The following is a 115,343-nucleotide window of genomic DNA, read 5'->3' on the forward strand; positions in this document are numbered from 1 at the left end:
GATCTGTGTTTGCGTTATGGCGCGGTGACCTTGGGGATGGAGCTGAAGGTCTGGCGTGACCACGAGGCCGATCCGCTGGTCGAGGGTCTGGTGCAACTGGACGGCTATCTGGCCGGTCTGGGGCTCGACACCGGGTGGCTGGTGATCTTCGATCGCCGTTCCGATCAACCACCGATCGCCGAGCGGACCGCCTGTCAGACCGCGACCAGTCCGCAGGACCGAGCAATCGCCGTGATCCGGGCCTAAGATCCGAGGGTCAGTGCCGCGTGTCTGTACACTGCGGAGATCCTCGTCGTTAAAATGGGGTGAAACGAGATGCCGATGACGCCGACTGTCCAACGCATCGTCCTCATCACGGACTTCGGCCCCGGGCTCTATGTGGGGCAGCTTCAGGCTTGGCTCACCGCCTGGCTGCCTCAGGTTCCGATCCTGGATCTGATCCATGATCTCACACCCTTTCGCCCCGATCTTGCTGGTTACCTGCTGCCGGCGATGGTGCGTGACATGCCGAGCGGAACTCTGTATGTCTGCGTCGTCGACCCAGGGGTCGGGGGGGCGCGCGCGGGTCTCTTGATCGAGACGCCAGGGGCGTGGTTCATCGGTCCCGACAATGGTCTGTTCGCGCCATTGGTCCGCGCCACTCCAGCGGCCCGTCCGCACCGGATCGGTTGGCAGCCCGAGCAGATGTCAGCGAGCTTTCATGCGCGTGACTGGTTCGTCCCGGCGGCGCATCGCTGGGTGCGAGGTCAGTCGCTGGATCTGTCGCGCTTGGAGCCGGCCGCCATGGTTGGGGGGGACTGGCCGAGCGAGCAGGCCGCGATCCTCTATCGCGATCACTTTGGCAATCTGATGACCGGTTTGCGTGCGCAGGGGCGGTCGCATTCCGGGTTGCTGCACGTGGGTGATCGTTTGTTGCGGCATGCTCGGACCTTTTGCGAGGCGCCATCCGGGATGCCATTTTGGTACGAGAACTCACTGGGTCTCATCGAGATCGCCGTGAATCAGGGGAGCGCGCAGCGACGACTTGGATTGGTTCCAGGCGATCCGGTTGGGCCCTTTTGCAACCCGGATGGGACGCGCATCGAAATCGGATGAGAGGCTGATCTGGCCAATCCATTGGGCAAGGGCGCGCGATTCGATGCCAAGGATGCTCAGGTCGTCATCTCGCACGCCCGATCTACTCCAGAATAGGCCCTGAGCGGAATGACCATCCTGGCGCCCCGCCGTCATTCCTCGTGATCACGCCGCTCGCTGGTCACGGGATCAGTGTCTGCAGGCCCGCGTTTGCGCAGCGGCGCATGTCCTGACTCGACGCCGCGCGCACCGCTGGGTTGGCGGCGCTTTCCAATGTTCTTCCGGTCACGGTGGCGATCCTTCTGTCGCGCTGCGTTCGCGGCGCTCGCCAAGGCGGCCGCGCTGGTCTCCTTGGTCTTCTTTTTGGACCGCGTCCCGGATCTGCGCGCCTTGAAGCGTGCCTTCAAACCCTCGATGTGGCGTCGCTCGAACGAGAGGTCGAGATAGCGTTCAATGCTCTGAAAATGATTCCACTCCGTTGGGATCACCAGCGAGATCGCTACGCCCGCTGCCCCGGCCCGGCCCGTACGGCCCGTACGATGCAAATAATCATCACCGCAGCGCGGGACATCCAGATTGATCACGCATTGCACGCCCGGGATATCCAGGCCGCGCGCGGCGACATCGGTCGCGATCAAGGTGTTGACCCGGCCGCTCTGAAGCAAGGCAATCACGCGGTTGCGTTCGCGCTGATCGAGTTCGCCATGGAGCACGGCCACCCGCAGTCCGGCCGCGATCAGTTGCTCGCCGAGTGCACTCGCCGCGATCCGTGTATTGGTGAAGACCAGCGTCTTTTCGCAGGAGTCGTGTCGCAACAGCCAGGTCAGTTGTTCTCGCTTGTGCGTCGGGTCATCGCTCAACACCAGTTGGTGGAGAATCTGGGGGGGGTGGGAACGGACCGGGTCGATCGTCAGCACCAGCGGATCCTTCATCAGGCGTTCGGTGATCTGACGCAAGCCGCGTTGGTGGAGGGTTGCTGAAAAGAGCATCGATTGGCGATCCGGGTTGGTGTGCCCGATGATCGCGAGGACGTCTTGCCCGAAGCCGAGATCGAGCATGCGATCGGCCTCGTCGAGGACGAGGACATCGAGATCCTTCAACTCGGCCTCACCCAGTTCGAGAAACTCCAGCAGTCGTCCTGGAGTCGCAACGAGGATATCCGGATTCTTGCGCAACCGCGCGACCTGAACCGCTTTCGACTCTCCGCCAATGATCACCTCCAGCGTGAGTCGGGTATAGCTGGCGAGGCGCATGAAATGGTCCTGGATCTGACGCGCGAGTTCACGGGTCGGAACGAGTATCAGGGCACGCAATCCATCGCGCGGGCGTTGCTCTTGGAGGATCCGTTCGATCATCGGCAGCAGGAAGGCGGCGGTCTTGCCGGTGCCGGTGGCGGCTGAAACCATGAGATCCCGGCCAGCTAAGGCAGCGGGGATCACCTGCTCCTGAACCGCCGTGGGGGTCTGAAAGCCCGCTTTCGCAACGCCCCTTAGGAGCGCTTGAGGGAGCACGAAATCATCAAAATTTGTCATCATAATAGCGACGATACACCGACTTGACGGACTTGAGTAAATGTCGTTCAAGAGATTGGATTCGCTGACCCTGGTGATCAGGTATCCTGTCTGGCCAGATGCGCTCATCCGTGTTGGAGATTCGACATGGCGAAGACCGATCATGCCCACCTGCGTGTGTCCGTCTCGGCGGCACAGGCCTACGAAGCGCACGCAGCCGATTTGGCGAGCCGCGTCTCCCGGTTGCTGCTCGATCATCCGGTTCTGAAGGATTTTTGTGCCACGCAGCATTACCGTCTCATCGAATCGAACCACCGCAACCATGCCTCCTTCATGGCGGAGATTCTCCGGACGGACAATTTTGACCTCCTGATCGAGACGTTGCCCTGGGTCTATTTTACTTATCATAACCAAGGCGTTCCCTTTGCGTACTTCGAGGCAGAATTCGCTGCCTGGATCAGCGTCCTCGAGGAGCGGTTAACCCCCGCCGAAGCAGCGCCACTGACCTGCGTCTACCGTTGGATGCAGCAGCGACATCCGAAAACCGTACAGGCGGCACAGACCTATCAGGTGTCCTCTCAGGTGGCATCATGCACGACGCCCCATGCGACAGCGGTGTCCGAGATCATCGAACAGCTCTTGGCCGGTGAGCATGGTGTTGTCCTCGGGCGGTGCGAGAATTTGTTACGCCAGGGCATGGTCTTTCCACAGTTGCTACAAACGATCTTTTATCCCGCCATGATCGAGGTCGGCCGGCGCTGGGAACAGGGCCGGGTCTCGGTGGCGATGGAGCACCAAGCCACCGCCATGACCTACCGAATCCTCTCCTCACTCTACTCCGCACAGCCTTACCCGACGACCCTGCGCGGCAAGGCGATCGTGGCGGCCGTGGCCAATGAATTTCATGAGCTCGGGGCTTGGATGGTCACCACCTGCCTTGAACTCGATGGCTGGGAGGTGACCTTGTTAGGGCCGGACACCTCTACCGAGATGCTGGTGCGGACGGTCTTGGAAGAGCAGCCAGCATTTATCGGTTTGTCGGTCTGTCTACCGAGCCACGTCCAGGCCGCGCGTGACACCGTGCAGGCACTGCGGGGCGCGCTTGGTCCAGCAACCGACACCAAGATTCTCGTCGGTGGCCGCGCCTTCCTCACCGCCCCAGCCTTGATCGATTCGGTGGGTGGAGATCTCTTCCTGAGTGACTGCGAAGCCGCCGTGCGCTGGGCTCGTACCCTGCGGGTGGCCGCATGATTGATCTCTCGGAGCGGCCTGATCTCAGTGCGGATCTCATCTGGGCCTTGCAAAGTTACGTCTTTGATTCCGGGCGACTGCTGGTCGTCGCGGTGGGTCGTGACGGCCTGATTGATGAAGCGAATCTGCTGTTTCGTTCGCGTTTCGCGGGCTTCGGGTCGGTACGGGGCGAGCCTTTGGTGAATTTTTTAACCATGGGCGAGGGTACGGATTGGTTGCCCGAGCCGGGCCTCAAGCAGCGCCGTCCGACCGCCCAGGTCTTCAAGGCACCGGTCGGCGGGGACATCTATCTCTTCCATGTCTATCCACTCGGTGATGGTGTGCTCCTGATTGGCGAACTCGTGGACGTTGCCGAGAGCGACGTGGTCGAGCGGATGGGGAATCTTGCGATGGAGATGTCCCGTCTGGTACGGGACCTGCGCAAGACCAACCGTGACCTGGCGCATGCGAATGAGACCAACCAGCTGCTTGCCCGGATGGACCCCTTGACTGGATTGGCCAATCGGCGCTTCTTCATGCAACGACTCCTGAGCAGCCTCAAGGATGCACTCACCAATCAGGCGACACTGTCGGTGCTGATGGTCGATCTCGATCATTTCAAGACAGTCAATGATCGTTATGGCCATGCCGGCGGTGACGCGGTGCTGGTGATGGTTTCGCAACTGATGAAGGAGTTGGTGCGTGAAGTCGACCTTCCAGGACGGCTCGGCGGGGAGGAGTTTGCCCTGCTCATATGGAATACCGATTGCCGTGTTGCCACGGACGTCGCCGAGCGGTTGTTGTCGCGTTTGCGGTCGTTGCGCCCATTCGATGATGCGTATCGCGTCACCGCCAGCATTGGCGTCGCGCAGGCGCAACCAGGTGAGGATGCCGATGCGCTCCTGATCCGGGCCGACGCCATGCTCTATGAGGCAAAGACCCATGGTCGTAACCAGGTTCGTACCGACCCTCTACAACCTTCAGTTTGACGCCATGGCGTGCCCGCAGTGACTCACTCCGATCCAGGTTGTCGCGCCGCTAACGCAAACGAACCAGGTGCGCCCGCATTGCGGGACGAGACAGGCCCTCGCCGTGTTGGGATCAGCATTCCAAATCAGCGCAAGGCTCTCCCGCGGTGGTTGTTGCCGTGAAGAGGTAGGGCCAATGTGGGGGGCGTGGTAAACTCTCGGGGTTGCGGTCCACCTTCGTCGCCCCGCTGCGGCACGTCTCAACGTCGGTTCACGAGCCCATGCCAGATTTCGCAAGAGAAGTCCTCCCGATCAACCTCGAGGACGAGATGCGCCAGTCCTACCTGGACTACGCCATGAGCGTCATCGTGGGACGCGCCCTGCCCGATGTCCGTGACGGACTCAAGCCGGTCCATCGGCGTGTCTTGTTTTCGATGAGCGAGCAGGGCAACGTCTGGAACCGAGGCTATCGCAAGTCCGCAAGGGTCGTCGGTGATGTCATGGGTAAGTACCATCCCCATGGCGATTCGGCGATCTACGAGACCATGGTTCGCATGGCGCAGCCTTTTTCGATGCGCTACCTGTTGGTCGACGGCCAGGGCAATTTTGGCTCGGTCGATGGCGATCCGCCGGCTGCCATGCGCTACACCGAGGTGCGCATGATGCGCATCGCCGATTCTCTCCTTGATGATCTCGACAAGGAAACCGTCGATTTCATTCCAAACTACGACAACACCGAGCACGAACCGGTCGTCATGCCGGCGCGCTTTCCGAATCTCCTCGTCAATGGCTCCTCCGGCATCGCGGTCGGCATGGCGACCAATATCCCGCCGCATAATCTCTGCGAGATCATCGATGCCTGTCTGGCCCTGATGGATGATCCGCTGATCACGATCGAGGCTCTGATGGATCATGTCCCGGGGCCGGACTTTCCGACCGCGGGGCTCATCAATGGCGTGCGTGGAATCCGCGAGGCTTACCGTACCGGTCGGGGTCGCGTCGTGATGCGTGCCCGGACCCTCGTCGAGGTGCAAAAACGCAGCGGTCGTGAGGCGATCGTCGTCACCGAACTGCCCTACCAGGTCAATAAGGCACGCCTCCTCGAGCGGATCGCGGACTTGGTGAAGGACAAAAAAATCGATGGAATCGCCCAAGACGGGCTGCGTGACGAGTCCGACAAGGATGGCCTGCGGATTGTGATCGAACTCAAGCGTGATGCCTATGCCGAGGTGTTGCTGGCCAATCTGTACCAGCATACTCAGATGCAACAGGTCTTTGGCATTAATATGGTTGCCCTGGTCGATGGGCAACCACGGACCCTCAACCTCAAGCAAATCATCGAGTATTTCATTCGTCACCGACGCGATGTCGTGACGCGACGCACCCTCTTCAATCTCCGCAAGGCGCGTGATCGCGCGCATGTCTTGGAGGGGTACGCCATTGCCTTGGCGAATATCGATGCGGTGATCGCACTGATCAAGTCCGCGGCGAGCCCGGTCGAGGCGCGTGAGCGCATGATGGAGCGACTGTGGGAACCGGGCTCGGTGCTGGCGATGCTCGAGCGGGCTGGGGCGTCACAGACACGCCCGGAGGAACTCGAATCCAAATTTGGCTTGAGCGAGAGCGGTTACCGCTTGAGTGAACGACAGGCGAAAGCCATCCTCGATCTGCAACTGCAGCGTCTCACGGGGTTGGAGCAAGGCAAGATCCTCGAGGAATTCCAAACGATCCTCGAGAAGATCGCCGAGTTGCTTCTGATCCTCTCGGATGCCGATCGCTTGATGGACGTGATTCGTGAGGAGCTCAGCGCGGTGCGAGAGCAGTTCGGCGATGCGCGTCGCACCGAGATCCAGATCGATCACACGGATCTGACGCTCGAGGATCTGATCGCACCGGAAGAGGTGGTGGTCACCATGTCGCATCAAGGCTACGTCAAGGCGCAGCCGATCAGTGACTATCAAGCACAGCGACGCGGTGGAAAAGGCAAGAGCGCGACCTCGTTCAAGGAAGAAGACTTCATCGATCGGATCTTCGTGGCCAATTCGCGCGATACGGTCCTGTGCTTTTCGAGTCGCGGCCGCGTCTATTGGCTCAAGGTCTACGAATTGCCGCAGGCGGGCCGCGGCGCCCGGGGTCGGCCGATGGTCAATCTCCTGCCCTTGGAGCCGAATGAGCGCATCAATGCCGTGCTCCCCGTCCACGCTTATGAAGACGGCTATTATGTGTTCATGGCCACCAGCGCGGGGACGGTGAAAAAGACACCGCTCGCGGAGTTCTCTCGCCCCCTCTCCCGGGGGATCATCGCGATCGACTTGCGCGAGGATGAATACCTCATCGGTGTGACGATCACGGATGGCAAACAAGACCTTATGCTCTTCACCTCCGCGGGGAAGGCCGTTCGCTTCAGCGAGACGGCGGTTCGCGCCATGGGGAGAACCGCTCACGGTGTGCGCGGCGTGCAACTCGAACCCGGCCAGCGCGTCATCTCGTTACTCGTCGCCGAGCCTGGTAGTGTGCTCAGTGTGACCGAGAACGGATACGGTAAGCGCACCCGAGTCGAGGATTTTCCGACCAAGGGCCGTGGCATCAAGGGTGTGATCGGCATCAGCACATCCACGCGCAATGGCCCGCAGGTCGGGGCTGTGTTGGTACGCCCAGGGGATGAGATCATGTTGATCACCGGTGGGGGGACCTTAATCCGCACCAGTGTTGATGAGATTCCCATCGTCGGGCGCACGGCCAAAGGTGTGAAATTGATCAATCTGGGCGAAGGCGAGCGGCTGTGCTATCTCGAACGCATCGTCGCACTCGACAGCGATAAGGATGGGAATGAAGAGGTCGGGCTCGATCAGCCCCCCCAAGCCCCAACCCCCTCGCCGGCGGATGCCGATGGGGGGGCTCCGCCGCCGGATGAGCCAGCGCCCTGAGGCGCACGGCGGTGGTGGCCTCCACACCCGCCCGCGGCTGAGAGGAGCACAGCGCATGGAGCCGGGGGATCGCTCGCGCCTGAAGGGTGGCGGGTCCGCGTTCCTTGGTCCAATCGCATGACATGAACACACCTGCTAACGGAGAACGACGAATGGCTCGGGTTTACAATTTCAGTGCCGGTCCCGCAATGCTGCCGGAGCCGGTTTTGCGTCGGGCACGCGACGAGATGCTCGAGTGGCACGCGAGTGGCATGTGCGTGGCGGAGATGAGTCATCGCGGTCAGGATTTCATGTCGATTGCCGCCCAGGCGGAGGCTGATCTGCGTGAACTTCTGGGGATCCCGAGCAACTATCAGGTTCTGTTCTTACAGGGCGGGGCTTCGACCCAGTTCACGGCCGTGCCGATGAATCTGTTGCGCGGGGCCGCTAGCGCGGATTATTTGAACACCGGTTCCTGGTCGAAGAAGGCGATCGCCGAGGCGCGCCGTTATGCCGAGGTGAGGGTCGCCGCCACGACCGAGACGGAACGCTTCACGCGTGCCCCCGCGCAAACGGAACTCTCATTGGACCCGGCAGCCGCCTACGTGCATTACACCCCCAATGAGACAATCGAAGGCGTGGAATTTTCCTATGTGCCGGAGACGGGTGATCGGCCATTGGTTGCGGATATGTCCTCGACCATCTTGTCACGCCCGATCGAGGTCTCGCGCTTTGGACTTATCTATGCCGGTGCGCAGAAAAATATTGGCCCAGCCGGATTGACGATTATCATCGTCCGTGAGGATTTGCTGGGCGATGCCATGGCCGTGACTCCGACCATGCTCGACTACCAGGTTCAGGCCAAGAATGATTCCATGTATAACACGCCGCCGACTTATGCCTGGTATCTGGCCGGCCTGGTATTCGAGTGGCTGAAGGGACTTGGGGGGCTGGCCGGCATGGCCGAGATCAATGCGCGCAAGGCGCAACGTCTTTATCATGCCATTGATCGGTCCAGTTTCTACCACAATCCTGTTGCGCTCGACTCGCGTTCCTGGATGAATGTGCCCTTCACCCTCGCCGATGCGGCGCTCGACGAGACCTTCCTGAAGGAGGCGAAGGCCGCACGGCTCACCACGCTCAAAGGCCATCGCTCGGTTGGTGGGATGCGTGCCAGTCTCTACAATGCCATGCCCGAGGAAGGCGTCGAGGCGTTGGTCGACTTCATGAGCGAGTTCGAGCGCCGGTACGGCTGATCGACGTCGCGCATGGCGGATGTCACCGGGGGCCCGCGGCGCTGAGATCGCGAGCGACGGTCGAAATCTCCGATCGCCGAGGCCGTGATCAAGGCCGCCGTCCGGGACGCACCGTGACACACTGGCCGAGGGCTGGACCCCCGCTGCCCGGGCCCGACCCCGTCATGCCCGCTGTGCGCTCAACGTGGCCGCTCACATCGCTTCTCAACCAGGGCTGTCTTCATCCATGATGTTTAAGATCCAAACGCTCAATCATATTGCGGTCGCAGGACTCGATCGCTTGCCCCGTGATCGCTATGAGGTGGCCTCTGAAATCACCCATCCGGATGCGATATTAGTGCGCTCGGCGGCGATGCAAGCGGCTGAGATTCCGTCCACGGTCCAGGCCATCGGTCGTGCCGGTGCGGGAACCAACAATGTGCCGGTCGCGGCCATGACCGCGCGTGGCATTGCGGTGTTCAATGCGCCCGGCGCCAATGCCAATGCCGTCAAGGAATTGGTGATCGCAGGGATGTTGATCGCGGCGCGAAACATCGGGCAGGCCTGGCAATTCGCCCGTCAGCTCACGGGCGATGATGCGGAGATCCATCGCGCCGTCGAGGCCGGGAAGAAGCAGTTTGTCGGTTTCGAACTGCCGGGGCGCACCCTCGGCGTCATTGGTCTCGGGGCGATCGGGGTGAAGGTCGCTAATGCCGCTCGTTCGCTTGGGATGCAGGTCGTTGGTTATGATCCAACGATCACGGTCCAGCGAGCCTGGCAACTCGAGAGTGGTGTGCAGCCAGCGCTGAGCATCGACGATCTTCTCTCGCGCTCGGACTTTGTGACCTTCCACGTCCCCCTCACCGATGAGACCCGCGGCATGATCAATGCCGATCGACTGCGGATCCTGCGCAAGGGTGCTGTGCTGTTGAACTTCTCGCGCGACGGGATCCTCGATGACGACGCGGTGGTCACCGCGCTCGACCAAGGTCACGTCTATGCGTACTGTTGCGATTTTCCGAGTAATCTCCTGAAAGATCACCCCCGTGTGATCGCCTTACCCCATCTTGGTGCTTCGACCCGGGAGGCCGAGGAGAACTGTGCCATCATGGTTGCCGAGCAGGTTCGTGATTATCTGGAACACGGCAATGTGACGAACTCGGTGAATTTTCCGGAGATCCAGGTGCCGCGCAATGGCGGATATCGCATGGCAATCGTCAATAGCAATGTCCCGAACATGGTTGGTCAGATCTCAACCGACCTCGCGACGGCCGGACTCAATATCCTGGATATGGCCAATCGCTCGCGCGGTGACGTCGCGGTGACCCTCATCGATATCGACCGACGCTGCCCCGAGGAGACAGTGCAAGAGCTGCGCTCGATCGCGGGCGTCCTCTCGGTGCGGTGTCTCGGCACCAGGGAACGGGGCGACTGATGGAGCAGGCGGGCACCCAGGGCGATGGCCTGAAAGATGTGCGAGATCGCATCGACGCGATCGATCTGGAACTCCTCAGCCTCATCAGCGAGCGTGCCCGCTGCGCCCAACAAGTGGCACAGATCAAGACCGCGGCGGATGGGCAGCGGGTTCAGTTCTACCGTCCCGAGCGTGAAGTCGCCGTCCTGCGGCGGATCAAGGCCGCCAACGCCGGGCCGCTGGACGGCGAGGAAGTCGCGCGCCTCTTCCGCGAGATCATGTCAGCCTGCTTGGCGCTTGAGCGTCCGCTCAACGTGGCCTATCTCGGTCCGGCCGGGACCTTCACGCAGGCCGCGGCGATCAAACATTTCGGGCACTCGGTGCAGACCTTCGCCTTGGCGACGATCAGTGAGATCTTTCGCGAGGTCGAGGCGGGTTCCTGCGACTTCGGTGTGGTGCCGGTCGAGAACTCGACCGAGGGCGTGGTGAGCCATACCCTGGACACCTTCATGACATCCCCGCTGCGGATCACGGGTGAGGTCAGCCTGCGCATCCACCATCATCTGTTGAGCGTCGTCGATCAACTGTGCATGATCCGAACCGTCTATTCGCATCAGCAATCACTGGCGCAATGCCGCGGCTGGCTCGACCGTCACCTGCCGAACGCCGAGCGGGTAGCGATGGGCAGCAACGCCGAGGCGGCGCGCACGGCGGCGACCGAAGAGGATGCCGCAGCCGTCGCGGGTTGGCAGGCCGCCGAGATCTACGGACTCAAGGTCCTGGCGGAGCGCATCGAGGATGAGCCGGGCAATACCACGCGTTTTCTCGTCATCGGTCCGCAGGATGCGCCACCGAGCGGCGAGGACAAGACCAGTCTGCTGCTGTCCTGTCGCAATCAGGCTGGCGGACTCCATGCCCTGCTGACCCCCTTGGCGGCGCACGGGATTAGCATGACCCGCATCGAGTCACGACCCTCGCGCCGCGGAATCTGGGACTATGTCTTCTTCATCGACATCATGGGACACCGCGATGACCCCAAAGTGGCGCTCGCCTTGGAGAGCCTGAAACAGTCTTCTCTCCTGTTCAAGGTGCTCGGCTCCTATCCGGTCGCGGTGCTGTGATGCGGGGTGACGTGCTCGCGCTGCGCGCTTGCGAGCCTCATCCAGAGGCCGGGGTACCATTGTGGTGCCGGCGTCCACCCGGCTTGAGATCCTGCTGATCTGTCGCGTCGTCTCCGCCGTGAGCGCTGCAGACGACTCTCCACCAATCCTTCAACATGTGAAGCCCTGACATGATGGTCCAAGACAATCCGTTTCTCGCGCTCACGGCCCCCGGGATCGCGGGTCTGACACCCTATGTACCGGGCAAGCCGGTTTCGGAACTCGAGCGCGAGTTCGGTATCAGTGACTCAGTCAAACTGGCATCGAACGAAAATCCCTTGGGACCTGGGCCTAGGGCGCGGGCGGCGATCGCGGCGCAATTGGACGAACTTGGCCGTTATCCGGATGGCGGGGGCTTCGAACTGCGGCGGGTCCTGGCTGAGTTTCATGGCGTTACGCAAAGTGCCGTGACGCTCGGGAACGGCTCGAACGATGTCCTCGATCTGGTTGCCCGGACGTTTTTACAGCCCGGGACCGAGTCGGTGTTCTCCCAGTATGCCTTCGCCGTCTACCCCATCGCGACGCAGGCGGTTGGGGCCACGGCACGGATCGCCGAGGCGCGCGACTTTGGCCATGACTTGGAGGCCATGGCGGCACTGGTCACCGACCGGACCCGCGTGGTCTGGATCGCGAATCCGAACAATCCAACCGGCACCTGGCTTGCTGCCGCTCCCTTGCGTTCCTTCATCAGTTCGTTGCCGAGCACCTGCATGGTGGTGGTTGACGAGGCCTACACCGAATACGTCAGCGAACCGGATTTCCCCGATGCGACGCATTGGCTCGAGAGTTTTCCGAATTTGATCGTGACCCGGACCTTTGCCAAAGCGCATGGGCTCGCCTCGCTCCGGGTCGGCTATGGTCTCAGTGATCCGCGGGTCGCCGAGCTCCTCAATCGGGTGCGACAGCCCTTTAATGTGAACACCTTCGCGCAAGCGGCCGCGGCGGCGGCGATCCTCGATCGCGAACATGTGCGTGCCTCGGTCGAACTGAATCGGGCGGGCATGCGCCAGTACACCGAGGCCTTCGAGCGCCTCGGTCTCGACTACATTCCCTCGGTCGGTAATTTCATTACGGTAGACGTTGGGCGTCCCGCGGGGCCGGTGAATCAGGAATTGCTCCGGCGTGGCATCATCGTCCGCCCCGTTGGGAATTATGGACTCCCACACCATCTGCGGATCAGCATTGGTCTCGAGTCGGAGAATGCGCGTTGTCTCGCTGCGCTCGAGGAGCTGCTGGCACCATGATTCGGCGACTCGCCGTCATCGGCGTTGGGCTGATCGGTGGATCCCTAGCGCGGGCACTGCGCGCGGCTAACGCGGTCGAGGAGGTCATTGGATGTGGCCGCGCGCCGGCGAATCTCGCGCGTGCGCGCGAACTCGGGGTGATCGACCGATTCACTCAGGATCCGGCGGCGGCGGCGGCGGATGCGGATATGGTCTTCATCGCAGTGCCACTTGGGGCGATGCGTGACATCTTCGCCACAATCGCTCCACGGCTGGCACCCGAGGCGGTCGTGACCGACGGTGGCAGCGTCAAGGGGAGTGTGGTCGCGGATGCTGTCAGTGTTGTCGGGCGTGCACCGCCCTGGCTAGTGCCGGGCCATCCGATCGCCGGCACCGAGCATAGTGGTGTCGAGGCCTCCTTTGCCGAGCTCTATCGGGGCCGGCGCGTGATTCTGACCCCCCTCTCGGAAACAGACAACACGGCACTTGAACGCGTGACCCAGATGTGGGAGTGCTGTGGTGCCGAGGTCACGACCATGTCGGTCGCGCATCACGACGAGATCCTCGCTGCGACGAGCCATTTGCCGCACATGCTCGCCTTTGGGTTGGTGGATACCTTGTCGCGGATGCATGAGCACGAGGATATCTTCCGGTACGCCGCCGGGGGCTTTCGTGACTTTACCCGGATCGCCTCCAGTAATCCGGTCATGTGGCGGGACATCTGCTTGGCAAACCGCGAGGCCTTGAGCGCCATGCTGGCCCGTTTCAGTGTGGAGATGACGGATTTGGCGGAGAGCATCCGGCGCGCCGATGCCGAACGTCTCCTGAGCATCTTCGAGCGGGCGAAGCAGGCACGTGACCAGCAGGTGGAGCGGGCGCGCAGCGCCTGAGCGACCGCTCCTGCAACAGCGGGGGAGGCCGAAGGCACTGACGTCTGGCGGGCGCGGTGGTCAATGGTGTCGGTTGCGGGAGGCGGTCAGCCCATCCCGAGCCGGTTTTCCAGCGCCAGTTGCGCGACCCCGTAAGCCGCCTCAGTTTGGGTGGCCGCCGTGACCTCGGTGTCGAGGATCCGGGCGCGGATCCGTGTCCAGGTCGGATTCACCGCACCGCCACCGAGCGTCAGGATCCGGCGCGGCCTGGGTGCGCCAAGTTCGACGAGGCGACGATAGCCCTCGGCTTCGATGTTGGCGATGCCTTCGAGGAGGCCCTGGAGGAAGTCCGAAGGTTGCGTCGGGCGTGGCGTCAGCCGTGGTGCGAACTCGGGGTCAGGATGCGGAAAGCGCTCGCCGGGTGTCAACAGTGGGTAGTAGTCCAGGCCTGACGGACGATGCGGGTCGATCACTTGGCTCAAGGCCGCGATCTCCGCGTCACTGAAGAATGCGCGCAGCACGGCACTGCCACTGTTCGAGGCGCCGCCGACCAGCCAGGCGTCACCGTAGCGCTGGCTATAGACGCCAGACGCGCTGTCCCGGATCGGCTGTTCGCAGAGGATTTTGACCACCAGGGTTGAGCCCAGGCTAGTGACCGCATCACCAGGACGCCGTGCGCCGGCAGCGAGTACGGCAGCGGTGCTGTCGGTCGTGCCCGCATGGATCGCTGTGGATGTGGGCCAGCCGAGCGGGCTGGCGATCGCGGGTGCCAGGGTTCCCATGATGGTGCCGGGTGCCTGCACTGCGGGGAGCCGCACGCCGCTTGGCAGGATCTCCTGGAGCCAGTCTGGCCAGCCGAGCCGCTGCGCGTCATAGCCGAGCTTGAGTGCGTTGTTCCAGTCACTGAATCCTAGTCGGCCGCACAAGCGCCCTAGCAGCCAATCGGCTTGATGCAATGCGAGGACATCATGCGTGGGCTGTGCCTCGCGATAGAGCAAGAGCACCTTAGCCAAGCTTGAGGTCGCGCCCCGGGCCGCACTTTCGCTCGGCGCGACCCGTGCGACTTGGGCTGCCTCATCCACCGCGCTGCGATCATTGTACAAACGAGCCGATCCAAGCGGTGCGCCTTCTCGATCGGTTAGAAGCACTGTGGACGAGGTGGCGTCGAGACACAGTCCCACAGGCGCTCGGCCGCCGAGTGCCTGCTTGAGGTCGCCCAGCACCCCAAGGAGCGTGTCCCACCAGTGCTCCGGGTTCTGTGTGCAATGACCCGGGCTAGGCTGCGTTGGCGGATCCAAGGCTCGGCGCGCCTGGGCGCACACCCGCGCATCCTCATCGATGGCGATCGCGCGGCAGCCGGAGGTTCCCATATCAACGCCGATCCACACGCGATCCTTGTGCGCCCCGGCACGAGGTTCGGCGGCGTACCGGTCCGCCGCCAACGCATGGGCTCTCATCAGGGGAGCTGGACGGGTTGCGGCGCTTGCCAAGCGGGCGCGCGGTGCTCGGCCACCACGCTGGTGTAGAGGCCGCCGCGGACGTTGAAGACCGCGGTCAGGCGCATGAAGCGGGGCTGCGTCGCGGCGACGAGATCGTCTAGGATCTGATTGGTCACGGCTTCGTGAAACGCGCCTTCATCACGGAATGACCAGGTATAGAGCTTCAAGGATTTGAGTTCGACGCAGCGCTCCTCCGGGACATATTCGAGCGTCAACTCAGCGAAATCCGGTTGGCCCGTTTTGGGGCAGAGACAAGTGAATTCCGGGATCCGGATCCGGATGCAGTAATCCCGCTCGGGTTGCGGATTTGGGAAGGTCTCGAGCACGCGGCTCGGCTGGGTCGACATCAAGGCGTCTCCTGCGGAAAAAAAACTGTGCTGGGCGACCCGATCGCGCGATCCGGTCCACCGGACCTCAGGCGTGAGGGAGCCCGCGGTCGCGAGTGGGTGTGACGACCGCCATCGACCCACCCGTGGGCATCCAGGTTCCAGTGCCATCCGCTGCGGAAGCAGGCCGGAGCCTGCCGGGCGCTTCTGCGCGCCCGGCATGGCCCTCTCAGCAACCGGGCCGATAGCGCAGATCCAGAGTATAGGGATGCTCACCGGCCGGCTCGTGCGGTGGTGGATCGATCGGCGATGGGCTGTGCCCCATCACGCGGAAGCGTGCGATGCGGCGGCTTTCGGCCTCGTAGCTGTTGACCGGGAAGCTGCTCTCGCTGCGTCCGCCTGGATGGGCGACATAATAGGTGCAACCGCCGAGACTGGAACGGTTCCAGAGGTCGACGATCTCGAACAGGAGCGGGTTGTGCGAGGGAATCGTGGGGTGGAGACCCGAGGGTGGACTCCAAGCCTTGAAGCGAATCCCCGCAACGAACTCGGCTTTGCGCCCAGTGGGGTGCAATGGCACCCGCCGCCCATTGCAGGCGAGGACATGCCGGTCACCAACCATGCCGTTCAGCTTGACCTGCATGCGCTCGACCGAACTATCGACGAACCGCGCGGTTCCCTGCGCCGTGACTTCCTCCCCGAGCACGTGCCAGGGTTCGATGGCGGCGCGCAGTTCCATCTTGATCCCGTTCAGGGTGATGAGATCGCCATAATGGGGGAAGCGGAACTCGAAGAAGGGATCGAACCAGGCTGGGTCGAAGGGATAGCCCGCGCGTTGGAGATCACAGATGACATCCTCGAAGTCCTGTCTCACGAAATGTGGAAGCAGGAATCGATCGTGTAACTCGGTTCCCCAGCGCACCGGTTTGCGCCGGTAGGGTTCCTTCCAGAACCGTGCCACCAGGGTTCGCAGCAGCAGCATCTGTGCCAGACTCATGCGTTCGTGCGGTGGCATCTCGAAGGCCCGAAACTCCACAAGTCCCTGTCGCCCCGCTGCGCTGTCAGGCGAGTAGAGCTTGTCGATGCAGAACTCGGTGCGGTGGGTATTGCCCGTGACGTCGGTGAGCAGGTTGCGCAGTACGCGGTCGACCACCCAGGGTTGTGGGACCTCGCCCGGCGGCATCTGCTGAAAGGCGATATCCAACTCGTAGAGCCGATCGTCGCGTGCCTCGTCGACCCGTGGCGCCTGGCTGGTGGGACCGATGAAGGTCCCGGAGAAGAGATAGGACAGGCTTGGATGATGCTGCCAGTAGGTGATCAGGCTCTGGACCAGGTCCGGTTTGCGCAGCAGCGGGCTGTCGGCGGGGGTCGGTCCGCCGAGCGTGACATGATTGCCGCCACCGGTTCCTGTATGGCGGCCATCGAGCATGAACTTCTCGGTGCCCAGCCGTGCCAAGCGTGCCTCTTCGTAGAGGATATGGGTGTCCTGGACCATCTGATCCCAGCTCTCGGCGGGATGGATGTTGACCTCGATCACCCCGGGATCGGGCGTGACCGCGAGCTTCTGGAGTCGTTGATCGCGTGGCGGTTCGTACCCCTCGATGATGATCGGCATCCCGAGTTCGGCGGCCGTGTCCTCGATGCAGAGGACCAAATCCAACCAGTGTTCGAGATGCGTGAGTGGGGGCATGAAACAGTAGAGTCGCCCTTCGCGTGGCTCGATACAGAGTGCGGTGCGAATGAGGTCGGGGTGCAGGTCATCGCGCAGCGCAACCTGTTGGCGCAGCGACTGGTGGGCATCGTCGAACGGGGTGATGCGTCCGTATCGCGCCGCGAGGTCGATGGGGCGATCTCCCTGCTCCCGGATCCGTTGGGGCGCGCGCGCCGGCTCGAGGATCTGGCTGTAGCGACGCGCGACCTCGTCGAAGGGCGAGCGCAGGGGCGCGACCGGTTCGAAGGGGTTGCGTTCCGGCACCGGATCGAGTTCCCCGTCTGGAACGTAGGGCAGGGCATCGAGAGGAAGGCGAAAGCCCATCGCTGAGTCCCCGGGGATCAAGAACAGGGTGCCGTCGCGGAAGGTCCAGCGGCCACTCTTCCAGCCGCCTTGCGCACCGAATCCCCACCAGCGCAGCGGCAGGATATAGCCGGCAACCCGATTCAACCCCTGCTGGAACAAACGCGTGACACGCTGGCGCTCGTTCGGGTCCTTCAGTTTATTGTCGAGCGGGTTGACGTTGGCCGGCAGGCGGGCTTCCTTCCACAGATAGTAGAAGACATCCTCATAAGCCTCGGAGGCGAAACTCGGATCAACGCCAAGATGGCGAGCAAGGGTTCGGATAAAGCGCTCTGCCTCGGCCGGACCATGTCCATATTGTGTCTTCTCCAAGCCTAAGAGGCTGGGGTCGCGCCACACCGGCTGGCCATCCTTGCGCCAGAAACAGGTGAGCGCCCAGCGTGGGAGTTGCTCGCCGGGATACCACTTGCCTTGGCCGATGTGCAGCAAGCCTCCGGGGGCGAAACGCTGTTTCAGTCGGGTCAGCAGATCTTCGGCGAGGATCTTCTTCGTCGGTCCCAAGGCGGCGATATTCCACTCAGCGCCATCCATATCATCGATGGACACGAACGTGGGTTCTCCACCCATGGTCAGGCGCACATCATGCGCCTGGAGTTCGTGATCGACCTGGTGACCGAGCGCTTCGATTGCCGCCCATTGCTCCTCGGTATAGGGCTTGGTCACCCGCGGATCTTCATGGATCCGCGTGATGCGATTATGGAAATAGAGTTCAACCTCGCAGCGCTCGGTCGCTCCCGTGATGGGTGCGGCACTGCGCGGCGCCGGCGAGCAGGCGAGCGGAATGTGACCCTCGCCCGCGAAGAGGCCAGATGTGGGGTCCAGTCCGACCCAGCCCGCACCCGGCACGAAGACCTCGGCCCAAGCATGCAGGTCGGTGAAGTCACGTTCCGGTCCCGAGGGGCCATCGAGCGATTTCACATCCGCGGTTAATTGCACGAGGTATCCGGAGACGAAGCGCGCCGCCAAGCCAAGATGCCGCAGGATCTGCACTAAGAGCCAGCCGGTGTCGCGGCAGGAACCGAGGCGTCGGCTCAAGGTCTCCTCGCAGCTTTGGACACCGGCTTCCATGCGGATCACATAGCCGATGTCTTGCTGAAGTTGACGGTTGAGATCGACCAGGAAATAGACGGTTTCGCGTCTGCTTCGGTCCACCGAGGCGACCCATTCGCGCAGGAGGGGGCCATCTTCCGTGACTTCCAGGTAGGGCGTCAGTTCCTTGCGCAGATCCGGTTCGTATTGGAATGGGTAGTGATACGCTGAATCCTCAAGGAAAAAGTCGAAGGGGTTGATGGTGATCATCTCGGCGATCACATCGACTTCGACTGTCAGGGTGCGCGCCTTTTCGGGAAACACGAGCCGTGCGAGATAGTTACCAAAGGCATCCTGCTGCCAGTTGATGAAGTGTTCAGCCGGGTCGACTTTGAGCGAATAGGACCGGATGGGCGTGCGGCAGTGAGGCGCTGGGCGGAGGCGCACCACATGGGGGGCTAGGTTCACCGAACGGTCGAAACGGTATTCGGTCTTGTGGTTGATCTCGACGAGGATCGACATCGGGTTTGAATTCCTAAACTGAGTGAGATGGGATTGTGGTTGACCACCGAGCGGCAAGAGTTGACATGCGCGCGATCGCAGGATCGAGAACGGGATGCGTGCTGGTCCTGGTCAGACAACTCCAGAACATCTGGGATCGATAAAGGCAAAAATCATACCTTAGCAGACTCCCGGGTCCAGGTTCAGTGGCTAAGATCCCATAAAACCGGTTGCCTGTCTTGCCCGCGCAACAGGGAAGGCCTGCCGAGGTCATGGGTCGCGACGCTCTGACGTGGATCGGGTCGTGCGACGGCATCTTGAGGTGCGCCCCGCGGCAACCGTGAATCCCCGTCGGGCCAGGTTGCGCTGCGGTGATGGGGAGCACCGATCTCTCTTGGTGCATGCGTGCCCAGCGGCCTGAGTCTGTCCTCTGATGGGAGCATCGGGTTGGTGCATCGCGGCCTCGGGGGTGGTTCCACGCAGCACCTACCGGAGCGCTTGCGGCGGCTGAGCTCGTTTGGCACTGGTCAATCGCGCACCAGGTGCGCCTAATCCCCGGACCGCGATCGGCTGGTTCCACAGCGGTTTCGATCAGTGGAAGTGAGACCTCGTTCATTGTCCAGACCATCGGCATGGCCTAGTATTGATTCAGTAAGTGTGCAATGGCAGCGGTCTTGCGTCCAGCTTCGTGCAGCTCGATCCGTCAGATCAGCCGGGTGAGTGGCGTTGCCTTGCTTCAATCTGACGTTTGGGGTACGCCATGCGAAGGTGGTCGAAACAGGTGATCGGACAGCACATTGTCCTCATGCTTGCGCTCGTCATGATCGGTGGCGCGCATGCTGGCATGCCCGAAGCCGAAGGTGATCCGAGCGCGCGTGCGACGGATTGGGAATTTGCGATCGATCAGTTCACCTCCGCGGCGCGCCTTGGGCACCGGAATGCAGCTGCGGCGCAGCGTGCCTTACTCGCGCGCGCTTGGGCCGATGGCACCGTGCGGATCATCGTGCGCATGAAGGATTCTCAGATCAAGACCGGCTCCGTCGCCGCGGACGTGCGGGCGCAACGCGCAGCCAAGCGTCGCGAGCTGCTCGATGCGGTCGGCCTGCGGTTGAGTCGCGATCGCAGTGGCTTGCCAGTGAAGGCCTTCGAGCAGTTTGCAGGCTTTGCGATGTGGGCCGATGCATTCGATATCCTCGATCTGGCCGCGCACCCGGATGTGGCGGAGGTGATCGAAGACGTTCCTTATCCACCGGCTCTGCTCGAAAGCGTGCCTCTGATTGGTGCGCTCGCAGCCTCTTTCAGTGGTTACACGGGCCTGGGGCAAACCGTTGCCGTGCTCGATACGGGAGTCGACAAGCATCATCCACAGCTCGTTGGCAAGGTCGTCTCCGAGGCATGCTACTCAACCAATGGGAGTTTCTGGAGTGGTGTCGTTTCACTCTGTCCGAATCGCGTGACGGCTTCGACAGCCGTGGGCGCGGCCCAACCCTGCAATGTGGCCCAGTGGGGTTCGAGCTGCCATCACGGGACACACGTTGCCGGGATCGTCGCTGGACATCAGGATGGCTACAGCGGCGTGGCGAAGGATGCCAACATCATCGCGATTCAAGTGTTCAGCGCTTTTCCTAGCTCGCAGTGCGGTGGTTCGCCGTGCGTGATGGCCTATACCTCCGACATTATCAAAGGACTCGAACGCGTGCTCGCGCTGCATCAGAACTACCGGATCGCGGCAGCGAATCTGAGTCTTGGCGGCGGGCGTTACACCAGTCATTGTGATCAGGATCCGCACAAGGAGGTGATCGATGCACTCCGAGAGCGCGGGATCGCGACGATTGTCGCCAGCGGCAATGCGGGTTACGTCAACGCGTTGGGAGCGCCTGCTTGCGTTTCGACGGCCGTGAGCGTGGGCTCCACGTGCGATACTCAAACGACTCACTGTGCTGGGGTCGACGCCGTGGCGAGCTACTCCAACAGCGCGGCCTTCCTTGATTTGTTGGGACCCGGCAGCCTCATCACCTCGGCCGTGGCCGGGGGTGGCTATCAGAGCTGGCATGGCACCTCGATGGCGGCGCCGCACGTGGCGGGAGCATGGGCCGTCCTGAAAGAGGCCTATCCCACGGCAGGCGTTGATCAGATCCTGGCCGCTCTTCAAGAGACCGGTAAACCCGTGGCAGACCTCTCGACGGGCATCACGAAGCCACGGATTCGTCCCGATGCGGCCCTCGCCTGGCTGGAACGTGAGAGTGTTCCGGTATCGGAACCGGGACTACCAGAGCCGGAGCCGGTTGTCAGCATTCCCGTAATGCCACCCCAGGCACCAGTGGCGCACCCAGCCAGCAACGTGGCAGCGGATCGGTTTCGTGCGAATTGGGCTGACGTCTCGGAGGCTCTGGGCTATCGGTTGGACGTTGCAACTGACAGCGCCTTCCAAAGCGGCGTCCCAGGCTATCTTGACCTTGATATCAAGAATGGAACCAATCGTTCGGTTAGCGGGCTGACCGCCGGGACTTCCTATTTCTACCGGGTGCGCGCCTATAACGATGCCGGTGTGAGCGGGAACTCTAACGTGCAGACGCTCACGACACGCGATGCCGTGGCGGCGCCTGGGGCGCCCAGCCTACGGGCGCCGACGAATGTGACGTCGAACGGGTTCCGGCTCAGTTGGGAACCGGTGGAGGGTGCAAGTGGGTATCGACTCGACATCTCGACCTGGTCGACGTTCAGGACGCGGCTCGCCGGTTACAATGACCTGGATCTTGGGTCTCAAACCCAGCGCACGGTCACTGGCCTGCGACGCGCGACCACTTACTATGTTCGACTCAGGGCTTACAATGCCGCAGGCGTGAGCGCTCACTCACCTGTGATCTCTGTTCGGACCGCCTTTTGGTGAACGGGCGAGGCGCCTGGTCTGATCTGGAACGCGCCTTGGCGTCTTGTCCACCGAGCGTCCGGGCACTGAAACTGGTCCCATGCCTGGCCCCCCGCAGAACGCTTGTGGGCTCGCTGAACTTCTAGCATCAGGAGTCTGGTAGACCCTTCCCATTCAAAAGGGCAGGGTTGCCGCCGCCCCCTCGACCTGTGCATAGTTGGCTTTTCAAAATGTTGCCGGAAGAGGGGCCTGGTGCCACACACATTGTTTGGATCGCTTTTGAGCCGCCTGGCGGCAGCTCTGTTCGCGCCGCACTGGATCCCGGCAGCGTTCGGGAGCCTGCCCCAGGTCTCCATCATCACACGCTGGTTCTGGCCATTCGGCATGCTGGTGGCGCTCATCGGCGTGAGTGGTTGCGCGTCCATCCTCGAGGGTGGGTTCAATCGCGCCGAGCCCATGCGACCCGATCGATTCCTCTTGACCGGCTCAGAGACCGATGTCGTCGGGGCCGTACAGGTGGTGGTCGCCCGGCACGAAGATACCCTTGCTGATTTCGCGCGGCGATATGGTCTGGGATTCGATGAGATCCTGGCCGCGAATCCAGATGTCGATCCCTGGCTGCCCGGACGCGGGACGCGGGTGATTCTGCCGACCCAGTACGTGCTTCCGAATGCTCCGCGCGAGGGGATTGTGGTCAACCTTGCGGCATTACGCCTCTTCTATTTCCCAACGCCCGAGGACGGCATGCAGCCGGTCGTGATCACGCATCCGATCGGGATCGGCCGTGAGGGCAGGCGGACACCCGTGGGGCGGATGCGGATCATCGAGAAAACCGAACAGCCAACCTGGACGCCACCGATGTCGATTCGTCGTGACTATGCCAAACGCGGCGATCCCTTGCCTGGCGTGGTTCCTCCGGGACCAGACAACCCGCTCGGATCACATGCGCTGCGTCTGAGTCGCCCGAGCTATCTGCTCCACGGCACCAATAAGCCTTATGGCGTTGGGATGCGTGTGAGCAGTGGCTGCCTGCGCTTGTATCCAGAAGACATCGAGCGGCTGTATGAGCAGGTTCCGATCGGCACCCAGGTCAACATCGTCAATCAACCCTATCTCGCCGGCCAGCACGGGGGCACGGTCTTCCTGCAGGCCTATCCGCCGCTGTCCGAGGATGCCGCACGCTGGCAGGGGAGCCTCGAGCCGCTGCAGCGGGCGATTGTGCGGGCGATCGGGGATGGGGCGAGTGAGATCGATAGTGAGATCGATTGGGATCGGGCGCGGGATGTTGCTGAACAAGCGCGAGCCATCCCGGTCTCGATCTCGCCGCGGGGTCCGAGCCTTGAGCAGGTCATCGCCCGAGCCCGGCGCGTGCCTCCCGTCCCGCCCTGGTCCGTGGGTGAACGCGGCGAGCTGAATCCTGTCGTTGAAGCGGGCGCGGAGACAGGGCTGAATGAAGAGTCCAGTGTCACCCGGCGATGGGGTCCACCGGGTCGCCGCGCGGGGTCCTGAGCGAGCGAGTCGCCGCGAACCGCGCTCAAGTGGATCTGGCGGGTCATGTGGCGGCGATCGCGGTCGCATGAGTGGCGCCGCGGCAGTTCCCGGCGTGACGTTGGTCCGAGCAGCAGCCCGAAAGCCGCCGCTCGGTCCTGTCGTCCGCCCGCCGCGCTGCGGGGGTTAGTCCTCGGCGCGCTGATAGGCATCCGAGAGCTGCTTTTGGATCGCCCCTGGAACCGTATCGTAGTGGCTGAATTCGATGCTGTAGGTCCCTTCGCCTCCCGTTAGGGCCTTCAGGCGCGCATCATAGCCATTGAGCTCGGCAAGGGGCACCTCACCCTCAATAACAATGCGACCACGGCTTTTGCTATCACTGCCGTTGATTCGTCCACGTCGACTCGAGAGATCACCGGCAAGATCCCCCATTGCCGTGCCTTGCGCTGTGATGCGGATCTTGACGATCGGCTCCAAAATTGCGGGTCGGGCTTTCTCCACGGCATCGATGAATGCCTTGCGTCCAGCCGTCGCAAAGGCAATGTCCTTCGAGTCGACCGGGTGGAACTTCCCATCGTAGACCGTGACTCGAATGTCGTGCATCGGATAGCCGGCGACGGCACCTTCCTCAAGCACTTGACGGACGCCTTTTTCGATCGAGGGGATGAAGTTTCCGGGAATGACGCCGCCGACGACGGCATCGACGAATTCGAAACCCGCGCCGCGTTCAAGGGGTTCAATGCGCAGATAGACCTCGCCAAACTGACCGGCTCCTCCCGTCTGCTTCTTGTGCCGATGATGGCCCTCGGCGTTCGCGGTGATCGTCTCGCGATACGGAATGCTCGGGGGGTGGGTTTCGACCTCGACGTGATACTGCTCGGCTAGGCGACGCAGCAACACCCGGAGGTGCAACTCGCCGAGCCCCCGCATGACCGTCTCATTGGCTGAGGCATTGTGCTCAACGTGGAAACAGGGATCCTCGGCCTCCAGCTTGTGTAAAGCATCCGTGAGTTTTTGCTCGTCACCGCGCTTGGCGGTATGGATGGCCAGTCCAAACAGTGGCACCGGGCACTCGAGACTCGAGAGATGGAAGTGGTCTTCGTCATGGGAGTCGTGCAGGACCGCGTCGAAGTGAATGTCGTCGACGCGCGAGACCGCCAGGATATCGCCAGGTACGCCCGCGGGAACCTCAATCTGTTCGGAGCCATGCAACCGAAATAGATGGTTGACTTTGAATGGTTTGCGGGCATCGCCGATCAAGAGTTGGCTTTGCGGCGTGATCCGTCCTTGATGGACGCGGAAGATGCCGAGCTTGCCACGGAAGGGGTCGTTGATGATCTTGAAGACATGCGCGATGGCATGCAGACCAGGCTCCGGGCTCACGGTCACGGGGGTCATGTCCGCGCCCTCGCCTTTGAGGAAGGGGGGCGGGTTGCCTTCCGCGGGGTTAGGCATGAGCCGGGTGATGATCTCAATGAGTTCGGGGATGCCGGCTCCCGTGGCGGCCGAGACATAACAAATCGGGATCAGATGGGCCTCGCGCAACGCCTCCTCGAAGGGGTCATGCAACTGTTCAGGCTTGAGCTCTTGCCCCTGTTCGAGAAAGACCTCCATCAATTCTTCGTCGACTTCGACCACCTGATCGACGATCTGGCTGTGGGCCTCCGCAACCGAGGAAAAGTCGGTCGCCATGCCGCTGGGCTGGAAGAAGCAGTCCACGACCCGCGTTCCGCCCTCGGCCGGGAGATTGATCGGGAGACATTCCGGTCCGAAGGTCTCGCGGATCTGTTCGGTCAACTGGGCCAGATCGATCTCAGCCGCATCGATTTGGTTGACGATGATCATCCGGCAAAGGTTACGGTTGTCCGCCGCCTTCATCATCCTCAACGTCATGGGCTCAATGCCGGCTTGCGCATTGATGACAATGGCGGCCGTCTCGACAGCGGGCAGCACCGAGATGGAACGTCCGAGAAAGTCCGGGTAGCCAGGGGTGTCGATCAAGTTGACGTGTTTGTCCTGGGCATCGAAGCTGGTGATGGCTGAGTCGAGAGAATGCTGCAATTCCTTTTCCATGGGGTCGAAATCGCAGACGGTGTTTCCCTTCGTCACACTGCCGGGAGTCGGAATTACACCAGTCGCGGCGAGCAGCGCTTCAACCAGCGTGGTCTTACCGCAACCGGCATGACCGACCAGAGCAATATTACGGACATCCTCGGCGTTGTAATCAGACATCGGTGATCCTGTAGTGGCGAATGAATGACACGCGGGTCCTGGCAGGCCCCCGTTCGATCGAATCACGATGGATTATACCGTACCCCGAAGTCACACGTTGACCGCTCTGAATCAACGCCAGGTGCGATCCAGTGGGTTCTTGAGTGCCCCATCGCACCAGCAATTCCCTGCCCCGGGTCTATACTGAGCGCAGTGTGGAGATGCCGATGATGGTGGAGTGCATGCGCGCTTCGCCACCTGATGCAGCGGCCTCGGTGGCTGTTGATGCCTCGATACGCTGCAGGTCTTCGCGGCGGGTTGGAACATCGTGATCAGGGGAGTGATGGTGTAAGGATGGTGACCGCCTGTGACAGCGATCACCATCGTTGAGGACAGGGTGCGCGCGGTTCGCTGATCGGTGTCACGGAGGCCGTCGGCGTGTCCTCGCGGCGGCGTGAAATCACGGCGTAGAGTCGAATTCAGGAGCACGAGAAGATGGCAATGGTGTTGATGTCGCAAGCATTCGTGGACGGCGGAGCGATTCCGACTCGCTATACCTGCGAGGGCGAGGATTGCTCTCCACCACTGTCGTGGGCGGGGCTGCCAGAGGGAACCGCTAGCCTCGTCTTGATCATCGACGACCCCGATGCCCCAGACCCCGCGGCGCCGCGCATGGTGTGGAACCATTGGATCCTCTATAACCTCCCACCGACGGCGGACTTGGTGGCAGGGGCCGCGACGTCCGGACTCCCTCCGGGGGTTGGGGAAGGGATCAACAGTTGGGGCCGTATTGGCTATGGTGGTCCCTGTCCACCGATCGGGTGCCACCGCTACTTCCATTGCCTGTACGCACTCGACGTCATCCTTCCGAGTGAACTCGGTACGCCCACCCGTGACGAACTCCTCATCGCCATGGAAGACCATATCATCGGGCGCACCGAACTCGTCGGGACCTACGAGAAGGCGTCCATCTGAGTTTGGTGCGTGGAGGCCATCGGCAGACAGACGATGGCCACCCTGCCGCGATCAGGCCCCGAGGGATCAGGCCCCTAGGGACGAACGCGATCGATCGTGACCGCAACCTCTGAGCTGGTCATGTGCTCGATCGGCCCCGTCTCACCTTCGAGATCGCCCGGTTGTGGTGTCGCGAGCCCACTTTTGGAGATCCGCGCGCCGACGATCACTTGCGGAAAAGCCGAGAGGCTCATTTCCGGCATCATGGCCATGCTGTCATCGAGTCGGACCTGAATTGGTAGATCCTTCACTTTAACCCGTTGCACGGCGAGTGGCATCGGTGGACCGGACTGCGCCCTCGCAAAGACGAAGACGACGTCCTCTGGCATTACGGACTCGCGCAGCGCATCAGCAAGACGCACATCAGCGGTGATACTGCCCCCATCGCCAGCATCCATGACCGCGGCGCGCGTGTCCTCACGCTCCTCGGTGGTCTGATCGGAGGATGGAGACTCAGGCACGGCTGCCGCGGCGAGTGCCGCTTCCGCCGCGGAGTTGGGATCCGTCAAAGAGGATTGAACGGGTGTCACGTCGCGTGACTCAGGAGCGGGCGTCCCGGCTCGCGCCTGCGCCTCGCGGATCATGTCCTGAATGTCCGATGCCTCATCGGAGGCCGGGTCCATCACGGCAAGGACACGCTGCCAAGCGGTGGCGGCGGCGGTGTACTGACCCCGCTGATAGTACACCATGCCGCTGAGCCAACGAGCACTGATGTTGTCAGGTTCGCTGACGAGAACCTGCTCGATCAACTCAGCCGGTTGTCCTTCCAGGCTGTTGTTGCTGTTCGCGGCGATGGCTTCAGCATAGGCCAGTGCCACGTCGGACCGCTCCGGCGCGAGGGCATAGGCCCTGGCGATCGCATCGCGCGCCTGCTCGGGGCGTTGCATCGTGAAATACGTTCGCCCGATCATCAGCCAACCGTCGACGTTGCTCGGATCCTCGCGCAATCGTTCGGCGAGACGTTCGACCAGCACCTCGAGCGGCGGTAACTCTTGCCCGTCGACGTCGCGGAATACCTGTCTGCCCTGACCCTGGGCCATGTCCTCGACCTGCAGGATCACGTCGTGACGACCGACCTCCATGTAGATCAGCACGGCTGAGCTGGGGACCAGGACCGCCAGGATCAGCGCCATCCAGCGGCCCCCCGTCGTCAGAGGGCCGGTTTTGGCCGGCGCGCCCTCGCCGACGTCACTCAAGAGGTCACGCTCGAGGTCACGCTTGGCCGAGGCGTACTGATCGGGTTCGAGAATGCCGGATGCCAAGTCGGCATCCAACTCCTTCATACGCTGCTTGAAGACCTCGAAATTGAGCTCGTCCTGTTCGATCGAGTCTTCAGAGATCCGCCCCTGAAAAAAGGGCAGGGCAACAAACACCAGCGCCAGGGCGATGAGCCCGGCGCTCAGAATCCAAAAGATGATCATTTGTCTTGATTGTCTGTGGTGCCGCCAGCGGCGAGCAGTCGTTGGAGTCGAGCGCGTTCAGCTTCGGAGAGATCCTCCTCGGGCTGCTCTGTCTTGCGCCCCAGGGTGCGGAAGAGGATGTAACCAGCGAAGCCCAGGAAGATGAAGGGACCGAACCAGAGGATCAGGGTCGAGGCCTTCAATGGGGGCTCGTAAAGTACGAAATCGCCATAGCGATCGACCAGGAAGGTCACGATCTCGCGCTCGCTCATCCCCTCCTGTTTCATCCGATAGACCTCTTCGCGAAGGTCTTGCGCGACACCAGCCTGTGAGCTTGCGAGGGATTCATTTTGGCAGACCAGGCAGCGCAGTTTTTCGATCAGGCCACGGAAGGCGTGGAATTCCGCTTCGGTTTCGAATTGGAACTCCTCGAGTGTGAAGGCCACTGACGGACCAGATCCAATGACGCCGATCACAAGGAACAGGGCCAGGATGAGCGGATGCATGCGTTGCTTCATGATGCCTTCGGGGTATATTTCTCAACGATGGGGCGGATTTTGGTTTCCCAGACCGTCTGGTCGACGGGACCGATGTGTTTGTAGCGAATGATCCCCTCGCCATCGACGATGAAGGTTTCCGGAGCGCCGTAGACCCCCCAGTGTAGTCCGTAGCGATTGTCAGGGTCGTAGGCGCTGACGACATAGGGGTTGCCGTATTGCCGCAGCATCCGCAGCGCCTCGGGCCGGGTGTCCTTCCAGTTGAACCCGATGACCTGCAAGTCCGGGTGATCGCGGGCGATCACCATCAACTCACCATGCTCCTGGCGACAGGATGGGCACCAGGATGCCCAGATGTTCACCAGGGAGACCCGCCCAAACAGCATGTCACTGCTGACCAGGCGCCCGGGTTCCTCCAATGACTCCAACTCGAACATGGGTGCTGGCTTCCCGATGAGTGGCGATGGAACCTTACGCGGGTCCAACTGCAGTCCGTAGAAGAGCAGCGCGGCCATGCCGAGGAAGATGATCAAGGGGATCAACGCCCGCATGGCCGATTTGTTGGTGACCGAAACCGACTGCGTGTTCATGGGCGAGCCACCGCGACCCCCGCGGGCAGTTCAGCCGTGCGCCGGACCGTCCGATAACGGCGATCCGTCATCGCCAGGACGCCCCCAAGGCTCATGAAGATGGCACCCAGCCAGATCCAGCGCACGAAGGGTTTGTAGTAGACCCGTAGCGCCCAGTCTCCGTCGGTGCCGACCGGTTCCCCGAGGGAGACATAGACGTCACGCAGGAATCCGGCATTGATCGCAGCTTGTGTCATCGGCATGCCGCCCGAGTAGTAGGCTCGTTTCTCAGGGTACAACTCGGTGATCTTGCGCTCTCCCTTGTAGACGTGAAATTCTCCCTGTTGCGCAAGGTAATTCGGCCCCTGCACGGGTCTCACCCCATGAAAGTGGAAGTGGTAGCCCGAGTTCTCGTAGACATCACCGGGCGACATGCGCACATCGGTTTCTGAATCATGAATCGAAACCACGGTGACGCCGACCAGAAAGACCGCGGCACCAACGTGTGCGATCCACATCCCGTAATAGCTGCGGCTCTGAATGTTGAAGTCGTTCCCCAATGCACGCCATCCACCCTTGTTTTTCAACCGCTCGGCGAGATTCGTGAGGTGCGTGAAGAGTAACCAGGCACTCAGGGAGAGTCCCAATGCCATGTAGAAGCCGCCAGCGTCGAACATGGGTAGGAGGGTCACCACGAACACTGCGAGACTCAGGGCAAAGGCCACCCAGAGCAGGCGTAATAATCGTGCCGGCTCATCATGCTTCCAGCGCGTCGAGGGTCCGATCCCCATGGCCAACACCAGGAAGGGGGTAATCGCGATGAACATCTTGTTGAACCATGGGAAACCCACCGAAATCTTGCCCCAGCCCGCCGCCTCGTAAATCAAGGGGGCGAGGGTGCCGAACAACACCAGCACCGTCAGGGTGGTGAAGAGCAGATTGTTGATGAGTAAAAAGCTCTCGCGCGAGAGAAAGTCAAAGCGTCCGCCACTCGCGATGGTGGGTGCGCGCCAAGCGTACAGTGCCAGTGAGCCACCGATAGCGATGCAGAGGAAAAACAGGATGAAGGTTCCACGTTCGGGATCGGTCGCGAAGGCGTGGACCGAGGTGAGGACGCCGGAGCGCACCAGGAAGGTTCCGAGTAGCGACAGCGAAAAGGCTGAGATCGCGAGCAGCACGGTCCAGGTCTTGAAGGCGGCGCGTTTCTCGGTCACTGCCAGGGAGTGCATCAGGGCGGTGCCGACCAGCCACGGCATGAAGGATGCATTCTCCACGGGGTCCCAGAACCACCAACCCCCCCAACCCAATTCATAGTAGGCCCACCATGAACCGAGGGCGATGCCGAGGGTGAGGAAGACCCAGGCCGCGGTGGTCCAGGGACGCGACCAACGGGCCCACGCCGCGTCCAGTTTGCCTCCGATCAAGGCCGCGATGGCAAAGGCGAAGGCCACCGAAAAGCCGACATAGCCCATGTAGAGCAAGGGAGGATGCAACGCCAACCCGGGGTCTTGCAGCAAGGGATTGAGATCACGGCCTTCGAGCGGTGCTGGAAAGATGCGATCGAATGGGTTGGAGGTCAGGATCATGAACAGCAAGAAGCCGATTGCGATCATGGCCTGAACGGCGATCACGCGTGCGATCATCTGCGCGGGCAGGTTTTTGCTGAGCGCGGCCACCGCGGCACCCCACCCGGCAAGCATCAGGGCCCACAGCAGCAGTGATCCCTCATGGCCACCCCAAACAGCAGAAATTTTGTAGATCAACGGAAGTAGGGTGTTGGAGTGACCCTCGACATAGCGTACCGAGAAATCGCTGGTCAGAAAGGCGTGTAGCAGGGCAACGAAAGCAATGGCGACGAACGTGAGCTGGCCGTACGCGAGTGGCCTGGCCATGTCCATCCAGTTGCGGTTGCCGACGAAACTACCGACCAATGGAACCGATGCCTGTGCGATTGCGATCGCGAGGGCTAGGATGAGAGCGAAGTGACCGAGCTCTGGGATCATGGGTTCGATGCTCCACCGGTATTCGAGTGGCTCGCGCCCTCCAGGTTCGGTTCCGCTTGCGCCGTGTGCAGCGTACTGGCGACCTCTGGGGGCATGTATTCCTCATCGTGCTTGGCGAGCACCTCTTCGGCGACGAAGAGCCCGTCTGGGTCCAGTCGTCCGCGTGTGACCACCCCCTGCCCCTCGCTGAAGAGGTCGGGCAGGATGCCGGTGTAGGCGACCGTGACGACGCCGAGGTTGTCGGTGACGTCGAAGCGCACCGTCAGGCCGTCGCCGTCGTCGCGATTCACCGTTCCCGGCATCACGATGCCGCCGAGCCGGAACACATGATCCCGCGGGGCCTCGTCGGCGATCACCTGGGAGGGGCTGAAAAAGTAAGAGAGGTTGCTGTTGAGCGCGCTGATCGCCAGTGCCGAGGCGGCCCCGACGCCGGCGATGGCCAAGCCCACGAACACCAAGCGCTGTTGTCTTGCTTTCATTGCTTCACTCCAGAATGGCGCATTCGGATCAATCGACCTATACGAGCCAAAATGGTTCGTCGTTTGTAGCGCAAGAAGAGGATCTCGGCCACCAGCAGGATGAGGGTCATGCCGTAGGCTCCCCAGACGAAAAAGGCGTAGCCACCTTGAGATAGAAACGCGATCATGATGCTCCCTCCTTACCCAGGGTTGTTTCAACCCAGGATGCCCCGGCAGCGCTCTCGCGCTCGAGGATCAGACTGCGCAGGCGCATGAGCGTCGTCGCGAACGAATACATCCAGAACGCGAAGGTGATGGTCAACATCGAGAAGAGGATGTTGCCCTCCATGCGGGTCAGGTCAGAGCGCTGATGCAAGGCCGCGCACTGGTTGGGGTCTGGGCAGTTCACCGACCAGAAGATCACCGGAACCATGACCAAGCCGACGATCGCCAGCAGGGCCGCCGCGCGGTCGGCCCGGCGGGTGTCATCGATTGCTGAGTGCAGGGCGATGTATCCGATATAGAGGAAAAAGAGAATCAGTTCGGCCGTGAGCCGCGGATCCCAGTCCCAGTAGGTTCCCCAGCTCGGGCGCCCCCAGAAGGCGCCGGTCCAGAGCGCGAGAAAGGTGAACACGGCTCCAGTTGGGGCAATCGCATTGGCCATCATGAAGGACAGACGCGTTTTGAAGACCAGGCCGACCGCGGCCCAACCCGCCATGACCACGTACAGCCACATCGACATCCAGGCGGTTGGGACATGGATGAAAATGATGCGGTAGTACTCTTTCTGCGCATTGGTCCCACCGAGTTGATCCGGGGTCATGAAGAAGCCCCAGACGAGGCCGATCACCAGGGGGATGACGGTCAGCCACCAAAAGATCGGGATCGCACGACCAGCGAGCGGGTAAAAAGCCGAGGGTGCGGCAAATCGAAACCAGTTCAAAGCCATTGGTGCAGGATTCTGATTCGGTTTATTCGAGCGAAATCTTCAGTGCCGCCGATGATGCGAGCGGCGCGAAGGTCAGCGCAACGAGAAGGAACGACGCCAATAAGGCGAAGTAAGGCCCCGTTGCTGAAAAATCGATACGGCTGATCTCGACGGCTCCGGAACCATAGACCAGAACCGGGACGTAGAGTGGCAAAATCAGCAGGGATAAGAGGATCCCCCCACCGCGTACGCCCAACGTCAGGGCGGCTCCGATGGCGCCGATCAGACTCAAGACAGGCGTCCCCACGAGCAAGGCGCCCATCATGACGAGAATCGATTCACCCGTGAGATGGTACTGCATGCCGGCCAATGGAGCGATCAGCACCAAGGGGAGCCCGGTCAGCAACCAATGCGCGGTGATCTTCGCCAAGACCACCAGGGAGAGCGGTTGCGCCGCCAACAGCATCTGCTCCAGTGTGCCATCTTCGTAATCCGCCGCGAACAGACGCTCCAGTGCGAGCATCGAGGCCAGCAATGCGGCAACCCAGACAACACCCGGACCCAGCGTCTGCAAGGTCTCTTTCTCGGTACCGACGCCCAGTGGAAACAGGCTCACCACGATGATAAAGAAAAAGAGTGTCGTCAGGACATCGGTTCGGCGTCGCAGGGCGAGTGTGAGATCCCTATGCAGGATGCACCAGAACACGCGAAACATCGGCGATCAACTCCCGAGGTGGAGACTTGCGAGCCCGCCCGCCGTCAGTTCCACCTCTTGATGGGTGGTGAGAACGACGAGTCCATCCGCGGCAACATGTTCCGCGATCAAGGTCTGCAGGAGGTCGACCGCGCCGAGGTCGAGTGCGGTAAAGGGTTCATCCAGGATCCACAGTGGTGCCCGGCTCAACATGAGGCGCGCCAGAGCCACCCGTTTCTTTTGTCCCTGGGACAACATGCGCGTGGGCAGATCCTCGAAACCAGCCAAGCCGATGCGTGCGAGCGCGTCCCAGATCACCCCATCGTCGCCACGGTTGGCATCGAGCGTGGCGGCGATGCGCAGATTTTCGACGCCCGTCAGATCGCCTTTAATGCCATTGTGATGACCGAAATAGAGCAGGTCGCGCCGATACTCCTCGCCGAGTCGTCGGGCCGATTCGCCCTGCCAGCGAATCTCCCCCGAGTCGGGCGTAAACAACCCGCACAGCGAACGCAACAAGGTCGTCTTGCCACTGCCATTGGCGCCGCGAACATGCAATAGGTTTCCCGGGGCGACGGAAAAATCGAGCGCGGAAAAGAGCGTACGATCGCCACGACGACATTCGAGCTGCGACACTTCAAGCATGGATGACGATCGGTTCCTGGTTCTGCGCGAGCGCTGGCCGAGTCGGATCAAGCATTCTAGGATGATTGAGCCCGACGGGTCGCGAACACGACTGGAATGTGGGACGGTCACTCGGCAGGCAACCATAAACGCTGAGTCGCAATTCCACAACCGCCGGGAGTGCGGCGCTGTGCGGACGGGTCCCTCGTGGTGGCGTGACAGCCGGGGTTGATCTGGCGGTGATTCGGCGGCTCAACTTGACCGGATCCCGTGTGCCGCGGGTGCGAGGCGGATGCGCTCGACCAGCCCATGAATGGCGTCTGCCGCGTCTGGACCGGACGCTCGGTAGAGTGCTAGGAACTCCTCGGCAACCTGCATCCAATGCGCCCGTCCGTGCTCGGCGGCGGTGAGGAAGGATGTGGGTTCGCCCGTTGCGCGCCACTCTTCATAGGCGGTTTGCAGGGCGGGAAAGAGATGTTTGCGCATCCCCCCTAGATTCCCGATATAGAGATGCAAGGAGGCCTCGTGTCCTCCCTTAGCGAGCGCGGGTAGAGTGATGAAACAGTCGGCCAGATGATCGCGGACTGCCCGTGCGACGAGTTCGGCTGGGGTGGCAATGCAGGCCATGAGCAGTTCGTTCCACTCTTCCCCGAGACACTGTCCAGCCTCGGCCTCGCCCTGCTCATGCCACAGTAGGGTTGCCATCTCACGCTCGGTCATGGCATCGAGTGCCCGCTCGAGCGAACCATCGAAATCGTCGCATGCGAAGGCGCGGCCCAGCGCATTGTCCGGCCGGTTCCAGCGCCAGGTCTCGAGCTTCTCCCATAGAGTGCGCCGCAGGGACTCACGCCGCACCACGATGGTGTGTCCCCGGGTCATGGCCGCGGGGGCCGTGAGGTCGCGGGCCAATTCGCGCGCCACGACGAGGACGTGATGCGCATCCTGAGTCGTCTCCCGTTCGAGTGTGCCGAGCACGAAGTGCGGTTTGGCGCGGTTTCCAAGTCCGCCACCATAGACGAGGCCGTGGGGTGTGAGACGCCTATTGATGGCGTCGGCGTCAAAGGGGTCGAACCGTTCTCCTCCGATCTCGATGGGGCGCAGGGTCGCCGTCTCGAGCTCCTCCCACAGCTGTTCGCGACTCTGGAGCCATTCACCCACTGCGTCGCGCTCGAGGCAGCTCCCGTAGGGCAAGCCCTTCTCCCAGCGATAGTACTCTCGCATCCGCATCAGATAGACACAGAGCGAATCATCGGCACCATGGCGCGCATCCGAGACGTGACAGTTGAATTGGACCGTCGTCGTGAGTTCACTGACCACAGAGTTCGACATCGCAGCACCCTGTTAATCAAACGATAGAATCCCGAGTCTGGTGGTAGGATATCAGATTTCCAATCAGGCGCAGCCCTCCGGCGACCGGGTGCCGTCTGTTCGATCATGATCCCGGACAGCACCGCTGCGGTCACCTCGGGCTGTGCTGCTGATCCAGCCCCGCCCAGGAGTCGACCCAGGACTCGAATCGAGTCTGTGGTCTGGTTGAAAAGGGCTGTGAGCGGGCGAATCTTTCGTCCAAGGCGCGGTGCTCGGAGCGCCGTTGGGCAAACTCAATCGGTCAGGAGACGTGCGTGGCACTGCGGATTAAGAGTCATTGGTGGAATGACGAGCACGAGCGGTCCCTGCCGGAGATCGCCAGCGCACTCGCCTTCATCGCCTGGCGGATCGCCGTGGACAAAGCCATCAACCTCCACTGTGAACGTTTCGTCTACGATCATGACCGCCAGCGTCTCGATGTGATCGAGGAGTACCTCGTCTTCCTGATCCAGATCGCTGATCGACTGTCGCATGGCCTGTTTGATGATGAGCAGCGTCGCACCCTCATCACCGCGTTTGCCGGCAAGTTGTTCGAGCACGTCCAGGACAACGCGCAGGATCTGCTTGGTCCCGGAAGCTACGGTTCGCTCTTCATCGAACGGCTCAACGCCCGCTCGGGCGACTATTGCGGGTTTCAATTCACCGACGAGGGTCCGAGCTACGCCTTCCTGCGTCATCTCGGATTCGAGATTCAGCGCCTAATGGGAGCGAGCGAGCAGAACCGCTGGGTGATCGATCAGGTTATGGATAAGGACGGGTGGGACGCCTACAAACGGTTTGCCAAGGCCTTTCGCGACCTCTTCGACTGAGACGCTTGGTGGCGGCCTAGGGCGGCCGCGGTGCGACTCCAGGTCCGGGCGCCCTCAAACCGTCCCCCATGGCATCCGCTCCGCAACGTGCGACCACTCAAGAGGTCGTGCGATGTGTTGGACTCTTCAGCAGGGGTTCCGAGAGCCGATACAACCAAGCGAAACCAAGCGGCGGTTGATGGTCTCCGGGTGCTCCCGGCGACGCAGTGGTGGACGTCTGTTCGTGCCAGAGCGCGCGCAAGGACGTGCGCAGCATCCAGCGCGTCAGTCGCAGATTGAGGCGGCAGATCCAGGAGGGCTGATCAGGCGGGTTAATCCTCGGGCGTGGCGCAAGTCGCGCAACCCATGTCGAGAGGGTCTCGCTTACCCTGGCGCGGGGAGCGTGCCGCGAGCCAGGCGCGGGGGTGTGGAGGACGCCCGCGGTCGCTTGAGGCGCGCTGGCCAGATGGAGCGGTGGGACCGCGGCGGCTGCGCCATGCCATGGTCGGTCAGCAAGCAGCTCCCTGAGATGAATGATGATCGCATCAGGATCGGACGCTGCGGAGAACTCGACCACGAGGCTGCCACAAGCCGGATTGATGCGCGCGTGCTCGACCTCCGGGCATGCGCGCAGTGCCTGGAAGATCGCCTGGGAGGCGGTGGCATCGACGCACCGCAAATCGGGAATCATCAGGCGCAAGCGTCCGGGAATACGATGGCGGACCTCCAGCATCGGGCATCATCTCTCAGTCGAGTCTCACGAGATCATTACAATATTGAGATTGATTCTCTTTTGCAAGTCATGCCGAATTGTGTGTTGGCAGGGCCGTGTCTAAGGTGCCAAACACGCCGCGAGTGGCCCTGCGCTCATCTGGCGTCTGGCTCGCGCTGGGTCCGCTGCCGGGGTCCGTGCCGTCGCTCCAATTGCGTGACGAGGATGCCGCAGAGAATCAGACCCAGGGCGTAGAGATGATTGGCTTTAGGCTCCTCGCCGAGGAAGACCATGCCCACTGCGACCGCCCAAAGCGGAATCAGGTAGTTTAACTGCGAGACGAATGCGGGTCCGGCGGATTTCACCAGGTGGAAATACACAATGGTCGCCAGCGCCGTGGCAAAGACGCCGAGCGCCGCGACGGCTACCAGTGGAGCCGTCGCGGGTGGTGTCTCGAGTCGCAGATCACCGCTCCAGGCCAGGACGGGAACCATCATCAGGGAGGCCAGTGAGATGGTGGATGCGGCGCTGAAGAGTGCATCGCTTGCCGGTCGCAGCCGCGCGAGGATCGATGAAATGGCATAACAGATGGCTCCGGCGAGCACCGCCAGCATCGGCAAAAGTTGCCCGTCCTGGGCGGCCCAATCCGTGATCGCATCGGGCCCCATCAGCACCAGGATGCCCAGAAAGCCCAGGATGAAGCCACCGACTCGATACCGGGTGATGTGTTCGTCGGGCACCAGGAAATGCGCGAGTCCCAAGGTCGCCAAGGGCATGATGGCCATGAGGATCCCGGCTAATCCGCTGTCGATGAGGGTTTGTCCCCAAGTGATCAGTGAGAAGGGCAGCACATTGCCGAACACGGCGATCAGCAGGTAAAAGGTCCAGAGCCGCCCGCTCGCCGCCGGGCGCGTCGCGATGAGCCAGGCGGCAGGGATGAGCAGGAGCGCGGCGATCAGCAGTCGTCCAGCGACGACCAGATCGGGCGGGAGTCCGTTGACCGCGATCTTGGTCATCAGAAAGGAAGTACCCCACATGAGGGTGAGGGCAAGCAGCATCACCCAATCGCGCCAGGAATGGCGTTGTGACAGTCTCATCAATGATGTCCCTGATCCTGGTGTCCTGGTGTCGACCACCTAGTCGTGCGTCCTGGACGTGGTCCCGCGCTCGGTCGCATTCAGAGGCCCTGTTGTGGTTGGTCATCGATTGCACCGGAGGCATGCTGTTCTCACGCGGCGCCGGCGCTCTCGCCGCGGGAACCGGCTCGTCGCCTCAGGGCGCTCGGATCGGCTGGTTCTGATGCGGTGAAGCTGGACCGAATCCGCCCCGGGTTTGACCGCGGCCATCTCCGCTCGTGACAATGTTCACATCCCATCCCGCACAGGCCGAGAATCCATGAGCCAGGATGCCGCACGCACACTCCGTCCCTTGTCCACGATCCGCGAGGTGAAGGCCGGGAGCTTCATTTTCGAGCGACCACTGGCGTTGCCACCGGGCTTTTGTGAGGCGGTCATCGAGCGCTTCGAAGCACGGCCTGAGGATCAATACGCCGGTCGCATTGGTCAACTGCGCACCGAGGATCCGGGTGTGAAGCGCACGACCGACTTGGTGGTGAGCAACAAACCGGACTGGGCCGATGTCGATCAGATCTTCTTTGCGTCGCTCGCCGCGGCGATCAAGGAGTTTCGTGCGACCTATCCCTACTTCCAAGGGCCGTTCAAGGACGAAGGCTATCAGGTGCAGCGCTATCGCCCCGGTGAGTACTACCACTGGCACATCGACGGTGGGAGCCATGAACTCAGCCAACGACAGTTGGTCGTGCTCTGGTATCTCAACACGGTCCCTGGTCCCGGTGGGGAGACCGAGTTTCTCCATCAAGGGGTCTCTGTGCGACCCGAACAAGGAAAGCTGGTGCTCTTTCCGCCGTTTTGGACCCATGAACACCGGGCGGTGACGCTGCGTGCCGGGGTCAAGTACATCGCGACCACCTGGGTGGTCTTTGCCTGATGACCGAACCCGCGCCCACCCTCCTCGCGATCATCGAACTCGGCGGCTACCCGAACCTCACGGCGCTCTATCGCCGCCTCGGATTCGAGGTCACGGTCGTTGCCTCGCAGCGCAAGGCGCTGGCCGCGCTCAAGCGCCAGTTGCCGGACGTGATCGTCGCCGAATTCAATTTTCAGTCCGATTTTCGTGATCGCACCAGCAATCTCGAGACCTTGATGGCACGCTTGCAGCGCCATCCCGAGGTGAAGGTCATTTGCTTCTATCAGAGCGAATATCAGCACAAGTTCCAGGCGCTCACCGAGCGTTTCCCCGTCTTCGCGGCCATCCCCTTTCCGATTGATCCGGAACGGGTCGAGGCGGCACTGCGACGCGCTATCGCCTGAGCACGTTTCCTGTCAGCCCTCGCGCAGGAGTTCGGTACAGGCCGCGGGCATGGATGGTTGGGGGCGTGGTGCCGCGCCACCGCGTTTCGATGGGTTCAAGGCCTCCTCGCTGAACCACCAAGCGAGTTCCGCGCCGCATCCGGAGCCAGCCGGCAGCGGCTCCTGGGCGACGCAGTCCGGGCTGTCGGTCGGGCAATGCAAGCGGACATGGAAGTGGGCATCGTGTCCCCACCAGGGGCGGATTTTGCGCAGCCACGCGGCATCGTCAGCACCCTTGGTCTGACATAGAGCCTGCTTGATGGCCGCGTGCACAAAGATTCGATCGACATCCGGATGACGTGCCGCGCTCTCGATCAGCTCTCGCTGAGCAGGCCCCCATGCGGTGTTGACGGCTCGCCCGCCCGGTTGAACCATGCTGGGCGGGTCGGTGCGGTGATCCATGAGGCGGCGTGCCTCCTCTGGTGAGTCGACCAGGGTGAACCAGATGTCGACGTCCAGACCGTTTTGATGACTGCGATGCGACGAGGACATGAGTCCCCCGCGTGGTTGGGCCAGGTCACCAATCATGATCAGACGTTCGCCCTGCAGGCGCTGGATGCGTCCGAGTGCCGCGACGAACTCGATCAGGTCGGGGTGGCCATAATAGCGGTTGCGATAGCGGCGGATGCTGACATAGCCGGGTCCGGTTTCGGGGAGTTCCGCGGCACCACCGAGACAGCCGTTGGAGACGCCGCCGATCACCCGCGGGGCGCCCGAACTCGGCGTGGCGATGTTCCCCCAGGGGGTCGCCAGAACCGTTCCAGTCGGGATCAGGAGTGCGATCACGGCGAACAAGAGGCTGCGGTGGCGACTGCGGCAGTGGGATGGACTCATTTTTGGCATCGGGTTCCAACTCCTGACAGGCAAAACGGGAGACGCCCTCGGTACGCAACGCAACGGCCGCGCCCGACTCCCGCTATTCTCGCGATTCAGTGAGCCACCCTGCAAATCGATTGGCCGAAACAACCCGCGCTGCGCTCATGGGCGTGCCCTCTCGCGCAGGCGCCGCCGGGGACCTGGTTGGCGGACAGGCGAGAGGCCAGGATGTGCTCGTCAGGACTCGCCCATCTCCTGCAGGAGACGGCGTTTGACATCGCCGGGCGAGCCGGTGCGGCGCGCGAGGAGGTCGTAGGCTACCGGAACGACGAAGAGGGTGAAGAGGGTCGCGGCCAGTACCCCGGCGAGGATGACCGTGCCGATCACCACCCGGGTCTCGGCTCCGGCGCCGCTGGAGAGGATCAGCGGGAGTGATCCCGCGGCGGTCGTGATGCCGGTCATGACGATGGGGCGCAACCGCACGTCCGCCGCCTCGAGCAGGGCGTCGCGGAAGGCTTTGCCCTGATCACGGAGCTGATTGGCGAATTCGACGATCAGGATTCCGTTCTTCGCCGCAAGTCCGACCAGCATGATGAGGCCGATCTGGCTGTAGATGTTCAGTGTCTGTCCAGTGAGCCAAAGAGCCAGCAACGCGCCGGCCATGGCCAGCGGAACCGTGAGCATGATGACGAGGGGGTGCACCCAGCTTTCGAACTGGGCGGCGAGGACCAGAAAGACAACGACGAGCCCGAGCACGAAGACGAACAGGATGTCCTGACTGCTCGAACGGAAATCACGACTCTGTCCCTTATAATCGATTTGGGCCTGCTCCGGGAGATGCTCGGCGACCTTGGCCTCGAGGTAGCGCAATGCGTCACCGAGCGCGAGACCAGAGGCGAGGTTGGCCTCGATGGTGATGGCGCGCAAGCGGTTAAATCGATTAAGACTCTGTGAGTCGGCGGATTCCGTGACCGTCACCAGGTTGGAGAGTGGGATGAGCTGCCCACTGCGCTCGGAGCGAACATAGATATTCTCGAGACTGCCGGGTGTGCGTTGTTCGCTGCGCTCGCCCTCGAGGATGACGTCGTATTCCTCACCCATATCGAGATAGGTGGTGACCTTGCGCGAGCCGAGCATGGTTTCGAGCGTGCGCCCGATCTGGCCGACCGTGATGCCGAGGTCAGCCGCGCGGTCATAATCGATGTCGATCTTCAATTGCGGCTTGGTTTCCTTGTAGTCCCAGTCGATGCCGATGAGGCCGGGGTTGTCCTCTTCGATGGCGGCGAGCAGGGTGTCGCGCCATTGCGCGAGTTCCTCGTAGGTGCCACCGCCGATGACGAACTGGACGGGCTTTTGAATGCGCGCGCCAAACCCTTGGCGCATAACGGGGAAGGCGGTGACACCAGGCAGATCGGCGAGCTTGGCACGCACCTCGTCCATGATGACCCAGCCCGAGCGGCGCTGATCGAAGTCGTTGAGGACCATGACCACGATGCCGGTATTGAACAGTGCGGTGGTGGTGAAGGTCCGTGGCGCGCGCACTAGGAGGCGAATCGCCTCGCCGGACTCCGTGTAGGGCATGAGACGTTCTTCGATCTCGTCCATGTACTCGGTCATGTATTGATAAGACGCCCCCTCGGGGCCGTTCACGATGACGAAAAAGGCCCCCCGGTCCTCCTTCGGTGCGTATTCCTGAGGGATTTGCTGGAATAGCCAGAGTGCGGTTCCGAGGGTCGCGACGAAGGCCAGGATGACGATCCAGGGCTGGCGTAACAGCAGCCGCAGGAGCGTGCCATAGCCGCGCCGAATCCATTGAAAGGTCCAGTCGACGCCGTGGGTCAGCGAGGCACGGCGATGCGCCTGCGGGAGGATCTGTGACGCCAGCATCGGGGAGAGCGACAGGGCAACGAAGGAAGAAAAGGCCACCGCGGCAGCCATGGTCAGGGCGAACTCGGAGAAGAGTCGCCCGACGTCACCTTGCAGGAAGGCAATGGGGACGAACACGGAGATCAGCACAACGGTGGTGGCGACCACGGCGAAGCCGACCTGCCGGGTGCCGCGATAGGCCGCGACGAGACGCGATTCGCCGTACTCTTCCATGCGCCGATGGATGTTCTCAAGAACCACGATAGCGTCATCGACGACCAATCCAATGGCCAGGACGAGCGCCAGCAAGGTCAGGATATTAATGGAGAATCCCAGTGCCAGCAGCACCGAGAAGGTCGCAACCAGTGAGACCGGGACCGTAACCGCGGGCACCAGCATGGCGCGCACACTGCCGAGGAAGAGAAAAATGACGAGGATGACGAGGCTGATGGCGATGAACAGCGTCTTGTAGACTTCCTTGACCGCGTCCTTGATGAAGACCGACGAATCAAAGCTCTGCTTAATCTCCATGCCTTCGGGCAGCGTGGCGTTGATGCGTTCCGCCTCGGCCTTGGCGGCCTCGGCGACCGCGACGGTATTCGCGGTCGACTGCTTGACGACCCCGATGCCGACCATGGGTACGCCATTGCCACGGAAGAAGGTGCGGTTTTCCTCGGTGCCACGCTCGACCCGCGCGACATCGCCGAGGCGGACCAGATGACCGTCGCTGCCGCGCGCGAGCACCAGTCGCGCAAAGTCGTCGGCGTCGTTGAAGGTGCGATTGGTGCGCACGCTGAACTGCCGGTCGATCGACTCGATACTCCCAGCGGGTAATTCGAGATTTTCGGCTCGCAGGGCGGCCTCGACATCGGCAACGGTCAAGCCTCGGGCCGCCAATTCAGTGCGGTCGAGCCAGACCCGCATGGCATAGACCTGACTGCCGCCGACACGGATGCGCGCGACACCGTCGAGGACTGAGAAGCGATCGACGAGATAGCGGCGCGCGTAGTCGGTCAGCTCCGGGACGCTCATGGTGTCACTGACCAGATTCAACCACATGATGACGTCTTCGTTGCTGTCGACCTTCTGGATGTTGGGCGGATCGGTCTCCGGCGGGAGCTGATCGAGCACGGCGGACACTCGGTCACGGATGTCATTGGCCGCCCCATCAATGTCGCGATCGATGTTGAACTCGATGGTGATGGCGGAACGGCCGTCCTCGCTGATCGACTCGATGGTGCGAATGCCTTCGACGCCAGCGATCCGATCCTCGATGACCTGGGTGATACGGGTCTCCACGACATTGGCCGCCGCACCCGGGTAGACGGTCTCGATGGAGACCACGGGCGGGTCGATGTCCGGATATTCGCGCAGAGGCAACCGGTCGAAGGACACCAGTCCGAAGGCGACGAGCAGGAGCGAGAGGACGGCGGCGAGAATGGGGCGCGTGACGGAGACGTCAGAGAGGATCATTGCGCACGTCCCGAAGCGTCCGGGGCGGCTTCCGTGTGGGTGGCGATGCGCGGGTGATCGTGAACGGAGAGGATCTCGAGCGGCTGGCCGGATCGCACCTTGGTATTGCCGTGCACGACGACGCGATCACCTGCCGCCAATCCTTCCCGAACCTCAACGTAACCGGGTACGCGCGTGCCGATTTGGATCTGTCGGCGCTCGCTCGTGAGACCGTCCTCCTGCTCAACCACCAACTCCACGAAGTGTTGTTGGCCCTGGTGTAAGACGGAGGCCTCTGGGATCACCAGTCCATCGCGCGGATCGACGAGCAGTTCAACACGCATGAGTAGGCCCGGTTTGAGTAGGCGCTCTGGATTGGGAATCACGGCCCGGACCTGAATCGACCGCGTCACTGGGTCCACTCGACTGTCGATGCCGCGTACCACCCCGTCGAAGATCTGATCGCCATGGGCGCGGGAACGGCCCTCGATGCGCAGCCCTGGTGAGAGTTGACTCATAAAGACGCTTGGCACTGTGAAGTCGAGCTTCATGAAGCGGTCGTCGTCCAGTGTCGTGATGGTGTCTCCCGGTTCCACGAGTGCCCCTCGACTGACGTTGCGCAGACCCACGACACCATCGAAGGGGGCCCGGATGAGGCGGTCGGAGAGCCGCGACTCAATGGCCACGAGCACCGCGCGTGCCGTGTCCAGATCACGTCGACGTTCGTCGAGGAGCGACTCGGACGCCGCGCCCTGTCCGACGAGGGCCTTGACGCGTTGGTACTGACGTTCCGCCTCGTTGACCCGGACCTGTGCCTCATCGAGCTGTGCATGCTGCTCGACACTGGTCAGCTCCACCAGAATGTCGCCTTCACTCACGCGTTGTCCATCGTCGAAATGGATGACCGAGATGGTTTCGGTCACGTTCGATGTCACATTGACCGATTCATTGGCATTGAGCGTGCCGAGTGCCTCCACGCGCTCCGCTAGGGGTAGCGAGACGGCCTCGGCAACCGTGACGGCGACGGCGAACGCGGTGTTCGATACAAGGGAGAACGCGATGCACAGGATCGCGATCGTCAGTGGCAGCAAGGCGGTCGCGCGCGGGCAGGCCAATTGGGTCATACGCAGTCTCACGGAAAATGGCGGGAGCGAAGTCGACTGAATGCCGTATCAGGAATCTGAAAAGGGTCAGTTCTGGCAATTCGCGGGACCTAAAGTTCCTTCAGTGGCCCTTTCGGTCAAGGGTGGCGTTCGGATCACTGGGAATCACTTGGATGGGTGGGGTCATCAAGTGACGTCACCCGCTGCAGCGGGTCACATCGCCATCTCTGGCGGTGATGATTGAGGACGTCAACAGCGCCGTGTCGCTATAAGGGGCTTCAAGTTCCGAACCCGCTTCACAGTCAAGGAATCGGCTGGAGGCTTGATGGGTGACGCTGGGCGCGGGGGGCGGCACACCGACGGATTCAGTTGGATTCGATCCAGTCGGCTGCCGCTTGCATGGTTGTGGTCAGAGTCCGGTTTGCGCTTGCGATTTCATTTTGTTCACGATCGCATAGACGCCGACATGCCGATTTGGACTGAGATGTTCCTCGAGTCGCAATTCCTGAAAGAGACCCTCGACATCGAGCGCAGCGATCTCGGCAGGTGTCTTGTGACTGAACAATCCGACTAGCAGGGCAACCACGCCTTTGATGATGGCGGTGTCACAATCTCCGCTGAAGGTGACATGACCGGATCGTTCGGAGTCGGGATGAACCGCGGTATGGACGAGGCTCATACACTCGATCACGCGATTGGCGTCGGTCTTGTCGACCGCGGCCATCGGTGCGAGGTGCTCTCCGATCTCGACTAGGTATTGATAGCGCTGATCCCAATCGCCAAGCAATTCGAAGTTATCGAGAATTTCGGTCATTTCCGCCGTCAACATGGTGTCAGTGCGCCCCGCTAGACCTGAAAGGATTCCCCACAACCACAGGTGTCCTTGACCTTGGGGTTACGAAACTCAAAACCCTGATTCAAGAGACTCGTTCGAACGAAATCGATCTCCATTCCGTCGACCCGCTCGAGACTGGCCTCGTCAACCACGACCTTCACGCCGTGGCTTTCGAAGACTTGGTCGCTCGGTCCCAGTTGATCGGCATAATCGACATCGTAGGCGTAGCCGGTACAGCCGCTTTTACGTGTGCCGATCCGCAGGCCCAGCCCACTGCCTCGTTTCGCGAGCATCCCGGAAACATGTTGTGCCGCCGCTTCGGTCAATGTTACTGCCATGGGGTCTGTTACCTCGTCACGATCATCGATGCGGCCATGATCTCATGTCCGCGGGAAAGGGGCATCGTTCAGGTGGCGAATGAACGCAGTCGAGTCTGCCATCGGCTCCGTGCCGTGGCGACCTCCCCGCATCGGGGGTGGCCGCTCCGCTCGTTTGCGCAACCCAACAACTGGCCTCATTCTGATGGAACAATTAAGTATACGACCGCGTTTTTCAAGCAGACCGACGAACCCAACCGCCATGCGGCGGGTTAGTGACGATGCTCAGCGATATCCATGCTCGCCACCGCGGCCATCCCGAGCAACCCTTGCATCAAGGCAGCGCGGTCGCTCGTAGAGAGGGTCTCGATGAGCGCCTGCTTATCTTCGGGACTCAGGGGCAGATGAGCACAGAGGAGGTTGGTCAGATCCCGATCAGGCATCTGTTCCACGTCATTCCAAGGAACCTCAACGCCACGCAGGGTGCAGTAACCCTTGAGGGAACTCAAGAAGCCCTTGCGATCTTGGATCACGGAGTCCTGATCCTGATAATCGATCGCGAACCGCTCCCAGTCCGCGCGCACCCGCCGGTAGCCATTCTTTTCAGCGACTTCGCGACTGACCTGGAAGCGGCACACTCCAGTCAAGACCAAGACCACACGGCCATCAGTGGTTTCGCTGTAGGAGGTGATGCGACCAGCGCAGCCGATACGGTGCAGCTCCGGCGTGTCGTCCTCCATGGTCTCGCTCGTGGGCTGGATCATCCCGATCAGGTGATCAGCGGCCAAGGCGTCGAAAATCATGTTCAAGTAGCGGGGCTCGAAGATATTCAAGGGCAACTGCACGCCGGGCATGACCACGGCCCCGGCGAGCGGGAAAATCGGGATCTCCGTGGGCAGATCGGAGAATTTCGGAAAGAAGGGATTTCGGGTCATGGGTGGCTCCAGCGTCCGAACGTTGGCGCGTTCGTTCGAGCGATGTGGTTAATTGGTGTCCGTCATCACGGATGATTCGATAGTTGGGGTGTTTGCCGCGCTTCCCTAGAGTGTTTCCGTTAGCGCATTTCTGTTGCAGCATCCTGAACGGGCGTGCTGATTTTTTCGCGCGAAGCTGGAAATTCGTGGCGTGGGACGCACTATTGCCGGCGAGTCACCTGTTCGTGACGTGTCCTCGGCATCTGCTGGTCCCGCCGCAGCGTCGGCACGTCCATCGTGGTCGATGCGATTCCGGCGGTGTGAGATTGGTTCGGTAGCCCGGCCTCGCCGTCACGGTTGCACCCAATCCATGGAACGCGATTTGTCAACAACCGAGAGCGAGATGCAGATGTCAGGATCATCGGTGAATGCACCACAAGATCACGTTTCGCGCGCTGACTTGCTGGGAGAGTTTCGTCGTGTACGAGCACTCACGGAGCAATTGTGCGCGCCACTGGCGATCGAGGACTATGTGCTCCAGACGCGGGTCGAGACCAGTCCTCCGCGTTGGCATCTTGCGCATGTCACCTGGTTCTTCGAGACCTTCCTCTTGCAGCCGTTCGTCGCCGGATACCAGGTGTTCCACCCGCGCTATGCGTATCTTTTCAATAGCTACTACGAGCAAACGGGTAGCGGATTTTGGCCGCGCCATGAGCGTGGTTTACTGTCACGCCCAACGGTTGACGAGATCCGCGACTATCGTCGCCATGTCGACGAGGCCATGGCGAAATTGATCATGGCGTCACGCACCGCGGACTGGCCGGAGGTCTTCCACCGGTTACGGGTGGGGCTCAATCATGAGCAGCAGCATCAAGAACTACTCATCACCGATATCAAACGCAATTTCGCGCATAATCCACTCCGCCCAGCCTATCGCGAGGACTTAGCGACGCCAGCACTGGCGGAGCCGCCACCCATGCGCTGGGTCGAGTTCGCGGGCGGTTTGGTCGAGATTGGCGCGGGTCCGGACGGCTTCAGCTATGACAATGAGGGACCACGGCATCGGACTTTCCTCGCCCCCTACGCCCTGGCGGATCGCCCCGTCACCAATCAGGATTACCTGCAGTTCGTGGCGGATGGCGGGTATCGCGACCCGGCATTGTGGTTGGCAGACGGTTGGGCGCAGATCCAGGCCGAAGGCTGGCGGGCCCCACTCTACTGGGAAGAGATCGATGGTGCCTGGCAGGTCATGACGTTGGGTGGCATGCGTCCGCTCAATCCCGCCGAGCCCGTCTGTCATGTGAGTTACTACGAGGCCGATGCCTTCGCGACTTGGTCAGGGCGGCGCTTACCGAGCGAAGCAGAATGGGAGCATGCGGCGGCGGGGTATCTTGTCGAGGGCAACTTTGTCGAGGACCAATTGCTCCATCCCCGCCCCGTGCCGATGCAGGCCTCCGCGGAGGCCACGAGCCTGATGCAGGTCTTCGGCGATGTCTGGGAATGGACGGCATCAGCCTATCTGCCCTACCCAGGCTATCGCCCGGTCGCCGGCGCGCTCGGTGAGTACAATGGGAAATTCATGTGTAATCAAATGGTTTTAAGAGGCGGCTCCTGCGCCAGTTCAGCCAATCATGTGCGGGCAACATACCGAAACTTTTTCTATCCCCAGGAGCGCTGGCAGTTCAAGGGATTTCGACTTGCGGAGACACGTTCATGATGTCACTTAGCGCACGACGGCAGGCGGTCGCGGAGCGGGATACGTCCCGCTCGGAAATGCACGGGGAGCGACGGCAGGCGCGACCGTCGCGCGGGTCGGTGCGGTTCTTCGACTATCGCCCCACGCCAGCGGATGTTCGCGCGGAGGTGCTCAATGGCTTGGCGCTGGTGCAAAAGCGCCTGTCTCCAAAGCTCTTCTACGACCAGCGCGGCTCACAACTCTTCGATGCCATCACGGAGCTGCCCGAGTATTACCCCACGCGCACCGAGATCGAGATCCTGCGCGTCCACGGATCGGAGATGGCTGATCGACTCGGCCGGGACAACATCCTGATCGAACTCGGCAGCGGCAGCAGTTTGAAGATTCAAACCCTCCTCGCGGCACTCCAGCCACGCGTCTATTTGCCGGTGGACATCTCCAGGGAGCATCTATTGGAGTCGGCTCACGCCTTGGCGGCGCGTTTTCCCGATTTGACCATTCACGCGGCCTGCGCTGACTACTCGGCTCCGTTTCAATTGCCCCTGGACCCGGAATGGACGGATCTCGCTGCCTTCTTCCCAGGGTCCAGTATCGGGAATTTCGACCCCGCCGACGCCCACCAGTTGCTCAACCGCATCGCGCAAGTGCTGGGGTCCGGGGGGCGTCTGCTGATCGGTGTGGATCTGCCCAAGTCACCCGCGATCCTGAATGCGGCATACGATGACGCACAGGGTGTTACCGCCGCCTTCAATCTGAATCTATTGGTTCGGATTAACCGCGAGCTCGAGGGTGACTTCGATCTCGATCACTTCTCCCACCGTGCGTTCTTCAACACGCGGGAGAGTCGAGTCGAAATGCATCTTGTCAGCCGGATCGATCAACGGGTGCGGGTTGCCGGCCAGCTGTTCCACTTCCAGAAGGGCGAGACGATTCACACCGAGAGTTCCTATAAATACCCTCTGGAGGTCTTTCACCGCATCGCCGCGGAGGCGGGCCTCCAGGCCGAGCAGGTGTGGACGGATGATCAAGACCTCTTTAGCGTCCATTGCCTGCGTGTGGCGTGAGGCTGAACTAGCACCGCAACGAGGGGTGATCTGATCCCGTGTTGACCCTACCGTGGCGGTAATCCCGTGGAATGCAGGCGTCGTTGATTGTTGGATGACTCCATGTCATCAGTCAACGCTTCGCAACGACAATCGAAGCGGTCCAGCGTTTGAACGACATGACGAGCGATCAGGTTCAAGCTGGCGCGACGCTGAAGATTCCACGCTCGTCGGGCAGGCTTGAATCCGACATGGACGTCGCAGAAGACGGGTCGGGTCGAGTCGGACCGAGGTCAGATTCACCGAAACACGGTCGGGAGTTGGTTGCAGGTGGAGCCGGTCGTGCGGGCTGATCCGATCAGCGCTCTTCCGCCGGCCCCACCATGCGTCGTTCGATCAGGACTTTCAGCGACCACCTGGACGCATCGATCCATGCCCGCTCGCGCGATCGATGCGTGCCGCGACGGCATTGATGTAATTGACGGTCACGCTGTCGCCTACGTCCACGTCGGACAGTAGGTCGGGATTCTCGACACTGACCGTGACACGGTTCTGCGGACCGCGAACCGTGACCTGCGACGCCGTGCGGTCGATCGCGTCGACGATTCCGACGAGCGTAATGGTTTCGGTCAGGCTCCCGGATGGCGCGCGGCCGGTGCCGCGCTCGACCTCCAGCGTCTTCGCCGCGCCTGGCGCACTGGCCGCATCACCTCCCTTCTGCAGATCCACGGCCACGGCGGTGAGATAATCGATCGTCAGTTGATCGTTGATGCGGATCTCATCGAGCCGTCTCACCTCTTCCGGCACGTGAATGACCAGGAAGACGCCGCTTGGCTCGCGAATGGTCAGCATCCGGGCCTCCGGATTCACGACGACGACCTCACCAACCACTTCCTCGACGAGGGCACCCGCCATCACCGGGACATCGACGGCGCTTGCGATAGATCCGAGAAGGGATGACGCAGCGATGAGGGTGCCGGCGAGGGTCAGATGCGTGCGTGTGATCATGTGAATCTCCTTAACAATAACGAGTGAAATAGGGTGAGTCGATCCAGACGGCCTGCAACAGAGTCCGGTCAACCTAAGCGAAAAACCGAACTCGGACAAGTTTTTGCCGCAGCCGGCGCTGTGGCAAGGTGCCTGCGGGCGTGTCCTCATGGCGTCGCGGGGTGACGGACCCGGTCGATGGGGTGCTCTGGGTGGCGCGTCGCCGCAGGCCAAACGTCCGGATGCGCCCGCCTCCATGTCGCCGCGGGCAGGATGAGGGCGGATCGCCTGGGTCGGTTGATCTGGCCCCTCTGTTTCCAGATCCTTGCGTATCGCCCGTATTCTGAACCACTATACAGGGTCACCGCGGTCAACGCGGCGCGTCAGAGGAAAGTCCCCGCCTGCTTGAAGGTTTGCTGGCTGCTGATTCCGAAGCGCGGGCGATGCAGGACCAGCATCGATCCGTGACCCCTTCTTCCGTGCCCAGACGAGTCACCAGATGCCGATGAATGCCGTCTCGCAAGATCAGACATTGGAGCGTGATGTCCAGCTCTTCACCGCGTTGCTCGGCGAGGTCTTGCGCGAGCACAGTCGCAAGCGTGTCCTCGTCATCGTCGAGCGGCTGCGCGACGGGTTCATGCAATTGCGTGAGCAGGATGACGAGGAGGTGCGCGACAAACTGATGAAGCGCATTCGCGGGCTCGACGCCCAGACGCTTTCGGAGGTGATCCGCGCCTTCAACATTTACTTCGGCTTGGTCAACACGGCCGAGGAATTGAATGCCTATCTTGCCCGCATGGATCTGATCTCGGCAGGCGAGCGACTCTGGGTCGGATCCTTTGATCAAATGGCCCGTCAGTTCAAGGCCGATGGGGTGAGTCCCGAGCACTTCCAGAGTTTGCTCGAACATTTGGTTTATCTACCGGTGTTCACCGCGCACCCGACCGAGGCCAAGCGACGCACCATCCTGGAGAATTTTCGCCGTATCTTCTTAGTGGCGCAGGATCTGCATCGTCGCAAACTCAATGACGAGGAACTCGAGGATCGCTTGCAGGGGATCCTCACCCAGATCCAGATCCTCTGGAAGACCGACGAGGTGCGTGTCCACAAACCGCAGGTCACCGACGAGGTGCGCCAAGGGCTGTATTTCTTTCGCGAATCGCTGTTCGATGCGGTGCCGCAGGTCTACTGTTTCCTCGAAAAGGCCGTTCGGCGTGCCTATGGCCCGGACTCTGGGATCAAGATTCCGTCCTTTATTCAGTTTGGGTCCTGGATTGGGGGCGACCGTGATGGCAATCCCTTCGTTAAGCCGGAGACCACCGAACTCGCTGTACGCATGCACGGCGAACTCGTGCTGGAACTCTATTTAGAGCGGGTCGGGAAGCTGCTGCGCATGCTCAGCCACGCCAGTTCACTCTGTCAGCCCGCCCCCGCTTTTCTCGACAGTCTTGATGCGGACGAGGACTACTGGGTCGAGACCATGGGGCAAAGCTTGCGTCGATATGTCCACGAGCCCTATCGACGCAAACTCGCGATGGTGGAGTTTCGTCTCAACGCCAATCTGCAGCGGTTGCGCGTTCGCATGGCGGGGCGCTACGAGCCTGATCTGCCGGATGGCTATGATCAGGCACGGGACTTCCTGACCGACCTCCATTTGGTGCGCGATTCGTTACACCATCATGGCGATGCCAACGCGGCCGTGGGGCCTTTGAACGACCTGATCCGATTGGCCGAGACCTTCGGCTTCCATCTCGTGCATCTCGACCTGAGACAAGAATCCACGCGTCATACTCGCGCCGTGTCTGAACTCTTCGCACGGCAGGCCGGTGCCCCGTTCTACCAGGCCTTCGATGAGGAACAACGCCTGTTGGCGCTCGCCGAAGCGATCGCCCATCCACACCCCTTCGTGATTGAGAAGGGGACGCTCACCGCGGAGACACGTGAGACCCTGGAGGTCTTCGAGGTCATGGCCCGCATGCGCGCGGAGGTCAGCGAGCATGCCTTTGGCCAGTACGTCATCTCCATGACCCATGCCGCCAGTCATGTGATGGAGGTGATGCTCTTGGCGCGTCTCGCCGGGCTCGCGGGAATGGGGCGCCAGGGCTGGTTCTGTCAGATCCAGATCGCACCCTTGTTCGAAACCATCGACGATCTGAATCGCATCGGGGAGGTGATGGGGCGCTTATTCGATGACCCGACCTATGCGGCCCTGCTCAAGGCTTCGGGCAACCAGCAAGAGGTCATGCTGGGATACTCCGACTCCTGCAAGGACGGCGGCATCCTGGCGTCGAGCTGGCGGCTCTACGAGGCCCAGCGACGGGTGATCCAACTCGCCGACGATCACGGTGTCTCCTGTCGTCTCTTTCATGGCCGCGGGGGCACGGTGGGGCGCGGTGGCGGTCCGACTCACGAGGCCATCCTGGCGCAACCAACGGATACGGTGCATGGTCAGATCAAGTTCACCGAGCAGGGCGAGGTGCTCTCATACCGCTATGCCAATCCCGAAACGGCGCGGTATGAACTGACCCTCGGTATCAGTGGTCTGATCAAGGCAAGCCGTTGTCTGATCGAGCCACCACCGGCTGATCGCAAGGACTATCTCGGCATCATGGATGAGTTGGCGCAGTATGGTGAGGAGGCCTATCGACGACTCACGCGTGAGACGGACGGCTTCCTCGACTACTTCTATGACTGCACCCCACTCGACGGGATTGCCCTCCTGAACCTTGGCTCGCGCCCGTCTCATCGGAAAAAGGCGGATCGCTCCCTGGCCTCGATCCGCGCGATTCCATGGGTGTTCGGGTGGGCACAGTCGCGCCAGACGCTCCCCGCCTGGTTCGGGATTGGCTATGCCATCGAGCGTTACCGGGGGAACGATTTGGAGCGGCTGGCGAAACTGCAGCGGATGTATCAAGAGTGGCCCTATTTTCGCGCTCTGCTCTCCAACACCCAGATGTCCCTGTTCAAGGCTGAGATGCATATCGCCAAGGCGTATGCCCGGCTGGCCGAGAACCAACACCAGGCGCAGGTGATCTATAGCCAGATCGAAGAGGAGTATCAGCGCACGCTCACGCAGGTTATGAACGTGGCCGGGTTGCGTGGGCTCATGGAGGAGACTCCGGAGCTTCAGCGTTCCCTGGCGCGCCGGAACGTCTATCTCGATCCCCTGAATCATATCCAGGTCTCGCTCCTGGAGCGATATCGCAGCGAGGAGGAGGAGGCCAAGCGCGAGGAATGGCTCGACCCCTTGCTGCGCTCCATCAATGCCATTGCGGCGGGTATGCGCAATACCGGATGAGCGAGGCCCCGGCCCCAGGACTCATGATGACTCGTCTCACATTCATCACACCGCCGCGCCGACAGGTCCGACCATGACCCAGCTCGATCATCGTGCACCCAAACCCCCCGTTCGCCCGCCCTTCGGGGTGCGTCTCCTGGGGGTTGTGCTCCTGGCCTTCAGCATCGGCCTCTTATCCTGTCAGGCCCTGTGGTCAATTTGATGGGCGCGCCGACGAACCTGCCGCCCGAACAACGACGGACCCTGGGTCTGGGAGAGCTGCTCTTCGGGGGCAAGCCCGTCCTGGGAGGTCAGGCGCCTCTCCGCATGCGACCGCGCGCGAAGGGTACCCTGCTCTATCTCCTCCCAGTGCCCCTGCTGATCGCGGCCCTCGTGGGTCTGGGCGCGGGTCGTCTCGAGGTGGCCTTGATCGCTGGTGGTCTCTTCGGTCTCTTCATGCTAGGCGCCGATCTGACGCGGCGCGGTTTGAAGGCGGAGGTCGCGGACCAGACCCTGCGGTTTGCCCGGTTACGCCCGGCCCCGTTGAAGACCCTGGGTGGTCTCTTGATCGGCTTGGCAACGGGTTTGATGGCATCTTGGGTCGTGGTCTTGGGCCTGGGTTTGAGTCTCGCCTATGCGGGTGTGGCCATGCTGGGCTTCCATTTCGTGTATGGATTTGAATCGTGGGGCCGTCAGCGAGTGGTCGCGAGCGACGACGAGCGGACCCGCAAGATCGTCGCGGCCTTGGCCGAGGCCGAGCGCCAGTTGCTGGATCTCGAGCAGGCGGCGGCCCGGATCGCCAATCGTGAGCTCAAGCAGCGGCTTGCGCGCATTGGTGTCCAGGGACGCGCGATCCTGGACCAGATTGCCGAGCGACCGACGGATCTCTTTCGGGCGCGCAAATTCCTCAACGTCTACCTCGACGGGGTGAAACAGGTCGCCGATGGCTATGCGCGCACCCACCGCCTGGCAGACTCGCGTGAGTTGGAACAGAATTTCCGCAATGTGCTGATCACGGTCGAACAGGCCTTTGAGGAGCAGCATCAACGGTTGCTGAAGACTGATCTGATGGACCTCGACGTTCAGATCGAGGTCCTGAAGAAACAGCTCGAGCGCGAAGGAGTCCGCTGAGTCGGAGGCAGCCGCGCGGGCGCTGACAGGCTGCGCCCAGTTGACACGGCCAGCCGCCACAGAATCGATCGAGTCCATGGGGAGACATACGAGTGAGCGAGCAAGAGCGTATCGAGACGGTTGCGGACGGGGTGAGTCGCGAACGCGCGCCGCGGCCATTGGATCAGGGCGATCGCGTCCCGACCCCACGCGCGGCGCCCCTGGAGCCATCCTTGACGGTCGCTGACGCGGAGCCACGGTCGCAACCGCTGATGTCACGGATCAGCGAGGCCGAGGTCGAGCACCTGCTCCAGGAATTGGATCTCAACGATACCCAATCCATCCTCTTCTTCGGCGCCAAGGCTCAGGAGCGACTGACCGAGGTCTCGGATCAGATGCTCGAGGGTGTGCGCGCGAAGGATATCGGCCCGGCAGGTCAGGCGCTCTCGGAGATGGTCACCACGCTGAAGGGGTTTCGCGTCGACGATCTCGATCCCAATCGCAAGCCCGGATTGCTCGCCCGCTTGACCGGCCGGGGGCGTCCGATGGTGCGGTTCCTCCAGGAATACGAGGCGGTCCGCGACCAAATCGAGACCATCTCGGCACAGTTGGAACGCCATCAAACCAAACTCCTAACCGACGTGACCGCGCTCGATCGCCTCTATGCCGCGAATCTCGACTATTTTCGGGCGTTGGAGCAACACATTGCCGCCGGGGAGCGCAAACTCGTGGAACTCGACAGCACGACCATCCCCGCGCTGGTGAAGCAGGTCGAGTCCAGTCAAGACATGGTCGAGTCTCAGCGTCTGAAGGATGTGCGTGGTGCGCGTGATGACCTCGAGCGGCGTGTCCACGACCTGAAGTTGACCCGGCAGGTGACCATGCAGGGCTTGCCGAGCATCCGTCTGGTGCAGGAGAGCGACAAGGGGCTGATCAACAAAATCAACTCCACCTTAGTGAATACGGTGCCCCTGTGGCGTCAGCAGTTGGCGCAGGCCGTGACCATTTACCGCTCTGGTCAGGCGGCCGAAACCATCAAGTCCGCGACCGATTTGACCAATGACCTCCTGCGTGCGAACGCCGAGAATCTCAGGACGGCCAATGCCGAGGCGCGCCGCCAGATCGAGCGTGGGGTGTTCGACATCGAGGTCGTGAAGCAGGCCAATCAGACCTTGATCGACACCATCGAGGACAGTTTGGCGATCGCCGACGAGGGGAAACGGGCACGCGCCCTGGCGAGCGAGGAGCTGCAGCGACTCGAGAGCGATCTGCGCCGGACGCTGACCGCGGCGAGCGCGCGGCGCACGAGCTGACGCCGCGGTCTCTCCCAGTCCATGACGGTGGGTCGCGATGCCGTCGTCCATGGCACGGCGCGTTTCGAGCACAAGCGGCCCGGACCGAATGCTCGGTCGGCATCTGCATGGCCGCGAGCGCCGTGTGAGGTCACTGGGCGCCGTTTGAATCCTGGCGACGCGGTTGCGTCCGCTGCTTTCATTTTTTGGGGAATTCGGTATAGTTGCGCGTTTACCTACGGGGCCTGCCCCCGTCACGTCACATCGTCTGGGTCCAGGACTGCACATGGTTACGATTCGTCTTTCGCGGGGTGGTTCCAAGAAAAACCCCTTCTACCAAATCGTTGTCGCCGATATTCGCGCCAAGCGGGATGGCCGCTATATCGAGCGGATCGGATTCTTCAATCCGCTCGCGCGCGGTGGCGAGGTATCGCTGCGCGTCGATCGGCAGCGGGCGGACTACTGGATTGCGTGCGGTGCCCAGCCGACCGATCGCGTGAAGCAACTGCTCAAGCAGGCTGCGCGTGAGCAGGCGGCAACCACCGTCGTTGCCGCCTGAGTCGCGCGGGCCACGTCAGACTGAATCGCTCGCATCGCGCGGTCGCTCCGATGGACGTCGATCATGACGCCCCCCGTGTTGTCGTTGGGCGGATCGCCGGCGTGTTCGGGGTCCAGGGCTGGGTCAAGGTCGTCTCGGAGACCGATCCACCCGAAGGAATCCTGGGCTACTCGCCGTGGCGACTGGGTCTGGATCAACAGTCATGGCGTGTGCGAGAAGGCAAGCGCCATGGCAAAGGCTTGATCGTCCGTTTGGAGGGCTGCGCGGACCGCGATCAGGCCGCCGAATTGGTCGGGCGAGAGATCTCGGTCCCTCGCGATCAACTGCCGCCGCCCGCACCCGACGAGTTCTATTGGATCGATTTGGAAGGATTGACCGTGGAAACCGTCGATGGGGTGGCGCTCGGAGTCGTCGATCATTTGTTCGCGACCGGCGCGAATGATGTGGTCGTCGTGCGGGGCGAGCGCGAGCGCCTGCTGCCCTTTGTCTGGGGTGAGGTCATTCAGGAGGTCGATCTCGAGCAGCGTCGCATGCGCGTTGATTGGGATCCAACCTTCTAGCGGCACGCGCCACGGGTTCCTGATGCGTTTTGATGTGATCACGCTGTTTCCCGCGCTGTTTGAGATCGTGCGTGATCAAGGCGTGACCGGGCGTGCGTTCGCACGCGGACTCGCGCGGTTGCACCTGTGGAACCCGCGTGACTTCACCACTGATCGGCATCGCACGGTCGATGATCGGCCTTATGGTGGTGGGCCGGGCATGGTCATGATGATCGAACCGCTGCGTGACGCCATTCGCGCCGCGCGCTCCAGCGCTCCCGACAGTCGGGTCGCCTATCTCTCGCCGCAGGGGCGCGTTCTCGATCAGTCTGGTCTCGCAGCCTGCGCGGCGCGGCCGGGTTGGATCCTGGTCGCGGGGCGGTACGAGGGAGTCGACGAGCGACTGCTCGAGCTGGAGATCGATGAGGAATGGTCGATTGGAGACTATGTCCTGAGTGGGGGCGAACTGCCTGCCATGGTGGTGATGGATGCAATGATCCGGCTGTTGCCAGGTGCGCTTGGACATGCCGACTCGGCGGCACAGGATTCGCATAGCGACGGCTTGCTCGATTATCCTCACTACACGCGGCCACCCGAATTCAATGGCCATTGTGTCCCACCGGTGTTGCGCAGCGGGGATCATGCCGCGATCGCCCGGTGGCGCTTGCTGCAGTCGCTGATTCGGACCCGGCAGCGTCGGCCAGAATTGCTCGCGCAACGCGGGCTGAAACCACACGAGCAAGCGCTGCTCGATGAATACGATCGTGCTCATCATCGTGATGAGTTCGGTTGAGAACAGGAGCCGAAGGTAACATGAGCAACATCATTCTTGAGCTCGAATCAGAGCAAATGAAGCCGGAGATCCCAAGCTTTGCGCCGGGTGACACCGTCTCGGTCCAAGTGCGCGTCAAGGAAGGCAATCGGGAGCGCTTGCAGGCGTTTGAGGGCGTGGTCATCGCGATTCGCAATCGTGGTTTGAACTCGGCCTTCACCGTGCGCAAGATCTCCCACGGCGAGGGCGTCGAGCGGGTCTTCCAGACCCATAGCCCGGTCATCGCCGGGATCGAAGTCAAGCGCAAGGGCGATGTCCGGCGCGCCAAGCTCTACTATTTGCGTGGCCGCACCGGTAAGAGCGCGCGGATTCGCGAAAAGATCTAGCGCGCTCGCGCGCACCACGCCGACGCCGCGTCTCATCCCCAGGTCCAATCTCTCGTGTCTGGATCCGCGATCACGCCGACCTTTCTCTGGCATGATTACGAGACCTGGGGCGCGGATGCTCGACGTGACCGCCCTTGTCAGTTCGCGGCGATCCGCACCGATGTCGATCTCAATGAGGTCGAGCCACCTGTCGTGCTTTACGCTCGGCCGGCCACGGATGTCTTGCCACACCCGGAGGCCTGCTTGGTCACCGGCATCACCCCGCAGCTTGCCGAGCGAAAGGGGCTTGTGGAGGCCGCATTCGCGGCCGCCATCCAGACGCAGTTCAGTGTCCCGGGCACCTGTGGTGTTGGTTACAACAGCATGCGCTTCGACGATGAAGTCACGCGTCATCTGCTGTACCGCAATCTCATCGACCCCTATGCCCGGGAGTGGCAGCAGGGTAACTCACGCTGGGATCTGATCGACGTGCTGCGCTTGGCGCATGCACTCCGTCCGGCTGGGCTGCAGTGGCCGACCCGGGAGGATGGCACGGTTTCTTTTCGGCTCGAACATCTGAGCGCGGCGAATGAGATCGATCATGGCCAGGCGCATGATGCGCTGGCTGACGTGCGCGCAACCATTGCACTGGCGCGACGACTCCGCCAGGTCCAGCCGCGGCTCTTCGAGTACGCCCTGAGCTTGCGGGATAAGCAGCGGGTGCGGGAACGGCTCGCGCGGGGCGCGCCGCTTCTTCATGTTTCCGCCCGCTACCCGGCCGCGTTGGGCTGTCTCGCCCCCGTCCTGCCCCTGTGTCCACACCCAGGCAACGGCAATGGCATCGTCTGCATGGATTTGCGCACCGCTCCGGATCCACTCTTCGACCTTTCGGTGGAGGTGTTGCGGAGTCGTCTGTTTACGCTGACCGCAGAGCTACCGGCCGGGGTGGAGCGGATTCCATTGAAAACCATTCACGTGAACAGGTCACCGATGCTTGCGCCGCTGGGGACGCTTGCGCCAGAGCAGGCCGAGCGATGGTCGGTTGATCTGGCGCAGGTGCAGCGTCATGCCGAACGCCTGCGAGCGGCGCACGAGGAGATCGCGGAAAAGGTTGCGGCGGTGCATCGTCACCCCGACCGACCGCCTGAGACGGATCCAGATCTGATGTTGTACTCAGGGGGTTTCCTACCGGATGCCGACCGCCGTCAGCTCGACCGTCTGCGTGCGCTCGCCCCCGAAGCGTTGGCGCATGAGGCGCCGAGCTTCCAGGACCCCCGCCTCGCGCAAATGTTGTTTCGTTACCGTGCCCGCAACTGGCCCGAAACCCTGACCCCTACCGAACGCGAGGATTGGGAGCACGAGCGGCTGACGCGGCTGACCGACCCGGGCGCGGGGGCCAGCATCGTGTTCGATGTCTTCGAAGAGCGTCTGAACACACTTGCCGAACAACATGAGTCCGACCCGAACAAGCGCGCCATCCTTGAGGCCGTGCGTGCTTGGTCCGAGCGGATTCTCGATGTGCAGGATTGAGAGGCGTCGCCCCCGTGAGCGAGTCGTAGTCTACAGCGGACCTCGATGCTCCGGGGGCTCACGCTTCAGGAGCCCCCCGCGGTGCGTGCTCAGCTTGCGCTCAACCCGCGCGATTTCAGGTGTCGAATGATCACCGAGTCGGTGCGATTCTTCGAGGTCGCGGCCTTCATGAAGATAACGACGCGGTCGATATCGCGAATGACTCCCTTCACCTGTGCATCGACGTCGAGCGATCCGCTGATGGAGTTGAAGGCCAGGTCCATGAGGGTGTGATCGTTGCGGGCGATGCCGATTGCGTAGGCGATGTAGCAGGCTAAACTCGGATGGCGCAGATGAATGCGCTGGGCGAAGCTCTTCCATGCCGCCTCCCACTCGCGCCACTCGATCACGGAGACATCGCTCCTCGAGGTCCGTAAAAAGAGCGTGGTCCGAACGAGTTCCTTCTTCCAGTTCCAGTCGCGCACGCCAAGTTGACGGCGTTCCCGGTCGATTGCACGTTCGTGGTGCCGTTGGCAGTGCTCGCATTGATAGTAACAGGCCAGGACAAAGGCCAGATACTCGCGATCGAGCATGCTGAGGACGAAGGGGTCGGACTCGCCCGGTACGCCGGTGAAGACGTGGGCATGCAATTCAGTGAGAACGTCGTTGAAAGCGTGTCCAAGGACTGGAGACTGCTCTACCTTGGCCATGAAGGACCTCTTGGTTGCTGGGTTGATTGTTCTAGATGATGGGATCTCGAAGACCGAACCAAAACGGCTCGGCCGCGGGTGTGATGAGGCCTGACCACGCTCACTCCCCACACATTCCAGGTGCCGTGGCCTCTGGATGACGGTCGGTAGGGGCCGGCGGGAGCCGAGGTTGCGCTAGCCAGGGCGGTTGTCAGGTTGACGAACGCAGAGGCCTGCCTGGTGACCGAGTGCGCCGGGATCGCTCCCTCGACAGCGCTCCGCGGTGGCTGAACCCACGGCGAACGCATTGGGGGGAGAGGTTCCGCCTCGGGTCGTGGTCGCTTCGTTCAGCCGCGTCGCATCCCTCCGGTTGCCCATGTCCGCACGGGCGTTTGCGATCAATCGGCGGCGCGGGGTGCGGCCGCGGACTGCGCAACCGTCTCGGGTCCTTCCATGAGCTTGCGGATGATGTCACGGCACTGAGCGGCGTTACTGATCCAGTCGAGTCCAGCCTCGGCTGGCACCGCGCCGCTCTGCTCGCGGATCTTGCCAACCGCGGTCGCAATCAGGGCGTCGATCTGCGCGGGGTCCACAACGAAGCCTTGTTCCTCGACGGTCTCGATAGCGAGACAAACGCCGGCCTGAGAGCCGACGACGAGTCCACTTGCCGCACCCATTCCAGCACCGAACCCGAGCGCTAGGAACCCGCCAACGGCACTGCCGATCAGGAGAAAGATCAGGGCAAGGATGGTTGTCTTCATGCAGGTCTCTCGGATGCGGAAAACGGGAGGATGAATGCGGGAAGGACGCCCCGTTCAGGGTGCCGCCGGTCCCCACTGCCAGATACTGTCGCCGCGCGGCAAGGTGACGTCACCCAGCGGACCCAGGGTGCCGGACAGGCCGTCCGGACCGATGTGTCCGGTAAAATGCACCTCACCCTCACTGGGGTGGGTCGCGCTGAAGGAGACGGTGTCGGCGTCGATGCCCAATTCCACCAGTTGCGCGCGCGCCGGCACCACGTCCGCAAACTGAACCAACGCGGTGTAACGAATCGACTCCTCCTCAACATAGGGCAGGATGAAGATCTCAAGGCCGTACAGATGTCCTTGCTCGACCGATGGCTCCATGTTGGAGTAGAACCCCTGCGGTTTAAACTCGGCGGCAGCGACCAGCGACACCGTCCATCCAACCAGGAGGACGACCAGGATCTGTGATCGAATGTACATGAAGGTGTCCGTTCAGTCGATTGACTCTTGAAGAGCATGCCACCGGGCCGATGCTGGGGATGGCCTTGCTCCCGCTGCAGTGGGATCTGAATGCACGACAGTATAGCGAACCGGCAACGATTTTTCGGCTGGACCTCGGGCTTGGTTCGGCAAGGCGCCTGGTGGCCATGCCGACGCCCGCTGTTGGCACTGCTCCTCTGCAGCCAGTTCGACACCTTCGCCGCCAGTCCCGATGCCCTGTTCATCCAGGCCGAGCAGGCCTTGCGGGCCGGGGATCAGGACCGCTTCTCGCTCCTCGCCGTGGACTTGGCGGATCACCCGCTCTATTCCTACTTGCGTTTCGCCGAGCTGACGCAGGATCTGGCGAGCACGAGCGATGCCGCGATCGAAGAGTTTCTGGAGCGTTTCCCCCAAACCCAACTGGCCAGTCGCTTGCGCCGTGCCTACCTGGCGCGGCTGGCATCCACTGAGCGTTGGGCTGATTATGCCCGTTTCGATCGCCCCGACGACAGCGCCGAGCGGCGTTGCCTCAGGCTGCGAGCCCTGATCGAGACCGGCCGGGCTGCCGCGGCCTTCGAGCAGATCCCCCCCTTGTGGCGTTCTGCTCGTTCCCAGCCGGCGAGCTGCGACCCGGTCTTTGACGCCTGGCGCGAAGCCGGTGGCCTAACGAGTGAGCTGATCCGGGAGCGTCTGCGCCTTGCCATGGAGGCTGGCGAGCAGGGCCTGGCCCGCCATCTGGTCACCCTGCTGCCGGATTCCGAGCGCGACAGCGCACGGCGCTGGTTCACTGCCGCAACCGATCCGGATCGGTTCTTGGAGGCGAGTGTTCCGAGCGAGCAGGATGCTGACGTCCCCGCATTGATCGCGCATGCCCTCGTCGCGCTGGCGGATCAATCGCCCACCGAGGCGCGCGCGCGGCTGCGTCGGTTTCAGGCTCGATTGCGTCTGGATGAGTCAGCCTGGAATCGTGCGCATGCCGCGGTGGGTGCGGCACTCGTTCGCGATGGCGACCCCGAGGGTTTCGTGCTGTGGGACGAGGTGCGTGCAACCCCAGAGACTCAGGTCGAGCAGGAGCGGCGTTTGCGCGAGGCGGTGCGGCATGCAGCTTGGAGTTGGGTTCTTCTCTGGGGCGAGCGATTGCCCGAGGGCGCTGCATCACGGGAGCAGTGGGACTATTGGCAAGGGCGCGCCGCGCTTGCGCTCGGGGATGCCGAGACCGCCCAGGACCGTTTCGAGCGCGCGGCCGCCGGGCGCACGCTCTGGGCCTTTCTGGCCGCCGACCGTCTGGGGCGAGACTATCAACTCGGGCATGCGAACTTGCCGGCCGAACCGGCCTGGATTCGTCAGTTCATGCAGAGCCCAACGCTGGCGCGGATGCGCGCCCTGAATCGTCTCGGTCGTGAAATCGACATGCGCCGCGAGTGGCGGGAGCTGTTGCAGCATGCGGAGGTTCCCAAACGGCTGGCCGCCGCCTATGTCGCCGATGTGATGGGCTGGCACGATCAGGCCATCCAGGCGCAGGTCCACTCGGGGCACTGGAGTGACCTGGCGCTGCGCTTCCCGCTGCCCTATCGGGACTGGGTGGAGGAGCAGAGCTGGGAGCACGCACTCGAGCCGGATTGGGTCTTTGCGGTGATGCGACAGGAGAGTCGTTTCGCGCGAACCCTGGCCTCGCATGCTGGCGCCGTCGGTCTGATGCAACTGCTACCCACGACCGCGCGCGAGGTTGCGCTGGCGCGTGGCCAGACGGCGCCATCACGATGGGAACTCCTCGAGCCGGCGCGCAACATCGAACTCGGCACGGCCTATCTGGCGTGGTTGCGAGATCGATTCGGTCACGTCGCCTTGGCGAGCGCAGCCTATAATGCGGGCCCGGCGCGGGTGGCGGGATGGCTGCCGGCGGCGTGCGAGGACGCTGACCGTTGGATCCTGGCGATCCCGTTTCGCGAGACGCGCGCCTATGTCGAGCGTATCCTGACCTATCGTGTCTTCTATCGAGCCCGTTTGGGTTTGCCCCCGATTCGGGTCTCGGATTGGCTGCCGCCGGTCCCCGGTGCGAATGAATCCTGTGACTGAAGTGAGTGAATCGATGTCGAAAGGTGTCCATCGACTGATCGCGATCACGCTGATCTGGACCTTCTGCTGGGGGCTGTTCGGACTGATCCCCGTCAGTGGCCTGGGTCTGGCGCCGAGTGTCGCACAAGGGATCAGCCCGGATGCACGTTCCGCCATGGCCGAGGCCATGGTCCGCATGATGGAGGCCATGGGCCTGTTTGGGGGCACCAGCGCGGGGTTCGCGGGTGGCCCACCAGGCTGGTCGAATCCCATGGGGATGTCGGGTTGGCCGACCGGGCTCGGGCCCATGACGGGCATGCCAGGCGCCACCGGGATGCCGGGACTGGGGCAGCGACCCGGACCCGGAGGGTCGTCCTTCGATCCGGTCGAGCAAATGGGCCAAATGGGCCAAATGGGCCAAATGGGCCCAATGAACGAGATGATGGACGCGTTCGGAGCGGGCGTTCCGCAAGGGTCACGCATGGGCACTGGCACTCCCTGGGGAGGGGGGCCGCTGGAGGGGATTTGGGAGGGCAGCGACGATGGGCTGCTGATCGTCCAAGGCGACCACTATCGGCTCTATGCGCCCTTGAGCGGGTATCTCGATGGTGACTTACGCATCGTTGGTGAACGTGTCGAGCTGACCAATCGGCGCGAAGGATTCGTGCGCGAATTCGAGTATGCACTCGATCAGGGGCGGCTGGTCTTCAGAGACCAACAGGGCCAGGTCTATCTGTATCGCCGGCTGGTTCTCGACGGCGGTCGCTGAGCGGCCGGGCGGCGTGTCCAGGCGTCTCGATCGGTTTGAGCGCGATGGCGACCCGATGCCGCCCGCCCTTGCGTTGCGTCGTGCCACGTGCTGGTGTCGGATCCCATCCGCCACCGACCCGCGTCACTGGGCTAATTGCAGGGCAACCAGCAGCAGGAAGAGTCCGAACAGACGCCTCAGCAGGGCGACGGGCAAGCGATGCGCAAGCCGCGCACCCAGCGGTGCGGTTGGCATACTGGCGAGGAGGATGGCGCCGACTGCTGGCCAATAGACGAACCCGGTGGCGCCGCTCGGCAGTCCCTCGCGACCCCAGCCCACGGCGATGAAACCGAGACTTCCGGCGATGGCGATCGGGAGACCGCAGGCGGCGGAGGTAGCGACTGCCTTGCGCAGATCCAGACCGCGGTTGCTCAAGAAGGGCACGCTCAGGGTGCCCCCGCCAATGCCAACCAGGGCCGAGAGGGTGCCGATGCCCGCGCCGGCGCTTAGCAGTCCCGCATTCCCTGGAAGCGAGCGGAGCCGTGTGGCGCTAGGTGTGCTCAGCAAGCGGATCCCGACCACGGCAAGAAACAGGGCAAAGAGGCGCGTCAGCCAGAGTTCAGGCATGATGCCAGCGAGGGCGGCACCGAGCCAGGCGCCAATCACGAGCCCAGGCGCGAGGCGGACAGCAAGATCCCAGCGCACGGCGCCGCGCCGATGATGCGCCGCGGTCGAGGCCAGCCCGGTGCCGATGATGGCCGCCAGCGAGGTGCCAACAGCGAGATGCGGGACCCACTCGGCCCCCATCCCTAGGTGCGTGAACAGCATGATGAGCGCGGGCACCACGATGACACCGCCGCCGACGCCGAAGAGGCCGGCGAGCATCCCCGATGCGGCGCCGATGAAAAGGTAGATGAACCATTCGAACACGGTCATTGATCCTGTTGCGCGTGTGGGTCACGTCCATGCGGGAAACGAGGTTTTGAAATGATTCCGCAACTGATGGTTGAATACCGGGGAAGGCGCGAGTGATCCGGCGCGTCTGCCCAGCGCATTGCGTGGCCCGAGGCCATGCGCATTGTGTCTGTCATCGGTGTGCGCGGCGGGCAGCGGAGACGCTCGTGGCGCGCTCAATCCTGATCCAGTGCGGCGTTTGACGGCCGTGACCTCGGCACCAGGGTGGGGCACGCGATCTCACGTCGGATCGTGCAGGCCACACCACACTTTCAGCAACAGGCATCGAAACGCCCTGAACGAGTCATGACGACATCATGAAACATTCGCTCTTTTGTGTCATCGGCGGAACCGGCTTCGTTGGCCAACATCTTTTGAATTGCTTGTCCGAGGCTGGTTATCGCACCCGAGTACCAACCCGGCATCCCGCCCGTCATCGTCATCTGCGGCTCGTTCCGGGCTGCGAGGTGGTGGAGGTCGCGCAGTGGGATGCCGCGACCCTGCGGGAGCAGTTGGTCGGTTGCCAGGCCGTGGTCAATCTGGCGGGTCTCTTGAACGAAGGAGGGGGCCGCGGCTTTGAGCAAACCCATGTTGGCCTGGTCGAGCAGGTGAGCGAGGCGGCGCTCGCTGCCGGGGTTCCCGTCTATGTGCAGATGAGCGCGCTCAATGCTGACCCAGCTGGTCCAAGTGCCTATCTCCAGAGCAAGGGACGCGGTGAGGCGGCTGCTTGGGCTGCGGCACAGCGGGGTCTCTCGGTGACGGTCTTACGCCCCTCGGTCATCTTTGGCGCGGGCGATCACTTTTACCATCGCTTCGCCACCCTGCTGCGACTGCTGCCAGGGCCGCTCCCGCTGGCATGTGCCGAGGCACGGTTCGCGCCGGTCCATGTTGCAGACGTGGCGAGCGCCATCCGACTGGTCTTGGAGACCCCCTCGCACCAGGGCCAGGTTTATCAGCTCTGTGGCCCGCGGGTGGTCTCGCTGCGTGAAGTCGTCAGCGATGTTGGACGCTGGATCAACAAGCCGGCGCGGATCATCGCGCTGAATGATCGGCTCGCCCAGCTCCAAGCCCGGATCTTCGAAAAGCTCCCAGGGCAGCTCTTCACGCAGGATCACTATCGCTCGCTGCAAGTCGACAGTGTCTGCACCGCCGACGGGTTCGGGCAGCTCGGGATTCGCCCGACCGATGTCGAAGTGGTCATGCCGATGCTCCTGAAACCCTCTCTACCGACCGGGGAAATCCCGCTCAGTGCATTCGAGCAGCCGTCCGGGGAGAACCGATCAGTCTGAATCGCCGCTCCCGACCCGGATCGATCAGCTGCCGAGAGTTGGTGATCGCATGACCCCGTCGTGCCGGTGCCGTGATCGCCCCCCAGGTTGTCTGGACGAGCTGCTGTCATGTTGATCATCGATAAGATTCTGAGTCAGCTGATTTATCCACTCGGTTTCTCGCTCGCCGCCCTCATCTTGGCAGCGGTGCTGTTGATGATGGAGCGGCGGCGTCTCGGGCTAGTCATCATGCTGCTTGGGATCCTTTGGCTCGGTTTTTGGTCTATACCGCTCGTTTCCGATGCGGTCCGCCACACGCTCGAACGACAATACGAGCAGCAGGCCGCCTCCGCCATGCCCACAGCCGATGCGATCGTGGTCCTAGGAGGCGGTCTTGGGGCCGTTCCCCTGGAGTGGCCGTATCCTGACTTGGCGGCAGCGGCAGACCGCGTCTGGCATGCCGCGCGACTCTATCATGCCGGCAAGGCGCCGCTGCTGATCGTGTCCGGAGGCGCCATGCCATGGCAGGGAGCGCGACGCAGCGAGGCTGACGCCATGCTGCAATTCCTAACGGATCTGGGGGTGCCGGCGCAGGCCATTCGACTCGAACAAGAGAGCCGGAACACCCGGGAGAATGCGCTCTTCACTGCCGCACTGATGGAAACCGAACACCTCGAGCGGGTCTTACTAGTGACCTCGGCCTTGCACATGCCACGGGCCGTGGCAGCGTTTCGAGCCGTGAACCTTGAAGTAATCCCCGCACCGACGGACTTCGAGGTGGTGCCTGAGCCGCCGCACCCACTGCGACTGATGCCGGACGCCGCGGCACTGAGCGACAGCACCCGCGCACTGAAAGAGTATCTGGGCCTTTGGGTCTATCGCGCACGCGGCTGGGCCGTCCGTTGAACGCAAAACACTCGGATGTGGTCAGGGCGCCGGACCTTGGGTGAAGCAGGGTAGATATGAATTTCAATGAATCTGGAGAGATGTGATGAAGCGTTTGATGACATTCCTGGCCGTGCTCATCGCGGTGTCGCTGACAGCGCCGACCTGGGCGCGCGACGAAGCGGTCGAGAGCTTGCGTGAAACGGGCAAGGCCTTTGCGTCAGTGGGCCGCGCGGTCTCGCCCTCGGTCGTCTTCATTCGCGTCGAGGGCACGCGGCCCGGGTCCGCACCCGGCCCCATGAGCTCACCGTTCGGCGAGGAGTTGCCATTCGGGGAAGAATTCTTCCGGCGTTTTTTCGGTGATCGGCTGCCCGGTCTGCCGCGCGGTCAGGCGCCTCAGGGTTCCCCGCGTCAGCCACGGATGATGGGTCAGGGTTCAGGCTTCGTCTTCGTGCCTGACACGGGAGGGCTGGGGGATCGTACCTTCATCATGACCAATAACCATGTGGTTGAGGGGGCCGATCGGATTCGTGTCACCTTCGAGGACGGGCGTGAATTCGACGCTGAGGTGACCGGACGCGATCCACAATCGGATGTGGCGGTCCTCGAACTCAAAACCGGCGGTCTGCCCGCGTTGCCGTTCGCTGATTCCGCGCAACTCGAGGTTGGAGAATGGGTCGTCGCGATCGGGAATCCCTTTGGTTTAAGCCACACCCTGACGGTGGGTGTCGTCAGCGCGACCGGTCGCACGGGTTTGGGCATCAATGATTACGAGGACTTCATTCAAACCGACGCGGCGATCAATCCGGGCAATTCGGGTGGCCCCTTGGTCAATCTCGATGGCGAAGTGGTCGGGATGAACACGGCCATCTTCAGCCGTAGCGGCGGATACATGGGGGTCGGCTTTGCGATCCCGATCAATCTGGCTAGTGCGATTGCCGAACAGTTGATCGCACAGGGCGAGGTGACGCGCGGCTTCCTCGGCGTGGTCATCCAGCCCTTGACCGCCGAACTCGCGGACTCCTTCGGGATGCAGCAGGGCGAGGGCATCTTGGTGGCGCAGGTCTCCGAGGATTCACCCGCGCAGCAAGCGGGGCTGCGGGAAGGCGATGTGATCGTGGCCTATCGTGGTGAGCCGGTGAGCGATGTCGGGAATTTCCGCAATCGCGTTGCCTTGACTCCGCCCGGGAGCACACAAGAGATCACGCTGGTGCGCGAGGGTGGACGCCAGACGGTCGAGATCACCATTGGCACCTTGACGCCAGACGCCTTCGCGGCGGCTGGACAGCCCCAGAGGAGTGATGAGCTGGGTCTGACGATGCAGGATCTGACGCCGCAGTTGGCGGAACAGTTCGGGGTAATGCCGGGAGTGGGCGTTCTGGTCACCGAGGTGCAATCAGGTTCGATGGCCGCGGCGGCTGGGATCGAGGCGGGATCCCTGATCCTGCAGGTCAATCGCTCGGCGGTGGGATCCGTTGGTGAGTTTCAACAGGCGGTCGCGGCCGCGCGTGCCGCGGGTGGTCTGCTGCTCCTGGTGCGGAAAGACGACGTGCAACGCTACGTCGTGCTGAACTGGTGATTGTGGTCAACGTCCTCGCAAGGCGAGGCGGGATCCGCCGCCGCGGAGAGCCATGATGGACGCTCGGCGCTTTCGTGAAGCCGCCGCGGCCTTGGTCGCCGTTGGTCGATTCTGTTACGAGCGCGGCTGGTTGCCCGCAACCTCGGGCAACCTATCCGCGCGTCTCGACGCACGTTCGATCGCGATCACGGTGTCGGGTCGTCACAAAGGTGAACTGGACGAAACCGGCTTCATGAGGCTCGACCTCGATGGGGATGCGCTGAGTCCCGACGTGCGTCCATCCGCCGAGGCCGAGTTGCATCGGATGCTGTACCGTCGCGACCCGACGATCGGGGCGGTCTTGCACACCCACTCGGTCGCCTCCACCGTGCTGTCACGGCTCGGTGGAACGGTGCTCCGGTTACATGACTACGAAGTCTTGAAGGCCTTTCCTGGCGTCGTGACGCATCACACGGTCTTGGAGATCCCGATCTTTCCCAACGACCAGGATATCCCGCGCCTTGCCGAGCAGGTTGCGTGCATGCTCGAGGCGTGCCCAGCGCTTCCGGGTTATCTGATCGCGGGTCACGGGCTCTACACCTGGGGTGATGATGTGGCGAGTGCGCGACGCGCCCTCGAAGCCTTCGAATTCCTATTCGAGTGCGAAATCCTCACGAGGAGAATGAGCGGATGAGCGAACTACGAATCCACTTCGAGCAACAGGCGGTGCCGATCGCCATTCACCACGACCTGCCCGAGATCCAAGCTGAGCTCGCTGCGATCGGTGTCGCATTCGAGCGCTGGACCGCCGATCAGGTGCTGGCCGCTGATGCCTCAAGTGACGACATCATCACGGCCTACCGCGCGGACGTCGACCGTCTCATGACGGCTCATGGTTTTCAGTCCGTCGATGTGTTGCGCATGACCCCCGATCACCCGGATCGTGCGGCCTTGCGTGCGAAATTTCTCAACGAACATACCCATACCGAGTTCGAGGTCCGTTTCTTCGTCGAGGGCCGGGGCCTCTTTTATCTCCATGTGGCGGACAAGGTCTATGCCGTGCTCTGTGAACAGGGCGATCTCATCAGCGTGCCAGCGGGCACCGCACACTGGTTCGACATGGGGCCGCGTCCGCAATTCACGGCGATTCGGCTCTTCACCAATCCCGCGGGTTGGGTGGCGAATTTCACGGGTCGCGATCTTGCCGATCGCTTTCCGCGTTTCGAAGACGCCGCATGAAGATCGAGGCGATCCTCACCGACATCGAAGGGACGACCTCGAGCCTGTCCTTCGTGAAGGATGTGCTCTTTCCCTACGCAGCCGATCATCTTCCTGCCTTCGTTCGCTGTCATCGAGATGAGTCCCGGGTCGCGGAGTGGCTCGCGGATGCCCGTCGCGAGGCCGGCTTGGATCCCGCGGCGAGCGAGGATGAGATCGTTTCGGTGTTGCTTGACTGGATGGCCAGCGATCGTAAGGTCACGCCCTTGAAGGCCTTACAGGGACTCATTTGGGAGCAAGGCTATGCCAGCGGTGATTTCCACGGCCATCTCTACCCGGATGTGGCCCCTTGTTTGCGTGCTTGGCAGGCCGCGGGCATCGCACTCTATGTCTACTCATCCGGTTCGGTGCGGGCGCAGCAGTTGTTGTTCGCGCATACCCTAGATGGCGATCTGACCCCCTTGTTCTCAGGATTCTTCGACACCCGCACGGGTGGAAAGCGCGACAGCACCTCCTATGCCAGGATCCTCGAGCGAATCGGTCGCGCGCCTGCCGCGGTGCTCTTTCTCTCGGATGTGCGCGAGGAACTCGACGCCGCCGCCACCGCGGGTTTGCGCACGCTGGCCTTGCGTCGTGAGGGTGTGTGGGACACCTTTGGCGATCATCCGAGCGTCATTGACTTTAACGAGGTTGCGGCCTTTTTAGCCAGATCGTCTTCGCGTTGATGTGATGCCGCATACCCCCAGAGGGTCCCGGCCACAGAGCGGATGCGGGATACTAAGACATCACGGCCGGCGACGTCGAAGTGCTGCACCAGGGTCTGGAGGGGGTGCATCTGACGGGTTGCGGCGAGCAACAGCGCGGCATCCTCAAGGGTCATGCAACCCGCTCTGAGACAGGGCCCAAGCCAACGCCGAGTCAGCTCGCAGAGCACGGGCAAGGTGGGGTCGAAACCGCGTTGGTCCTTGATGAATCCCATGAGCTCCGCCCCGTCGTGCGTGTCTGCGTCGTAGGACGCGTTCGAGTCGGGTGCGGGCGCCAACGGCGGTGGGCTGCGGATGGCACTCGTGAGCGTGGCGAGGGTGAGTGGATCGAGGTCCCTGAGTGGACCGCACAACAGGGTGGCGAGCCGGCGCTCGAGCCGTTGTTCGGCGTTGGCGAGGAAGCCTCGAGCGCTGATCCTGAGCGGACGCAAGACGACGAGCGCATGCTCACCGCTCGCCGCATTGCGGTGGGTGCCAAGATGGGCTGGGCGAAAGCCACACTGGTCCCAGAAACGAATCAACTCCGGGGTGGCGCCGAAGCTCGCCCCCAGAAAGTCACAGCCCTCGCGGTGGGCATCGACCGCGAGCCGACGCAGGAGCGTGCGGGCCAGCCCGCAACCACATGCTGCGGGCTGCACGGCGATCCGCACCACGCGCAGATAACGCAGTGTCGTGGCCTGCATCAGCCCGCCGTGCGCGCAGAGTGTCTGCGGCAGGAGGTGGCCGCGCGGGCGCCGGCGTCCCGCGAAGATGTCCGTGCGCAGTTCCGGGTCGGTGATGGGGCCTTCCGCGGCCACGAGCAGTGTGGCAAGGATCCGGTGCCCCGCTTGGACGCAGTAAATGCGGACATTCGGTCCGTCAAGGAGCATGCGCAGATCCATCGGGCGCGTCTGATAATGGGCGAGGACGAGGAGGCCGAAGATCTCACGCAGACGGTCCTCGTCGCCGGCGAGCTGGTCGCGGTCGAGTCGTAGGATCTGAATCTGGTCAGGATCCGTTCCGCGATCGGCCCACGGCTGATCGGGCATTGCGCCGGCTGGCGTGGCATCGAGGAGCAAGGCGCGAGAGACCAGGGCCTCCAGGGGGTCCTGCGCGGACCAGCGAATTGGGGTCTCCAGGAGGAGTTCCTGCCAATTCGGCGTCAGGCGATCGAGGGTGGCGCGAAACCGGATCTCGAACCCCCGCCCGGTTCCCTCGTAGCCATGGACCGTGGTGGCGAAGACCAACCGTGGATAATGCGCCAGAAGGGCGGCGAGCAGGGGTGCCGGGATGGCCGCGGCCTCGTCGATCAGGATGAGGTCGGCGACCGGTCGCACGCTTGCGAGATCAGCCGGTGCCAGGAAGGTCAATGACCCTTGGTCGGACCCGAGATCGACCCGGGTCGCACCGCGTCCAAGGGCCGCCGTGGCATGCTTGAACAAGGACTGTGCCGCCGCGCGTTGGGGCGCCGTGACCAGGATTCGCAGCGGACGCTCACCCATCATCAGGCGCGCCGCCGCAAGGCCGAGTGCTGCGCTCTTGCCACGACCGCGGTGTGCGCGAATGACCAGAGGGCGCCGTGGGCGCCCTCTGGCGACTGCGAGGATAGCGGCCACCGCGCGCGCCTGATCGGGCGTCGCTGGGGCCGCCGGATCCCCGGTCGGTCCGCCCGCATCCTGGCGCGGCATCGGTGATCGCAGCCTGCGGCTGCTGGCGTCCGCCACCAGTTGATGCAGACGATCCAAGGCGGTTGTGTGCCAATCGGGATCATGCTGCAGGAGTGGGATCGTGCCTGGAGCGGTGCGGAGGATCCGAGCGAATCGGGCGATGAAGCGTCCGCCTACTGCCGCTGCGGTGTGCGGCCAGATCGCCAGGCGTTCGCGCTCAGGGTCGCGCGCCCGCGGCCAGTGCTCAAGCGGCGGAGTCAGCAGGACCAGGAATCCACCACCGCGCAAGGTGCCCGTGATCGCGCCGAATCCGTCGGGATCGAGACCACTGTGGGCATCGTATACGACGAGGTCGTGTTCTTGGCCAAGCAGGCGTGAGGCAGCCTGTATGGGGCGGGTCTGGTTCGTGAGCGCGCGCGCGCTAAGCCAGGCCGCGTGCTGCACAGGTCTCAGCCCCGCGACCAGCGAGTGGGCCGTGGCGGCGCTCCAGTCCGGATCGCCACTGATGAGCACACAGACACGGTCGTGATGCTGCTGAGCCCAAGTCTGGAGCCTCTGAGCCAGGGTGGGCAGAAACGCCCGATGGTCGATCGGCACCGTCATGGTTCGAGCTCAAGTGGGTTACGCGTCCCGTCACGTACGGCTCCCGCTCGCGTCCAGGGGCAACCTCGACACCTCCGTTCCGTCAGACCACCGCCGCCAGCGCCGTCAGTCTCCAAGCGGCCCGGTCACGGGGACGAAGCGCACGGGGATCAGATCACGGCGGGTGAGCGTGCCGGTGTCGTCCAGCTCGAAGAGCGCCAATTGCTGCACCCCGTCGACCGCGCCGAGAGGCATCAGGAGTCGTCCGCCAGGCTTTAGCTGCGCGATGAGCCGCGCGGGGATAGTCGGTGCGGCCGCGGTGAGGATGATGCCGTCGAACGGTGCGGCCTCGGGCCAGCCGAGCCAACCATCGCCCGCGCGGACCTGTACCGACGGGTAACCGGCCTCGGCCAGGTTGCGCATGGCGCTTTCGGCTAATTCGGGAACGATCTCGACGGAATAGACCTCAACCCCCAGGGCCGCCAGGACCGCGGCCTGATAGCCGGAACCGGTGCCAAGCTCGAAGACCCGGTCTCCCGGTCCAACCGCAAGCAGTTGGCTCATGATCGCGACGATGAAGGGTTGCGAGATGGTTTGCCCGCCGCCGATCGGCAATGGATGATTGTGATAGGCGAGTGCCCGTTGCGGGGGCGGCACGAAGCGGTGTCGAGGCACCTCGCGCAGGGCCTCGACGACGGCCGGGTCGAGTCGATCGAAGCCGAGTGCGGGTGCGGTCGCACGCACGTCGTTCTCGATCAGGTCGACGAGACGATGACGTTCTGCTGTCATATCTTGATCCGATACGCAGGCGGTGGCGATCGCGGCCAGGAGCAGTCCCGCGATGAGTTGCACCGACGTGCGGGTGGTGCGAGGAGCATAGGGGAGGGGCATCATGCTTCGCTCTCGTGGGGTGTGCGTGCGCGTCTCGGCTCGAGAGCGCTCACCGGAAGAGATCCTCGGCGGCACGTCTCAGGGTCTCGGCGGGGTCACCTGATTCGTTCGTCGCGGTGACGCCATCCCCTGCCGCTTGGCGTTTGGGTTGTGGTTGAAACCAATCACAGAAATTCGCTCGTTCTTTTTCGAGCACCAGATCGACCATCGGTTCCACGCAGGCGTTGGCGCGCCCGGGTGCGTAATGCCGACAGTTGCGACAGGAGTGTGTTGGTTGGTCGCAGCCACCGCAGCGTGTTTCGCGGCCGTAGTCGAATGCCGTCAAGCCACCACCGCACTTCCAGCAATACCCCGTGATTGGATCACTCATGCGTTGCCCCGTTCGGTGCCTGTCACGTCCCAGCCCGCAGCTGCCGTCGGTCGGCATTGTCCAGACTTTTCACGAATTCGCCAATGACTTCGTCGGCAGGCCATGGCCAGGCCACCTGCCGAGGCGGGCGTGGTCGCTCCCCCGTACGCTGGGTCCGTGCGGTGACGGACGCAAGCGGGACTCAAGGGTATGAGCACCGGGCACCTCGTGTTTGCACAAGTGATTGACCAGCATCAATGGAATCCTGTCCGAAGATACTGAACTGAACTAAACTCAGGTCGACAAATCAACTTGAGCGTGCAGTCGCGCGCGCCCCAAGAGCTGTGAACCACCGCCGAGGTTGCACGTCTTGCAACCTCGGCAAGGATGTGAATGGGTCATCGGTCAGGTCATCTGCAGCCAGCGTGCTGGTTGCCGCGGTGAGATCCGGTCCCGGCAAGAGGGATAGCCAAACATGGTTGCTCCACGGCGAGCGCAACCGATGCGCAGGTCGGATGCGTCCCTGAAGGGTGCGCAGGTCGGATATCGTATCTGGTTTCTCATCCTGCTCCTGATCCTGTTCGTCCCGCCAGGAGTCGCCGAGGGCCCCCGCATCCTGTCACTCCTGCTCGACGAGGGCCTTGCGCCACCGTCACAGACCATTCGCCAAGCAGACCTGACGCGGATGTCGGATGCGGCGGACGCGGCACTGTCCGCGGCGCGGCGGGTCCGGCTGGGGCGCTTAAATCCTGCCGCGCTTGCCCCTGATGCCCTGCGCGAGGGCGATGTACTCTACCTTGGGCTGTTCGATGACCTGCATCTGTGGGCGCGTATCGACCACGTCTCCGTCGATGCCAATGGGGTCTTGACCGTTCGCGGCCGCTTCGATGACAGCCCGCACGGCGTCCTGATCGTATCGATTCAAGACGAACGGGTGCTGGCGAGTATTGAACTTCCGGAACAGGATCGTGAGGTCCTGATCGCTGATCTCGGTGCTGGCATCGGTCACGTCATTCAGGAGATCGACCCAGCGCGCAAGGATGTGCTCGAAGGCCCCACGGATCTGCTGCGCCCCGATGCGCTGGTGGCGCCACCATCTCCGGACGCATCCTCTTCGGACGGTCAGCTGGGGATGGCCCCGCAGGCGCGGTCCGCGGCCACACCCGTTGCAACGCCCGCCCTGATCGACCTCATGGTCGTCTACACCCCGGCGGCGCGCGACTGGGCGCGGAGTGCGGCGAGCGGCATCGATCAGGTCATCAATCAGGCGCTAGCCCGTGCCCAATTGGCCCTCGACAATAGCGAGATCCCGATTCAAGTTCGGTTGGTTCATGCGGCCCTCGTCGATTATGTGGAGAGTGGCGACGGATACCTGGATCTGTATCGCCTGACCTACCACCAAGGCTATGACCCGCATCGTTTGGAAGGGGAGCCACGCGATCTCGAGGAGGTCCACGCATGGCGTGATGCCTATGGTGCCGACCTGGTCGTTCTGCTCGCGGACGTTGAGGATGTGGGTGGTCTCGGCTGGTTGCTGACCGAGGTGGGTGGACGACCCGAATTGGCCTTCGCGCTCACGCGAGTCCGTCAGGCACACAACACCTACACCATGATCCATGAGATCGGCCACGTTTTGGGGGCGCATCATCACAAGGAGCAACTGATCGAGCCCGGACCTGGACTCTTTCCTTATTCGGCGGGCTGGCGTTGGATCGGGGAGGATGCTGGTCGCTACGCCTCGGTCATGACCTACGGGAGCGGGACCTTTTTCGCGGATGGCCGCACCCACACGCGCGTGCCTTACTTCTCGACCCCACGGTTGCGCCATGCGGGCGTTGCCGTCGGCGACCCTCTCGACGGTGACAATGCGAGAACCTTGACTGAGGTCAGGGACACCGTGATGCAGTATCGCCCGATGGTGGTTTGTAGCTCGACGAATGGGATGATCGAGGTAGGCCAAACGCTGGAGGAGACATTGGCGATCACCGATTGTGAGTCGCCCTTGAAAAGGGGGCATTGGTTCGATCGATTCGACTTCACGGCTACCGCGGGAGAGAGCTATCGGCTCACACTGGCGTCGCACCATTTCGAGCCTGAACTCCTGCTCCTCGACCCGCAGGGCCAGTTGTTGCTCGAGGGTGACGCAGGTCCAGGCGAGTCCAGGATGCGCTACCGGGCGCTGGAGACGGTGCGCCACACCATCATTGCCACATCCCGAGCACCCCGACAGATCGGTCCCTACCAGCTCTCGCTCGTCCGCGAACCAGACCCCATCCTGCCCAGCGCCCCCTCGGACCTGACCGCCGTGGTCAACTCGGACTCCAAGATCACCATCGCCTGGCGTCTGAACTGTCAACACCTCTCTGGTGTGGCGATTGAGCGCAGGAGCACGCCGGCTGAGCCTTGGAGCGAGATGGTCCGACTGCAGTCACCGGTTTCGCGGTACGAGAATAGCGGGCTCGCGCCCGCCACGACCTACTTCTATCGGGTCCGTGCGTTCAATGCGGCGGGCTCATCGGCGTATTCAAACGAAGTGAGTGCGACGACCCTGGCTCGTCCAACCGTTCCCGCGGCACCATCCGAATTGATCGCAACGGCCATCACGCCGTGGCGCATCGATTTACAGTGGCGTGATCAGAGTTCCGATGAGAGTGGTTTCCGGATCGAACGGCGCACCTTGTCGGGCCGTTGGTCTGAGATCGGGCGTCTCGGAGTGGATGAAACCACGTTCTCGGATCGCGGGTTGCAAGCCGCGACCAGCTATCAGTATCGCGTGCGTGCCTACAATGCAGTGGGACCATCCGCTTATTCGAACGAGGCGGTGGCAACGACCGCGCCACGCCCAACGGCTCCTGTCGCCCCCTCGGAACTCGTGGCGACGTTGATTGCACCAACTGAGGTGGCCTTGAGATGGCGTGATCAGAGCCTGGATGAAACCGAGTTCCAGATCGAGCGCCGAGCCGACGGTGGCAACTGGGCGCGGATCAGGACAGTGGGCGCGAATCTGGTCGAGTACCTGGATACTGGTTTGCAACGTTCGACGCGCTATGAGTATCGGGTGTTCGCCGCCAACGCCGTTGGACGGTCGGATCCGTCCAATGTCGCGCTGATCACAACCCAGTCCGAAACGACGCAAATCGTGTCTTCGGTGCTCCCCTATGCGCGCGCGGTTGCGGTGGGCGAGCATGCGACCGGGTTCGCCAGTCTCATCAATACCGGTCGCACGACCGCTCAGGGGTGCCGCATCGCACTCCCCGCGGGATTCCCCGCGACCTTGACCTATCAGACGACCGATGCGACGAATCAATTGACGGGCCTTGGTAACCAACCGGCGGATATCGCACCGGGGGCAACGCAGTCATTTGTTTTTGGCCTCAGGCCGCAACGTGCCTTTGTGGCAACCGAGATTCCCTTGTCGTTTGTCTGCGAGAATGCCGCGCCCGCGGCGTCTCAGGTGGGTCTCAATACCTTTATCCTGTCGGCGCAGGTGACGAAGCCTTCGGACTTGATCGCGATCGGCGTGACCCCGAGTGGTGATGGCGTTGTTCGACTGGCAAGCGGATCCGGCACCGGCTTCATGGCCGCCGCGGCGATTAACATTGGCGCCGGCGCTCAGGTGAACGTCAGTGTTGATGATGGTGGGCGTGCGTTACCTGTGGAGCTGTCGGTTTGCGAGACGACCGCCGAGGGCATCCAACTCACCTGCGCGAGCCGTCTCTCGCGGTATGTGCCGGCGAACCGAACCGTCTTTTACGCGGTCTTTGTTACCGGCACAGGTCAACCGATCCCGTTCGATCCAGCGCGTCATCGCTTGTTTCTTCGCTTCAGTGCCCAGGGTACGACGGTGGGCGCGACCAGCGTCGCGGTCACTGGCCCCTAGTCGCAGCCCCGGCCTTACATCGATATGCCTGCCGGTCGCGCCGCCGTGATGGTGAGGCCGCGCGATGAAGCGTTTGAGTGATGGTGAGACGGTGTGACGCGATCATTCAACCGCCGGTCACGGGCGGAAAGATTGCAATCTCATCGCCGTCCTTGAGCGGCGTGTCCAGGCGGGCGATCGCTTGATTCACGGCCATGAGCAGGACGGTGTCGGCCGATAAGGCGGTGGCCCAAGGCTCCCCCCGGTCACGCAGCAGAGTCAAGAGGTCGGCAACACGCCCGACCCCGGGGGGCAGTTCGAGTTGCTCCTCTGAACGTCCTAACTGTTCCCTGACACGCGCGAAATAGAGAATGTCAATCATGTTTCGTCCTGTTGTTCAGGTATGCGAACCGGGGTGATGACGTCGATTCTCAATCAACTCGATCCGGATCCAATCGCGTTTGGGAGCCACTGGGTGTGCGCCACCCTGCTGCGGATCCTCGTAAAGATCGAGCACATGGGCACGGAGTGGGCGATCACGACAAGAGTCCTGAAAATGGCATGAAATCGACGAGATCACCCTTGTTGATGACACGTTCGGCCGGGATCTCAACCAAACCCTCAGCCCAAGCGACCGATGAGAGGACGGCGGACGAGCGGCTGGGAAACACCGTCAGCTCTGGAAGGCCATCGGAGCCTTGCTGGAGCCGGGCGCGATGGAATTCCGCGCGCGGGCCTGGGCGTAGCCAGTCAAAGCCCGCGCGGAGGGGGTAAGCGACGGGACTCACGTCGCCTCGCATCCCTTGACAGCGCCGAATCGCAGGGATCGCGAACAGACAAAAGGTGGCGAAGAGTGAGACGGGATTCCCCGGCGTTCCAATGAACGGGGTCTCGCCAATGTGGCCAAAGATCAGGGGTTTGCCCGGCCGCATCGCGATGCGCCACAGGGTCATTCGGCCCATGCGCTCAAGTGCCGCCTTGATGTAATCCGCCTCGCCAACGGAGGCCCCTCCGCTGGCGATGACGAGGTCGCTGGCGTGCGCGCCCTGCAGCAGCGCCTGTTCGGTCGCCGCTTGGGTATCCGCGACGATCCCCAGATCCACTACCGCACAGCCGAGACGCTCCAGGAGGGCGGTTAGGAGAAACCGATTCGAGTTGTAGATTTGTCCAGGCCCCAGTGGCTGGCCCGGCATCACCAGTTCGTCGCCGCTAGCAAGGATCGCGACGCGTAACCGCCGATAGACGCTCAGCTGTTCGACCCCGACCGAGGCAGCCAGTCCCAGGTGTGCTGGTGTCAGCCGGGTCCCGGAGGCGATCACCTCGCTGCCACAACGAATGTCCTCGCCAATACGCCGAATGTTGGCGCCAGCCGTGCAATCCAGTGGCAGTTCGACCCAGTCTTGCGAGCGTTGGCAGACTTCCTGGATCACCACCGTGTCCGCACCCTCTGGGATGGGCGCGCCGGTGAAGATGCGCGCGGCTGTTCCGGGTTCGAGAGGGTGTCCACTCGTCCCGGCGGGGATGCGTTGGGTGACACGCAAACGTCCGCCCGCTGGGAGTAGATCGGCGTGCCGAATGGCATAGCCATCCATCGCACTGTTGTCCCAAGCTGGAACATCGAGCGCACCCTGCAGCGTCTCGGCAAGGATGCGATCGAGCGCGGCTGCGATCCCGATAGACTCGACCTCGGTGACCGGGACGACGCCCGCGAGAACGCGCTCGCGGGCCTCCGCGACACCGAGGATGGCCGACGTCACAGCGCCTGCCTCCCGGGTCTCACAGTCCGCGCTGGGCGCTGCCGATGGGCGCATGGCGTTGGTGTCCTGATGGGTGTTGGGCGCCGTCATCGCTCGTGGAGCCGCGGCAGGAGTTGCGCGAAATTGCAGGGCCGGGTGCGGCGGTCAAGTTGGGCCTGCAGGATGCGATCCCAGGCGGTGCGACAGGCACCGCTGGAGCCGGGTAGACAGAAGATGAAGGTGCCATTGGCGAGTCCCGCGAGTGCTCGGGATTGCAATGTCGAGGTGCCGATCTCTTCGAACGACAGCGTCCGGAAGAGTTCGCCGAATCCGTCCAGGGTCTGATCCAACAAGGGCATGATGGCCTCGGGTGTGCGATCGCGTCCGGTCACGCCGGTTCCCCCCGTACTCAGGATGACATGGATCGAGGGATCCGCGATCCAATCCGAGAACACCGCGCGCAACAGATAACGATCGTCCGGGACGATCCGTTTGGCCGCAAGCCGGTGCCCGGCCGCTTGGATGCGCTCGCTCAGCAGGTTGCCCGATGCGTCAGTTGTCTCGGTGCGGCTATCCGAGACGGTCAGCACCGCGATGGTTAACGGTTGGAAGTCCAATTCGTCGCCCTGATCACTCATAGTCAGTCACTCGTTTAGACAGTGTGGAACAGATGGTCGACAAGGTGCTCTCCGTGTTAGTGATGTTCGGGTTCATGCCAGGAATGGAACCCTCCGAGCCTGTTAGCTGTCTTGTTTGAGTCCTGCGATGGGTCCCATGACCGCGTTGTCGCTTCCCTCTTGGTCTCAGTCACCGAAAGGGTTATTCACTCGCGGATTGGATCGTTCCAAGCCGCTTCGCCTCGATCGGAGAAGAGATGCTGATCAAGAAACCTCACGAGATCCCACCATCGGAGATCACCCCGCGGCACATCTGGGAACGCCGTCGCGATTTTCTGAAGGTGTCGGCAGCGGGGCTCGGTCTGGCTGCGACCGCCGCCTTCACGGGCACCGGACTCGCGCGCGCGAGCGCCACGGGTATAATCGAGCACATTCAACCCAGCCCCTACAGCACGGATGAGCCCCTGACCAGCCTTGAGGATATCACCAGTTACAATAACTTCTATGAACTGGGTACCGACAAGAGCGATCCGAAGGCGAATGCGAAATTCCTAAGACCGCGCCCGTGGACGCTCAAAGTGGATGGCGAGTGTGCCGCACCTGGGGAGATCGGCGTTGAGGACATCCTCGCTCTTTACACCCAGGAGGAGCGCATCTATCGGTTACGCTGTGTCGAGGCCTGGGCGATGGTGGTGCCCTGGGTCGGGTTCCCACTCGGCGATCTGCTGAAGCGGTTTGAACCCACGGCGAATGCGAAATATGTCGCGTTCGAGACGCTGTTCGACCCCGAACAGATGCCAGGACAACGGCGCAAGGTCCTCGAATGGCCTTATCGCGAAGGATTACGCATGGATGAAGCCATGCATCCCTTAACGATCCTCTCGACCGGGCTCTACGGCGAACTCCTACCGAATCAAAATGGGGCGCCGCTGCGACTCGTCGTGCCCTGGAAGTACGGGTTCAAAAGCATCAAATCCATCGTCCGCATCAGCTTCACCGAAACCGAGCCGCACGCGACCTGGAACCGGATGCAGCCCAACGAGTATGGCTTCTATGCCAACGTTAACCCAGAGGTGAATCATCCGCGCTGGAGTCAACGCAGCCATCGGATGATCGGAGACGGTTGGCTGGCGAAAAAACATCCCACCCTACTGTTCAACGGTTATGCCGATCAGGTGGCTCACCTCTACGCGGGAATGGATCTGAACCGTTTTTTCTGATGCGTGTGCGCTACTCCGACACTGTTGTCTGCGATCAGGACGGACCAGCGACCCTCCGGTGGCTTGGGCGATGAGCTCAGGTCAGGATCGGACACGGCTGCTCAAGCCCCTCCTGTTCGCGCTCTGCCTGCTGCCGCTCCTGCTGCTCGTCGGGCGCGGCATCATTGGCTCACTCGGCCCGAACCCGGTCGAGGTTCTGACCCATGAAACCGGCAACTGGGCACTGCGTCTGCTGTTGCTGACGCTGGCCGTGACACCGGTGCGACGACTCACCGGACAGGTCCTGATCCTCCGGTTTCGGCGGATGCTTGGGTTATTCGCCTTCTTCTACGCGGCGCTACACCTGCTGATCTACCTGTGGCTGGATCAGTTCTGGGGCTGGTCCGAAATCGCCGAAGACGTGCTGCGCCGTCCCTACATTTTGGTGGGCTGGCTGGCGTTCGTGCTGATGATGCCCCTTGCGATCACCTCGACTCAGTCCTGGATGCGTCGCCTCGGGCGCCGCTGGAAACAACTCCATCGGATCGTCTATGCCATCGCCATCCTGGCTGTCCTGCACGTTCTCTGGCTCGTGAAGGCTGATCTGATGGAACCGGCGATCTATGCCCTCATCCTGGCGCTTCTGCTCGCGATGCGTGTGCCCTGGGCATGGCTTTCGATGCGCATGCGTCGTTTAGGATCGGTGGCCCGAGAACGCTGATCGAAAGGCTCGCGAACCTGTCATACGACTGAGCACAGAGCCTCTCGCGGGGTCTGGGGCGGGTTCTCGAAGGGCCTTCGCCCCCAGTGTCAGGATAGGTGTCGCCCGCCATCGCGAGGAATCGACTAGCCATCACGGCTGGGCGCGACTCCGGCTGGTCAGATGGTTGCGGCTGGGGGCTGTTCGTTTGCCTGCTCGCGGGTGCGGTGTCTGGCTTGGTTCGGCGAGAGCAGCATATAAAAGGCCGGCACGATGAATAAGGTGAAGAGTGTCCCGATCCCGAGGCCGGTCACGATCACGAGACCGATATCGAAACGGCTGACGGCACCGGGTCCGCTGGCATTGAGCAGTGGGATCATGGCCACCAGCATGGCAACCGTGGTCATGAAGATCGGTCTCAACCGTACCTCTGCCGCCTGCTCGACCGCTTCTCGTTTCGACAGTCCCTCGCGCTCGCGCAGTTTGTTCGAGAACTCGACGATCAGGATGCCGTTCTTTGCGATCAACCCGATCAGGGTGATCAAGCCAACCTGGGTGTAGATGTTGACGCTCGCGAATCCAAGGAAGAGAAAGGCCATGGCCCCGGCAATGGTGAGAGGGACCGACATGAGGATGACAAAGGGGTCGCGCCAACTCTCGAATTGGGCGGCGAGGACCAAATAAATGATCAGCAGCGAGAGGAAAAAGGTGACCTCGAGCGCGGCCCCCTCGGATTTGAACTGACGCGACTCACCCTTGTAGTCCCAACGGACTCCACGTGGAAAGAGCGCCGAGGCTTCCTGTTCGAGGTAGGCGAGCGCACTGCCCAACGGCACCCCGGGGGTCATGACGCCGGATAAGGCGATGGCATTGAGTTGCTGGAACTGGACCCGCTTGGAGGGCTCGACCTCATGGCGCACGTCGATCAAGGCGGACAGCGGGATCAACTCGCCGGCCGCGTTGTGCACGAAGAAATCCTTGAGGGCACCTAAGTCGTTGCGAAATTGTTGCGCGACCTGTGGAATCACCTGATAACTGCGGCCTTCAAGGCTGAACCAGTTCACATAGTCCTCGTTCAGCATCACCGACAGGCTGCGTCCGAGATCGACCATGCTGATTCCAAGATCGCCCGCGAGATCACGGTTGACCTCTAGCACGGTGCGCGGTCGCTCGAATTTGATATCTTTAGAGAGGAACATGAACAGACCACTGGCCATGGCGGTATCGAGCAGTTGATCAGCCAGCGCGTCGATCTCGGCAAAGGAGCGGTCGGTGAGGATGACAAACTCGATGGGGATCCCGTTGCCTGGCGTCGGGAGACTCGGCCGCGGAAAGACGACTGTTTGCATGCCGGCGATCTCACCGAGCATCCCCTGGAGTTGAGGCTGGATCTCGGTTTGACCGCGTTCTCGCTCCGACGAAGGGGTCATCTTAAAGCCGCCGAAGGTCATGCTCTGATCCCCCCCCATCCCCGCGATGATGAAGCTCTCCTGATATTCTGGGAAGGACTCGAAGATCGGCAGCATCTCATCAATGTTGCTCAAATTCAGATCGACGGTCGCGGTTTGTGGCGCCGTCCCCATGAAAAACAGGATGCTTTGGTCTTCCGTGGGGGCGAGCTCCTTCTTGGTCATGTCGTACATGACATAGATGGCCGCGAGCACGACGACCGCGATCAAGAGTGCGATTCCAGGATATTCCAACCAGCGGTGGAGCCATCCTCGATAACCCTTCGCAAGACGGTTAAAGGCGTGTTCGACTCCACGCTCGAAGCGGCTTTGTGCCGAGCCCACACGCAGGATCCGTCCGGCCAGCATGGGCGAGAGGGTCAAGGCAACAATGCCTGAAACCACAACGGCGCCAGCGAGGGTGAAGGCGAACTCGGTAAAGAGCGCGCCAACAAGCCCGCCCATGAAACCGATTGGGACATAGACCGCAACCAAGGTGGTGGTCATGGCAATGATGGGCATGGCGAGTTCCCGCGCCCCATCAAGCGCTGCTTGAATACCACTCTTGCCCATTTCCAGATGGCGATGCACGTTCTCTACAACGATGATGGCGTCATCCACGACGAGACCGATGGCGAGCACCATGGCAAGCAAGGTCAAGAGGTTGATGGAGAAACCCATGGCGAGCATGATGAAGCCGGCGCCCACGATGGAGAGCGGCACAGCAACCGATGGGATGACGGCGGCACGCAACGAGCCGAGTGACAGGAAGATCACGAACAGCACGATCAACACCGCCTCGGCGAGCGTCGTGAAGACCTCTTTGATCGATTCCTCGATGAACTCGCTGGCGTCATAGGGCACCGCGGCCTGGAGTCCTTCCGGGAACTGGGTGGCGAGCTCGGGCATGAGCGTCTGAACCCGTGCCGCGACCTCGAGCGGATTGGCGCCCGGCGAGGGTTCGATCCCGATAAAGATCGCCGGGGTGCCCTTGTAGAGGGTACTGGAGTCGGAGGTTCTAGCGCCCATCTCGATTTCGGCGATGTCATCGAGGCGAATCAGCACGTCGCCATCGGTGCGAATGACGAGTCGCTGGAAATCCTCGACGCGACTGACGTCGGTCGTCACGGACAGATCGATCTGGACCCGTTCACCGCGTAACCGGCCGATGCCGGCAAGATAGTTGTTCGCCGCGAGCACCTGCGCGACATCATCCCCGCTGATCCCAAGCGAGGCCATCCGTTCAGGATCGAGCCAGACGCGCATCGCAAAGGTTTGATCGCCGAAGATCTCGGCCTTGGCAACCCCCTCTAGGGCTTGGAGTTGGGGTTGGACGACGCGCAGAAGATAGTCCGTGATCTGGGGTAAGGTCATCACCTTGCTGTAGAAGGCCAGGTACATCAGCGCGGTCGAATCACCGGTCGTGGAGTCGATCACCGGGTTCTGTGCCGCCTCGGGGAGCACATTGAGTCGGCTGGCGACCTTGGCCTGGATCTCGGCGACCGCCGCGTTGGGGTCATGGTTGAGACGCATGTTGGCCTCGATGACCGACAGTCCCGCGGTACTGGTCCCGATCAGATAGTCGATCCCATTGGCTTCGGCGATGGCCTGCTGGAGCGGCGTGGTGATGAAGCCCTGGACCAGGTCGCTGCTGGCACCCGGATAGGCGGTCGTGATGGTGACCACGGTATTTTGCGTCGCCGGGTACTGGCGAATCTCCAGGTCGAGCAAGGACCGAATACCCAAGATGAAAATCAACAGGCTGACGACCGTGGCCAGGACCGGTCGGTGGACGAAGCGGTCGGTGAAGCTCATTCTGACGCGCCCTCGGCGTCCTCGTCATCGAGGATGCGAACCGCTTGGTTCTGACTCAACTTCACCTGCCCGGATCTGACGACGCGCTCACCGACGCTCAGACCAGACAGGATCGCGATCTGATCATCACGGACATCACCGCTGACGATTTGACGGCGCTCGGCGAGGGTTTGGTCACCCTCCTCGCGCACCACGAACACCGTATCCCCGTAGGTGTTGAAGGTGATGGCCTCGCGGGGCAGCGTCAGGACCTCTTGCTCGACCGGTAAGAGGGTGGCGACCCGTGCAAACATGCCCGGACGCAAGGCTAGGTCCGGATTCTCCAAGCGGGCACGGATGCGAACGTTGCGTGTTCCGCGATCGATTCCAGGGCTGATCGCTTCGATGACGCCTTCAAAGATACGTTCAGGGTCGGCGGCGATCCGCACCTGGACGGTTTGTCCCGTGCTCAGACGCGCGAGGTGTCGTTCGGGCAGCGCATAGTCGACATACACGGGGTCGAGATTTTGCAGCGCCACGATGGGCGAGCCCTCGGGTAGGAACTGTCCGAGATTGATCAAGCGGATGCCGAGTTGACCATCAAAGGGGGCGCGAATCGTTTTTTTCTCGATGGTGGCGCGTTTGCTTTTCACCAGTGCGCGAGCTTGATCCAATTGGGCGCTGATCTCGTCGAAATCACCCTGCGCGACGGCACGATCCTTGAGCAAGGCACGGTTACGCTCGACCTTGATTTGCGCCAGGCGTTCGGCCGCCTCCAATCCCTCCAATTCGGCACGATCGACGTCATCGGCAAGACGCGCCAAGACCTGTCCGCGCTGCACGATGGCGCCGGATTCGAATTCGATCGCCCGCACCTGGCCCGCGACCTCATTGTTCACGTTCACGCCCTGGATGGCCTCAATCGAGCCGACCGAATTCAGTGTCGGTTGCCAATTTGTGGTTTCGACCGTGACGACGCGGACCGTCGGCGCGGGTGGGGGCTGCGAGAACATGGCGATCTCGGCTTGAATTTGGCTGTACTTGAAGAAGGCGAGGCCGCCGATCAGCGCGCCGAGCAGGAGAATGACCAGAAGAAGACGAGCGACCATGGCGAGTTCGAGTTGAGTCAGCGAGTGAGTCGAAGGGAGGCGGACGACAGATCGTCGGCGCTGGAGTCAGGGGGACTGCGGCTCGTTGCATGCTCGCGGGCCCCTCCAGGCGTTCTATTCGAGGAGTCTTTGTTTCGCTTCATTGACCTTCGCGGCCAGATAGTCAGAACCGCCACGATCGGGATGGAGCCTTTGGATCAGGCGCCGATGCGCGCAGCGCACCGCCTGCGCATCGGCGTCGGGGGCGAGACCGAGGATGGCACGCGCCTCCTCGAGATGGAGCGGTTCGGACACTCGGGATCCGGCATCGGTTCCGCGACCAGAGGATGGCGTCTCGCGGGGCTGACGTCCGCGTTCCTGTTCGAGATAGACTTCGAGTGCCTCGGCGGAATCAGGGTCGCTGGTGTAGCAGGTTTCCAACAGGACGACGAGTTCATCAGTGTGAATCTGCGCCAGATCCTGACCCGCGCACGGCCCACACAACAGGGTTCCGCTGATTCGTCCGGAGAGATGATCGATGAAGAGCATGACACAGCGGGTAGCGACCCGTGAACGGGTCGCCGTCTGCTCGTGCGTGCTCCCCTTCAATTCCCGGATCCACATCAGGGTCGCTCCAGCCACGGCCGCGGGCATCAGGGTGAAATTGATGACCGGAACGAGACTGAGGCCCACGACCGCGGCGCCAAACCCGAAGGTGAGCGTCGGTTTTTCGCGCAGACGCTGCCGCATCACAGGCGCTCTCAGACCATGATTTTTCATCGGATAGTCAGTATATTGCGCTGCCAGAATCCATGCTGAATAGAGCAGCCACAGCAGTGGGCCGACCACGGGAATGACGAGCAGAACCAGGAATGGGATGGCCAGGAGGAGTGCATGACCGAGTTTGCGCAATTCGTGGAGCGCGCAGGCCGGCCAATTGGCGAGCGCACTGGCCGTGCTCTGGCCATCCTCATCGCAACCGGTCAGGCGACGCTCGATGCGATCGGCCAGCAGTGCGTTAAAGGGTGACGCGATGAGGGTTGCGGCCAAGGCAAAGCTGTTGAAAACGAACAACAGCGCAACGACCCCGAACAGCGGCCGTAGGAGCCAGTCCAGCCACCCAAGCCAACTCGGGACGATGTTCTCGAGTGTGCGTAACACCTCGACAAGCACCCACAGTGCAACGGGGATGGCGACGATGAATAGGAGCAGGTTCACGACGAGCGGGAGGATGGCGTAACGCCGCAGCCCGGACTGCGCGATCAGTCGCAGGCCACCAAGGAGATATCCGACGCCGGCGAGAGGACTGGATGCCATAAGTAACCAGGGCGGATAAAGCGCTGATGCGTCGGTGAGGTTGGTCTAGCCGGGTGATCCGCACCGCGAAGGCGATCGCGATGGATCGAGTGGCGTTTCGATCTGACGTGATGGATGCGTCAGAGTATACACCCCCGATTGGCCCAATTTCGCCTCCTTCTTCGCAGGATCTCGCGGTTGCAACGATGGCCTTTGTGCGGTTCTCCCTTGAACCCGCGCGCCTATTCAGGCAGCCTAAGGGGGTTTAAGGAACGAACTCTCTTAATTTCGTCTACAGACACGAGGATCAGCCTGATGAAAGAGGTCGTGGCCAAGCTTGCAGAGACGCGAGCAAAACTGGCGACTATCGATATCGGAAAGACGTCCGTCTGGGTAGTGGGCATCGCGACACTTGTCGGGACGCTCTACGTCACGGTTGGCGACCCTTTCCCCGAGCCCACTCCGCTTGACCCGACGTATGTCGCGACGAATCTAGCGCCGATCGGGACACTTCGGGTCTCTGGTGCCGTGCCGGCCGCGATCGCGGATCCAGCCCCGGCGACACCAGCGCCCGCTCTTGTCGAGACTCCCGTTGAGACTCCGCCAACCGAGCCCGCTCTGACTGAGGCTGCACCCGCGGAAGCCGCGCCCGCAGCGGAGCGCACGCAACCAGCCGGGCAGCCGCACTACGCCCCGTTGCGCGAAGCGAAGCCACAGGTCGACGCGCCCGCAATCGTGGCGACGACACCCGCTGAGGAGGCTCCGATCGTCGAAGAGCCGCCAGCAGCGATGGCACCGAAAGTAGCCGAGCCACCCAAACCGACCGCGCTTCCACACTTCGCGCCGCTTCCGGGCCAGATGCGAGCAGGCATCGACATGACGCCGGAGACGCTGCAGCCAGGCCAACCCGCGATGCCCGCGGTGGTTGAGGAAGCCCCAGCCGAGCCGGCGGTGGTTGAGGAAGCCCCGGCCGAGCCGGCGGTGGTTGAGGAGGCCCCAGTCGAGCCCGCGGTGGTTGAGGAAGCCCCGGCCGAGCCGGCGGTGGTTGAGGAAGCCCCAGTCGAGCCGGCGGTGGTTGAGGAAGCCCCGGCCGAGCCGGCGGTGGTTGAGGAGGCCCCAGTCGAGCCGGCGGTGGTTGAGGAAGCCCCGGCCGAGCCGGCGGTGGTTGAGGAAGCCCCAGCCGAGCCCGCGGTGGTTGAGGAAGCCCCGGCCGAGCCCGCGGTGGTTGAGGAAGCCCCGGCCGAGCCCGCGGTGGTTGAGGAAGCCCCGGCCGAGCCCGCGGTGGTTGAGGAGGCCCCAGTCGAGCCGGCGGTGGTTGAGGAGGCCCCAGTCGAGCCGGCGGTGGTTGAGGAAGCCCCGGCCGAGCCGGCGGTGGTTGAGGAGGCCCCCGTCGAGCCAGAACCTGAACTGCTGCCGGTCCCGGTGACCGTGCTGCCACTGGTGGTCGAGCCTGAAGTGGAACCGATGCCTGCGCCAGCCGACACGGTCCCGGATCAACCGGTGGAATCGGAGCCCGCCGTGGTCGAGGAGACTCCCGTCGAACCTGCAGTGGTCGAGCCCGCGCCGGTCAAAGCACCTGCCGCGAAACCGGCCGTTGTGCCCGAGGCAGTCGAGATTCAGCCAGCGGCACCGATCATTCAGCCCATGCCCGCATGGCTGAAACATTTCGGTCCGATGCGCTGATGCACGGAAGCTGATGCACTGGCCCTCGTGGCCAGCGCATCAGCTCACTGAAGGAAGGCCCCTTTGTGACGCACCGCCAGCTCTTGAATCCAGAGTTGGCCCCTGGATGGATCGACCTGAACATTCGGAGCAGATCGTGGACACACCCCATCTTCCTAAAACTGTCACGGAAGTCGTCAAGCTCTACGACCCTCGAACATGGCGAGAAAAGGGTCTGTGGTGGACTACGGGGCTGTTTGCAGCAACCTACCTCGTCATTGTCATTGTTCTCGGGATTTACTGGTCGCGCTCCCCCGGGACTTTTGACGTCCGTGAGCGTGCCTTTGCCATCGCAGATTCCGAGCAGGCAACACTCGCGACGGGGTCCTATACGACCGCGGCGGCAATTGGAATCGCTGAGACCCTGTTGGGCAAGCCTGGCGGATACCTGAGTAACGACATCGCTCCGCCAGGGGTTTACCTGGACAACATCCCCAACTGGGAATTCGGTGCCTTGACGGAGCTGCGTGATCTCGCCCGGGCACTGCGCAACGAATTCTCCCGGTCTCAGACACAATCAGTCGAAGACAAGGATTTGCAGATCGCCGATCCGCAGTTCAGCTATGACTCGGAATCCTGGATCCTGCCATCGAGTGAATCCGAGTATCGCCGTGGCGTCGAAGCACTGTATCGCTATTTCAACCGCTTGAACGATGATCGCAGTCAAGACGGTCAGTTTTTTGCCCGCGCGGACAATCTCCGATCCTACCTGGCCGTCGCCGAGAAGCGCCTGGGCAGTCTTGCGCAGCGTTTGTCCTACGCGGTTGGTCAAGCGCCCTTGGATACCTCGCTTGCGGGCGATCCGAGCGCTGAGCAGGCGCGCCCGGCACAGCAGGAAGCTCATACCAAGACGCCATGGATGGAGATCGACGACGTCTTCTTCGAGGCGCGTGGTTACACCTGGGCACTGTTGCATACGCTGCAGGCCTTGACGATCGACTTCGAACGGGTGTTGATTGATAAGAACGCCTTGGTGTCGCTGAAGCAGATCATTCGTGAACTGGAGAACACGCAAAATCCCATCTGGAGTCCGTTGATTCTGAACGGGACCGGGTTCGGTCCGATGGGTAACCACTCGCTGGTCATGGCCTCCTACATCTCGCGCGCGAACGCCGCGATCATCGATCTGCGCAACCTCCTCGAGAAGGGCTAGGTGATGGCCAGATTCGCGCCCGGCGGCGATCGGCGGTCAGTCCAGTCGGTCGCGGTCGCTCGGGTGCCAGTCGCGAGGTGAGTTGAGTCTCGATCGTTGCCGAGTGCTGCCCCTGATGATGACGACCTGCTCACGCCGAGATCGGATGCTGGGCAGGTCGTCTCGACGCCGACACAGGGGCGCGGCGCGCCCCCAAGCGCCTTGCGAAGCAGGGTTCGATGACTTCGCGGGAGCTGGGGGCCGAGGATGGTTCTAATGGGATCGTTTGATCTCTAGCCCGGAATGATCTGCCGCGCACGCAAAAAGGCGATGACCTCGTCGGCAAGCGCATCAGGTGATGCGTGCCCAGAGGACAGCGTCAGTTCCGGATTGAGCGGTGCCTCGTAGGGGTCATCAATGCCCGTGAATCCCTTGATTTCGCCTGCGCGCGCCTTCTTGTACAGTCCTTTGGGGTCACGGTCCTCACAGATTTCGATCGGTGTATCGACAAAGACCTCGATGAACTCACCTTCTCGCATGGTCTTGCGCACCCGGTCTCGATCGACGCGGTAGGGACTGATGAATGCCGTGAGAGCGATCAGGCCCGCGGCCGAGAAGAGTTCTGCGACGGCACCGATGCGACGGATATTCTCCTCGCGATCGATGGCGGAGAATCCAAGCCCAAAGCGCTCGGCGAATTCATCACCATGGGTATCACGTAACATCCCGGGGGCAGCATTCAGCCCATGACGGACGTTGTCCCCGTCGAGTACCGTGCTGTGAAACCCGAGTTCGTGCAGCTTGTGGTCGAGCGTGTTCGCGATCGTGCTCTTGCCCGATCCGCTGAGCCCTGTGAACCAGATCACACATCCTTTGTGCCCTTTCATAGCCTCCCGATCGCCCCGGGAAACCTGATGCTCGTGCCAGGTAACGTTCATCTCATTCATCATTCGATCCTCGATCGTTGTTCAAATCAGGTCGCCCACGTCGAGTGGGCCATGCATGTCTAGAGTGGGTACAGCGGGTGAGCGGCGGTGCCCCGTCGCTGGACCTAGGGCAGGGATTGGCGCCTGGGGATCGCCCTCAGTCCGGCGCGGTCTTGCTGAGTCGAAGTCCGCTCCAGTGTGTCGCGAGCGTTCCGCCACAGGCGACGATGCAATCCTCGAACTGCGCCGTGCAGATCGTCATGTCTGGCCCGAGACAACCCATGGGCTGGACGCAGATTGCGCCCGGAGTCGCTTGACAGGCAGCGAGCTCCGATGACAGGCGTGCGTCGAGCGCATTGCATTCAGCTTCGCGCAGCGTTTGCCGCTGTCGGCACTGTTGTTGACTCAGTTCGCAATTGGCGACGCACGCCTGCGCCTCGGGGCTGGATGGCATGGTGAGTTGCCGTTCTTGGAGTGAACCCGTGCATCCCGCCAGGGCGATGCTGGCGAACAGGATCAAGAACGCGCGGAGGCGATCGGAGGCGTGTGGTTCCATCGGAGGTCTCATGTGGGTGTCATCGAGTCGATTGGCGCGTGCGCAGCCAGCGAGCGAGCAAATACAGTGCCGCGGCATTGATGCCGACACCGATTGCGAGGAGCGCGAGATTGAGCGCGGCCGAGGTGAAGCCGAGGAGACCGGTGATGCTGTGGACCAGCAGGCTCCAGGGTAGCGCAAAGAGCACCAGTAACAGACCTGCAAAGGGGTCGCCGCCGAACTGGAGCACCGTGATCGCGATGATCGATGCGGCCAGGTAGATGAAGATGATGTTGCGCATCAAGGGTGAGATGCCCGGGTCGTGGCGCGGGGTCTCATGGCGTACTCTTGGCATCATGCGTTCCTATGGTCTGGTTCTGGTGCACGCCTGGGGGTCGGTGAGAAACGAAGGATCGCGGCGCGGTCTTGCGTGCCATGCGCGGCGAGTGGAGTGAGTCCATTGAGACGGCGGGAACCGGATCTAGCGGTCACGATGCTGCTGCGCTCCTAGGTGAGAGCCCGACCTGTTCTGGCTCACTGAGCGCCCTCATTCTGATCGTGCTGATCGCGATCCCGTTGTGCTGGCGCAGACGCGACTCGCGCTGACTCCTGGCAGGGAAACACGACCAGATGCTCGGCCTCCAGACGAATACCGATCTGATCACCGATCGCATGTTGGTGGTGGCTCGGGACCAGGCAGAGAACCTCGGTCCCGCTCGCCAATCGGAGTTGATAGAGGTATTCGGCGCCGCGAAACGCCCGCTCGATCACGGTTGCGCGTCTGGGGCTGCTGTCGTCGTAGAGCATGTCGTCAGGGCGAATCAAGACCTCTGCCCGGGTCCCCGGAAGCAGCCCATGAGGTTTGCTGCCGGCGACGCGACCGAGTTCGGTCTTAATCCGAGTCTCGTCAACGACCTCTGCCGCGAGCAGGACTCCCTGACCGATGAAATCGGCGACGAATCGATCGGCTGGTTCGTGATAGAGCCCAAAGCCGGTCCCCCATTGACGGACGCTGCCCTCGGCGATGACGCCGATCTGATCAGCCATGGCGAATGCCTCGAGCTGATCATGCGTCACCAGGATGGCGGTGACGCCTTCGCGCCGGAGCAGGTCACGGACCTCGCGCGCAAGCTGTTCGCGCAGTTCCGCGTCCATGCTCGAGAAGGGTTCGTCGAGCAGAAGGATCTCGGGGCGCGGGGCCATCGCCCGGGCGAGCGCGACCCGCTGCTGCATTCCGCCAGAGAGTTCATGGGGATAGCGATCAGCGGCCTGCCGCAGCCCGACGAGGTCGAGCAGCTCAGCGACCCGGTGCGCGCGTTCGCTCCGCGAGGCCCGATGCAATCCGAAACCCACGTTGCGAGCGACGGTGAGATGTGGGAAGAGTGCGAAGTCCTGAAACACCATGCCGACCCGCCGCTGCTCCGCGGGGGTGTTCTGCCCAGGGGCTGACACGCGCCGCCCTCCCAACAGGATTTCCCCCCGACTGACGGGTTCAAAGCCCGCGATCGCCCGCAGGAGGGTGGTCTTTCCGCACCCGCTAGGCCCGAGCAAGCAGCCGATGATCCCGCGCTCGAGCACGAAGGACACGTCGCGCACCACGACTGTCTCGCCATAGGCGACCCAAATTTCTCGCACTTCAAGTTGAATCGGCATTGCGGGACTTCGTGATGGATCGGCTGAGCAGAATGACTGGAAGGAGACCGGCGAGGACGATCGTCAAGGCCGCGGGCGCGGTATCGGCGAGGCGTTCGTCGGAGGCGAGTTCGTAGGCCCGGACCGCGAGCGTATTATAATTGAACGGGCGCAGAATCAAGGTCGCTGGCAGCTCCTTGAGCACATCGACGAAGACCAACAGCATGGCTGTCAACAGGCTACCACGCAGGATCGGAATGTGGATACGCCCGAGAATTTGCATTGGGCGGTGGCCCATGGACCGCCCGGCCTCGTCCATCGAGGGGCGAATGCGGACGAGTCCGGCTTCGACGGTTTGCAGTGCGACGGCGAGAAAGCGGGTCAAATAGGCAAAGATCAAGGCCGCGATGGTCCCGCTCAACAACAGCCCCGTGGAGATGCCGAAGGTCGCGCGCATCCAGGCGTCGAGCGTGTTGTCAAACCAAGCGAAAGGAATGATGACACCGATCGCGATCACGGTGCCAGGAACGGCATAGCCAAGACCGGCGACTTTCACCGCGCTCGTCACGGTGCGCGTCGGATGCAAACGTTTTCCATAGCCGAGGAAGACGGCGAGCAAGAGAGCAATGATGGCCGCGATAGCGGCGAGTTCGAGACTGTTGCGCACCAGCCTCCAGTAGGTGGCGTCGTAAGCCGTATCGGCGATCGTGACCGCCCAATGGGTCAGTTGCCCCGCCGGGATGAGGAAGCCGAGCAGGAGTGGGAGCGCGCAGAAGGTGACCGCCCCGAAGGCGCGCCAGCCAGTGAGGTGGTAGCGCCGAATGGCTTGGTGACGCTGACTGGTGTCATGGTAGCGGGCGTTGCGACGCGAGATGCGCTCCAATGCGATCAGGACCAGGACGAAACCAAGGAGCATGGCGGCGAGTTGCGCCGCAGCCGCGGCATTGTTGAGCCCGAACCAGGTTCGGAAGATCCCGGTGGTGAAGGTTTGCACCCCGAAATACTGCACCGTGCCATAGTCGGCGAGCGTCTCCATCAACGCCAGAGTCAAGCCAGCCACGATCGCGGGTCGTGCCAATGGCAAGGCAACAAAGAAAAAGGTTCTCCAGGGACCATTGCCGAGGGTGCGGCTGACGTCGAGGACACAGAGCGATTGGCTGAGAAAGGCGGCGCGACTGAGCAAATAGACATAAGGGTAGAGCACGAGCGCCAGCATCAATGCGGCGCCCTCCAGGGAGCGAATCTCGGGAAACCAGTAGTCTCCGAAGCGCCAGCCCATCCACTCTCGTAACGTGGTCTGAACCGGGCCGGCGAAATCCAACATCCCCGTATAGGTGTAAGCGATGATGTAGGCGGGCATCGCCATTGGCAGGATCAAGGCCCACTCGAAGAAGCCGCGTCCGGGAAATCGGCACATGCTCGTCAGCCAGGCGGTTCCGACGCCGCCGATCAAGGTGCCGAAGGCGACCCCGAGCATCAGGAGAAGGGTATTGCGGATGTAGTCGCCCAAAACCGTGTCGGCGAGGTGTCGCCAGACATCGCCGGACGGAACGAACACGAATCCGACGATCACGAGGACAGGAATGGCAAGGACGAGGGCGCTGAACACGACGCCCGCCGACCACCAGACTCGGCGACCATTCGTGCTCACGATCGTCTCATCGACTCGAATGCCTAACGCTCATCCTGATCACGCCGCACCGTGCGCTTCAGGGATACCAGGGATGGAACCCAAACCAAGGGGCCTACAAAGAGGCCCCATTATGACGCTTGAGTGTGCGCTCGTCTATTTCCAGCCAGCGCGATCCATCAGGCGAACCGCTTCGGGACCGTACTCCCCAAGGACCGAAAGTTGCACCTCATCGGCTTTGAAGGTTCCCCAAGACTGCAGGAGCGGCGTGATCTCGGCATCGACTAGGACCGGATACTCGCCGTTGACCTCGGCGTACCAGGCTTGCGACTCGGGACTGACCAGAAATTCAGCGAGTTGGGTGGCCGCGTCCTTGTTCTTCGCGGCATGCGTCATGGCGATTCCGCTCACGTTTACATGGGTGCCACGGTCGTCCTGATTCGGCCAGAAGACGCGCATCATTTCAGCCGCGGCGACTTGACTCGGATCGCCAGAGTTCAACATGCCGGCTAGGTAATAGGTGTTGGCGATGGCGATGTCGCACTGCCCGGCTGCCGCCGCGGCAATCTGATCGCGATCCCCGCCACGGGGCGGTCGCGCCATGTTGGCAACCAAGCCCCGGGCCCAGGCTTCCGTCGCTTCGACGCCGTCGGCTGCGATCATTGAGGCGACCATCGACTGGTTGTAGATATTGTCCGAGGAGCGGATACAGATTTTGCCCTGCCAAGCGGGATCGGCGAGCGCTTCGTAGGTGGACAGGCTGTCTGGATCGACCTTGCCCTCGACATAGAGGATTGGGCGTGCGCGCAAGGAGAGTCCGAACCAATGTCCTTCGGGATCTCGATAGGTTTCTGGAATCGCAGCGATCAAGACCTCGCTGGCGATGGGCTGTGTGACACCCGCCTCCTTGGCGCGATGCAGATTTCCGGCATCGACGGTGATGATGAGGTCCGCGGGTGAGTTGATCCCTTCACTCTCAAGGCGTTTGAGCAGGGTTTCCGCCTTGTCGGTCACCAGATTGACCCGGATGCCAGTTTGCTCGGTAAAGCGATCGAGCAGGGGCTTGATCAACTCCTCCTTGCGTGCCGAATAGAGATTGACCTCCTCATCCGCGGCAGCAATCACCGGTAATGCCGTCGTGATGATGGCCGTTGCCAAGGCGAGCAGGGATAAATGGGGTTTCATGTTCTTCTCAATCCTCAAAGCATGTGGGCATGACCGCTGTGTTGCGGTCGCCGTCTGGTGTGATTTTGTTGAAAAGGGCTGGATGTTCGGTTTGTCGCGAAACCGACAGATAGAGTAATGGTAACCGTTCGCATTAACAAGGGCGCGATCGCACGATCGCACGTCAAATCAATCGGAAAATTCGAATATCATGGAAAAGCCAGCTCGCCTGCGTCGGACCCTGCTTGAAACGCCGCCTGAAGACGCGACCATTCTTGGAGAGCGAACCCACGCGCCCGAGCCTTGCGACAGTCAAATCAGGTGACACAGTCGCCTCCGCGGGTGTTGCGGAGCCGATCCGCGTGCCCCCGCTGGCTCTTTCGATGCAGCGCTCCGGCGTGACGGGTTGGATGCCAGCCACATCCGGGCACAACGCGGCCTGCGACAGCACCACAAACTAGGAATGGTTTGTGCTTAAGGGCCAGGTGAGCAGGCCCCTGCGTGCGACCTCTTTCGCGTCGGCTCGGCGCGGATATTCCGCAGGGTTCCCTGCGAGGAGCCGAGGCGGAACGCTGCGCGGGTCTGGAACCGATCGCCACGCGGCATATTGAAACCGGTCAAGAAGGGCGTATAGTAATTACCCAGTAAAACGCTCAAGAAAACGGAGCCAGGAGAGATGACCTCAACCCAAGCAGTAGACGAGATTGTTCGTTCTGAGTACGAGCATGGGTTCGTCACGGAGATCGAATCCGATACGCTACCACCCGGCCTCGACGAGGGTGTCGTCCGCGCCATCTCCGCGCGCAAGGGTGAGCCCGAGTTTATGACGGAGTGGCGGCTGAAGGCCTACCGTCATTGGCTGACCATGCCGACGCCACACTGGGCCGCCGTCCATTATCCGCCGATCGACTATCAAGCGATCTCATACTTCTCCGCGCCGAAGCGCCCGGAGGACGCGCCGAAGAGCTTGGACGAAATCGATCCCGCTCTGCTCGAAACCTATGAAAAACTCGGCATCCCGATCGAAGAACAAAAGGCGCTGGCCGGAATCGCGGTCGATGCCGTCTTCGATAGTGTGTCCGTGGCGACCACCTTTCGCGAGTCGCTCGCCGAGGCTGGCGTCATCTTCTGCGCGATCTCCGAGGCCGTGCACGATCACCCCGAATTGATCCAGAAATATCTCGGCTCGGTGGTGCCACACACGGATAACTACTACGCCGGTCTCAACGCGGCTGTCTTTAGTGATGGGACCTTCGTCTATGTCCCCGAGGGGGTGCGCTGCCCGATGGAGCTCAGCACCTATTTTCGCATCAATGCGCGCAATACGGGACAGTTCGAACGCACCCTCATCATCGCCGAGCGCGGCAGCTATGTCAGCTACTTGGAAGGCTGTACCGCCCCGCAACGTGACGAGAATCAATTGCATGCAGCCGTCGTCGAACTCATCGCGATGGATGACGCCGAGATCAAATACTCGACGGTCCAGAATTGGTACCCAGGCGACGAACGCGGCCGTGGCGGAATTTACAACTTCGTGACCAAACGGGGTGATTGCCGGGGCGCGCGTTCGAAGATCTCTTGGACGCAAGTCGAGACGGGATCGGCGATCACGTGGAAATACCCGAGCTGCATCCTGCGCGGTGATGACTCGGTCGGCGAATTCTATTCGGTCGCTGTCACTAAGGGACGTCAACAGGCCGACACCGGGACCAAGATGATTCATCTCGGTCGGAATACGCGTTCGACCATTGTCTCCAAAGGCATCTCGGCGGGTGAAGGGCAGCAGACCTATCGTGGCTTGGTGCGCATTAGTCAGCGTGCCGCGGGCGCGCGCAACCACACCCAGTGCGACTCCCTGCTGATCGGGGATCGCTGCTCGGCCAATACCATCCCCTACATCGAGGTGAAACACCCGAGCGCCAATCTCGAACATGAGGCCACGACCTCGAAGATCAGCGAGGATCAACTGTTCTATTGTCGCTCGCGCGGCCTCACGGCCGAGGACGCGGTGTCGATGATCGTGAATGGCTTCTGTAAGGAAGTCTTCAACGAACTGCCCATGGAGTTCGCGGTCGAGGCCCAAAAACTTCTGAGTATCAGTCTCGAGGGCGCGGTGGGCTAGATCACCATTAGAACCCGCGGTGCTGTCCCGCGATGGGGTGCGCGTACCGGTCACGGAGACCTGCTGGAGAGGCGCCGCGGAACCAGCTCAAGCGCCATGCCATACAGGGTGTGACCCTGATGCCTTCTCGTGAAGGCCTCGCCGCGGCAGTCTCGTCCCGTCCAGCAGAGCGCGCGCAGTAGGGCGTGATCGCAGGGATCATTTCAGGAGAAACAAGATGTTATCAGTGAACGGTTTGAAGGCGAAGGTGGGTGAAACAGAGATCTTGAAAGGTCTCGACCTTGAGGTGAAGCCGGGTGAAATTCACGCCATCATGGGCCCAAATGGCTCGGGGAAAAGCACCTTCTCGCATGTGCTGTCGGGGCGTGATGGCTATGAGGTGACGGGTGGAAGCGTGCTCTTCGAGGGGCAAGATCTGCTCGACATGGAGCCGGAAGAGCGGGCGCAGGCCGGGGTGTTCCTCGCCTTCCAATATCCGGTCGAACTGCCCGGCGTGAACAACACCTACTTTTTGAAGGCGGCACTCAACAGCATCCGTAAGGCACGCGGCGAGTCCGAACTCGATGCGGTCACCTTCATGCGGCTGATCAAAGAGAAACTGAAGATCCTGCATCTCGATGATTCGCTGTTGAAGCGGGCGGTTAATTCGGGTTTCTCGGGTGGTGAGAAGAAGCGTAACGAGATCTTCCAGATGGCGCTGCTCGAGCCCAAGCTCGCGATCCTCGATGAAACCGACTCAGGGCTTGACATCGATGCCTTACGGGTGGTCGCCGATGGCGTCAATGCGTTGCGTAGTCCCGAGCGCTCGATGATCGTGGTGACGCACTATCAGCGTCTGCTCGACTACATCGAGCCCGATCATGTTCATGTGCTGGCGAAAGGCCGGATCATCCGCTCTGGTGGCAAGGAGCTTGCCCTGGAACTCGAGGAAAAGGGCTATGGCTGGGTGCTCGAGCAGGAGCAGGCGGCATGAGTGATCAGGCACCGACGGGGTTCGAGACATGGCTGGTCGCCGCCGGTAGCGCCGCTGGCGAACACGAGTGGTTGGACCGGCAGCGGCGGCACGCCGCCGAGCAGGTGCGTGAACTCGGCGTTCCGAACACGAAGCACGAGTCCTGGCGTTACACCAGCCTGAAGCGGTTACTCGAAACCGGGTTTTCACGGGTCGACGAGACCCGGGTCGACGACCTTGTCCCGGCCGGCATTGACGCCTATCTGGTGCCGGGCCTCGACAGTCATCGCATCGTCATGGTGAATGGCCACTACAGTCCACGTCTGTCCGCCCTCGGCGAATTGCCCCCAGGAGTGCGGATCGGCGCCTTGCGTGAGTTCCTAACGAGCGATCCGGATGCCCTGCGCGAGCGTCTCAACGCCGTGATCGGTCCACAACAGCCGCTGTTTTCCGCCTTGAACACAGCCGGTTCGGACGATGGTCTGGTGGTTTTACTCGAACGCGGCGCCATCCTCGAGCGGCCGATCGAACTGATCCATCTCGCTGTTGGCATGGAGGTCCCGCGGGTCGCTCAGCCGCGCCATTTGATCGCGCTCGCCGAGGGTGCCCAGGCCGCGTTGATCGAGCGCTATATCAGCCTGAACCCTGAGCTGTATTGCACCAACTCAGTGCTTGAGTTGGCGCTGGGACGGGATGCCACCCTCTACCATGATCGCATCCAGATGGAGAGTCCCCAGGCCTTCCACATCACGGGTCTCTATCTCGACCAAGCGGCCAACAGTCATTATCAGGGTGTGAACATTGGTCTCGGGGGGGCTTGGGCGCGTACCGACATCATCGCGCGCTTCAGCGGCGAACACGCGCAATGCCGTCTGCAGGGGCTCTATTTGGCCGGCGATCAACAGTTGATGGACTACCACCTCGATGTCGAGCACGCGGTCCCGAACTGCACCAGTCAAGAGAACTTCAAGGGCATCCTCTATGGCAAGGGTCGCGCCGTATTCGACGGTCGCGTCCTGGTGGCCCGGAACGCGCAACGCACCGATGCCGCCATGTCCAACAAAAACCTGATGTTGTCCGAGCATGCGGAAGTCGACACCAAGCCGCAACTCGAGATCCATGCCGACGATGTGAAGTGCAGTCACGGTACGACCGTCGGTCAAATCGATGCCGAGATGCTGTTTTATTTACGTTCGCGTGGACTGTCGGCGTCGTTGGCACGTCGGATGCTTTGTCTGGGCTTTGCGGGTGAGATCATCGAATCGATTCACCACGAGGCCGTGCGCGAGGTGGTCGCGGAACAGGTCGGCGCGCGTCTTGAGTCCGCTCCGCTGGACTAGATGGCACCCGTGGCTGGCTGCGGTGCGCAGCGATATCCCGAACGACCGGGTGGCGACAGACGCACCTATGGCGTCCATCGCAACCCGGTCCGAACACACGAGTCGAGAGGTCGAGCATGAACAGACTGGCCCGCTTCGCCGGCTTCGGTCAGCGTGAGCACAGCGAGGACGACATGGCATCCGCGGCGACTGACGCGGTTGTCGAACGGATGGACCCGGAGGAACTGCGCGAGCCCATCATCGCGGCCCTGCGTGAGGTCCATGATCCGGAGATTCCGATCAACATCTATGATTTGGGACTCATCTATCGAATCGACATCGCGCAGAGTGGCGATGTTCACGTCGACATGACCCTCACGGCGCCCGCCTGCCCGGTTGCCGGTATGATGCCGGTGATGGTGAAGGATGCGGTCAGTCGGGTCGAGGGCGTCGGCGAGGTCGATGTCGACCTGGTGTGGGATCCACCCTGGTCACAAAGCAACATGAGCGATGAGGCACGCCTGCAACTTGGGCTGCTCTGATCGGGTATGGATCAGGCTCGTAACAGCGAGAGGGGAACAAGTCGTTCGGCATCGCTCAGGCCGCCGTGAACACCGATCTGCTGATAGGGCTTCTCGAACGGCAACCACTGTCGAATCACGGTGCGACCCTTTGGTAAGAGCCAGACATCGCCGATCCGATCGTGGATGCGTGGGTGGCGCGCGCCCAGTCCGAAGTAGCCCTCCTCAAGCAGCCGTGTGCTCTCGATCAGATCAACCCGATCGGCGAGCACATCCTGACAATAGTCGATGAATCGTTGTCTCCGGCCACTGCGCAGGTAGCACAAGGCCGCACGTGGTTCGCCACACAGAGGAAGCAGGAGACTGTCCGCCAACGCGGGATGCTCGGCAAGATCGATACCGGGATCTGGGCCGGTGTCGATGTGACCGTGGTCAGCCGTGACGAGGACGAGTGTATCCGTCCCCGCAATCGCGGTTAGGAAGTCCTGTAACGCCGCCTCGATCTCCAGCAGATGCGCTCGGGCAGCGGCACTTTCGATGCCCTGCGCGTGACCAATGGTGTCGAGCGTCGGCCAGTAGAGGTAGAGATAGCAGGGGGCTCGCCGGCTACGGGGCCATCGGCGCAACCGCTTCGCGGCCCGTTGGAAGAGATCCTCGAGTCCCTTAAAACCCACCGTCTCAGCACGTCCTGAATACGCCAGATTGAAATCGGAACGGGCGATTTCCCGGGGTGCGAACAGCGTACTCGGAGTCTGGATGCGATCGGGCACTGGCGTCGTTCCACTCAAGGCCAGCGGGTCAATGCCAGCGGCACGATAACCGGCGCCACCACAGCGTGGTCGTCCGGGCAAGACCGTCATGACGGCACCCAGTTCACCAATATAGGTATGCCAGCCGGTCAGTCCGTGTCGCAGGGGTGCCTCACCGGTCAGAAAGGTTGGAATGGCCGCAGCCGTCGTCGTTGGGAAGACCGTCGTCAGGGTGGCGTGCCGCGAACGTTCGAGCAGGCCCCGCGGTGAAGAGCGCGCCAGCCAATCCGCGCCCAGGCCGTCGATGACGAATAACACCAGATTCGTCGTCTGCTCCAGGGCTCGCGGTGGCAGCGTCGACAGGCCGGGGGCGTCGCTATGCCCCCCGCGAGCCTGAATGAGGCTGCTCATCAGGTTGAGGATGCTGCCACCGAGATAGTCCGGCCGCGGCCAGGGCGGATGCGCTTGCGCCATGTGATTCAGGATGAGGACTCAGCGGTGAATAGGGTACGGGCGATCAACCGGGGTCTGCCCGGGGGAGCCGCCCGGGCAGTCGCCTGCCAACCCCTCGACACGACACGCGATGAACAGAGCTCAGAGTCCATCAGGATCGCGCATTGGCTCCAGGCCGGCCATTCCAGCCCTGGGCGTGGCCCGCGTTGCGATGTCCGCTGCGAGACCCCTGCCTCCTCACCACAGCAGCACCAGGATCAGAATGCCCAACAGAACCCGATAGATCACAAAGGGTAGCATGCTGACGCGCTCGATGAATTTCAGGAAGTAATGAATGGCCAGGTAGGCGAACACGAATGAGAGCGCGGCGCCGAGCGAAAGCGAGAACCAGTCGATGGGTTCGCTGGCTTTCATGAGGTCGAGCGTCTCGATCCCGCCCGCCATCAGAATCGTTGGAATGGCCAGCAGAAAGGAGAAGCGGGACGCCGCCTTGCGGGTCAGGCCGAGGAGGAGGCCGGCGGTGATGGTGATGCCCGAGCGCGAGGTGCCGGGGATGATGGCAATGGCCTGCATGAGACCAATCACGACCGCATCCCGCCAGTCGATGCTGAACTCGTCGCGCGTCCGTTTGCCGCGCGCGTCCCCCCACCAGAGCAGAAGCCCGAACCCGATGCTGGTGGCGGCGATCACCCATGCCGCGAGCGTCGGGTCATCGCGCAGGAACTCGAGCACGAGTTTCAGAGGCAGTCCGAGCACAACCAGCGGGAGCGTCGCGATAACGATCATCCAGCCCAGGCGCGCGTTGGGATCCGCGATCGAGCGGGTGCGCAATGACCCGAACACCGCGAGCGTCATGGTGACGAGCTCGCGGCGAAAATACAGCATGACGGCGCCGAGCGCGCCGAGATGGACCGCAACATCGAAGGCCAGGCTCTGTAACTCGTATCCAAAGAGCAGCGGCGTGAGGATGAGATGACCCGAACTCGAGATCGGCAGGAATTCGGTAATGCCCTGAACAAACGAGAGCAATAGGATCTGCAGCGTATCCATTTAGGAGGCCTCCTGAGGTCAAAGCGCCCCATTGTAACCACTTGCCTCGCAAGATGGTTCCGCTCGGTGCCTTCTTGTGGTTCCGCGGCGGGTGACTCAGGGTCCTTCGAACAGACACCATTGACTCGGATCTGGGAGCCATTGGCGCGCCACCGCGGCGATATAACCAGCCTGCGGCACCCAATGTGCGATCGCGGGCGATGCGGTGGCCTGAGTCCGCGCGCGAAAGAGCCCACGACCGTCGCATTTGACGTCGGCCTCCAATGCCGTCCAAGCGCGGTAGAAGAGCTGCAGACGCTGTGGTTCGGTCGCTTGCGCGATGGCGTCACAGACCTCCCTGGTGAACATGCGCGCGGCGATGGCCGCGAGATGGGTCCGTGGTCGGATGCGTTCGCAGTCCAGCCCGACCTCGGCCGCGACGCCCTGTCCGGCTGAGATGGCGAGCAAGGCAAGATCCTCGGTGGTTGTGAGATTGAAGGCGAGGGCAGGCCAGGCGAGGCCCAATCCCGGCTTGCCGGTGGGGGCCAATGTGATCGGGATGCGTGCCGGTGGCCGCTCGAGATAGCGCGCGAGGATCAGCCTGAGTCCGGACTGCACACGCAGATACCGGGCCCGCTGGGTGTCATCGAGGATCCGCTCGGCGCGTGCTCGCTCGGTAGCGCCTAGCACCGCGAGACAGCGCAACGGGTCATGGTGCTCGTCCTGCGTTGGGATGCGCCACAGATGGAGGTCACCGGGACGGATCGGGGGGCGGGAAGGTGGCTTGCGCCAGCGGGGCGTCTCGATGACTGATTGCACGGGTTGCGACCTGACCGTATGCGATCCGTTTTGACCAACGTCACGATCTTCTTATAATCTGCCGCCTCGTACCACCGGGGTTGTGACTGAACCGGGTTCGTCGCGAAGATTGGATGCGGTTGGGCATGCTCAGTGGCCGTGCTCAGTGGCCGTGCTCGTGGTTGGCTCTTCACCGCGCTCCGAGCGATTCCGACTGCAAGTGGGCAAAGCCAATGATCCCATCGGTGGCCAACGCAACGGGGCTCACCCATTTGACGAACCGCTTCACCTCCAGCGCTGATCAGGCGGCCCAAACCCCGCGGCAGAGCTCTCTGGAGGCCTGTCTCGAAGCCGTCTGTCAGAAGGGCTGCCGCGCGGTCCGGCGTGATATCGCGGCGCTGGAGGCCGGGGCGCAACTGCCCGAGGCAGCGCTCCTCACCCAGGAAGAGCGGCGTGTGCTCCTGCACGAACTGAAGCAGATCATGGCGGTGTACGGCGACTCCTGTCGCGTCGAGCCTTCCTGACTGTGCCTGCTCCGCACCCGTGCTCGGGTCCTGATGCAAGATCACGGCGCCGACGCTGGTGCCGGTCCCGATGTTCGGCGATCCATCAACGCAACGGAATCGATGCTGCATGATCAGTCTGATCCATACGCTCAGCCAGGAACTCGCCGCGCGCCCCGAGCAGGTCGACGCCGCGATCCGGCTCCTCGACGAAGGCGCCACGGTGCCTTTCATCGCGCGCTACCGCAAGGAGGCGACGGGTGGGCTCGATGACGTCCAGTTACGTCTTCTCGAGGAGCGGCTCGCCTATCTCCGCGCCTTGCAAGAACGCCGCGACAGGATCCTGAAAAGCCTCGTCGAGCAGGACAAGCTCACGCCGGAGCTTGACGAGGCGATCCTGGCCGCGACGACCAAGCAGCGGCTCGAAGACCTGTATCTCCCCCACAAACCGAAGCGTCGGACCAAGGCTCAGATGGCTCGCGAGGCCGGCCTCGAGCCGCTGGCCGATGCCTTGCTTGGTGATCCGAGTCTGGCCCCGGACGAGCGCGCCGGTCAGTACCTGAATCCAGTCCTGGGTGTAGAGAGCCCGGCCGCGGCGTTGGAGGGCGCGCGCCAGATCCTGATGGAGCGTTTCGCCGAGGATGCCGTCTTGAGCGGGCGGCTCCGTGAGCAACTCTGGGGCGCGGCCATCCTCGTCTCCACGCTGGTGCCCGGCAAGGAGCACGAGGGGGCGAAATTCACCGATTATTTCGCCTATCAGGAGCCGCTCGCGCGGATTCCGTCACATCGAGCCCTCGCGCTCTTTCGTGGTCGCAACCAGGGCATCTTGCAACTCGAGCTGCTCACGGGCGAGGGTGAGGATCCGGACGCCAGTTATCGCGGGGCCATCGCGGAGTGCTTCGGGATTCGCCAAGCAGGTCGGCCGGGCGATGACTGGCTGCTCGAGACGGTCCGCAAGGCATGGCGGATCAAGCTGCTGACCCGTCTTGAGCTCGAACTGAAGGGCCGTTTGTTCGAGCTGGCCGAGGAGGAGGCCATTCGAGTCTTTGGCTTGAATCTCAAGGCGCTCTTGCTCGCCGCCCCGGCCGGACGCCTGCCGACCATGGGGCTGGATCCAGGTCTGCGCACTGGCGTGAAGGTCGCGGTGGTGGATGGAACGGGTCGGGTGGTGGTGACCGAAACCATCTATCCCCATGCGCCACGCAATCAGTGGGATGTCGCGCTGGACCGGCTCGCCACGCTGGCCCGGGTCCATGACGTCAAGCTCGTCAGCATCGGCAATGGGACCGCCTCGCGCGAAACCGACCGGTTGGTTCGCGCCCTAATCCAGCAGCATTCTGATCTAAAGCTGCGTGCCCTGGTGGTCAGCGAGGCCGGGGCCTCGGTCTACTCGGCATCCGAATTCGCCTCGAAGGAACTGCCCGAGCTGGATGTCTCCTTGCGTGGGGCGGTCTCCATCGCACGCCGGTTACAGGACCCTCTCGCCGAGTTGGTGAAGATCGAGCCGAAGGCGATCGGAGTCGGTCAGTATCAGCACGATGTCAATCAATCCCGCTTAGCGCGCACCCTCGAGGCGGTGGTCGAGGATTGCGTGAATGCCGTCGGCGTCGACCTCAACACCGCCTCGGTGCCACTCTTGACGCAAGTTTCAGGGCTGAATCGAAATTTGGCCGAGCAGATCGTCCACTTTCGCGAGGCCCATGGCCCCTTTCCCAACCGCAAGCGTCTGATGGCCGTTCCGCGTTTCGGCGAGAAGGCCTTTCAGCAAAGCGCCGGCTTTCTGCGTGTGCGCGACGGTGACGAACCGCTTGATGCCTCGGCGGTGCACCCCGAGGCCTATCCGCTGGTGCGACGGATCTTGGACGAGGTCGCACGCCCGATCACGGCGTTGATCGGTGACCGCGCAACCTTGCGTCAACTCGACCCAGCCCGCTTCGCCACGGAGACCTTCGGTGTGCCGACCGTCAGGGATATTTTGAACGAACTCGAAAAGCCAGGCCGAGACCCGCGCCCAGAATTCAAAACCGCGCGGCTGCAGGATGGGGTCGAGACGATCGCCGATCTGTCGCCGGGTATGATCCTGGAGGGCACCGTTACGAATGTCACCAATTTTGGTGCCTTCGTCGATATTGGGGTCCATCAGGACGGACTTGTCCACATTTCCGCGCTGACGGATCGGTTCGTGAAGGACCCCCATGCCGTGGTCAAGTCAGGCGATCTGGTCAAGGTCAAGGTGCTATCGGTGGACGAGTTGCGCAAACGCATCGCTCTGAGCATGCGTCTCGGCGATGATGCCGAGCGGCGCGCGGCTGGCGCGGCTGGCGCGGACTCCCCTCGAACGCCTGCCGCGGAGGCCGCAAGGCGTGGCTCCCCCGATCGTGCACACCACCAGGCAGGGCCCGGACGGCGGTCGGGCCGCGCGGCCGAGCAGGCGGCCCGGACCTCAACAGCCGCGACTGGGGGCGCCATGGCCGATGCCTTCGCGAAGGCGAAGCAGCGTTGATGGGGAGCGAGGCGGCCGGCCAGGGGCCTCGTTCGCCGCGGGGGGCTCCGCGCGCAAGCAGAGTACGGATCAGCCGAGTCCCCGTCTCTATCGTGCCGCATCCATCATCCACGGTCAGGGCTGTTTCGCCAAGGTCTCGTTCGAGCCTGGTGAGCTGATCGGAGTTTACGAAGGCCCAGAGGTCTGCGCAGACGGCCCCCATGTGCTCTGGATCTACGACGCGGATGCGGGTGTCCTGCGAGGTCGCGATGGCCGCAACCTGCTGCGTTGGCTCAATCACAGCGAGGAGCCCAATGCTGAATTCGATGGTTTCACGCTCTATGCGCTGCGGCGCATCGGCGCCGATGAAGAGATCACCATCGATTACTCCGGCGTGTGAGGGGCGTTTGCTTTCCATTCGGCCACCCCGATATCGACGGATCTGACCCTTACCCGCGAGACATCGTGAAGCGCCTCATCAAGTTTTTGCTCCCCATTCTAATCTTGGCGGTCGGCTTCGGTGGCTTCCAGTATCTGAAGCGGACCAAACCCGAACGCCCCGTTGCCGAGTTCAGCGAGCGGGTGTGGCGCGTGGAAGCCGAGACGCTGCAGCCGCGCCGGCTCGCGCCGAGCCTCGAACTCTTTGGGCGGGTCGAGACCCCCGATCTGCTCCGCGCCGCCGCGTCGGCCCCGGCTCGGGTCGCGCGTGTGCTGGTGCGTGACGGCGATCGTGTGGAAGCTGGGCAACTCCTGGTCGAACTCGACCCCCGTGATTTCAGTTTCCGACTGGCCCAAGCGCAGGCGCAGATCGATGATCTCGATGCGCAGCTCGAAAGTGAGCGCCAACGCCAAGCGTCCGATCAGGCCGCGCTCGAGCAGGAGCAAAAGCTCCTGGCCTTGGCCGCGGATGCGGTCGAGCGGGCCACCCAGTTGACACGCCAACGCGTTGGCTCCCAGACCGAACTGGACATCGCCGAGCAGGAATTGGCCCGTCAGTCGCTCGCCGTGAGCAATCGCAAGATGAGTCTTGCTGATTTCCCGGCGCGCGAACGGGCACTGCGGGCCAGACTCGATAGCGCCAAGGCGCGTTTCGAGGAGATCGTCCTAGAACTCGAGCGGGGACGTGTGACCGCGCCCTATGACGCGATCATCGCGAGCGTGTCGGTGACCCCGGGGGATCAAGTTCGCAAGGACGATGTCCTCCTCACCCTCTACGCGATCGACGGCCTGGAGATCCGCGCGCGAATCCCGGCGCCCTTCCAGGACGAATTGACCGCGGCGCTGCGCGCGGAGGAAACCCTGCCCGCGCAGGCCCTCATCGGCGATCGCACCCTGATGCTCGAGCTCACACGCCTGGCCGGCGAGGCGAGTGCCAGTGGGATCGATGGCTTCTTCCGTATCATCGACGATCCCGCCAGTCTCCGGGCCGGGCAGATGCTGTCGTTGCGGCTGCAGCGGCTGGCGCATGACGAGGTGGTGCCGGCGCCCTTTGGCGCGGTCTATGGCGGCGACCGCGTCTATCTGCTGGTTGATGGGCGGATGCAAGGCGTACCGGTGCGCAGCCTCGGCAGTTGGTTCACGGAGACGGGCGAGGAGCGCCTGCTGGTGCGCGCGCCCGAGCTGTCAGCCGGTGATCAATTGATCGTGACCCATATGCCCAACGCGATCGATGGGCTGCGGGTGGAGGCCGTTCAATGAAGGATGGCGAGACAAGGGGGCGGCAGCCGGTCAAGGGGCATCAAAACGATCTCATTGGTCTGTTCGCACATCATAAGGTTGCAGCCAACCTCTTGATGATGATCATGATCCTCAGCGGGATCTTTGCGCTGGATCGGCTGAACGTGCAGTTCTTCCCCACCTTCGATCTTGACATCGTGACCGTGCGGGTGGTGTGGACCGGGGCGAGCGCGGAGGATGTCGAGGAGGGGATCACCAATCCGCTCGAACAGCGCCTGCGCTCGGTCGACGGTCTGCGCAAGATGACCTCGACATCGACTCAAGGCATTGCCTCGATCACGCTCGAATTCAGTGAAGGCATCGATCCGCTGCTTGCGCTCGATCAGGTGCGCCGGTTAGTCGATGATTTTCGCAATTTTCCCCAGGACGCGGAGAAGCCCGAAGTCGCCTTGGTTATCCGCCACGAGTCGGTTGCGCGATTGGTGCTGACCGGACTCGACCGTCCCGACGAATTGCGCGGATTGGCGCGACGGTTCGAATCCGAGTTGCTCGAACGGGGGATCGATAAGGTCGAGATTCGTGGTTTGCCCGCCGAGGAGATCAGTATCCAGGTCGATCAGGCGCGTCTTGAACAACTTGGGTTTGGCTTGTCACGGATCGGCGAGCAGGTCGCGGCCTTCAGTCGTGATCTTCCGGCGGGCGCGATCGGTCGCGGCGAAGCGACCCGCGAGCTACGCAGCCTCGACCGGAGTCGCGACGTGATCGAGTTCGCGCAGCTCCCCCTGAAGATCGAGGAAACGCTCAACCTACAACTCGGCGATATCGCCGTGATCGAGCGGGTGCCCCGTGATGGCGCGGTGCGCATCTCGATCGAAGGCCGCCCCGCGGTGGAATTGATCCTGCAACGCGCGGAGCGAGGCAACTCGCTTGCGGCGGCGCGGGTTCTCGACGAGTGGCTGGCCGAGACGCGCCCATTGCTTCCCCCGGGGGTGGAGCTTCTGGTCTACGATGCCTCCTGGGAGCTGATCCGTGATCGCATCATGCTCTTGGTGACCAATGGTCTGACCGGTCTCATCCTGGTGGTCGGGATCCTCTTTCTCTTCCTCAGCGGACGTGTTGCCTTCTGGGTGGCCTGGGGGATTCCGGTGTCGTTCCTGGCGACGCTCTTCATCCTCTACCTCGCCGGTGGCAGCATCAACATGATGAGTCTGTTCGCGCTCATCATGGCACTCGGGATCATCGTCGACGATGCCATCGTGGTGGGCGAGGATGCCATGGCGCATCATCAGATGGGCGAGGATCCGCTCTTGGCCGCGGAGGGTGGGGTGCGGCGGATGTTGGCGCCGGTGGTGGCCTCTTCCCTGACCACGATCGCCGCCTTCCTGCCGCTGATGCTCGTTGGCGGTGTCATCGGGAATATCTTGAGCGTCATTCCGTTCGTCATCATCGCGGTGATCCTGGCGGCCCTGCTCGAAAGCATGTTAGTCCTGCCCGGACATCTGCGCAGCGCCTTCATCCACTCCCACAAGGTCCAGCCGCGGTCCTTGCGTGGTCGGCTCGATCGCGGCTTCGATTATCTCCGAGACCAGCTCTTTCGCCCGCTGGTGACCCTGGCCGTTCATCATCGCTTCGCGACCATCGCCGCGGCGATCTCGGCTCTGGTCATCGCGCTGGGCTTGGTCGCTGGCGGGCGCTTGGGCTTCGTGTTCTTCCCTACCCCGGAAGGACAGATCATCTCGGCCAATGCAACCTTCGTTGCCGGGACTCCGCGGGCTCAGGTCGATGCCTTGCTTGAACATCTCGACGACACTTTGAGAGAGACCGAGGCGTCGTTCGACCAGGGGAAATTGGTCAATCTGGCGCTGGCCCTGCATGGTGCAAGGGCCGAGGGCAGTGGTTCGGGTGCCGATCAACTCGGCGCCTTGCAAGTAGAACTGATCGCTCCAGACGCACGCGATGTGCGCAACGAAGACTTCATCCGGGCGTGGCGCGAGCGTGTCGTGCTGCCCGCCGGGCTCGAGGGCTTCACGATCGCATCCCGCCGCGCCGGTCCTCCCGGACGTGATCTGAACGTTCGCCTCTTCGGTGGCGATGCCGAAACCCTGAAGGAGGCCGCCCTTGATGTGACGGAGGTGCTCAAGGGACTCCCCGGTGTGTCCGCGGTCGAGGACGACATGGCATTCGGACGTGAGCAGATCATCTATTCGCTGACGCCCGCGGGTAAGGCCCTGGGGCTGACAGTCGCTGAACTGGGTCAGCAATTACGCACGGCCTTCGACGGACAGTTGGTGCAGATCTTTCAAGATGGGGCCGATGAGGTCGAGGTCCGCGTGAAGCTGCCGCGTGAGGAGCGCGAGCGGCTGGGGAGCCTCGATCGTCTCAATGTGCGGATCGCGGATGGATCCTCCGTCCCCCTGACCACGGTAGCGCACTGGCGGACACAGCGGGGCTTCGAGATCCTGCGCCATGCCGAAGGGAAACTCGCGGTCGAGGTCTCAGCGGACGTCGACTCGGATGTGAACAATGCCGGAGCCATCATCGAGGGTCTGATCGAAGCGACCCTGCCCGAATTGGAGGCGAAGTACGGGATCAGCTATTCCTTCGAGGGGCGTTCGGCCGATCAGCGCGAGACCTTCAGTGACATGCGCAAGGGTTTGATCTTGGGATTGATCCTGATCTACATCATCCTCGCGTGGGTCTTCTCATCCTACGGTTGGCCGCTGGTGGTGATGGCGGCCATCCCGTTCGGTCTGACTGGCGCCCTCTTCGGCCACTGGTTGATCGGGATCGATGTGACCATCCTCTCCTTGTTCGGGATGTTCGGTCTCTCCGGGATCGTCATCAACGACTCAATCATCCTGGTTAAGTTCTACCAGGAATTACTCGATCAAGGCATGGCGAACCAGGACGCGCTGATCGAGGCCTCTTGCCAGCGCTTGCGCGCCGTCCTGCTGACGTCCTTGACGACCATCGCGGGCTTGACCCCGCTCTTGTTCGAGCAGTCCGTGCAGGCCCAGTTTTTGATTCCCATGGCGACCTCGATCGCCTTTGGGCTCGCCTTCGCGACCCTGCTGATTCTCTTCGTCATTCCCGCGATGCTGTCGATCCACGATAGCCTACATGCGCGATTCGCGCGGCTGTGGCGGGCTGAACCGGCTCGGGCCTGATCCCTTCTCGATCAGGTCCTGGGTGGCGCGGATCCGCCAGCAAGGCTTCAAATAGAGCTTTGATCCGCCCTCTGCTCCGGGTGTGCGACGGGTTCCGAGGCATGATGGTCGGCCGATGCACGCGCGGCCGAGCGGATCCCTGGAGTGGGCGGAAGCTGACGCAACGCATGCTGGGATCCAGCGAAGAGATCTCGATTGAGAATTCGGATGGCATCAAGCCAGGCCGTCGAGTTGCGGCACGCCTCCGTCTGCGCCGCTGTCCGTTCATCCAGCGCTTGGGGATCGCGGCAGGCGGTCACCGTGGCGCCATCACTGATGAAGTGCATCCCGGGCAACGGGCGAATGGCGAGGCGGTGATCCGCTGATGGCGCCGTCCAGGACATGATCGAGGGCCGATCGTCGCCAAGGACTTGCAGCAACAACCCCGGCAATGCGTAGAAGGGGAGTTCACCGACATCCAGGACCCCACGACGACCATCGATCAACACGATCGGCGTTGCGACCAGCGTCCGAAACATCTCGTCGGTGAATTCGGATCGATTCGGTGCGAGCAAGCCGGACTCGCGATGCCCGCCGAAATTGGGGCCGAGCGCGGGTAAATGATCACCGAACAAGACGATCACCGCGTCCGGATCAAGGGTTCGGAGCTCACGCAGGAAGTCCATGAGTTCGCGAGATTTGTAGTACATGGTGTTGGCGAATGCCGCGACCGTTTCATGACCTTCGGCAGCGGTGATGACAGGCGGACGCTGGTCGTTCAGCGGGTAGGGGAGGTGGCCGAAGTAGGTCAGCACATAATTGAAGATCGGTGTCGGGCCTTGTAGCTCGGGGCCGATTCGGTCGAGGATCTGGCGATAGAGCGATGAATCGCTTAAGAAATTACGATTCATGTCGTCACGTTCGAAATCAGCATCCGACCAATAGAGGTCGAACCCGACGCGATGATAGGCGTTGACACGATTCCAGAACGACGCTGCATTCGGATGCGAGGCGATGGAGCGATAACCGATCTCGCCGAGATGTCGGGGCAAACAGGGGACATCACGGCGCAGTCCTCCTTCGAAGAAGACATGGTCCCGTTCCACCGGGAAGCCACACAGAATTTCAAACTCGGTGTTGGCCGTGTAACCGCCGAAGACCGGGGCCAGTCCGTGGGAGTGACCCGCGGCAGCCCACAGCGCACGAAACTCCGGGTCAAATGGATCCGCGGAGAGTTCCGACGCGGTCAGCTGCATTGGATCCCAAAAGGATTCTAGGACAATCATATGGAGATTGCGCTTGGGGCGATCGGTTGCGGCCACCTTCACCAAGGGTGTGATGGGGGCGGTCCCGAGTTGCTCGAGCGCTGCGGTGACCTGCCGGGCGCTGGGCGCGGATTCACGACGCGCCCGACTGCGAACCCCTTCTTGCAAGAGGTGCAGGGGCAGCCCGCGATGATCGTAATTGCCGCGCTGATTCCACACCGAATGACCAAAATTTTGGTCGAGCTCGAGACGCACGGGTTCTGGAAAGGCGAGCAGCAGCCCCACTAGGGTGCCGATCAGGCCAAAGGTCATCCAGGTCGTAGGACGACGCCACGCGATCATCCACCAAAGCAAGAGCGCGGGGATGGCGACCATCAGTGCTGCTCCGACCCATTGCCAGCCGTCGAGCAGCATGAACATGTTCCTGGCGGCGATGAAATCGTCGGGCATCAGCGGGCCGCCTAGGATCGCGATCTTCAGCGCATTGCCGAAGGTCAAGGCGCTGAACAGGGCGGTCGTGGCCAGGAGGAAGCGTGGCAGCGAGGCGGCGATGGCATAGAGTGCCGCGCCGAGCAGCAGATGCGCGATCAGATCACGTTGGAAGGCCACGGGTGCGAGTTTCACACCGAGGAAGACGTCGATGGCGGCCTGGGCGACCAAGTACCAAACCACGACGAAAGCGAGGGCCGCGGCCCAGCCGAGCGCACGCCGCATGGCGGGATGTTCGAGAATTCGTTTCATGGATAACCGAGCGAAGTGGACTTCGCGGAAGTATGCTGTGGGGGATGACCGGCGTCGACATGAGACGGTCATCGTATCGACTCGATATTGTAATCTTTAATTTAGTCCTTGACCAGGGCAGGGAATTGTGTAGGAGCAAAGCGGGGACAGCGGGGGGCGGGGCGGCGCCTTGCCAAAGGGTCTCGCGTTGCGCTGCTTGTGCGGGAGGTTGTCGCGGTTGGATGACCCTGTTGGGGGCGCCGAAGCTCTGCAGAGTCCCGGTCAGTTCGGACCCACAGGTGATCGAGGACAGGATGGTGCCCCCGTAGCCCGGAGGGCCATCGTCGGTGTTTCGTGTTCCAGTGGTCGAGGTCTGAACTCGGGCGATTGAGCTGAGCTCAGTTAGGATGAGGGTTTGGTCAGTGAACGAGCGATCTGGCCGTGACGAGTCCCGATAGGAGTGACCATGAGGACGGCCGCGGGTACTGTTGTCGGGCCAAATTCAGATGCCGATCCCCCGTTCTGTGCGACACAATGCCCCTGATCATGTGGCAAGGATCTCGCCTTGATCGACCGCTCAGCGCGGACGTGGCCACGCGATCCACCATTGCCAGGTGCCTGCCACCGGCGTGATGGCCCAATCCGATGCCAGTGCGTCGCGCAGTGCTTGACTCGGTGCGAGCAGCAGCAGGACGTCGAACTCGCCAGGCTGTACGAAGTCCGTCGCGTGCGCATGATCCCAGGCCCAGATCCGTGTCCGTGCGTCCAGATGA

General features: G+C 62.4%; 95 protein-coding genes and 1 pseudogene (1 of these 96 running past the window's edge). 48 read left to right on the forward strand and 48 right to left on the reverse strand.

Annotation, left to right across the window (positions count from 1 at the left end; genetic code table 11):
• Both CKO25_RS13230 and CKO25_RS13235 read left to right on the forward strand, forming a co-directional pair.
• Window positions 1–246, forward strand: a pseudogene (locus tag CKO25_RS13230) (ATP-binding protein); the annotation flags it as partial.
• 75 nt (window positions 247–321) lie between these two features.
• Entirely contained in the window at window positions 322–1,095 is a 774-nt protein-coding gene (locus CKO25_RS13235; protein ID WP_338115131.1) for an SAM hydrolase/SAM-dependent halogenase family protein, read from the forward strand.
• Window positions 1,096–1,226: 131 nt separating this feature from the next.
• Here CKO25_RS13235 and CKO25_RS13240 read toward each other — a convergent pair whose 3' ends face one another.
• The gene (locus CKO25_RS13240) at window positions 1,227–2,609 is read right to left on the reverse strand and encodes a DEAD/DEAH box helicase (protein ID WP_200388419.1); all 1,383 of its coding nucleotides are present in this window, start codon (window positions 2,607–2,609) and stop codon (window positions 1,227–1,229) included.
• A gap of 123 nt (window positions 2,610–2,732) precedes the next feature.
• On the opposite strand from CKO25_RS13240, the gene CKO25_RS13245 reads away from it, so the two are divergent.
• The 8 genes from CKO25_RS13245 to CKO25_RS13280 all read left to right on the forward strand — a co-directional run bounded on the left by CKO25_RS13245 (window position 2,733) and on the right by CKO25_RS13280 (window position 13,611).
• Window positions 2,733–3,836: a cobalamin B12-binding domain-containing protein gene (locus CKO25_RS13245; protein WP_200388420.1), complete on the forward strand. Its 1,104-nt coding sequence runs from the start codon at window positions 2,733–2,735 to the stop codon at window positions 3,834–3,836.
• Complete coding sequence (locus CKO25_RS13250) at window positions 3,833–4,804, forward strand: GGDEF domain-containing protein (protein ID WP_200388421.1); 972 nt, start codon at window positions 3,833–3,835, stop codon at window positions 4,802–4,804. The genes CKO25_RS13245 and CKO25_RS13250 overlap by 4 nt, the downstream gene beginning before the upstream one ends.
• Before the next feature lie 260 nt (window positions 4,805–5,064).
• Entirely contained in the window at window positions 5,065–7,710 is a 2,646-nt protein-coding gene (gyrA, locus tag CKO25_RS13255) for a DNA gyrase subunit A (protein WP_200388422.1), read from the forward strand.
• Window positions 7,711–7,862: 152 nt separating this feature from the next.
• The gene (gene serC, locus CKO25_RS13260) at window positions 7,863–8,945 is read left to right on the forward strand and encodes a 3-phosphoserine/phosphohydroxythreonine transaminase (protein WP_200388423.1); all 1,083 of its coding nucleotides are present in this window, start codon (window positions 7,863–7,865) and stop codon (window positions 8,943–8,945) included.
• A gap of 229 nt (window positions 8,946–9,174) precedes the next feature.
• On the forward strand, window positions 9,175–10,359 hold the full coding sequence (locus CKO25_RS13265) for a phosphoglycerate dehydrogenase (protein ID WP_200388507.1): 1,185 nt from the start codon (window positions 9,175–9,177) through the stop codon (window positions 10,357–10,359).
• Window positions 10,359–11,459, forward strand: coding sequence for a prephenate dehydratase (gene pheA, locus CKO25_RS13270; RefSeq protein ID WP_200388424.1), 1,101 nt, complete (start codon window positions 10,359–10,361; stop codon window positions 11,457–11,459). Before CKO25_RS13265 ends, pheA begins: the two co-directional genes overlap by 1 nt.
• A gap of 170 nt (window positions 11,460–11,629) precedes the next feature.
• Entirely contained in the window at window positions 11,630–12,742 is a 1,113-nt protein-coding gene (gene hisC / locus CKO25_RS13275) for a histidinol-phosphate transaminase (protein WP_200388425.1), read from the forward strand.
• On the forward strand, window positions 12,739–13,611 hold the full coding sequence (locus tag CKO25_RS13280) for a prephenate dehydrogenase (protein WP_200388426.1): 873 nt from the start codon (window positions 12,739–12,741) through the stop codon (window positions 13,609–13,611). The genes hisC and CKO25_RS13280 overlap by 4 nt, the downstream gene beginning before the upstream one ends.
• Window positions 13,612–13,697: 86 nt before the next feature.
• On the opposite strand, the gene CKO25_RS13285 is transcribed toward CKO25_RS13280, so the two are convergent.
• The 3 genes from CKO25_RS13285 to CKO25_RS13295 form a co-directional block, all read right to left on the reverse strand.
• Window positions 13,698–15,047, reverse strand: coding sequence for an FGGY-family carbohydrate kinase (locus tag CKO25_RS13285; RefSeq protein WP_200388427.1), 1,350 nt, complete (start codon window positions 15,045–15,047; stop codon window positions 13,698–13,700).
• The gene (gene queF / locus CKO25_RS13290) at window positions 15,047–15,436 is read right to left on the reverse strand and encodes a preQ(1) synthase (RefSeq protein ID WP_200388428.1); all 390 of its coding nucleotides are present in this window, start codon (window positions 15,434–15,436) and stop codon (window positions 15,047–15,049) included. Before queF ends, CKO25_RS13285 begins: the two co-directional genes overlap by 1 nt.
• A 208-nt stretch (window positions 15,437–15,644) precedes the next feature.
• Window positions 15,645–19,040, reverse strand: a complete 3,396-nt coding sequence (locus tag CKO25_RS13295; RefSeq protein ID WP_200388429.1) for a transglutaminase family protein — start codon at window positions 19,038–19,040, stop codon at window positions 15,645–15,647.
• Window positions 19,041–19,800: 760 nt separating this feature from the next.
• Here CKO25_RS13295 and CKO25_RS13300 point away from each other — a divergent pair.
• Together CKO25_RS13300 and CKO25_RS13305 are read left to right on the forward strand one after the other, a co-directional pair.
• The gene (locus tag CKO25_RS13300) at window positions 19,801–21,909 is read left to right on the forward strand and encodes a S8 family serine peptidase (protein ID WP_200388430.1); all 2,109 of its coding nucleotides are present in this window, start codon (window positions 19,801–19,803) and stop codon (window positions 21,907–21,909) included.
• A 231-nt stretch (window positions 21,910–22,140) separates the two neighbouring features.
• Entirely contained in the window at window positions 22,141–23,397 is a 1,257-nt protein-coding gene (locus tag CKO25_RS13305) for a L,D-transpeptidase family protein (RefSeq protein ID WP_338115132.1), read from the forward strand.
• Between the two features lie 165 nt (window positions 23,398–23,562).
• Here the strand turns inward: CKO25_RS13305 and fusA are convergent, their stop codons facing one another.
• On the reverse strand, window positions 23,563–25,608 hold the full coding sequence (gene fusA, locus CKO25_RS13310) for an elongation factor G (protein ID WP_200388431.1): 2,046 nt from the start codon (window positions 25,606–25,608) through the stop codon (window positions 23,563–23,565).
• A 474-nt stretch (window positions 25,609–26,082) separates the two neighbouring features.
• Between fusA and CKO25_RS13315 the strand changes: the two genes are divergently transcribed.
• Window positions 26,083–26,562 (forward strand): YbhB/YbcL family Raf kinase inhibitor-like protein, encoded by a 480-nt coding sequence (locus CKO25_RS13315; protein ID WP_200388432.1) that lies wholly within the window; start codon window positions 26,083–26,085, stop codon window positions 26,560–26,562.
• Between the two features lie 74 nt (window positions 26,563–26,636).
• On the opposite strand, the gene ccmI is transcribed toward CKO25_RS13315, so the two are convergent.
• From ccmI to CKO25_RS13365, 10 genes are all read right to left on the reverse strand, one after another.
• On the reverse strand, window positions 26,637–28,022 hold the full coding sequence (gene ccmI, locus CKO25_RS13320) for a c-type cytochrome biogenesis protein CcmI (RefSeq protein ID WP_200388433.1): 1,386 nt from the start codon (window positions 28,020–28,022) through the stop codon (window positions 26,637–26,639).
• The gene (locus CKO25_RS13325) at window positions 28,019–28,519 is read right to left on the reverse strand and encodes a cytochrome c-type biogenesis protein (protein ID WP_200388434.1); all 501 of its coding nucleotides are present in this window, start codon (window positions 28,517–28,519) and stop codon (window positions 28,019–28,021) included. The genes ccmI and CKO25_RS13325 overlap by 4 nt, the downstream gene beginning before the upstream one ends.
• Complete coding sequence (locus CKO25_RS13330) at window positions 28,516–29,088, reverse strand: DsbE family thiol:disulfide interchange protein (RefSeq protein WP_200388435.1); 573 nt, start codon at window positions 29,086–29,088, stop codon at window positions 28,516–28,518. Before CKO25_RS13330 ends, CKO25_RS13325 begins: the two co-directional genes overlap by 4 nt.
• Window positions 29,085–31,070: a heme lyase CcmF/NrfE family subunit gene (locus CKO25_RS13335; RefSeq protein WP_200388436.1), complete on the reverse strand. Its 1,986-nt coding sequence runs from the start codon at window positions 31,068–31,070 to the stop codon at window positions 29,085–29,087. The genes CKO25_RS13330 and CKO25_RS13335 overlap by 4 nt, the downstream gene beginning before the upstream one ends.
• On the reverse strand, window positions 31,067–31,549 hold the full coding sequence (gene ccmE, locus CKO25_RS13340; protein WP_200388437.1) for a cytochrome c maturation protein CcmE: 483 nt from the start codon (window positions 31,547–31,549) through the stop codon (window positions 31,067–31,069). The genes CKO25_RS13335 and ccmE overlap by 4 nt, the downstream gene beginning before the upstream one ends.
• Window positions 31,546–31,716, reverse strand: coding sequence for a heme exporter protein CcmD (gene ccmD, locus CKO25_RS13345; protein ID WP_200388438.1), 171 nt, complete (start codon window positions 31,714–31,716; stop codon window positions 31,546–31,548). Before ccmD ends, ccmE begins: the two co-directional genes overlap by 4 nt.
• Window positions 31,713–32,477, reverse strand: a complete 765-nt coding sequence (ccsA, locus tag CKO25_RS13350; protein WP_200388439.1) for a cytochrome c biogenesis protein CcsA — start codon at window positions 32,475–32,477, stop codon at window positions 31,713–31,715. The genes ccmD and ccsA overlap by 4 nt, the downstream gene beginning before the upstream one ends.
• Window positions 32,478–32,499: 22 nt before the next feature.
• Window positions 32,500–33,171, reverse strand: coding sequence for a heme exporter protein CcmB (gene ccmB, locus CKO25_RS13355; protein ID WP_200388440.1), 672 nt, complete (start codon window positions 33,169–33,171; stop codon window positions 32,500–32,502).
• Window positions 33,172–33,177: 6 nt separating this feature from the next.
• Entirely contained in the window at window positions 33,178–33,795 is a 618-nt protein-coding gene (gene ccmA / locus CKO25_RS13360; protein ID WP_200388441.1) for a cytochrome c biogenesis heme-transporting ATPase CcmA, read from the reverse strand.
• 231 nt (window positions 33,796–34,026) lie between these two features.
• Entirely contained in the window at window positions 34,027–35,103 is a 1,077-nt protein-coding gene (locus CKO25_RS13365) for an Sfum_1244 family protein (protein WP_200388442.1), read from the reverse strand.
• Window positions 35,104–35,396: 293 nt separating this feature from the next.
• Here CKO25_RS13365 and CKO25_RS13370 point away from each other — a divergent pair, with 293 nt between their 5' ends.
• The gene (locus CKO25_RS13370) at window positions 35,397–35,951 is read left to right on the forward strand and encodes a hypothetical protein (RefSeq protein WP_200388443.1); all 555 of its coding nucleotides are present in this window, start codon (window positions 35,397–35,399) and stop codon (window positions 35,949–35,951) included.
• A gap of 97 nt (window positions 35,952–36,048) precedes the next feature.
• Here CKO25_RS13370 and CKO25_RS13375 read toward each other — a convergent pair whose 3' ends face one another.
• Together CKO25_RS13375 and CKO25_RS13380 are read right to left on the reverse strand one after the other, a co-directional pair.
• Window positions 36,049–36,663 carry an HMA2 domain-containing protein gene (locus tag CKO25_RS13375; RefSeq protein WP_200388444.1) on the reverse strand — a complete coding sequence of 205 codons (615 nt, stop codon included), beginning with the start codon at window positions 36,661–36,663 and terminating at the stop codon, window positions 36,049–36,051.
• Between the two features lie 134 nt (window positions 36,664–36,797).
• The gene (locus CKO25_RS13380) at window positions 36,798–37,739 is read right to left on the reverse strand and encodes a DMT family transporter (protein WP_200388445.1); all 942 of its coding nucleotides are present in this window, start codon (window positions 37,737–37,739) and stop codon (window positions 36,798–36,800) included.
• Between the two features lie 298 nt (window positions 37,740–38,037).
• Between CKO25_RS13380 and CKO25_RS13385 the strand changes: the two genes are divergently transcribed.
• Both CKO25_RS13385 and CKO25_RS13390 read left to right on the forward strand, forming a co-directional pair.
• Complete coding sequence (locus CKO25_RS13385) at window positions 38,038–38,649, forward strand: 2OG-Fe(II) oxygenase family protein (protein WP_200388446.1); 612 nt, start codon at window positions 38,038–38,040, stop codon at window positions 38,647–38,649.
• The gene (locus tag CKO25_RS13390) at window positions 38,649–39,032 is read left to right on the forward strand and encodes a DNA-binding transcriptional response regulator (protein ID WP_200388447.1); all 384 of its coding nucleotides are present in this window, start codon (window positions 38,649–38,651) and stop codon (window positions 39,030–39,032) included. Before CKO25_RS13385 ends, CKO25_RS13390 begins: the two co-directional genes overlap by 1 nt.
• A gap of 12 nt (window positions 39,033–39,044) precedes the next feature.
• Here the strand turns inward: CKO25_RS13390 and mepA are convergent, their stop codons facing one another.
• From mepA to CKO25_RS13420, 6 genes are all read right to left on the reverse strand, one after another.
• Window positions 39,045–39,914, reverse strand: a complete 870-nt coding sequence (gene mepA, locus CKO25_RS13395; protein WP_200388448.1) for a penicillin-insensitive murein endopeptidase — start codon at window positions 39,912–39,914, stop codon at window positions 39,045–39,047.
• Between the two features lie 210 nt (window positions 39,915–40,124).
• Window positions 40,125–43,226, reverse strand: a complete 3,102-nt coding sequence (locus CKO25_RS13400) for an efflux RND transporter permease subunit (RefSeq protein ID WP_200388449.1) — start codon at window positions 43,224–43,226, stop codon at window positions 40,125–40,127.
• Window positions 43,223–44,329 carry an efflux RND transporter periplasmic adaptor subunit gene (locus tag CKO25_RS13405; RefSeq protein ID WP_200388450.1) on the reverse strand — a complete coding sequence of 369 codons (1,107 nt, stop codon included), beginning with the start codon at window positions 44,327–44,329 and terminating at the stop codon, window positions 43,223–43,225. The genes CKO25_RS13400 and CKO25_RS13405 overlap by 4 nt, the downstream gene beginning before the upstream one ends.
• Before the next feature lie 388 nt (window positions 44,330–44,717).
• Window positions 44,718–45,122, reverse strand: a complete 405-nt coding sequence (locus tag CKO25_RS13410) for a SufE family protein (protein WP_371829714.1) — start codon at window positions 45,120–45,122, stop codon at window positions 44,718–44,720.
• 32 nt (window positions 45,123–45,154) lie between these two features.
• A complete protein-coding gene (locus CKO25_RS13415) occupies window positions 45,155–45,481 on the reverse strand; it encodes a HesB/IscA family protein (protein WP_200388452.1) in 327 nt (108 codons plus the stop codon).
• A 251-nt stretch (window positions 45,482–45,732) separates the two neighbouring features.
• Complete coding sequence (locus CKO25_RS13420) at window positions 45,733–46,395, reverse strand: LON peptidase substrate-binding domain-containing protein (RefSeq protein WP_200388453.1); 663 nt, start codon at window positions 46,393–46,395, stop codon at window positions 45,733–45,735.
• Between the two features lie 388 nt (window positions 46,396–46,783).
• On the opposite strand from CKO25_RS13420, the gene egtB reads away from it, so the two are divergent.
• Window positions 46,784–48,091, forward strand: coding sequence for an ergothioneine biosynthesis protein EgtB (egtB, locus tag CKO25_RS13425; protein ID WP_200388454.1), 1,308 nt, complete (start codon window positions 46,784–46,786; stop codon window positions 48,089–48,091).
• A gap of 56 nt (window positions 48,092–48,147) precedes the next feature.
• On the forward strand, window positions 48,148–49,134 hold the full coding sequence (egtD, locus tag CKO25_RS13430) for an L-histidine N(alpha)-methyltransferase (protein WP_200388509.1): 987 nt from the start codon (window positions 48,148–48,150) through the stop codon (window positions 49,132–49,134).
• 384 nt (window positions 49,135–49,518) lie between these two features.
• Here egtD and CKO25_RS13440 read toward each other — a convergent pair whose 3' ends face one another.
• Window positions 49,519–50,121, reverse strand: a complete 603-nt coding sequence (locus CKO25_RS13440) for a hypothetical protein (protein ID WP_200388455.1) — start codon at window positions 50,119–50,121, stop codon at window positions 49,519–49,521.
• Between the two features lie 484 nt (window positions 50,122–50,605).
• Between CKO25_RS13440 and ppc the strand changes: the two genes are divergently transcribed.
• From ppc to sbcB, 8 genes are all read left to right on the forward strand, one after another.
• Window positions 50,606–53,398 (forward strand): phosphoenolpyruvate carboxylase, encoded by a 2,793-nt coding sequence (ppc, locus tag CKO25_RS13445; RefSeq protein WP_200388511.1) that lies wholly within the window; start codon window positions 50,606–50,608, stop codon window positions 53,396–53,398.
• Between the two features lie 201 nt (window positions 53,399–53,599).
• Complete coding sequence (locus tag CKO25_RS13450) at window positions 53,600–54,508, forward strand: 5-bromo-4-chloroindolyl phosphate hydrolysis family protein (protein ID WP_200388456.1); 909 nt, start codon at window positions 53,600–53,602, stop codon at window positions 54,506–54,508.
• Window positions 54,509–54,600: 92 nt separating this feature from the next.
• Window positions 54,601–55,800, forward strand: a complete 1,200-nt coding sequence (locus CKO25_RS13455; protein ID WP_338115135.1) for a toxic anion resistance protein — start codon at window positions 54,601–54,603, stop codon at window positions 55,798–55,800.
• Between the two features lie 265 nt (window positions 55,801–56,065).
• The gene (rpsP, locus tag CKO25_RS13460) at window positions 56,066–56,338 is read left to right on the forward strand and encodes a 30S ribosomal protein S16 (RefSeq protein ID WP_200388457.1); all 273 of its coding nucleotides are present in this window, start codon (window positions 56,066–56,068) and stop codon (window positions 56,336–56,338) included.
• 50 nt (window positions 56,339–56,388) lie between these two features.
• The gene (rimM, locus tag CKO25_RS13465) at window positions 56,389–56,898 is read left to right on the forward strand and encodes a ribosome maturation factor RimM (RefSeq protein ID WP_200388458.1); all 510 of its coding nucleotides are present in this window, start codon (window positions 56,389–56,391) and stop codon (window positions 56,896–56,898) included.
• A gap of 22 nt (window positions 56,899–56,920) precedes the next feature.
• Window positions 56,921–57,670 carry a tRNA (guanosine(37)-N1)-methyltransferase TrmD gene (gene trmD, locus CKO25_RS13470; protein ID WP_200388459.1) on the forward strand — a complete coding sequence of 250 codons (750 nt, stop codon included), beginning with the start codon at window positions 56,921–56,923 and terminating at the stop codon, window positions 57,668–57,670.
• A gap of 20 nt (window positions 57,671–57,690) precedes the next feature.
• Entirely contained in the window at window positions 57,691–58,035 is a 345-nt protein-coding gene (gene rplS, locus CKO25_RS13475) for a 50S ribosomal protein L19 (RefSeq protein WP_200388460.1), read from the forward strand.
• A gap of 69 nt (window positions 58,036–58,104) precedes the next feature.
• The gene (gene sbcB / locus CKO25_RS13480) at window positions 58,105–59,544 is read left to right on the forward strand and encodes an exodeoxyribonuclease I (protein WP_200388513.1); all 1,440 of its coding nucleotides are present in this window, start codon (window positions 58,105–58,107) and stop codon (window positions 59,542–59,544) included.
• A gap of 89 nt (window positions 59,545–59,633) precedes the next feature.
• Here the strand turns inward: sbcB and CKO25_RS13485 are convergent, their stop codons facing one another.
• The 3 genes from CKO25_RS13485 to CKO25_RS13495 all read right to left on the reverse strand — a co-directional run bounded on the left by CKO25_RS13485 (window position 59,634) and on the right by CKO25_RS13495 (window position 61,438).
• Complete coding sequence (locus tag CKO25_RS13485; protein WP_200388461.1) at window positions 59,634–60,233, reverse strand: hypothetical protein; 600 nt, start codon at window positions 60,231–60,233, stop codon at window positions 59,634–59,636.
• Between the two features lie 377 nt (window positions 60,234–60,610).
• Window positions 60,611–60,973, reverse strand: a complete 363-nt coding sequence (locus CKO25_RS13490; protein WP_200388462.1) for a hypothetical protein — start codon at window positions 60,971–60,973, stop codon at window positions 60,611–60,613.
• A 54-nt stretch (window positions 60,974–61,027) separates the two neighbouring features.
• Complete coding sequence (locus tag CKO25_RS13495) at window positions 61,028–61,438, reverse strand: hypothetical protein (protein WP_200388463.1); 411 nt, start codon at window positions 61,436–61,438, stop codon at window positions 61,028–61,030.
• Between the two features lie 90 nt (window positions 61,439–61,528).
• Between CKO25_RS13495 and CKO25_RS13500 the strand changes: the two genes are divergently transcribed.
• Together CKO25_RS13500 and CKO25_RS13505 are read left to right on the forward strand one after the other, a co-directional pair.
• Window positions 61,529–63,514: a transglycosylase SLT domain-containing protein gene (locus tag CKO25_RS13500; RefSeq protein ID WP_200388464.1), complete on the forward strand. Its 1,986-nt coding sequence runs from the start codon at window positions 61,529–61,531 to the stop codon at window positions 63,512–63,514.
• A gap of 13 nt (window positions 63,515–63,527) precedes the next feature.
• Window positions 63,528–64,262, forward strand: coding sequence for a hypothetical protein (locus CKO25_RS13505; RefSeq protein WP_200388465.1), 735 nt, complete (start codon window positions 63,528–63,530; stop codon window positions 64,260–64,262).
• 123 nt (window positions 64,263–64,385) lie between these two features.
• On the opposite strand, the gene CKO25_RS13510 is transcribed toward CKO25_RS13505, so the two are convergent.
• Window positions 64,386–65,177: a sulfite exporter TauE/SafE family protein gene (locus CKO25_RS13510; RefSeq protein ID WP_200388466.1), complete on the reverse strand. Its 792-nt coding sequence runs from the start codon at window positions 65,175–65,177 to the stop codon at window positions 64,386–64,388.
• Window positions 65,178–65,512: 335 nt separating this feature from the next.
• On the opposite strand from CKO25_RS13510, the gene CKO25_RS13515 reads away from it, so the two are divergent.
• The 6 genes from CKO25_RS13515 to mtnC all read left to right on the forward strand — a co-directional run bounded on the left by CKO25_RS13515 (window position 65,513) and on the right by mtnC (window position 70,849).
• Window positions 65,513–66,484, forward strand: coding sequence for a complex I NDUFA9 subunit family protein (locus CKO25_RS13515; protein ID WP_200388467.1), 972 nt, complete (start codon window positions 65,513–65,515; stop codon window positions 66,482–66,484).
• Between the two features lie 108 nt (window positions 66,485–66,592).
• Entirely contained in the window at window positions 66,593–67,369 is a 777-nt protein-coding gene (locus CKO25_RS13520; RefSeq protein WP_200388468.1) for a YdcF family protein, read from the forward strand.
• 85 nt (window positions 67,370–67,454) lie between these two features.
• Entirely contained in the window at window positions 67,455–68,927 is a 1,473-nt protein-coding gene (locus tag CKO25_RS13525; protein ID WP_200388469.1) for a Do family serine endopeptidase, read from the forward strand.
• Between the two features lie 55 nt (window positions 68,928–68,982).
• Window positions 68,983–69,600, forward strand: coding sequence for a methylthioribulose 1-phosphate dehydratase (locus tag CKO25_RS13530; protein WP_200388514.1), 618 nt, complete (start codon window positions 68,983–68,985; stop codon window positions 69,598–69,600).
• Complete coding sequence (locus tag CKO25_RS13535) at window positions 69,597–70,145, forward strand: 1,2-dihydroxy-3-keto-5-methylthiopentene dioxygenase (protein WP_200388470.1); 549 nt, start codon at window positions 69,597–69,599, stop codon at window positions 70,143–70,145. Before CKO25_RS13530 ends, CKO25_RS13535 begins: the two co-directional genes overlap by 4 nt.
• Window positions 70,142–70,849, forward strand: a complete 708-nt coding sequence (gene mtnC / locus CKO25_RS13540; protein ID WP_200388471.1) for an acireductone synthase — start codon at window positions 70,142–70,144, stop codon at window positions 70,847–70,849. Before CKO25_RS13535 ends, mtnC begins: the two co-directional genes overlap by 4 nt.
• Here the strand turns inward: mtnC and CKO25_RS13545 are convergent.
• From CKO25_RS13545 to CKO25_RS13555, 3 genes are all read right to left on the reverse strand, one after another.
• Entirely contained in the window at window positions 70,786–73,137 is a 2,352-nt protein-coding gene (locus CKO25_RS13545) for a tRNA(Met) cytidine acetyltransferase TmcA (protein WP_200388472.1), read from the reverse strand. The two genes, mtnC and CKO25_RS13545, sit on opposite strands and share 64 nt — an antisense overlap.
• A gap of 105 nt (window positions 73,138–73,242) precedes the next feature.
• Window positions 73,243–73,905, reverse strand: coding sequence for a protein-L-isoaspartate(D-aspartate) O-methyltransferase (locus tag CKO25_RS13550; protein WP_371829717.1), 663 nt, complete (start codon window positions 73,903–73,905; stop codon window positions 73,243–73,245).
• A 151-nt stretch (window positions 73,906–74,056) separates the two neighbouring features.
• Entirely contained in the window at window positions 74,057–74,377 is a 321-nt protein-coding gene (locus tag CKO25_RS13555; protein ID WP_200388473.1) for a hypothetical protein, read from the reverse strand.
• Window positions 74,378–74,858: 481 nt separating this feature from the next.
• On the opposite strand from CKO25_RS13555, the gene CKO25_RS13560 reads away from it, so the two are divergent.
• Window positions 74,859–78,236, forward strand: a complete 3,378-nt coding sequence (locus CKO25_RS13560) for a fibronectin type III domain-containing protein (RefSeq protein WP_200388474.1) — start codon at window positions 74,859–74,861, stop codon at window positions 78,234–78,236.
• A gap of 106 nt (window positions 78,237–78,342) precedes the next feature.
• Here the strand turns inward: CKO25_RS13560 and moaD are convergent, their stop codons facing one another.
• The 3 genes from moaD to moaB all read right to left on the reverse strand — a co-directional run bounded on the left by moaD (window position 78,343) and on the right by moaB (window position 80,589).
• Entirely contained in the window at window positions 78,343–78,597 is a 255-nt protein-coding gene (gene moaD, locus CKO25_RS13565) for a molybdopterin converting factor subunit 1 (RefSeq protein ID WP_200388475.1), read from the reverse strand.
• Window positions 78,598–78,751: 154 nt separating this feature from the next.
• Entirely contained in the window at window positions 78,752–80,026 is a 1,275-nt protein-coding gene (locus tag CKO25_RS13570; RefSeq protein WP_200388476.1) for a molybdopterin molybdotransferase MoeA, read from the reverse strand.
• Between the two features lie 32 nt (window positions 80,027–80,058).
• Complete coding sequence (gene moaB / locus CKO25_RS13575) at window positions 80,059–80,589, reverse strand: molybdenum cofactor biosynthesis protein B (RefSeq protein ID WP_200388477.1); 531 nt, start codon at window positions 80,587–80,589, stop codon at window positions 80,059–80,061.
• A gap of 236 nt (window positions 80,590–80,825) precedes the next feature.
• Between moaB and msrP the strand changes: the two genes are divergently transcribed.
• Both msrP and msrQ read left to right on the forward strand, forming a co-directional pair.
• On the forward strand, window positions 80,826–81,788 hold the full coding sequence (msrP, locus tag CKO25_RS13580; RefSeq protein WP_200388478.1) for a protein-methionine-sulfoxide reductase catalytic subunit MsrP: 963 nt from the start codon (window positions 80,826–80,828) through the stop codon (window positions 81,786–81,788).
• Window positions 81,789–81,858: 70 nt separating this feature from the next.
• Window positions 81,859–82,488 (forward strand): protein-methionine-sulfoxide reductase heme-binding subunit MsrQ, encoded by a 630-nt coding sequence (gene msrQ / locus CKO25_RS13585; RefSeq protein ID WP_200388479.1) that lies wholly within the window; start codon window positions 81,859–81,861, stop codon window positions 82,486–82,488.
• Window positions 82,489–82,646: 158 nt separating this feature from the next.
• On the opposite strand, the gene CKO25_RS13590 is transcribed toward msrQ, so the two are convergent.
• The 3 genes from CKO25_RS13590 to cysZ all read right to left on the reverse strand — a co-directional run bounded on the left by CKO25_RS13590 (window position 82,647) and on the right by cysZ (window position 88,114).
• Complete coding sequence (locus tag CKO25_RS13590; protein ID WP_200388480.1) at window positions 82,647–85,730, reverse strand: efflux RND transporter permease subunit; 3,084 nt, start codon at window positions 85,728–85,730, stop codon at window positions 82,647–82,649.
• The gene (locus CKO25_RS13595) at window positions 85,727–86,818 is read right to left on the reverse strand and encodes an efflux RND transporter periplasmic adaptor subunit (protein ID WP_200388481.1); all 1,092 of its coding nucleotides are present in this window, start codon (window positions 86,816–86,818) and stop codon (window positions 85,727–85,729) included. The genes CKO25_RS13590 and CKO25_RS13595 overlap by 4 nt, the downstream gene beginning before the upstream one ends.
• 114 nt (window positions 86,819–86,932) lie before the next feature.
• Window positions 86,933–88,114, reverse strand: coding sequence for a sulfate transporter CysZ (gene cysZ, locus CKO25_RS13600; RefSeq protein WP_200388482.1), 1,182 nt, complete (start codon window positions 88,112–88,114; stop codon window positions 86,933–86,935).
• A 294-nt stretch (window positions 88,115–88,408) separates the two neighbouring features.
• On the opposite strand from cysZ, the gene CKO25_RS13605 reads away from it, so the two are divergent.
• Window positions 88,409–89,776 (forward strand): hypothetical protein, encoded by a 1,368-nt coding sequence (locus CKO25_RS13605; RefSeq protein WP_200388483.1) that lies wholly within the window; start codon window positions 88,409–88,411, stop codon window positions 89,774–89,776.
• A 136-nt stretch (window positions 89,777–89,912) separates the two neighbouring features.
• The gene (locus CKO25_RS13610) at window positions 89,913–90,968 is read left to right on the forward strand and encodes a DUF2333 family protein (RefSeq protein WP_371829716.1); all 1,056 of its coding nucleotides are present in this window, start codon (window positions 89,913–89,915) and stop codon (window positions 90,966–90,968) included.
• A gap of 272 nt (window positions 90,969–91,240) precedes the next feature.
• Here CKO25_RS13610 and cysC read toward each other — a convergent pair whose 3' ends face one another.
• The 6 genes from cysC to CKO25_RS13640 all read right to left on the reverse strand — a co-directional run bounded on the left by cysC (window position 91,241) and on the right by CKO25_RS13640 (window position 96,855).
• Window positions 91,241–91,894: an adenylyl-sulfate kinase gene (gene cysC / locus CKO25_RS13615; RefSeq protein WP_242467612.1), complete on the reverse strand. Its 654-nt coding sequence runs from the start codon at window positions 91,892–91,894 to the stop codon at window positions 91,241–91,243.
• 136 nt (window positions 91,895–92,030) lie between these two features.
• The gene (locus CKO25_RS13620) at window positions 92,031–92,429 is read right to left on the reverse strand and encodes a hypothetical protein (protein ID WP_200388486.1); all 399 of its coding nucleotides are present in this window, start codon (window positions 92,427–92,429) and stop codon (window positions 92,031–92,033) included.
• 19 nt (window positions 92,430–92,448) lie between these two features.
• Entirely contained in the window at window positions 92,449–92,766 is a 318-nt protein-coding gene (locus CKO25_RS13625; protein WP_200388487.1) for an SCO4225 family membrane protein, read from the reverse strand.
• 176 nt (window positions 92,767–92,942) lie between these two features.
• Window positions 92,943–94,061, reverse strand: coding sequence for an ABC transporter ATP-binding protein (locus tag CKO25_RS13630; protein ID WP_200388488.1), 1,119 nt, complete (start codon window positions 94,059–94,061; stop codon window positions 92,943–92,945).
• Window positions 94,045–95,691 carry an ABC transporter permease subunit gene (locus CKO25_RS13635; protein ID WP_200388489.1) on the reverse strand — a complete coding sequence of 549 codons (1,647 nt, stop codon included), beginning with the start codon at window positions 95,689–95,691 and terminating at the stop codon, window positions 94,045–94,047. Before CKO25_RS13635 ends, CKO25_RS13630 begins: the two co-directional genes overlap by 17 nt.
• 135 nt (window positions 95,692–95,826) lie before the next feature.
• Window positions 95,827–96,855 (reverse strand): Fe(3+) ABC transporter substrate-binding protein, encoded by a 1,029-nt coding sequence (locus CKO25_RS13640; protein WP_200388490.1) that lies wholly within the window; start codon window positions 96,853–96,855, stop codon window positions 95,827–95,829.
• A 655-nt stretch (window positions 96,856–97,510) separates the two neighbouring features.
• On the opposite strand from CKO25_RS13640, the gene sufB reads away from it, so the two are divergent.
• The 4 genes from sufB to CKO25_RS13660 all read left to right on the forward strand — a co-directional run bounded on the left by sufB (window position 97,511) and on the right by CKO25_RS13660 (window position 101,769).
• Window positions 97,511–98,956, forward strand: a complete 1,446-nt coding sequence (gene sufB, locus CKO25_RS13645) for a Fe-S cluster assembly protein SufB (protein ID WP_200388491.1) — start codon at window positions 97,511–97,513, stop codon at window positions 98,954–98,956.
• Between the two features lie 217 nt (window positions 98,957–99,173).
• Complete coding sequence (gene sufC / locus CKO25_RS13650; protein ID WP_200388492.1) at window positions 99,174–99,929, forward strand: Fe-S cluster assembly ATPase SufC; 756 nt, start codon at window positions 99,174–99,176, stop codon at window positions 99,927–99,929.
• Window positions 99,926–101,248 carry a Fe-S cluster assembly protein SufD gene (sufD, locus tag CKO25_RS13655; protein ID WP_200388493.1) on the forward strand — a complete coding sequence of 441 codons (1,323 nt, stop codon included), beginning with the start codon at window positions 99,926–99,928 and terminating at the stop codon, window positions 101,246–101,248. Before sufC ends, sufD begins: the two co-directional genes overlap by 4 nt.
• A gap of 116 nt (window positions 101,249–101,364) precedes the next feature.
• Window positions 101,365–101,769, forward strand: a complete 405-nt coding sequence (locus CKO25_RS13660) for an SUF system Fe-S cluster assembly protein (RefSeq protein WP_200388494.1) — start codon at window positions 101,365–101,367, stop codon at window positions 101,767–101,769.
• Window positions 101,770–101,780: 11 nt separating this feature from the next.
• Here CKO25_RS13660 and CKO25_RS13665 read toward each other — a convergent pair whose 3' ends face one another.
• From CKO25_RS13665 to CKO25_RS21815, 3 genes are all read right to left on the reverse strand, one after another.
• A complete protein-coding gene (locus CKO25_RS13665) occupies window positions 101,781–102,971 on the reverse strand; it encodes an alkaline phosphatase family protein (RefSeq protein WP_200388495.1) in 1,191 nt (396 codons plus the stop codon).
• Between the two features lie 216 nt (window positions 102,972–103,187).
• Entirely contained in the window at window positions 103,188–104,000 is an 813-nt protein-coding gene (locus CKO25_RS13670) for an undecaprenyl-diphosphate phosphatase (protein ID WP_200388496.1), read from the reverse strand.
• Window positions 104,001–104,096: 96 nt separating this feature from the next.
• Window positions 104,097–104,798 (reverse strand): 4'-phosphopantetheinyl transferase family protein, encoded by a 702-nt coding sequence (locus CKO25_RS21815; protein WP_338115137.1) that lies wholly within the window; start codon window positions 104,796–104,798, stop codon window positions 104,097–104,099.
• A 224-nt stretch (window positions 104,799–105,022) separates the two neighbouring features.
• On the opposite strand from CKO25_RS21815, the gene CKO25_RS13680 reads away from it, so the two are divergent.
• The 5 genes from CKO25_RS13680 (at window position 105,023) to CKO25_RS13700 (ending at window position 112,606) form a co-directional block, all read left to right on the forward strand.
• Window positions 105,023–105,301, forward strand: coding sequence for a hypothetical protein (locus tag CKO25_RS13680; protein ID WP_338115138.1), 279 nt, complete (start codon window positions 105,023–105,025; stop codon window positions 105,299–105,301).
• Between the two features lie 109 nt (window positions 105,302–105,410).
• A complete protein-coding gene (locus CKO25_RS13685) occupies window positions 105,411–107,783 on the forward strand; it encodes a Tex family protein (protein WP_200388497.1) in 2,373 nt (790 codons plus the stop codon).
• On the forward strand, window positions 107,755–108,162 hold the full coding sequence (locus tag CKO25_RS13690) for an SET domain-containing protein (protein ID WP_200388498.1): 408 nt from the start codon (window positions 107,755–107,757) through the stop codon (window positions 108,160–108,162). Before CKO25_RS13685 ends, CKO25_RS13690 begins: the two co-directional genes overlap by 29 nt.
• A gap of 65 nt (window positions 108,163–108,227) precedes the next feature.
• A complete protein-coding gene (locus CKO25_RS13695; RefSeq protein ID WP_200388499.1) occupies window positions 108,228–109,460 on the forward strand; it encodes an efflux RND transporter periplasmic adaptor subunit in 1,233 nt (410 codons plus the stop codon).
• A complete protein-coding gene (locus CKO25_RS13700) occupies window positions 109,457–112,606 on the forward strand; it encodes an efflux RND transporter permease subunit (protein ID WP_200388500.1) in 3,150 nt (1,049 codons plus the stop codon). Before CKO25_RS13695 ends, CKO25_RS13700 begins: the two co-directional genes overlap by 4 nt.
• A 47-nt stretch (window positions 112,607–112,653) precedes the next feature.
• Here CKO25_RS13700 and CKO25_RS13705 read toward each other — a convergent pair whose 3' ends face one another.
• Window positions 112,654–114,591 carry an LTA synthase family protein gene (locus tag CKO25_RS13705; protein ID WP_200388501.1) on the reverse strand — a complete coding sequence of 646 codons (1,938 nt, stop codon included), beginning with the start codon at window positions 114,589–114,591 and terminating at the stop codon, window positions 112,654–112,656.
• Between the two features lie 556 nt (window positions 114,592–115,147).
• Window positions 115,148–115,343, reverse strand: the end of a protein-coding gene (locus CKO25_RS13710) for a glycosyltransferase family 39 protein (RefSeq protein WP_200388502.1). It continues 1,394 nt past the right edge of the window; 196 of the gene's 1,590 nt are visible here — the last part of the coding sequence; the start codon falls outside the window, past its right edge; its stop codon occupies window positions 115,148–115,150.

This window comes from Thiocapsa imhoffii, from assembly GCF_016583985.1.
GTDB classification, from domain to species: Bacteria; Pseudomonadota; Gammaproteobacteria; order Chromatiales; family Chromatiaceae; genus Thiocapsa; species Thiocapsa imhoffii.

Bases quoted from the DNA above. Each gene is read 5' to 3' on its own strand.
- CKO25_RS13240 (WP_200388419.1), bottom strand. From the start codon at position 2,609: ATGATGACAAATTTTGATGATTTCGTGCTCCCTCAAGCGCTCCTAAGG.
- cysZ (WP_200388482.1), bottom strand. From the start codon at position 88,114: ATGGCATCCAGTCCTCTCGCCGGCGTCGGATATCTCCTTGGTGGCCTG.
- ccmB (WP_200388440.1), bottom strand. From the start codon at position 33,171: ATGTTTCGCGTGTTCTGGTGCATCCTGCATAGGGATCTCACACTCGCC.
- CKO25_RS13410 (WP_371829714.1), bottom strand. From the start codon at position 45,122: ATGACCGAAATTCTCGATAACTTCGAATTGCTTGGCGATTGGGATCAG.
- CKO25_RS13415 (WP_200388452.1), bottom strand. From the start codon at position 45,481: ATGGCAGTAACATTGACCGAAGCGGCGGCACAACATGTTTCCGGGATG.
- CKO25_RS13510 (WP_200388466.1), bottom strand. From the start codon at position 65,177: ATGACCGTGTTCGAATGGTTCATCTACCTTTTCATCGGCGCCGCATCG.
- CKO25_RS13700 (WP_200388500.1), top strand. From the start codon at position 109,457: ATGAAGGATGGCGAGACAAGGGGGCGGCAGCCGGTCAAGGGGCATCAA.
- pheA (WP_200388424.1), top strand. From the start codon at position 10,359: ATGGAGCAGGCGGGCACCCAGGGCGATGGCCTGAAAGATGTGCGAGAT.
- egtB (WP_200388454.1), top strand. From the start codon at position 46,784: ATGTCAGGATCATCGGTGAATGCACCACAAGATCACGTTTCGCGCGCT.
- CKO25_RS13490 (WP_200388462.1), bottom strand. From the start codon at position 60,973: ATGAAGACAACCATCCTTGCCCTGATCTTTCTCCTGATCGGCAGTGCC.
- CKO25_RS13295 (WP_200388429.1), bottom strand. From the start codon at position 19,040: ATGTCGATCCTCGTCGAGATCAACCACAAGACCGAATACCGTTTCGAC.
- gyrA (WP_200388422.1), top strand. From the start codon at position 5,065: ATGCCAGATTTCGCAAGAGAAGTCCTCCCGATCAACCTCGAGGACGAG.
- CKO25_RS13385 (WP_200388446.1), top strand. From the start codon at position 38,038: ATGAGCCAGGATGCCGCACGCACACTCCGTCCCTTGTCCACGATCCGC.
- ccmE (WP_200388437.1), bottom strand. From the start codon at position 31,549: ATGAAAGCAAGACAACAGCGCTTGGTGTTCGTGGGCTTGGCCATCGCC.
- CKO25_RS13595 (WP_200388481.1), bottom strand. From the start codon at position 86,818: ATGGTCGCTCGTCTTCTTCTGGTCATTCTCCTGCTCGGCGCGCTGATC.
- CKO25_RS13530 (WP_200388514.1), top strand. From the start codon at position 68,983: ATGGACGCTCGGCGCTTTCGTGAAGCCGCCGCGGCCTTGGTCGCCGTT.
- CKO25_RS13375 (WP_200388444.1), bottom strand. From the start codon at position 36,663: ATGCTGGAGGTCCGCCATCGTATTCCCGGACGCTTGCGCCTGATGATT.
- hisC (WP_200388425.1), top strand. From the start codon at position 11,630: ATGATGGTCCAAGACAATCCGTTTCTCGCGCTCACGGCCCCCGGGATC.
- rplS (WP_200388460.1), top strand. From the start codon at position 57,691: ATGAGCAACATCATTCTTGAGCTCGAATCAGAGCAAATGAAGCCGGAG.
- CKO25_RS13570 (WP_200388476.1), bottom strand. From the start codon at position 80,026: ATGCGCCCATCGGCAGCGCCCAGCGCGGACTGTGAGACCCGGGAGGCA.
- moaD (WP_200388475.1), bottom strand. From the start codon at position 78,597: ATGATTGACATTCTCTATTTCGCGCGTGTCAGGGAACAGTTAGGACGT.
- CKO25_RS13400 (WP_200388449.1), bottom strand. From the start codon at position 43,226: ATGATCCTCTCTGACGTCTCCGTCACGCGCCCCATTCTCGCCGCCGTC.
- rimM (WP_200388458.1), top strand. From the start codon at position 56,389: ATGGACGTCGATCATGACGCCCCCCGTGTTGTCGTTGGGCGGATCGCC.
- CKO25_RS13390 (WP_200388447.1), top strand. From the start codon at position 38,649: ATGACCGAACCCGCGCCCACCCTCCTCGCGATCATCGAACTCGGCGGC.
- CKO25_RS13235 (WP_338115131.1), top strand. From the start codon at position 322: ATGACGCCGACTGTCCAACGCATCGTCCTCATCACGGACTTCGGCCCC.
- CKO25_RS13685 (WP_200388497.1), top strand. From the start codon at position 105,411: ATGATCAGTCTGATCCATACGCTCAGCCAGGAACTCGCCGCGCGCCCC.
- queF (WP_200388428.1), bottom strand. From the start codon at position 15,436: ATGTCGACCCAGCCGAGCCGCGTGCTCGAGACCTTCCCAAATCCGCAA.
- CKO25_RS13605 (WP_200388483.1), top strand. From the start codon at position 88,409: ATGAAAGAGGTCGTGGCCAAGCTTGCAGAGACGCGAGCAAAACTGGCG.
- CKO25_RS13550 (WP_371829717.1), bottom strand. From the start codon at position 73,905: ATGACAGCAGAACGTCATCGTCTCGTCGACCTGATCGAGAACGACGTG.
- CKO25_RS13620 (WP_200388486.1), bottom strand. From the start codon at position 92,429: ATGGAACCACACGCCTCCGATCGCCTCCGCGCGTTCTTGATCCTGTTC.
- CKO25_RS13500 (WP_200388464.1), top strand. From the start codon at position 61,529: ATGCACGACAGTATAGCGAACCGGCAACGATTTTTCGGCTGGACCTCG.
- CKO25_RS13665 (WP_200388495.1), bottom strand. From the start codon at position 102,971: ATGGCGCAAGCGCATCCGCCCTGGCCGCGGCCGGACTATCTCGGTGGC.
- msrP (WP_200388478.1), top strand. From the start codon at position 80,826: ATGCTGATCAAGAAACCTCACGAGATCCCACCATCGGAGATCACCCCG.
- CKO25_RS13495 (WP_200388463.1), bottom strand. From the start codon at position 61,438: ATGTACATTCGATCACAGATCCTGGTCGTCCTCCTGGTTGGATGGACG.
- CKO25_RS13660 (WP_200388494.1), top strand. From the start codon at position 101,365: ATGAACAGACTGGCCCGCTTCGCCGGCTTCGGTCAGCGTGAGCACAGC.
- msrQ (WP_200388479.1), top strand. From the start codon at position 81,859: ATGAGCTCAGGTCAGGATCGGACACGGCTGCTCAAGCCCCTCCTGTTC.
- CKO25_RS13705 (WP_200388501.1), bottom strand. From the start codon at position 114,591: ATGAAACGAATTCTCGAACATCCCGCCATGCGGCGTGCGCTCGGCTGG.
- CKO25_RS13405 (WP_200388450.1), bottom strand. From the start codon at position 44,329: ATGACCCAATTGGCCTGCCCGCGCGCGACCGCCTTGCTGCCACTGACG.
- moaB (WP_200388477.1), bottom strand. From the start codon at position 80,589: ATGAGTGATCAGGGCGACGAATTGGACTTCCAACCGTTAACCATCGCG.
- CKO25_RS13485 (WP_200388461.1), bottom strand. From the start codon at position 60,233: ATGGCCAAGGTAGAGCAGTCTCCAGTCCTTGGACACGCTTTCAACGAC.
- CKO25_RS13325 (WP_200388434.1), bottom strand. From the start codon at position 28,519: ATGAAGCAACGCATGCATCCGCTCATCCTGGCCCTGTTCCTTGTGATC.
- CKO25_RS13250 (WP_200388421.1), top strand. From the start codon at position 3,833: ATGATTGATCTCTCGGAGCGGCCTGATCTCAGTGCGGATCTCATCTGG.
- ccmA (WP_200388441.1), bottom strand. From the start codon at position 33,795: ATGCTTGAAGTGTCGCAGCTCGAATGTCGTCGTGGCGATCGTACGCTC.
- ccmD (WP_200388438.1), bottom strand. From the start codon at position 31,716: ATGATCGCGTTTCTATCTCAAGGTGGCTACGCCTTTTTCGTCTGGGGA.
- CKO25_RS13555 (WP_200388473.1), bottom strand. From the start codon at position 74,377: ATGAGTGATCCAATCACGGGGTATTGCTGGAAGTGCGGTGGTGGCTTG.
- CKO25_RS13515 (WP_200388467.1), top strand. From the start codon at position 65,513: ATGAAACATTCGCTCTTTTGTGTCATCGGCGGAACCGGCTTCGTTGGC.
- ppc (WP_200388511.1), top strand. From the start codon at position 50,606: ATGAATGCCGTCTCGCAAGATCAGACATTGGAGCGTGATGTCCAGCTC.
- sufB (WP_200388491.1), top strand. From the start codon at position 97,511: ATGACCTCAACCCAAGCAGTAGACGAGATTGTTCGTTCTGAGTACGAG.
- ccsA (WP_200388439.1), bottom strand. From the start codon at position 32,477: ATGGCTTTGAACTGGTTTCGATTTGCCGCACCCTCGGCTTTTTACCCG.
- CKO25_RS13365 (WP_200388442.1), bottom strand. From the start codon at position 35,103: ATGTCGAACTCTGTGGTCAGTGAACTCACGACGACGGTCCAATTCAAC.
- CKO25_RS13505 (WP_200388465.1), top strand. From the start codon at position 63,528: ATGTCGAAAGGTGTCCATCGACTGATCGCGATCACGCTGATCTGGACC.
- CKO25_RS13670 (WP_200388496.1), bottom strand. From the start codon at position 104,000: ATGGATACGCTGCAGATCCTATTGCTCTCGTTTGTTCAGGGCATTACC.
- CKO25_RS13315 (WP_200388432.1), top strand. From the start codon at position 26,083: ATGGCAATGGTGTTGATGTCGCAAGCATTCGTGGACGGCGGAGCGATT.
- trmD (WP_200388459.1), top strand. From the start codon at position 56,921: ATGCGTTTTGATGTGATCACGCTGTTTCCCGCGCTGTTTGAGATCGTG.
- CKO25_RS13330 (WP_200388435.1), bottom strand. From the start codon at position 29,088: ATGAACACGCAGTCGGTTTCGGTCACCAACAAATCGGCCATGCGGGCG.
- fusA (WP_200388431.1), bottom strand. From the start codon at position 25,608: ATGTCTGATTACAACGCCGAGGATGTCCGTAATATTGCTCTGGTCGGT.
- CKO25_RS13630 (WP_200388488.1), bottom strand. From the start codon at position 94,061: ATGCCGATTCAACTTGAAGTGCGAGAAATTTGGGTCGCCTATGGCGAG.
- ccmI (WP_200388433.1), bottom strand. From the start codon at position 28,022: ATGATCATCTTTTGGATTCTGAGCGCCGGGCTCATCGCCCTGGCGCTG.
- CKO25_RS13450 (WP_200388456.1), top strand. From the start codon at position 53,600: ATGGGCGCGCCGACGAACCTGCCGCCCGAACAACGACGGACCCTGGGT.
- CKO25_RS13245 (WP_200388420.1), top strand. From the start codon at position 2,733: ATGGCGAAGACCGATCATGCCCACCTGCGTGTGTCCGTCTCGGCGGCA.
- CKO25_RS13440 (WP_200388455.1), bottom strand. From the start codon at position 50,121: ATGATCACACGCACGCATCTGACCCTCGCCGGCACCCTCATCGCTGCG.
- CKO25_RS13560 (WP_200388474.1), top strand. From the start codon at position 74,859: ATGCGCAGGTCGGATGCGTCCCTGAAGGGTGCGCAGGTCGGATATCGT.
- CKO25_RS13420 (WP_200388453.1), bottom strand. From the start codon at position 46,395: ATGACCCGAAATCCCTTCTTTCCGAAATTCTCCGATCTGCCCACGGAG.
- egtD (WP_200388509.1), top strand. From the start codon at position 48,148: ATGCACGGGGAGCGACGGCAGGCGCGACCGTCGCGCGGGTCGGTGCGG.
- CKO25_RS13590 (WP_200388480.1), bottom strand. From the start codon at position 85,730: ATGAGCTTCACCGACCGCTTCGTCCACCGACCGGTCCTGGCCACGGTC.
- CKO25_RS13545 (WP_200388472.1), bottom strand. From the start codon at position 73,137: ATGACGGTGCCGATCGACCATCGGGCGTTTCTGCCCACCCTGGCTCAG.
- CKO25_RS13535 (WP_200388470.1), top strand. From the start codon at position 69,597: ATGAGCGAACTACGAATCCACTTCGAGCAACAGGCGGTGCCGATCGCC.
- mepA (WP_200388448.1), bottom strand. From the start codon at position 39,914: ATGCCAAAAATGAGTCCATCCCACTGCCGCAGTCGCCACCGCAGCCTC.
- CKO25_RS13625 (WP_200388487.1), bottom strand. From the start codon at position 92,766: ATGATGCCAAGAGTACGCCATGAGACCCCGCGCCACGACCCGGGCATC.
- CKO25_RS13690 (WP_200388498.1), top strand. From the start codon at position 107,755: ATGCCTTCGCGAAGGCGAAGCAGCGTTGATGGGGAGCGAGGCGGCCGG.
- sufC (WP_200388492.1), top strand. From the start codon at position 99,174: ATGTTATCAGTGAACGGTTTGAAGGCGAAGGTGGGTGAAACAGAGATC.
- CKO25_RS13380 (WP_200388445.1), bottom strand. From the start codon at position 37,739: ATGAGACTGTCACAACGCCATTCCTGGCGCGATTGGGTGATGCTGCTT.
- CKO25_RS13285 (WP_200388427.1), bottom strand. From the start codon at position 15,047: ATGAGAGCCCATGCGTTGGCGGCGGACCGGTACGCCGCCGAACCTCGT.
- CKO25_RS13525 (WP_200388469.1), top strand. From the start codon at position 67,455: ATGAAGCGTTTGATGACATTCCTGGCCGTGCTCATCGCGGTGTCGCTG.
- mtnC (WP_200388471.1), top strand. From the start codon at position 70,142: ATGAAGATCGAGGCGATCCTCACCGACATCGAAGGGACGACCTCGAGC.
- sufD (WP_200388493.1), top strand. From the start codon at position 99,926: ATGAGTGATCAGGCACCGACGGGGTTCGAGACATGGCTGGTCGCCGCC.
- CKO25_RS13335 (WP_200388436.1), bottom strand. From the start codon at position 31,070: ATGATCCCAGAGCTCGGTCACTTCGCTCTCATCCTAGCCCTCGCGATC.
- rpsP (WP_200388457.1), top strand. From the start codon at position 56,066: ATGGTTACGATTCGTCTTTCGCGGGGTGGTTCCAAGAAAAACCCCTTC.
- CKO25_RS13640 (WP_200388490.1), bottom strand. From the start codon at position 96,855: ATGAAACCCCATTTATCCCTGCTCGCCTTGGCAACGGCCATCATCACG.
- cysC (WP_242467612.1), bottom strand. From the start codon at position 91,894: ATGAATGAGATGAACGTTACCTGGCACGAGCATCAGGTTTCCCGGGGC.
- serC (WP_200388423.1), top strand. From the start codon at position 7,863: ATGGCTCGGGTTTACAATTTCAGTGCCGGTCCCGCAATGCTGCCGGAG.
- CKO25_RS13280 (WP_200388426.1), top strand. From the start codon at position 12,739: ATGATTCGGCGACTCGCCGTCATCGGCGTTGGGCTGATCGGTGGATCC.
- CKO25_RS13520 (WP_200388468.1), top strand. From the start codon at position 66,593: ATGTTGATCATCGATAAGATTCTGAGTCAGCTGATTTATCCACTCGGT.
- CKO25_RS13265 (WP_200388507.1), top strand. From the start codon at position 9,175: ATGTTTAAGATCCAAACGCTCAATCATATTGCGGTCGCAGGACTCGAT.